The organism is Roseovarius sp. MBR-78 (genome assembly GCF_040547535.1).
Taxonomy (GTDB): domain Bacteria; phylum Pseudomonadota; class Alphaproteobacteria; order Rhodobacterales; family Rhodobacteraceae; genus Roseovarius.
Genome location: NZ_JBEPPX010000009.1, coordinates 1 through 111,280, shown reverse-complemented (window position 1 = coordinate 111,280; position 111,280 = coordinate 1). Strand labels below are relative to the sequence as shown.

Annotated in this window: 105 protein-coding genes, 1 tRNA gene and 1 riboswitch (1 of these 107 cut by a window edge); of the genes, 56 read left to right on the top strand and 50 right to left on the bottom strand. The window is 66.8% G+C overall.

The genetic code is table 11. The features are described from left to right. Together ABIE58_RS09580 and hrpB are read right to left on the bottom strand one after the other, a co-directional pair. Positions 1-3, bottom strand: partial view of an NUDIX hydrolase gene (locus ABIE58_RS09580; RefSeq protein WP_354544489.1) — the beginning only. The gene continues 456 nt to the left of window position 1, outside the view; 3 of the gene's 459 nt are visible here — the first part of the coding sequence; the start codon lies at positions 1-3; its stop codon lies beyond the left edge, outside the window. 78 nt (positions 4-81) lie between these two features. Then, entirely contained in the window at positions 82-2,547 is a 2,466-nt protein-coding gene (hrpB, locus tag ABIE58_RS09575) for an ATP-dependent helicase HrpB (protein ID WP_354544533.1), read from the bottom strand. 212 nt (positions 2,548-2,759) lie between these two features. Here hrpB and meaB point away from each other — a divergent pair, with 212 nt between their 5' ends. Then, positions 2,760-3,734: a methylmalonyl Co-A mutase-associated GTPase MeaB gene (meaB, locus tag ABIE58_RS09570; RefSeq protein ID WP_354544488.1), complete on the top strand. Its 975-nt coding sequence runs from the start codon at positions 2,760-2,762 to the stop codon at positions 3,732-3,734. 6 nt (positions 3,735-3,740) lie between these two features. On the opposite strand, the gene ABIE58_RS09565 is transcribed toward meaB, so the two are convergent. Next, positions 3,741-3,977, bottom strand: a complete 237-nt coding sequence (locus ABIE58_RS09565; RefSeq protein ID WP_354544487.1) for a DUF8831 family protein — start codon at positions 3,975-3,977, stop codon at positions 3,741-3,743. 119 nt (positions 3,978-4,096) lie between these two features. Here ABIE58_RS09565 and ABIE58_RS09560 point away from each other — a divergent pair, with 119 nt between their 5' ends. Together ABIE58_RS09560 and ABIE58_RS09555 are read left to right on the top strand one after the other, a co-directional pair. Continuing rightward, complete coding sequence (locus ABIE58_RS09560) at positions 4,097-4,810, top strand: M48 family metallopeptidase (RefSeq protein WP_354544486.1); 714 nt, start codon at positions 4,097-4,099, stop codon at positions 4,808-4,810. 64 nt (positions 4,811-4,874) lie between these two features. Next, positions 4,875-5,138 carry a DUF6455 family protein gene (locus ABIE58_RS09555; RefSeq protein ID WP_354544485.1) on the top strand — a complete coding sequence of 88 codons (264 nt, stop codon included), beginning with the start codon at positions 4,875-4,877 and terminating at the stop codon, positions 5,136-5,138. Between the two features lie 28 nt (positions 5,139-5,166). Here ABIE58_RS09555 and trhA read toward each other — a convergent pair whose 3' ends face one another. Together trhA and ABIE58_RS09545 are read right to left on the bottom strand one after the other, a co-directional pair. Continuing rightward, positions 5,167-5,817, bottom strand: coding sequence for a PAQR family membrane homeostasis protein TrhA (gene trhA / locus ABIE58_RS09550; RefSeq protein WP_354544484.1), 651 nt, complete (start codon positions 5,815-5,817; stop codon positions 5,167-5,169). Between the two features lie 58 nt (positions 5,818-5,875). Continuing rightward, positions 5,876-6,274, bottom strand: a complete 399-nt coding sequence (locus ABIE58_RS09545) for a thiol-disulfide oxidoreductase DCC family protein (protein ID WP_354544483.1) — start codon at positions 6,272-6,274, stop codon at positions 5,876-5,878. Between the two features lie 119 nt (positions 6,275-6,393). On the opposite strand from ABIE58_RS09545, the gene ABIE58_RS09540 reads away from it, so the two are divergent. Next, the gene (locus ABIE58_RS09540; protein ID WP_354544482.1) at positions 6,394-6,765 is read left to right on the top strand and encodes a DUF6746 family protein; all 372 of its coding nucleotides are present in this window, start codon (positions 6,394-6,396) and stop codon (positions 6,763-6,765) included. A gap of 40 nt (positions 6,766-6,805) precedes the next feature. Here ABIE58_RS09540 and glyA (ABIE58_RS09535) read toward each other — a convergent pair whose 3' ends face one another. Next, complete coding sequence (gene glyA / locus ABIE58_RS09535; RefSeq protein ID WP_354544481.1) at positions 6,806-8,113, bottom strand: serine hydroxymethyltransferase; 1,308 nt, start codon at positions 8,111-8,113, stop codon at positions 6,806-6,808. A 158-nt stretch (positions 8,114-8,271) separates the two neighbouring features. Here glyA (ABIE58_RS09535) and ABIE58_RS09530 point away from each other — a divergent pair, with 158 nt between their 5' ends. Next, positions 8,272-9,033: an NAD kinase gene (locus ABIE58_RS09530; protein ID WP_354544480.1), complete on the top strand. Its 762-nt coding sequence runs from the start codon at positions 8,272-8,274 to the stop codon at positions 9,031-9,033. A 57-nt stretch (positions 9,034-9,090) separates the two neighbouring features. On the opposite strand, the gene ABIE58_RS09525 is transcribed toward ABIE58_RS09530, so the two are convergent. The 3 genes from ABIE58_RS09525 to ABIE58_RS09515 all read right to left on the bottom strand — a co-directional run bounded on the left by ABIE58_RS09525 (position 9,091) and on the right by ABIE58_RS09515 (position 14,652). Next, a complete protein-coding gene (locus ABIE58_RS09525; protein WP_354544479.1) occupies positions 9,091-9,639 on the bottom strand; it encodes a CIA30 family protein in 549 nt (182 codons plus the stop codon). A 600-nt stretch (positions 9,640-10,239) separates the two neighbouring features. Continuing rightward, positions 10,240-12,132: a propionate-CoA ligase PrpE gene (gene prpE, locus ABIE58_RS09520; protein ID WP_354544478.1), complete on the bottom strand. Its 1,893-nt coding sequence runs from the start codon at positions 12,130-12,132 to the stop codon at positions 10,240-10,242. Positions 12,133-12,348: 216 nt separating this feature from the next. Further along, positions 12,349-14,652 (bottom strand): NADP-dependent malic enzyme, encoded by a 2,304-nt coding sequence (locus ABIE58_RS09515; RefSeq protein ID WP_354544477.1) that lies wholly within the window; start codon positions 14,650-14,652, stop codon positions 12,349-12,351. A gap of 274 nt (positions 14,653-14,926) precedes the next feature. Between ABIE58_RS09515 and ABIE58_RS09510 the strand changes: the two genes are divergently transcribed. After that, positions 14,927-16,291, top strand: a complete 1,365-nt coding sequence (locus ABIE58_RS09510; RefSeq protein WP_354544476.1) for an SPOR domain-containing protein — start codon at positions 14,927-14,929, stop codon at positions 16,289-16,291. Positions 16,292-16,310: 19 nt separating this feature from the next. On the opposite strand, the gene ABIE58_RS09505 is transcribed toward ABIE58_RS09510, so the two are convergent. The 3 genes from ABIE58_RS09505 to ABIE58_RS09495 all read right to left on the bottom strand — a co-directional run bounded on the left by ABIE58_RS09505 (position 16,311) and on the right by ABIE58_RS09495 (position 19,875). Continuing rightward, entirely contained in the window at positions 16,311-17,312 is a 1,002-nt protein-coding gene (locus ABIE58_RS09505) for a type I glyceraldehyde-3-phosphate dehydrogenase (RefSeq protein WP_354544475.1), read from the bottom strand. A gap of 106 nt (positions 17,313-17,418) precedes the next feature. Continuing rightward, complete coding sequence (locus ABIE58_RS09500; protein WP_354544474.1) at positions 17,419-18,066, bottom strand: sulfotransferase family 2 domain-containing protein; 648 nt, start codon at positions 18,064-18,066, stop codon at positions 17,419-17,421. 183 nt (positions 18,067-18,249) lie between these two features. Beyond that, positions 18,250-19,875 (bottom strand): choice-of-anchor L domain-containing protein, encoded by a 1,626-nt coding sequence (locus tag ABIE58_RS09495; protein ID WP_354544473.1) that lies wholly within the window; start codon positions 19,873-19,875, stop codon positions 18,250-18,252. Between the two features lie 204 nt (positions 19,876-20,079). Between ABIE58_RS09495 and ABIE58_RS09490 the strand changes: the two genes are divergently transcribed. Beyond that, complete coding sequence (locus ABIE58_RS09490; protein ID WP_354544472.1) at positions 20,080-20,562, top strand: thioesterase family protein; 483 nt, start codon at positions 20,080-20,082, stop codon at positions 20,560-20,562. Positions 20,563-20,598: 36 nt separating this feature from the next. Here the strand turns inward: ABIE58_RS09490 and ABIE58_RS09485 are convergent, their stop codons facing one another. Next, the gene (locus ABIE58_RS09485; protein ID WP_354544471.1) at positions 20,599-21,600 is read right to left on the bottom strand and encodes a DUF2125 domain-containing protein; all 1,002 of its coding nucleotides are present in this window, start codon (positions 21,598-21,600) and stop codon (positions 20,599-20,601) included. Between the two features lie 71 nt (positions 21,601-21,671). Between ABIE58_RS09485 and ABIE58_RS09480 the strand changes: the two genes are divergently transcribed. From ABIE58_RS09480 to ABIE58_RS09470, 3 genes are all read left to right on the top strand, one after another. Continuing rightward, the gene (locus tag ABIE58_RS09480; RefSeq protein WP_354544470.1) at positions 21,672-22,196 is read left to right on the top strand and encodes a gamma-glutamylcyclotransferase; all 525 of its coding nucleotides are present in this window, start codon (positions 21,672-21,674) and stop codon (positions 22,194-22,196) included. A 66-nt stretch (positions 22,197-22,262) separates the two neighbouring features. Then, the gene (locus tag ABIE58_RS09475) at positions 22,263-23,504 is read left to right on the top strand and encodes a biopolymer transporter ExbB (protein ID WP_354544469.1); all 1,242 of its coding nucleotides are present in this window, start codon (positions 22,263-22,265) and stop codon (positions 23,502-23,504) included. Between the two features lies 1 nt (position 23,505). Continuing rightward, positions 23,506-25,527: a peptidoglycan -binding protein gene (locus ABIE58_RS09470; RefSeq protein WP_354544468.1), complete on the top strand. Its 2,022-nt coding sequence runs from the start codon at positions 23,506-23,508 to the stop codon at positions 25,525-25,527. 17 nt (positions 25,528-25,544) lie between these two features. Here ABIE58_RS09470 and ABIE58_RS09465 read toward each other — a convergent pair whose 3' ends face one another. The 3 genes from ABIE58_RS09465 to gloB form a co-directional block, all read right to left on the bottom strand. Then, positions 25,545-26,528: a M23 family metallopeptidase gene (locus ABIE58_RS09465; RefSeq protein ID WP_354544467.1), complete on the bottom strand. Its 984-nt coding sequence runs from the start codon at positions 26,526-26,528 to the stop codon at positions 25,545-25,547. Further along, positions 26,525-28,861: an ATP-dependent Clp protease ATP-binding subunit ClpA gene (clpA, locus tag ABIE58_RS09460; protein WP_354544466.1), complete on the bottom strand. Its 2,337-nt coding sequence runs from the start codon at positions 28,859-28,861 to the stop codon at positions 26,525-26,527. Before clpA ends, ABIE58_RS09465 begins: the two co-directional genes overlap by 4 nt. Before the next feature lie 158 nt (positions 28,862-29,019). Next, entirely contained in the window at positions 29,020-29,787 is a 768-nt protein-coding gene (gene gloB, locus ABIE58_RS09455) for a hydroxyacylglutathione hydrolase (protein ID WP_354544465.1), read from the bottom strand. A 62-nt stretch (positions 29,788-29,849) separates the two neighbouring features. On the opposite strand from gloB, the gene ABIE58_RS09450 reads away from it, so the two are divergent. Next, on the top strand, positions 29,850-30,590 hold the full coding sequence (locus ABIE58_RS09450; RefSeq protein WP_354544464.1) for a methyltransferase domain-containing protein: 741 nt from the start codon (positions 29,850-29,852) through the stop codon (positions 30,588-30,590). Positions 30,591-30,910: 320 nt separating this feature from the next. On the opposite strand, the gene nusB is transcribed toward ABIE58_RS09450, so the two are convergent. The 3 genes from nusB to ribB are packed head-to-tail and all read right to left on the bottom strand — an operon-like array spanning position 30,911 to position 33,088. Beyond that, complete coding sequence (gene nusB / locus ABIE58_RS09445) at positions 30,911-31,393, bottom strand: transcription antitermination factor NusB (RefSeq protein WP_354544463.1); 483 nt, start codon at positions 31,391-31,393, stop codon at positions 30,911-30,913. After that, positions 31,390-31,935, bottom strand: coding sequence for a 6,7-dimethyl-8-ribityllumazine synthase (locus ABIE58_RS09440; protein WP_354544462.1), 546 nt, complete (start codon positions 31,933-31,935; stop codon positions 31,390-31,392). The genes nusB and ABIE58_RS09440 overlap by 4 nt, the downstream gene beginning before the upstream one ends. A 4-nt stretch (positions 31,936-31,939) precedes the next feature. Beyond that, entirely contained in the window at positions 31,940-33,088 is a 1,149-nt protein-coding gene (gene ribB, locus ABIE58_RS09435; protein WP_354544461.1) for a 3,4-dihydroxy-2-butanone-4-phosphate synthase, read from the bottom strand. 138 nt (positions 33,089-33,226) lie between these two features. On the opposite strand from ribB, the gene glyA (ABIE58_RS09430) reads away from it, so the two are divergent. After that, complete coding sequence (gene glyA / locus ABIE58_RS09430) at positions 33,227-34,543, top strand: serine hydroxymethyltransferase (RefSeq protein WP_354544460.1); 1,317 nt, start codon at positions 33,227-33,229, stop codon at positions 34,541-34,543. Positions 34,544-34,549: 6 nt separating this feature from the next. On the opposite strand, the gene ABIE58_RS09425 is transcribed toward glyA (ABIE58_RS09430), so the two are convergent. The 4 genes from ABIE58_RS09425 to ABIE58_RS09410 all read right to left on the bottom strand — a co-directional run bounded on the left by ABIE58_RS09425 (position 34,550) and on the right by ABIE58_RS09410 (position 39,634). Continuing rightward, positions 34,550-35,830 carry a DUF3422 family protein gene (locus ABIE58_RS09425; RefSeq protein WP_354544459.1) on the bottom strand — a complete coding sequence of 427 codons (1,281 nt, stop codon included), beginning with the start codon at positions 35,828-35,830 and terminating at the stop codon, positions 34,550-34,552. A 222-nt stretch (positions 35,831-36,052) separates the two neighbouring features. After that, positions 36,053-37,486, bottom strand: a complete 1,434-nt coding sequence (locus ABIE58_RS09420) for an NAD(P)(+) transhydrogenase (Re/Si-specific) subunit beta (RefSeq protein WP_354544458.1) — start codon at positions 37,484-37,486, stop codon at positions 36,053-36,055. Positions 37,487-37,499: 13 nt separating this feature from the next. After that, complete coding sequence (locus ABIE58_RS09415) at positions 37,500-39,074, bottom strand: Re/Si-specific NAD(P)(+) transhydrogenase subunit alpha (RefSeq protein ID WP_354544457.1); 1,575 nt, start codon at positions 39,072-39,074, stop codon at positions 37,500-37,502. 125 nt (positions 39,075-39,199) lie between these two features. Next, on the bottom strand, positions 39,200-39,634 hold the full coding sequence (locus ABIE58_RS09410; protein ID WP_354544532.1) for a methyltransferase family protein: 435 nt from the start codon (positions 39,632-39,634) through the stop codon (positions 39,200-39,202). Positions 39,635-40,028: 394 nt separating this feature from the next. Here ABIE58_RS09410 and ABIE58_RS09405 point away from each other — a divergent pair, with 394 nt between their 5' ends. The 3 genes from ABIE58_RS09405 to ABIE58_RS09395 all read left to right on the top strand — a co-directional run bounded on the left by ABIE58_RS09405 (position 40,029) and on the right by ABIE58_RS09395 (position 44,121). Then, on the top strand, positions 40,029-40,781 hold the full coding sequence (locus ABIE58_RS09405; RefSeq protein WP_354544456.1) for an SDR family NAD(P)-dependent oxidoreductase: 753 nt from the start codon (positions 40,029-40,031) through the stop codon (positions 40,779-40,781). A 178-nt stretch (positions 40,782-40,959) separates the two neighbouring features. Beyond that, on the top strand, positions 40,960-43,290 hold the full coding sequence (locus tag ABIE58_RS09400; RefSeq protein WP_354544455.1) for a Hint domain-containing protein: 2,331 nt from the start codon (positions 40,960-40,962) through the stop codon (positions 43,288-43,290). A 150-nt stretch (positions 43,291-43,440) separates the two neighbouring features. Further along, a complete protein-coding gene (locus ABIE58_RS09395; RefSeq protein ID WP_354544454.1) occupies positions 43,441-44,121 on the top strand; it encodes a Hint domain-containing protein in 681 nt (226 codons plus the stop codon). Positions 44,122-44,148: 27 nt separating this feature from the next. Here the strand turns inward: ABIE58_RS09395 and ABIE58_RS09390 are convergent, their stop codons facing one another. The 3 genes from ABIE58_RS09390 to ABIE58_RS09380 all read right to left on the bottom strand — a co-directional run bounded on the left by ABIE58_RS09390 (position 44,149) and on the right by ABIE58_RS09380 (position 46,791). Next, entirely contained in the window at positions 44,149-44,925 is a 777-nt protein-coding gene (locus ABIE58_RS09390; protein WP_354544453.1) for a gamma-glutamyl-gamma-aminobutyrate hydrolase family protein, read from the bottom strand. A gap of 186 nt (positions 44,926-45,111) precedes the next feature. After that, positions 45,112-45,303, bottom strand: coding sequence for a DUF2256 domain-containing protein (locus tag ABIE58_RS09385; protein ID WP_354544452.1), 192 nt, complete (start codon positions 45,301-45,303; stop codon positions 45,112-45,114). Continuing rightward, positions 45,304-46,791 (bottom strand): FAD-binding domain-containing protein, encoded by a 1,488-nt coding sequence (locus tag ABIE58_RS09380; protein WP_354544451.1) that lies wholly within the window; start codon positions 46,789-46,791, stop codon positions 45,304-45,306. Positions 46,792-46,890: 99 nt separating this feature from the next. On the opposite strand from ABIE58_RS09380, the gene pepN reads away from it, so the two are divergent. The 3 genes from pepN (at position 46,891) to ABIE58_RS09365 (ending at position 51,424) form a co-directional block, all read left to right on the top strand. Next, positions 46,891-49,443, top strand: a complete 2,553-nt coding sequence (gene pepN / locus ABIE58_RS09375) for an aminopeptidase N (RefSeq protein ID WP_354544450.1) — start codon at positions 46,891-46,893, stop codon at positions 49,441-49,443. Positions 49,444-49,556: 113 nt separating this feature from the next. After that, positions 49,557-50,834, top strand: coding sequence for a hypothetical protein (locus ABIE58_RS09370; RefSeq protein ID WP_354544449.1), 1,278 nt, complete (start codon positions 49,557-49,559; stop codon positions 50,832-50,834). A 158-nt stretch (positions 50,835-50,992) separates the two neighbouring features. Continuing rightward, a complete protein-coding gene (locus ABIE58_RS09365; RefSeq protein WP_354544448.1) occupies positions 50,993-51,424 on the top strand; it encodes a c-type cytochrome in 432 nt (143 codons plus the stop codon). Here ABIE58_RS09365 and ABIE58_RS09360 read toward each other — a convergent pair. After that, entirely contained in the window at positions 51,397-52,482 is a 1,086-nt protein-coding gene (locus ABIE58_RS09360; protein ID WP_354544447.1) for a diguanylate cyclase domain-containing protein, read from the bottom strand. The two genes, ABIE58_RS09365 and ABIE58_RS09360, sit on opposite strands and share 28 nt — an antisense overlap. Beyond that, the gene (locus ABIE58_RS09355; RefSeq protein ID WP_354544446.1) at positions 52,479-53,081 is read right to left on the bottom strand and encodes a heme NO-binding domain-containing protein; all 603 of its coding nucleotides are present in this window, start codon (positions 53,079-53,081) and stop codon (positions 52,479-52,481) included. Before ABIE58_RS09355 ends, ABIE58_RS09360 begins: the two co-directional genes overlap by 4 nt. 108 nt (positions 53,082-53,189) lie before the next feature. Beyond that, positions 53,190-53,293: riboswitch (TPP riboswitch) on the top strand. A 57-nt stretch (positions 53,294-53,350) separates the two neighbouring features. On the opposite strand from ABIE58_RS09355, the gene ABIE58_RS09350 reads away from it, so the two are divergent. From ABIE58_RS09350 to ABIE58_RS09340, 3 genes are read left to right on the top strand one after another with little or no spacing between them, the layout of a single operon-like run. Continuing rightward, positions 53,351-54,079, top strand: a complete 729-nt coding sequence (locus tag ABIE58_RS09350; protein WP_354544445.1) for an ABC transporter ATP-binding protein — start codon at positions 53,351-53,353, stop codon at positions 54,077-54,079. A gap of 23 nt (positions 54,080-54,102) precedes the next feature. Next, entirely contained in the window at positions 54,103-54,759 is a 657-nt protein-coding gene (locus tag ABIE58_RS09345; RefSeq protein WP_354544444.1) for a TenA family protein, read from the top strand. Continuing rightward, positions 54,756-55,499: an ABC transporter permease gene (locus tag ABIE58_RS09340; RefSeq protein ID WP_354544443.1), complete on the top strand. Its 744-nt coding sequence runs from the start codon at positions 54,756-54,758 to the stop codon at positions 55,497-55,499. The genes ABIE58_RS09345 and ABIE58_RS09340 overlap by 4 nt, the downstream gene beginning before the upstream one ends. Positions 55,500-55,761: 262 nt before the next feature. On the opposite strand, the gene ABIE58_RS09335 is transcribed toward ABIE58_RS09340, so the two are convergent. The 4 genes from ABIE58_RS09335 to ABIE58_RS09320 are packed head-to-tail and all read right to left on the bottom strand — an operon-like array spanning position 55,762 to position 59,253. Continuing rightward, positions 55,762-57,324, bottom strand: coding sequence for a trimethylamine methyltransferase family protein (locus tag ABIE58_RS09335; RefSeq protein ID WP_354544442.1), 1,563 nt, complete (start codon positions 57,322-57,324; stop codon positions 55,762-55,764). A 53-nt stretch (positions 57,325-57,377) separates the two neighbouring features. Continuing rightward, the gene (locus ABIE58_RS09330; protein ID WP_354544441.1) at positions 57,378-58,283 is read right to left on the bottom strand and encodes a DMT family transporter; all 906 of its coding nucleotides are present in this window, start codon (positions 58,281-58,283) and stop codon (positions 57,378-57,380) included. Further along, positions 58,280-58,972: an HAD family hydrolase gene (locus tag ABIE58_RS09325; protein ID WP_354544440.1), complete on the bottom strand. Its 693-nt coding sequence runs from the start codon at positions 58,970-58,972 to the stop codon at positions 58,280-58,282. The genes ABIE58_RS09330 and ABIE58_RS09325 overlap by 4 nt, the downstream gene beginning before the upstream one ends. Further along, the gene (locus ABIE58_RS09320; protein ID WP_354544439.1) at positions 58,969-59,253 is read right to left on the bottom strand and encodes a DUF3572 domain-containing protein; all 285 of its coding nucleotides are present in this window, start codon (positions 59,251-59,253) and stop codon (positions 58,969-58,971) included. The genes ABIE58_RS09325 and ABIE58_RS09320 overlap by 4 nt, the downstream gene beginning before the upstream one ends. A gap of 86 nt (positions 59,254-59,339) precedes the next feature. Here ABIE58_RS09320 and ABIE58_RS09315 point away from each other — a divergent pair, with 86 nt between their 5' ends. Beyond that, entirely contained in the window at positions 59,340-60,713 is a 1,374-nt protein-coding gene (locus ABIE58_RS09315; RefSeq protein ID WP_354544438.1) for a diguanylate cyclase domain-containing protein, read from the top strand. Here the strand turns inward: ABIE58_RS09315 and ABIE58_RS09310 are convergent. Next, positions 60,680-61,621: a helix-turn-helix domain-containing protein gene (locus ABIE58_RS09310; RefSeq protein ID WP_354544437.1), complete on the bottom strand. Its 942-nt coding sequence runs from the start codon at positions 61,619-61,621 to the stop codon at positions 60,680-60,682. The two genes, ABIE58_RS09315 and ABIE58_RS09310, sit on opposite strands and share 34 nt — an antisense overlap. Before the next feature lie 127 nt (positions 61,622-61,748). On the opposite strand from ABIE58_RS09310, the gene ABIE58_RS09305 reads away from it, so the two are divergent. The 4 genes from ABIE58_RS09305 to ABIE58_RS09290 all read left to right on the top strand — a co-directional run bounded on the left by ABIE58_RS09305 (position 61,749) and on the right by ABIE58_RS09290 (position 64,999). Further along, entirely contained in the window at positions 61,749-62,558 is an 810-nt protein-coding gene (locus tag ABIE58_RS09305; protein WP_354544436.1) for a cysteine hydrolase family protein, read from the top strand. 98 nt (positions 62,559-62,656) lie between these two features. After that, positions 62,657-63,532, top strand: coding sequence for an S-methyl-5'-thioadenosine phosphorylase (locus ABIE58_RS09300; protein ID WP_354544435.1), 876 nt, complete (start codon positions 62,657-62,659; stop codon positions 63,530-63,532). 486 nt (positions 63,533-64,018) lie between these two features. Next, positions 64,019-64,399, top strand: a complete 381-nt coding sequence (locus ABIE58_RS09295) for a hypothetical protein (RefSeq protein ID WP_354544434.1) — start codon at positions 64,019-64,021, stop codon at positions 64,397-64,399. 60 nt (positions 64,400-64,459) lie between these two features. Next, a complete protein-coding gene (locus tag ABIE58_RS09290; protein WP_354544433.1) occupies positions 64,460-64,999 on the top strand; it encodes an adenine phosphoribosyltransferase in 540 nt (179 codons plus the stop codon). A 131-nt stretch (positions 65,000-65,130) separates the two neighbouring features. Here ABIE58_RS09290 and ABIE58_RS09285 read toward each other — a convergent pair whose 3' ends face one another. From ABIE58_RS09285 to ruvC, 4 genes are read right to left on the bottom strand one after another with little or no spacing between them, the layout of a single operon-like run. Continuing rightward, the gene (locus tag ABIE58_RS09285; protein WP_354544432.1) at positions 65,131-65,772 is read right to left on the bottom strand and encodes a hypothetical protein; all 642 of its coding nucleotides are present in this window, start codon (positions 65,770-65,772) and stop codon (positions 65,131-65,133) included. A 58-nt stretch (positions 65,773-65,830) separates the two neighbouring features. After that, positions 65,831-66,859 (bottom strand): Holliday junction branch migration DNA helicase RuvB, encoded by a 1,029-nt coding sequence (ruvB, locus tag ABIE58_RS09280; protein ID WP_354544431.1) that lies wholly within the window; start codon positions 66,857-66,859, stop codon positions 65,831-65,833. 4 nt (positions 66,860-66,863) lie between these two features. Further along, positions 66,864-67,529: a Holliday junction branch migration protein RuvA gene (gene ruvA, locus ABIE58_RS09275; RefSeq protein WP_354544430.1), complete on the bottom strand. Its 666-nt coding sequence runs from the start codon at positions 67,527-67,529 to the stop codon at positions 66,864-66,866. Further along, a complete protein-coding gene (ruvC, locus tag ABIE58_RS09270) occupies positions 67,526-68,011 on the bottom strand; it encodes a crossover junction endodeoxyribonuclease RuvC (protein WP_354544429.1) in 486 nt (161 codons plus the stop codon). The genes ruvA and ruvC overlap by 4 nt, the downstream gene beginning before the upstream one ends. Before the next feature lie 210 nt (positions 68,012-68,221). Between ruvC and ABIE58_RS09265 the strand changes: the two genes are divergently transcribed. Next, positions 68,222-68,419: a DUF1127 domain-containing protein gene (locus ABIE58_RS09265; protein ID WP_354544428.1), complete on the top strand. Its 198-nt coding sequence runs from the start codon at positions 68,222-68,224 to the stop codon at positions 68,417-68,419. Positions 68,420-68,496: 77 nt separating this feature from the next. On the opposite strand, the gene ABIE58_RS09260 is transcribed toward ABIE58_RS09265, so the two are convergent. The 4 genes from ABIE58_RS09260 to ABIE58_RS09245 all read right to left on the bottom strand — a co-directional run bounded on the left by ABIE58_RS09260 (position 68,497) and on the right by ABIE58_RS09245 (position 73,369). Beyond that, entirely contained in the window at positions 68,497-68,841 is a 345-nt protein-coding gene (locus ABIE58_RS09260; protein ID WP_354544427.1) for a hypothetical protein, read from the bottom strand. A gap of 106 nt (positions 68,842-68,947) precedes the next feature. Continuing rightward, positions 68,948-69,820: a 50S ribosomal protein L11 methyltransferase gene (locus tag ABIE58_RS09255; RefSeq protein WP_354544426.1), complete on the bottom strand. Its 873-nt coding sequence runs from the start codon at positions 69,818-69,820 to the stop codon at positions 68,948-68,950. Positions 69,821-69,834: 14 nt separating this feature from the next. After that, entirely contained in the window at positions 69,835-71,067 is a 1,233-nt protein-coding gene (locus ABIE58_RS09250) for an MFS transporter (protein ID WP_354544425.1), read from the bottom strand. 106 nt (positions 71,068-71,173) lie between these two features. Further along, positions 71,174-73,369, bottom strand: a complete 2,196-nt coding sequence (locus ABIE58_RS09245; protein WP_354544424.1) for a primosomal protein N' — start codon at positions 73,367-73,369, stop codon at positions 71,174-71,176. A 90-nt stretch (positions 73,370-73,459) separates the two neighbouring features. Here ABIE58_RS09245 and fsa point away from each other — a divergent pair, with 90 nt between their 5' ends. The 5 genes from fsa (at position 73,460) to ABIE58_RS09220 (ending at position 77,450) form a co-directional block, all read left to right on the top strand. Beyond that, positions 73,460-74,113 (top strand): fructose-6-phosphate aldolase, encoded by a 654-nt coding sequence (fsa, locus tag ABIE58_RS09240; protein ID WP_354544423.1) that lies wholly within the window; start codon positions 73,460-73,462, stop codon positions 74,111-74,113. A gap of 236 nt (positions 74,114-74,349) precedes the next feature. Beyond that, positions 74,350-75,057, top strand: a complete 708-nt coding sequence (locus tag ABIE58_RS09235) for a DUF484 family protein (protein WP_354544422.1) — start codon at positions 74,350-74,352, stop codon at positions 75,055-75,057. After that, a complete protein-coding gene (locus ABIE58_RS09230) occupies positions 75,054-75,974 on the top strand; it encodes a tyrosine recombinase XerC (protein ID WP_354544421.1) in 921 nt (306 codons plus the stop codon). The genes ABIE58_RS09235 and ABIE58_RS09230 overlap by 4 nt, the downstream gene beginning before the upstream one ends. A gap of 98 nt (positions 75,975-76,072) precedes the next feature. After that, entirely contained in the window at positions 76,073-76,660 is a 588-nt protein-coding gene (locus tag ABIE58_RS09225; RefSeq protein ID WP_354544420.1) for a cytochrome P460 family protein, read from the top strand. Positions 76,661-76,751: 91 nt separating this feature from the next. Next, on the top strand, positions 76,752-77,450 hold the full coding sequence (locus tag ABIE58_RS09220) for a CDP-alcohol phosphatidyltransferase family protein (RefSeq protein ID WP_354544419.1): 699 nt from the start codon (positions 76,752-76,754) through the stop codon (positions 77,448-77,450). Between the two features lie 8 nt (positions 77,451-77,458). On the opposite strand, the gene ABIE58_RS09215 is transcribed toward ABIE58_RS09220, so the two are convergent. The 3 genes from ABIE58_RS09215 to ABIE58_RS09205 form a co-directional block, all read right to left on the bottom strand. Then, complete coding sequence (locus tag ABIE58_RS09215) at positions 77,459-78,856, bottom strand: helix-turn-helix domain-containing protein (RefSeq protein WP_354544418.1); 1,398 nt, start codon at positions 78,854-78,856, stop codon at positions 77,459-77,461. 175 nt (positions 78,857-79,031) lie between these two features. Next, entirely contained in the window at positions 79,032-79,430 is a 399-nt protein-coding gene (locus ABIE58_RS09210; RefSeq protein ID WP_354544417.1) for a hypothetical protein, read from the bottom strand. A 4-nt stretch (positions 79,431-79,434) separates the two neighbouring features. Further along, complete coding sequence (locus ABIE58_RS09205; RefSeq protein ID WP_354544416.1) at positions 79,435-80,478, bottom strand: alkane 1-monooxygenase; 1,044 nt, start codon at positions 80,476-80,478, stop codon at positions 79,435-79,437. A gap of 207 nt (positions 80,479-80,685) precedes the next feature. Between ABIE58_RS09205 and ABIE58_RS09200 the strand changes: the two genes are divergently transcribed. The 4 genes from ABIE58_RS09200 to ABIE58_RS09185 all read left to right on the top strand — a co-directional run bounded on the left by ABIE58_RS09200 (position 80,686) and on the right by ABIE58_RS09185 (position 85,054). Then, positions 80,686-82,371 carry an NAD(P)H-dependent oxidoreductase subunit E gene (locus tag ABIE58_RS09200; RefSeq protein WP_354544415.1) on the top strand — a complete coding sequence of 562 codons (1,686 nt, stop codon included), beginning with the start codon at positions 80,686-80,688 and terminating at the stop codon, positions 82,369-82,371. Positions 82,372-82,436: 65 nt separating this feature from the next. Further along, positions 82,437-83,444, top strand: a complete 1,008-nt coding sequence (ftsY, locus tag ABIE58_RS09195) for a signal recognition particle-docking protein FtsY (protein WP_354544414.1) — start codon at positions 82,437-82,439, stop codon at positions 83,442-83,444. 88 nt (positions 83,445-83,532) lie between these two features. Continuing rightward, positions 83,533-84,435: an EamA family transporter gene (locus ABIE58_RS09190; RefSeq protein WP_354544413.1), complete on the top strand. Its 903-nt coding sequence runs from the start codon at positions 83,533-83,535 to the stop codon at positions 84,433-84,435. Positions 84,436-84,448: 13 nt separating this feature from the next. Next, positions 84,449-85,054 carry an inner membrane-spanning protein YciB gene (locus tag ABIE58_RS09185; protein ID WP_354544412.1) on the top strand — a complete coding sequence of 202 codons (606 nt, stop codon included), beginning with the start codon at positions 84,449-84,451 and terminating at the stop codon, positions 85,052-85,054. A 228-nt stretch (positions 85,055-85,282) separates the two neighbouring features. Here the strand turns inward: ABIE58_RS09185 and ABIE58_RS09180 are convergent, their stop codons facing one another. Both ABIE58_RS09180 and ABIE58_RS09175 read right to left on the bottom strand, forming a co-directional pair. Next, complete coding sequence (locus ABIE58_RS09180; RefSeq protein WP_354544411.1) at positions 85,283-86,548, bottom strand: glutamate-5-semialdehyde dehydrogenase; 1,266 nt, start codon at positions 86,546-86,548, stop codon at positions 85,283-85,285. Between the two features lie 67 nt (positions 86,549-86,615). After that, a complete protein-coding gene (locus tag ABIE58_RS09175) occupies positions 86,616-87,494 on the bottom strand; it encodes a hypothetical protein (RefSeq protein WP_354544410.1) in 879 nt (292 codons plus the stop codon). Positions 87,495-87,749: 255 nt separating this feature from the next. On the opposite strand from ABIE58_RS09175, the gene ABIE58_RS09170 reads away from it, so the two are divergent. From ABIE58_RS09170 to ABIE58_RS09130, 9 genes are all read left to right on the top strand, one after another. Next, on the top strand, positions 87,750-88,796 hold the full coding sequence (locus tag ABIE58_RS09170) for a DMT family transporter (RefSeq protein WP_354544409.1): 1,047 nt from the start codon (positions 87,750-87,752) through the stop codon (positions 88,794-88,796). Positions 88,797-89,125: 329 nt separating this feature from the next. Then, positions 89,126-90,301, top strand: a complete 1,176-nt coding sequence (locus ABIE58_RS09165; protein ID WP_354544408.1) for a tyrosine-type recombinase/integrase — start codon at positions 89,126-89,128, stop codon at positions 90,299-90,301. Continuing rightward, entirely contained in the window at positions 90,292-90,870 is a 579-nt protein-coding gene (locus ABIE58_RS09160; RefSeq protein WP_354544407.1) for a hypothetical protein, read from the top strand. The genes ABIE58_RS09165 and ABIE58_RS09160 overlap by 10 nt, the downstream gene beginning before the upstream one ends. A 79-nt stretch (positions 90,871-90,949) precedes the next feature. Continuing rightward, complete coding sequence (locus ABIE58_RS09155) at positions 90,950-91,147, top strand: helix-turn-helix transcriptional regulator (RefSeq protein ID WP_354544406.1); 198 nt, start codon at positions 90,950-90,952, stop codon at positions 91,145-91,147. Continuing rightward, positions 91,108-93,657 (top strand): bifunctional DNA primase/polymerase, encoded by a 2,550-nt coding sequence (locus ABIE58_RS09150; protein ID WP_354544405.1) that lies wholly within the window; start codon positions 91,108-91,110, stop codon positions 93,655-93,657. The genes ABIE58_RS09155 and ABIE58_RS09150 overlap by 40 nt, the downstream gene beginning before the upstream one ends. 501 nt (positions 93,658-94,158) lie before the next feature. Next, positions 94,159-94,776, top strand: a complete 618-nt coding sequence (locus tag ABIE58_RS09145) for a recombinase family protein (protein ID WP_354544404.1) — start codon at positions 94,159-94,161, stop codon at positions 94,774-94,776. Beyond that, a complete protein-coding gene (locus tag ABIE58_RS09140; RefSeq protein ID WP_354544403.1) occupies positions 94,769-95,299 on the top strand; it encodes a hypothetical protein in 531 nt (176 codons plus the stop codon). Before ABIE58_RS09145 ends, ABIE58_RS09140 begins: the two co-directional genes overlap by 8 nt. Positions 95,300-95,449: 150 nt before the next feature. Further along, entirely contained in the window at positions 95,450-96,202 is a 753-nt protein-coding gene (locus ABIE58_RS09135) for a hypothetical protein (protein ID WP_354544402.1), read from the top strand. Beyond that, positions 96,202-96,579 carry a hypothetical protein gene (locus ABIE58_RS09130; protein WP_354544401.1) on the top strand — a complete coding sequence of 126 codons (378 nt, stop codon included), beginning with the start codon at positions 96,202-96,204 and terminating at the stop codon, positions 96,577-96,579. Before ABIE58_RS09135 ends, ABIE58_RS09130 begins: the two co-directional genes overlap by 1 nt. 128 nt (positions 96,580-96,707) lie before the next feature. Here the strand turns inward: ABIE58_RS09130 and ABIE58_RS09125 are convergent, their stop codons facing one another. From ABIE58_RS09125 to ABIE58_RS09115, 3 genes are all read right to left on the bottom strand, one after another. Then, positions 96,708-98,306 carry a 5'-methylthioadenosine/S-adenosylhomocysteine nucleosidase family protein gene (locus ABIE58_RS09125; protein ID WP_354544400.1) on the bottom strand — a complete coding sequence of 533 codons (1,599 nt, stop codon included), beginning with the start codon at positions 98,304-98,306 and terminating at the stop codon, positions 96,708-96,710. A 209-nt stretch (positions 98,307-98,515) separates the two neighbouring features. Next, positions 98,516-99,355, bottom strand: coding sequence for a hypothetical protein (locus tag ABIE58_RS09120; RefSeq protein WP_354544399.1), 840 nt, complete (start codon positions 99,353-99,355; stop codon positions 98,516-98,518). A 358-nt stretch (positions 99,356-99,713) separates the two neighbouring features. Next, a tRNA-Thr gene (locus ABIE58_RS09115) sits at positions 99,714-99,788 on the bottom strand. A 223-nt stretch (positions 99,789-100,011) separates the two neighbouring features. On the opposite strand from ABIE58_RS09115, the gene ABIE58_RS09110 reads away from it, so the two are divergent. The 4 genes from ABIE58_RS09110 to hisD all read left to right on the top strand — a co-directional run bounded on the left by ABIE58_RS09110 (position 100,012) and on the right by hisD (position 103,283). Continuing rightward, positions 100,012-100,176, top strand: a complete 165-nt coding sequence (locus tag ABIE58_RS09110; RefSeq protein WP_354544398.1) for a hypothetical protein — start codon at positions 100,012-100,014, stop codon at positions 100,174-100,176. A 6-nt stretch (positions 100,177-100,182) separates the two neighbouring features. Beyond that, entirely contained in the window at positions 100,183-101,451 is a 1,269-nt protein-coding gene (murA, locus tag ABIE58_RS09105; RefSeq protein WP_354544397.1) for a UDP-N-acetylglucosamine 1-carboxyvinyltransferase, read from the top strand. Beyond that, positions 101,448-101,918, top strand: coding sequence for a DUF2948 family protein (locus tag ABIE58_RS09100; RefSeq protein ID WP_354544396.1), 471 nt, complete (start codon positions 101,448-101,450; stop codon positions 101,916-101,918). Before murA ends, ABIE58_RS09100 begins: the two co-directional genes overlap by 4 nt. A 63-nt stretch (positions 101,919-101,981) precedes the next feature. Then, positions 101,982-103,283 (top strand): histidinol dehydrogenase, encoded by a 1,302-nt coding sequence (hisD, locus tag ABIE58_RS09095; protein ID WP_354544395.1) that lies wholly within the window; start codon positions 101,982-101,984, stop codon positions 103,281-103,283. Between the two features lie 305 nt (positions 103,284-103,588). On the opposite strand, the gene ABIE58_RS09090 is transcribed toward hisD, so the two are convergent. Then, positions 103,589-104,062, bottom strand: a complete 474-nt coding sequence (locus tag ABIE58_RS09090; protein WP_354544394.1) for a GNAT family N-acetyltransferase — start codon at positions 104,060-104,062, stop codon at positions 103,589-103,591. A gap of 259 nt (positions 104,063-104,321) precedes the next feature. Here ABIE58_RS09090 and ABIE58_RS09085 point away from each other — a divergent pair, with 259 nt between their 5' ends. From ABIE58_RS09085 to ABIE58_RS09055, 7 genes are all read left to right on the top strand, one after another. Further along, positions 104,322-105,368: a rod shape-determining protein gene (locus ABIE58_RS09085; protein ID WP_354544393.1), complete on the top strand. Its 1,047-nt coding sequence runs from the start codon at positions 104,322-104,324 to the stop codon at positions 105,366-105,368. 34 nt (positions 105,369-105,402) lie between these two features. Further along, the gene (gene mreC, locus ABIE58_RS09080) at positions 105,403-106,320 is read left to right on the top strand and encodes a rod shape-determining protein MreC (protein WP_354544392.1); all 918 of its coding nucleotides are present in this window, start codon (positions 105,403-105,405) and stop codon (positions 106,318-106,320) included. Then, a complete protein-coding gene (locus tag ABIE58_RS09075) occupies positions 106,313-106,852 on the top strand; it encodes a rod shape-determining protein MreD (protein WP_354544391.1) in 540 nt (179 codons plus the stop codon). The genes mreC and ABIE58_RS09075 overlap by 8 nt, the downstream gene beginning before the upstream one ends. After that, positions 106,849-108,792, top strand: coding sequence for a penicillin-binding protein 2 (gene mrdA / locus ABIE58_RS09070; RefSeq protein ID WP_354544390.1), 1,944 nt, complete (start codon positions 106,849-106,851; stop codon positions 108,790-108,792). Before ABIE58_RS09075 ends, mrdA begins: the two co-directional genes overlap by 4 nt. Next, on the top strand, positions 108,789-109,928 hold the full coding sequence (gene rodA / locus ABIE58_RS09065) for a rod shape-determining protein RodA (protein ID WP_354544389.1): 1,140 nt from the start codon (positions 108,789-108,791) through the stop codon (positions 109,926-109,928). Before mrdA ends, rodA begins: the two co-directional genes overlap by 4 nt. A gap of 4 nt (positions 109,929-109,932) precedes the next feature. After that, positions 109,933-110,865: a 2-hydroxyacid dehydrogenase gene (locus ABIE58_RS09060; RefSeq protein ID WP_354544388.1), complete on the top strand. Its 933-nt coding sequence runs from the start codon at positions 109,933-109,935 to the stop codon at positions 110,863-110,865. Positions 110,866-111,039: 174 nt separating this feature from the next. Next, positions 111,040-111,280 (top strand): helix-turn-helix domain-containing protein (locus tag ABIE58_RS09055; protein WP_354544387.1); only part of this gene is annotated, 241 nt, incomplete at its 3' end.

Here is a 111,280-nt window from a genome sequence, read left to right as displayed (position 1 = left end):
CATCGGTGTCGGCCCTGCTCGGGGAGGTTGTTTTTTACTCTATAAAGGCAGAAGTTACGCGAAAATCCGGCGCTTTGCAAATCACCTCGTGTTGCGCGGGCTGTTGCGCGGCTTGGCCCGCAGCGTCGGATCGGCCTCGGTCGGATCCTCGGGCCAGGGATGCCGGGGATAACGCCCGCGCATATGCTTGCGCACATCGTGATAGGAATTGGCCCAGAAGCCGGGAATATCGGCGGTGGTCTGCACCGGCTTGCCCCCCGGCGACAGCAAGGTGACGCGCAACCCGCGCCCGGCAACCATCGGATGCGCGGTCTGGCCGAACATCTCTTGCAGGCGCAGGGTGATTCCGGGCGGGTCGGTGGCATAGTCGATGGGGATTTTCCGGCCCAGCGGCGTGCTGAACTGCGCTGGGGCCTCGCGGTCAAGCGCCGCCATCTGATCCCAGCTCAGACGCGCACGCAACGCATCCAGAATATCGAACCGCTTCCAGTCCTGCGCCGTGGTCACACCCCCGAGATGGGGCAGGAGCCACACCTCCAGATCGCTCATAAGCGCGGCCTCGGACATATCGGGCAGATCGGGCAGCACCGCGCGGCAGAGCATCACGCGGGCGGCAAGGCGGCGGGCGGCGTCGCTCCAGACAAAGCCGAGATCGCGCACCCCGTCGAGCATGGCCCGCGCGACCGCCTCGGGCGGCGCATCGTCCCAGCGCCGGTCATCGAGGACGAGCGCGCCAAGCCGTTCCTGCCGCCGCGTCTCCACCCGCCGGGTGCGCCGGTCCCAGTGGCACAGGTCGTGCCAGCCGATCTGCCCGCCATAAAGCGCGCGTATCTCGGCGTCGCTAATCGCGATGGCCTGCCGGATGCGCGCCTCGCGCGGGTCGCCGTCAAGGTCGGTCGCCACGATCAGGCGCGCGCCCGACATCGGATCGCCCTCGGGCATCACCGCCCCCTTGCCCCCCGAGAGCACGAAGCGCGCAGCCTCCCCCTTACGCCGCAGCCCGATCCGGTCGGGATAGGCGAGCGCGGCGCATTCGGCGGGCGACATCGCCGCCGCCCCCCTGCCCCGCGCCTGCCGCGCGAGGCGCTTGGCCTCGGTCCTGATGCGCTCCACCGTGCCGCGATTAGCCTCATGCGGGTGGCGTTCGGCATAGGCGCGGGGGTCGCGCACGGCGGCAAGGCGCAGCGCCAGATCCACCGGCGCGCCCCGCCCCAAGGGATCGCGATCCGCCAGCAGCGCGGCAAGCGGTGCGGCCTCCGGCCCGGCCACCGCCAGCATATGCGCCAGCCGCGGATGAAGCGGCAGCGCGGCAAGGGCGCGCCCGTGATCGGTGATGCGCCCCTTTGCATCCAGCGCCCCCAGCATCGCAAGCAGCGCGCGCGCCTCGGCGAAACTGCCCGGATTGGGCGGCGTGAGAAACGGCAGCGCCTCCGGCTCCGCCCCCCACAGCGCCAGATCGAGCGCCAGCCCGGCCAGATCCGCCGCCGCGATCTCGGGCGGCGGAAACGGGGCGAGCGCGCCCTCCTCGCCGCGCGTCCAGAGCCGGTAGCAGACGCCTTCAGCCACGCGGCCCGCGCGGCCCGCGCGCTGCGTGGCCTCGGCGCGGGTCACCGGCTCGGTCACCAGCCGCGACATGCCCGATGCGGGATCGAACCGCGCGCGGCGCGCACGGCCCGCATCCACCACCACGCGGATATCCTCAATCGTCAGCGAGGTCTCGGCAATGGCGGTGGCGAGCACGATCTTGCGGCCCTGTGCCAGCGGCGCGATGGCGGCCCGCTGCGCGGCAAACGCCATCGCGCCAAAGAGCGGCCTGATCTGGCACTCGGGCGGCAGCCGGCCGTTCAGAAGCCCCTCGCAGCGCCGGATCTCGCCCTCGCCGGGCAAAAACACCAGCACGCCCCCCGAAGTGCAGCCCACCGCCTCGACCACCAGATCGGCCACCGCCTCCTCGATGCGTTGCCGCCGGGGCCGGGGCCGGTCGAGCCAACGGGCCTCGACCGGGAAACTGCGCCCCGAAGAGGTGACAAGCGGCGCCGCCATCAGCCGCGCCACCGGGTCGGCATCAAGCGTGGCCGACATCGCCACAAGGATCAGATCATCGCGCAGTGCCCCGGCCACCTCGAGGCACAGCGCAAGGCCCAGATCGGCGTTGAGCGAGCGTTCGTGAAACTCGTCGAAAATCACCGCGCCCACGCCGGGCAGGTCCGGCGCGGACTGAATCATCCGGGTCAGGATACCCTCGGTCACAACCTCGATCCGGGTCGTGCGCGACAGTTTCGCCTCGCCCCGGATGCGATAGCCCACGGTCTCGCCCACGCGCTCCCCAAGGCTCTCGGCCATGCGCTCGGCGGCGGCGCGCGCGGCAAGGCGGCGCGGCTCGAGCATGACGATGCGGCCCTCCGTCAGCCCCGCGCGCAGCATCTCAAGCGGCACCACCGTGGTCTTGCCCGCACCGGGCGGGGCCTGAAGCACGGCGCGGCCCTGTCCGCGCAGCGCGCAGATCAGATCGGGGATCGCGTCAAGGATGGGCAGCGCCGTGGTCATGCCCCGGTTATCGGCGAGGTGCGCGCGTTTGGCCAGAGCGGGGAGCCGCATGGTTTCTTCTTGGCAAAAATACCCAGTCCACCTTGAGTGGCAGACGCATGAGTTATGGGTATTTGGACCAAGAAGAAGACGCGGGCGCGCGCCCCGGTCTGGACATTTGCCGCACCGCCAAGGCATGAAGGTGCGGGCAGAGATAGCAATCCGGCAGGCGCATGGATACCCAAGAGACAAGCAAGCAGATCATCGCGGGCGACCGGCGGGCGCTGGCGCGGGCGATCACGCTGATCGAGAGCGCGCGCGACGATCACCGCGCTGAGGCCACCGCGCTTCTGGAGGCTGTGCGCGGATCGGGGCGCGAGGCGCTGCGGATCGGCCTTTCGGGCACGCCGGGGGTGGGCAAATCCACCTTTATCGAGAGCTTCGGCCTGATGCTCACCGGGCAGGGCCTGAAGGTGGCGGTGCTCGCCGTCGATCCCTCCTCGGCGCGGTCGGGCGGCTCGATCCTGGGCGACAAGACGCGGATGGAGCGGCTGTCGCGCGACCCGAACGCCTTTATCCGCCCCTCGCCGAGCCGGTCGCACCTTGGCGGCGTGGCGCGGCGCACGCGCGAGGCGGTGGCGCTCTGCGAGGCGGCCGGGTTCGACGTGGTGCTGATCGAGACGGTCGGCGTGGGCCAGTCCGAGACGGTGGTGGCCGAGATGTCGGATATCTTCGTGCTGCTGATGGCCCCGGCGGGGGGCGACGAGTTGCAGGGCGTGAAGCGCGGGATCATGGAGATTGCCGACCTGATCCTTGTCAACAAGGCCGATGGCGATCTCAAACCGGCGGCGCAGCGGACCCGGTCGGATTACGCCGGTGCCCTGCGGCTTTTGCGCAAACGCACGCAGGATCCCGAGGGCTTTCCCAAGGCGCTCTGCGTCTCGGCCCTTGCCGATGACGGGCTGGCCGAGGCATGGCAGGAGATGCGCGGTCTGATCGACTGGCGCCGGGCCGAGGGGCATTTCGCCGCCCGGCGGGCGGCGCAGGCGCAAAGCTGGTTTCTCGAGGAACTGAAGCAGGGCTTGCTCGCGCGGCTCAACACACCAGAGGCACGGGCGGCAATCGAGCGCTATGCGCGGGCCGTGGCCGAGGGGGGGATCACCCCCGCCGCCGCCGCGACCGAGATGCTGAGGACGCTGGGCCGCTGAGAGTGCTCAGCCCCCCGGCTCGCGAAGATACACGCCCTCGGGCAGATCAAGCGCGGCCCCGAGGTCGCGCATCTGGCTCATCGAGAGGGTGATCCGCAGCACGGTATCGGTGCGCGGGTCGTATTGCTCGACGGTCACGCATTCCTCGAAGGCGTTGACGATGACATCCTCCTGCAAGGGGGCGGGCCCCTCGTCGACAAGGGTGATGACGGTCGAGTCGAAATCGTGCTCGATTGAAAACATGGGAGCAGGCTAACGGTTGGGCGACGAATTGCAAACCGCTTATCGGCGGCGCGTCCGGGGCTGGCAGGGCGGCGCAACCCTGCTACAAACCCTCAAACAGATGTATCTGAGGAGCCAACATGCGCTGGATATCCTGCCTTGCCCTTGTCATCACCGCCTCTTGTGTCGAGGTCGTCGAGACCAGCCAGCCGCAGCGGTCGCCATCACAACCCGCCGCCGCGCAGCGCCCCGTGCCCACGGTCACGCGCGCGCATGTCGAGCGGTTCCTCTCGGTGGTGCAGCGGGTCGAGCCGGTGGCAGAGCGCACCTGCCGCGCCCGCGCGCCGCGCAGCAATTGCGATTTCCGGATCGTGGTGGATGACCGGCCGGGCCAGCCCGTCAACGCCTACCAGACGCTCGATCGCGGCGGGCGGCCGATCCTTGCCTTCACGCTGCCGATGGTCGCGTCGGTGCGCAATGCCGACGAGTTGGCCTTTGTCATGGGGCACGAGGCCGCCCATCACATCTCGGGCCATATCCCGCGCCAACAGCAGAGCGCGGCGGTGGGGGCGCTCATCCTTGGCGGGATCGCCGCCGCCGCAGGGGCCGGGCAAGGCGTCGTCGATCAAGCGGTGAACGCCGGTGCCGGTGTTGGCGGGCGTGTCTTTTCCAAGGAATTCGAATTGGAGGCAGACGCGCTTGGCGCGGTGATCGCGCATGGCTCGGGCTATGATCCGGTTCGGGGGGTGGCGTTCTTTTCGCAGATACCCGACCCCGGAAACCGGTTCCTCGGGAGCCATCCGCCCAATGCGCAAAGGGTGGAAACGGTGCGGCGGGTGGCGGCGGGGCTTTGACAGAGATCAAGGACGCAGGCCGGGGGGCGTGGCAGATTTGCGGCCTGAGAAAAGGAGACAAGTCATGCAAAACAGCCGCACTCTCATGCGTCATGCCGATCTCGTGGATCGAATGGCCACAGCGCAAGGCGTTGATCTTGAAGCCACAATGATGGCCGGACACCTGACGCCAGATGCGCTTGACGATGCGATTCTCTCTTGTACTGGATGCGCCGCGCCAGACGCCTGCGAACATTGGCTTGCCGCGCATGAGGACGGTGCCGCTGCCCCTGACTATTGCCGCAATGCCGCTCTTCTGGCGGATCTCGCGACCCGACAAGAGGGCTGAGCCGCAGGCTTGACGCCCAGCCGCAAGATCACAGCGCGGCGGCAACCGCCGTGTTGATACCTATGAAGAAGCACGCCGAGGCCAGCGCCACGAAGGCGTGCCAGATCGCGTTGGCGAATCGCAGCGATTCCCACGCGTAGAAGATCACGCCGACCGAATAGAGCAGCCCGCCCCCGATGATAAAGGCAAGGCTGATCCCCGGCAGCACCCCCGAGAGCGGCAAGAGCAGCGCAACCCCCGCCCAAGCCAGCACCATGTAAGGCAGCCATCCCGTCGTCATCGCGCCGCGCGGCATCCGCAGCTTGGACAGCGCGCCGAAACCGGCAAGCGCCCAGACGCCCGCAACCACCGCATAGCCGAAGGCGGAACCAAGCAGGATACCCAAGGGGGTAAAGGTGCCCGCAATCTTTACATAGATCGCCGCGTGATCGAGCCGCCGCAGGAGCGGGCGCAGCGGCGTATGCGCGAGCAGGTGATAGCTTGCCGAGGCCCCCAGCATCGCAAGAAGCGACAGCGAATAGACCGTGAGCGCAAAGAAGGTCACCCCGTCCATGTTGGGTGCCCAGAATGAATAAACCGCCGCCACCCCGGCAAGCGCCGCGACAAACCCCGCGACATGCACCACGCCATCGGCGATACGCTCGGACGGGGTATAGGCGGGATAAGACATCTCCTTCATTCCTTCACCGTGGCACGAAAATCCTGACATTTCATCAATATCCTGAAATTTTTTGCGCTCATGCGGTGTGATCGGGGCGCAACCGGTGCATTCGTGCGACATGACGCGCGTAAAGCCGCGGCGCAAGAACGCGCTCATAGACCTGATGCGCAAGCAGGCGCAGCCCCGGCAGCGCCACGATCCGCGCAAGCCAGCGATAGCGCGGCATGGCGCGCCACAGCGCAAGAAAGGCATCAACCCCCGAGAGTACGCGCCCGCCCTGCCGCACATGAAGCCGCCGCGCGGCGGCATCCTCGTCAATCCCCCAGGAGGCAAGATCGCGTGTGCCCAGATCGTGAAACACCAAGGGCAGGCCCCGCGCCTCGGCATAGCTGCGGTAATGGTCGATCTCCGCCCGACAGACTGGGCAGCGCGCGTTGTAAAGAACGTGGGTTTCGGTTGGTCTGTTATCGCTCATACCCGTTATTTATGCCGGTCTCGCGCGCGGCCAAGGGCGGCGGCGCAAAAGGGGGTTGCGGCAGCACAGTTTATTTCTTATTAAATTACTCGGGTATATCAAACCAGAAGGATCGCACCATGCGCCTGACCACCCTCGCCGCCACAATCGCCCTCGGCCTTGCCCCCCTGCCCGCCTTCGCGGCGGAAGAGATCAGCCATTACGCCGCCGAGCCATCGCAGACGCTTGCCGAGGCGCTGGCGACCCTCGCAGACTATGATGCCAGGGTTGAAACGGTCCTGGCCCGCGACATGCTGGGCGTGCAGGACATGGATGAGATACACGAATACACCTACACGATGGAAAACGCCGTGGCGCGCATCGCTACGGAGGTGGAAGAGATCGCCGCCGCGCTGGAAGAGGTGCACCAATCATCCGAGGGCGATGACCCGGATGCGCTCAGGGCGGCGGCCAAGGCCTATCTCGCCCTGAGCGCGCCGCTTATCGAGTGACGGCGGAGCCACCGACGGGTGCGATGACCCGCTGCGCCGGTTACAGGCCGGGATAGAGCGGGAAGCGCGCGCAAAGCGCGGCCACCTCGGCGCGCACCTTGTTCTCGACCGCGCCGTTGCCCTCGGTGCCATTGGCCGCCAGCCCGTCCACCACCTCGATGATCCAATCGGCGATCTGGCGGAATTCCGCCTCGCCAAAGCCGCGGGTCGTGCCCGCGGGCGAGCCAAGGCGGATACCGCTGGTGACGGTGGGCTTTTCGGGATCGAACGGCACGCCGTTCTTGTTGCAGGTGATATGCGCGCGCCCCAGCGCCTTGTCGACAATATTGCCGGTCACGCCCTTGGGGCGCAGATCGACCAGCACGACATGGGTATCGGTGCCATGCGTCACAGTATCCAGACCGCCCTTGATGAGTTGATCCGACAGCGCCTGCGCATTGGCGATCACCGCCTTGATATAGTCCTTGAACTCGGGCCGCAGCGCCTCGCCAAAGGCCACCGCCTTGGCGGCGATGACATGCATCAGCGGGCCGCCCTGAATGCCGGGGAAAATGGCCGAGTTGAATTTCTTGGCCAGCGCCTCGTCATTGGTGAGGATCATGCCACCACGCGGGCCGCGCAGCGTCTTGTGCGTGGTGGTGGTGGCCACATGCGCGTGGGGGAAGGGGCTGGGATGTTCGCCCGCCGCCACCAGACCCGCGAAATGCGCCATGTCCACATGCAGATAGGCACCCACACTGTCAGCGATTTCGCGCATCCTGGCAAAGTCGATCCGGCGCGGGATGGCCGAGCCGCCGGCGATGATGAGCTTGGGCTGATGCTCGGTCGCGAGCGCCTGAACCTGATCGTAATCAATCAGGTTGTCCTCACGCCGCACACCGTATTGCACCGCGTTGAACCACTTGCCCGATTGGTTGGGCGCGGCACCATGCGTCAGGTGACCGCCAGCATCAAGGCTCATCCCGAGGATGGTATCGCCGGGTTTCAGAAGCGCGGTGAAAACACCCTGATTGGCTTGGCTACCGGAATTGGGCTGCACATTGGCAAAGCCACACCCGAACAATTGGCACGCCCGCTCGATCGCCAGATTTTCTGCGATATCCACATATTGGCACCCGCCATAATAGCGCCGCCCCGGATAGCCCTCGGCGTATTTGTTGGTCATCACCGAGCCCTGCGCCGCCATCACGGCGGCGCTCACGATATTCTCGCTGGCGATCAGCTCGATCTCGTCGCGCTGGCGGCCAAGCTCTTGCCCGATCGCGCGGGCAATTTCAGGGTCGCGCGAGGCCAGCGCCTCGGTAAAGAAACCGTTATCGGTCGTGGGCCGGTGTCCGTCATGGGGCATGGAATATCCTCCGCAAGAAGATGGTTTTGACGCTCACCTAGCGGAAAGCCCCCGCCAAGGAAAGATCGCAAAGCGACACATCCACCCGTCCCACCGGCATGGCTGGTCTTGAGCGGCGAAGTGTGGTTCGATCCCGGCCCAAGCCGCGAGGACGCCCGATGCCCCACAAGATCGCCTTTGTCGCCAGCGACGTGCCCAGCGCCCAGACCGCGCGCGCGGCCCTCGTCGCCCGTTTCGGCACCACGCCCGAGCCGCAGGCCGATGTGATCGTGGCGCTTGGCGGCGACGGGTTCATGCTGCACACGCTGCACCGCACGCAGGCGCTCGATACGCCGGTTTACGGGATGAATCGCGGCACGGTCGGGTTCTTGATGAACGATTACAACGAAACCGACCTGCCAGAGCGCCTTGCCCGCGCCGAGGAAGAGGTCATCAACCCGCTGGCCATGCGCGCCGAGGCCAATGACGGCACCCTCCACGAGGCGCTGGCCATCAACGAGGTCTCGCTGCTGCGCGCAGGCCCGCAGGCGGCCAAGCTGCGCATCAGCATCGACGGGCGGTTGCGGCTGGAGGAATTGATCTGCGACGGGGCGCTTGTGTCCACGCCCGCGGGCTCCACCGCCTACAACTATTCCGCCCACGGGCCGATCCTGCCCATCGGCTCGGATGTGCTGGCACTTACCGCCGTCGCCGCCTTCCGCCCCCGGCGCTGGCGCGGCGCACTTCTGCCCAAGACGGCCTGCGTGCGCTTTGACGTGATCGAGCCGGACAAGCGCCCGGTGATGGCCGATGCCGATAGCCGCTGGGTGGAAAGCGTGACTTGGGTCGAGATACGCTCGCGCACTGATATCTCGCACCGTATCCTGTTCGATCCGGGGCATGGGCTGGAGGAACGGCTGCTGCGCGAGCAGTTTACCTAAAGCAACCTAAACCGCCCGGTTATCCACATGTTCCGCCACCAGATTCCACAAAGCCGATCAGTAAAGCCCAACCCACCGGAATGACAGGTCCGCCTCATGGTCGCGCCCGTAGGCGACGGCGGCAAGGCTCGTCACCGTCTCGGGGCGCGGCGTGGCGCGCAAGAGCGCGCCCGAGGGCACGAAATCGGTGAAGGGCAGGCGCAGGTCCTGCCACGCGCCCGTGGTCTCGAACCCGGCCTGGTAATACTGCCACGGCAGCACCGTTCCACGCGTGCGCAGATGAACGAAATAGCGCCCGCCATTGCCCTTGACCCGCAGCACCACGCCTTGCGCCGCCTCGGGCAGGGGCGCGGGCAGGCGCACCCGCGCCTGGATGAAACCGCCGCGATTTTCGGTGCTGACCACCCCGGTCAGGTGCAAATGCTGCGCGCCGCCCGCACCCACCACCCGCGCCGCGCCGGTCGAGACACCGCCCATCACCTGATCGGTGAAAAACGCATAGTCCGAAAGCGGCGGCGGGCTATAGGGCAAGGGCGCGCCGTCGGCATGGCTATGATCGGGCATGGCCCCCACCAGAAAAGCAAAAAGAGCGATATAAAGGCGCATGAAGGCCCTCCTTGACCATAGATAGCACCACTGCGCGCCACGAAAAGCCCCGTGTTATCCGATAACACCGCCGCGTTATTGCCTGTCTTGCGGTACAGCGCGCATCGTGACGGCACCTGCACCACGCAGGTGCGCCAAAGGACGAAAAGGACGCAAGGTCATGCGGGTAATGAACGCCATCAGGATCATTCTTCTCGGGAGCCTGATTGTCGCGGGGGTCAGTCTGTATCCGGAGCGGGACGCAAACGCCCCCGATCCGGCATCTGTAACAAGTCTCGTCCCCGCCCCTGTGACGGTAACGATCCTGACCGCGCGCCAATCCTGAGGCACGGCTCTCTTCCTGCCCGGCACCTGCCGGACGAGCCACCCCCGCGCAGGCAACATCCTGCGCGGGGGCATTTTCATCGGGCACCGCCGCATCCGCCGCATCCGCCGGGCACCGCCGTCATCAGCCGGGCACCGCCGTCATCAGCCGCATCCGCCGTCATCAGCCGCATCCGCCGTCATCCTCGGGCTTGACCCGAGGATCTCGTGGGTCGGAGATCCTCGGGTCAAGCCCGAGGATGACGGACACGGCCCGCGGATGACGGGCGCGCGTCCCTATTCCTTCGCCAGACCAATGCCTTGCAGGGCGGTCTTGATCTCGTCGAGGATCGCCGGATCGTCGATGGTCGCGGGCATCTTGTAGTCCTGCCCATCGGCGATGCGTACCATGATCGCGCGCAGGATTTTCCCCGAGCGCGTCTTGGGCAGCCGGTCCACCACCACCGCAAGCTTGAACGCCGCCACCGGGCCGATCTGATCGCGGATCAGCTTGACGCATTCGCGCGTGATCTCGTCATGGGAGCGGTTGACGCCCCTGGTCAGGCACAAAAAGCCCACCGGCGTCTGCCCCTTGAGCGTATCCGCCGCGCCGATCACGGCGCATTCGGCCACATCGGGGTGGTTGGCCAGCACCTCCTCCATCGCGCCGGTGCTCAGGCGGTGGCCCGCCACGTTGATCACATCATCGGTGCGCGCCATGATCCAGAGATAACCATCCTCGTCCTTCATGCCCGCATCACCCGTCTCGTAATAGCCGGGGAAAGTGTCGAGATAGGATTTGCGATAGCGCGCATCGGCGTCCCACAGCGTCGGCAGCGTGCCCGGCGGCAAGGGCAGCTTGATGGCAATCGCGCCCAGCGTGCCGGGGGGCACCTCGTGCCCGCCCTCGTCGAGGATGCGCACATCATAGCCCGGCATCGCCACAGTCGGAGAGCCGACCTTGACCGGTAGCGCCTCAAGCCCCGCCGGGTTGCCGGCGATGGTCCAGCCGGTCTCGGTCTGCCACCAATGGTCATAGACCGGCACGCCCATTTTCTCGGCAGCCCAGTTGATCGTGTCCGGGTCCGCCCGCTCGCCCGCGAGATAGAGGGCGCGCAGGTGCGAGATGTCGTATTTCGCCAGTTCCTTGGCCTCCGGGTCATCGCGCTTGATCGCGCGCAGAGCCGTGGGCGCAGTAAAGAAGCTGCGCACCTTGTGCTCGGAGATCACCCGCCAGAACGTGCCCGCGTCGGGCGTGCCCACCGGCTTGCCCTCGAACACGATGGTGGTGTTGCCGTGGATGAGCGGCCCGTAGCAGATATAGCTATGGCCCACGACCCAGCCGACATCGGACGCGGCCCAGAACACATCGCCGGGATCGACATTGTAGATGTTCTTCATCGTCCAGTTGAGCGCCACCAGGTGCCCCCCGGTCGCACGCACCACGCCCTTGGGCTGGCCGGTGGTGCCCGAGGTATAGAGGATATAGGCCGGGTGGTTGCCCTCGACGGGCAGGCATTCGGCGGGCTCCACGCCATACTGGAACGCGTGCCAGTCGAAATCGCGGCCCTCGATGAGCTTCGCCACCTCTTCCTCGCGCTGGAAGATCACGCAAAACTCGGGCTTGTGCGCGGCCTGCTCGATGGCCCCGTCGAGAAGCGGCTTGTAATGCACCACGCGCCCCGGCTCGATCCCGCAGGATGCCGCGATGATCGCCTTGGGCGTGCAATCGTTGATCCGCACGGCCAGCTCGCTCGCGGCAAAGCCGCCGAACACCACTGAGTGCACCGCGCCGATGCGCGCGCAGGCGAGCATCGCCTCGATCGCTTCGGGCACCATCGGCATGTAGATGATGACGCGGTCGCCCTTTTCCACGCCCTTGGCGCGCAAGGCCCCCGCCAGCCGCGCCACGCGCGAGCGCAGTTGCGCATAGCTGATCTTGTGCTTGGTGCCGGTCACCGGGCTGTCATGGATGATCGCCGCCTGCGCGCCGCGCCCGGCCTCGACATGGCGATCCACCGCGTTCCAGCAGGTGTTTACCAGCCCGTCCGAATACCATTCGTAAAGCGGGGCGTTCTCGTCAAAGAGCGCCCTGGAGGGCTTTTGCACCCAGTCGATCTTGTCGGCCTCTTCCATCCAGAACCCTTCGGGGTCCGCCAGCGAGCGCTCGTAAATCGCGTTATAGTCCATCCGTATCCTCCTCCGATCCGTTGCAATTGTGTTACGGATCGAAGGCCGCTGCGGCAAGCGTCGAGGATGCAGGCGCGGCAGATGGCCGCGAAAAATTTGCAGAAATGACCCCTGGTAGCTTGCAAATTTTTGCAAAGCCTCGGCATCAAACACCGCAATACCCATTAGTGGGCAGAGTTTGCAAATTTCTCTGCAAACTGCTGCTAAGCGATGATTCTACCCGTAATGCGCCACCGGCGTGCCCGCGATAGCGGCCATGTTCAACAGGCCCCGCGCGGTGATCCCCGGCGTGACGACATGCACGCGGTTGCCCATGCCCATCAGGATCGGCCCCACTTCGAGCCCGCCCGCCTTGGCCTTGAGGATGTTGCGCACCCCCGAGGCGGCATCGGCATGGCCGAAAATCAGCACATTCGCCGCGCCCCCCAGCCGGTTGCCGGGCAAGAGCCGCCCGCGCAGGTCGTCGTCAAAGGCGGCATCCACGTTCATCTCGCCCTCATAGGCGAAATCGCGCGGTTCGGCGTCAAGAATGGCAATCGCCTCGCGCAGCCGCTTGCCCGAGCCTTCGGCCTGATTGCCGAATTGCGATTGCGAACAGAACGCGATGCGCGGCTCGATCCCGAAGCGCCGGACATGGCGCGCCGCCCCGATGGCGATCTCGGCAAGGTTCTCGGGCGTGGGCTGCGAATAGACATGGGTATCGGCGATGAAGAGCGGCCCATCCTCGAGGATCATCAGGCTGAGCGCGCCATGTGGGGAATGATCGGCATCGGCCAGAACCTGCGTTACATAGTTCAGGTGCCAGCGAAATTCGCCGAACGTGCCGCAAATGAGGCTATCGGCCTCGCCGCGCTGCACCATCACCGCGCCGATGGCGGTGGTGTTGGTGCGCATCACCGCCTTGGCAATATCCGGCGTCACGCCGCGCCGCGCCATGATACCGTGATAGGTCTCCCAGTAATCGCGGTAGCGCGGGTCGTTCTCGGGGTTGACTACGTTGAAATCGCGCTCGGGCCGGATCGACAGCCCCGCCCGCTCGCAGCGCCGCGCGATGACCTCGGGGCGGCCAATGAGGATCGGGGTTTCGGGCGTCTCCTCGAGGATCGCCTGCGCCGCGCGCAGCACCCGCTCGTCCTCGCCCTCGGCAAAGACGATACGCCGCGCGGCGCTGCGCGCGGCCTCGAAAACCGGGCGCATCAGCAGCGCGGATTTGAACTGGCTCGCGTCGAGATCGGCCTTGTAGGCGTCGAGATCCTCGATCGGGCGGGTGGCCACGCCGGTCTCCATCGCGGCGCGCGCCACGGAGGCAGAGACAATCCCCGCCAGGCGCGGATCGAACGGTTTCGGGATCAGGTAATCGGCCCCAAAGCTGAGCTGCTCGCCCTTGTAGATCGTCGCCGCCTCGGCGCTCGTGGTGGTGCGCGCAAGCTCCGCGATCCCCTCGACACAGGCCACCTGCATGGCGTCGTTGATCTCGGTCGCGCCCACGTCAAGCGCCCCGCGAAAGATGAACGGGAAACACAGCACGTTGTTGACCTGGTTGGGGAAATCAGACCGCCCCGTGGCGATGATCGCATCCGGCACCGCCGCGCGCGCATCATCGGGCATGATCTCGGGCGCGGGGTTCGCGAGCGCGAACACGATGGGGCGCGCGGCCATTTTCGCGACCATGTCAGGTTTCAGCACATTGGGCCCCGACAGCCCCAGAAAAAGGTCGGCCCCGCCGATCACGTCATCCAGCGTGCGCAGGTCCGAGGCCTGCGCAAAGGCCGCCTTTTCGGGGTTCATATCCACCTCGCGCCCCTCATGGACCAGCCCGTGAATATCGCATAGCCACACGTTCTCGCGCTTGACACCAAGCTTGAGCAGCATGTTGAGGCAGGCAATTCCCGCCGCACCGCCGCCCGCCGAGACCACCTTGATCTCGTCAAAGCGCTTGCCCGCCACATGGAGCGCGTTGGTCGCCGCCGCGCCCACGACGATGGCGGTGCCGTGCTGATCGTCGTGAAACACGGGAATATTCATGCGCTCGCGGCAGATACGCTCGACCGTGAAACAATCCGGGGCCTTGATATCCTCGAGGTTGATCGCGCCAAAGGTCGGCTCCAGCGCGCAGACGATCTCGGCCAGTCGTTCGGGATCGGGCTCGTTCACCTCGATATCGAAACAATCAATGTTGGCGAATTTCTTGAACAGGACCGCCTTGCCCTCCATCACCGGCTTGGAGGCGAGCGCGCCGATATTGCCAAGCCCCAGCACCGCCGTGCCGTTCGAGATCACCGCCACCAGGTTGCCCCGCGCGGTATAGCGGCGCGCGGTCGCCGGGTCGTCCTTGATTTCAAGGCAGGCCTCGGCCACACCGGGGCTGTAGGCGCGCGCAAGGTCGCGGCCATTGGCCATCGGCTTGGTGGCGCGCACCTCGAGCTTTCCGGGCCGGGGATACTCGTGATAATCAAGCGCCGCCTGACGCTGGGCATCCTTCTGGCTATCGGTGGGGCTGGTGGTGGGGCTGTCGGTCATGAGGGTCCTCCCGGCCCGGACGCGGCGCGATCCGGCAATCGTTTAGCGTTAAACCATCTCGGTCTTAGCACGTCTCCTGTAAGGCGCAAACCCCGCAACACGCGCGGGGCCGCCACCAAAGCCATGCCACGACGCCCCATCATGGGCGATGAAATCGGTGGCGAAAGGCCCAGCACCTGCGCCGCGCCTGCGGACGGGCACAAAATAAGCCAATCCCTGTTTACTACATGGCAAAAATAAGGCACCTTTCCCCAAGCTGACCGAGGGGGGTTACATGTCTGGTTTTCGTTCGCTTTACCTCGCCGGGGCCGCCGGGCTTACGGTCGCACTGGGCGTGGGGGCCGCAGGCGCGCAATCGCTGCGCAATCTGCCGGTGCCCACAGAGTTTCCGCCAGCGTCCTATGCCGCCACGCAATACGTTGACAGCGCTGGCTGCGTCTTCGTCCGGGCCGGGGTCGGGGCCAATGTGACATGGGTGCCGCGCCTCACGCGGGCGCGCCAGCCGCTTTGCGGCTTTGCCCCGTCGCTGGCCAAGGCGGCCCCGACTGCGGCACCCGAGCCGCAAACCCGCACCGCTGCCGCGCCCGCCCCGGCAGCCTCCACACCCGCGCCACGCCGCGTCGCGGCCCCGGCCCCGGCCCCGGCAAAGCCCGCGACCACGCCCAAGCGCACGGCCCGCGCCCCCGAACGCAAGGCCCTGTTCAGCGTGCCCGAAACCAAAACGGTGCCCGTGCGCCCGGCACAGGCCCCGGCACCACGCGCCACGGCCACACCCGCGCGCCGCCTCGCGCCGCCCGACCCCGGCCGCACCGCGTGTGCCGGTCTGACCGGCGTTTCGGCGGCCTATACCGTGCAGCATACCGGCTCGCCGGTGCGCTGTGGCCCGCAGACGGCGCATTACGTCACCTATGCGCGCGGCGACAGGGCCGTGCCACCGCCGGGCACGCGCGCCACGCCCGACAGCGTCCCGCGCGGCACCTATGTGGCCCCCGCGCGCATCTATGCCCGCCAGCAAACCAGCCTCGTGGGCATCTCTGTGCCTGCGGGCATGAAACCGGTCTGGGAGGATGACCGCCTCAACCCCCGCCGCGCGCATCAGACATTCGAGGGCAAGGCGCAGATGGAGCTGATGTGGACCAGAACCGTGCCGCGCCGCCTCATCGACCGGCGCACCGGGGCAGAGGTGATCCACAACTTCCCCGGCCTTCAGCCGCCCTTTACCAGCTTCGAGGCGCAGCGCGCCGCCGGGGTGAGCGTCTCCACGCGCGGTAGCTATGTGCCCGATCCGATCACCGTGGCCGAGGCGCGCCGTCGCAGCCCCGCCCCGGTCACCGCCGCGGCGCGCGTCTCGACCCGCTCCACGCCTGCGCGTGCGGTAACCGCGCCTGAGCCGGTATCGCCCCCCGCCCGGCAAAAGGCGCATTACGCGCAGGCCGGGATTTTCGCGGATGCGGCGCAGGGCCAGGCGGCGGCGCGGCGCGTGGCGGGGGCCGGGCTTCCGGCGCGCCACGGCACGCTTGATCGCGACGGGCGCAGCCTCACGGTGGTGCTCGCCGGGCCCTTCGGCTCGGAGGCAGAGGCACGCGACGGGGCCGCAAGGCTGCGCGGCTTGGGCTTTGGCAATGTGCGGCTGAGGTAAGGCGGGTAAGGCGGGGGCCTCAGCCCCGCCGCGCCATCAACTGCGCCATATCAAGCATCCGCGCCGAAAAGCCCCATTCGTTGTCATACCAGCCAAAGACCCGCAGCAGCCCCCCCGCCGAAACGGATATCTGCGGCCCGCTGACGATCAGGCTCTCAGGCCTCCCGCGCAGATCCGACGAGACCAGCGGCGCCTCGGTCCAGCCCAGCCAGGCGTGGCGCGCGGCGGCCTCGCGCAGCATGTCCGCCACCTGCGCCGCCGTCACCGGGGCGCGGGTCTGCACCACCAGATCAATGCACGAGACCGAGGCCGTGGGCACCCGGATCGCCCGCGCCTCGATCCGCCCCTTGAGCGCGGGCAGAACCCGCCCCGTCAGGTGCTGCGCGCTGGTCGTTGTCGGCACCATCGACAGCGCGGCTGCGCGGCTGCGCTCGGGCGCGCCGCGCGGCTTGTCCACGGTGGGCTGGCTGCCGGTATAGCAATGCACCGTCGTCATCTGGCCGCTTTCGATGCCATAAGCGTCATCAAGCAGCCGCGCCAGCGGTGCCAGCGCATTGGTGGTGCAGGACGCGTTAGAGACGATCCGCTGATCGGCCAGATCGCCCTCGTTGGCACCGATCACGATGGTGGTGTCGGCCTCATCCGAGGGGCCCGAGACCAGCACCCGGCGCGCGCCCGCCGCAAGCCCACGCTCGGCCATCGCGCGCGCGCCCGCCATACCGGTGCAATCAAGCACCACATCCGTGCCCGAGAGATCAAGGGCGCTCAGGTCGCGCGCGGCATGAAACGGGATCGCGCGCCCGTCCACCACCAGCATAGTATCGCCCTCGCAGGCCACATCGCCGGGCCAGGGGCCGAACACGCTGTCATATTGAAAGAGATAGGCGCAGGTCGCCAGCGGCTCGAGTTCGTTGATGCAGACAAGCTCGAAATCCGGGCGCTCGCGCAGCAGAATGCGCAGGATCGTGCGCCCGATGCGCCCGAACCCGTTGATGGCGACGCGGATCGGGGGGTGGGTCATGGCGGGCTCCCGGTGCAAAGGTCAGTGAGGCTGAACTTGTCGCAGGGGGCGGGGCTTGGCCAGAGGTGAAACACAATTTGATCAAATCATTCGCCGCCCGGAACCCTCAGAACCCATAGCCGAAGCGCGCGATATCCTCGGCGGCGATCTCGGCCATGAGGGCGGCGGCGGGGGCGCTGTACCGCGCGCGATAGTCGCCGCGCGTCGAGGCGTTGAGATGCGGCAGATCGAGGCGAAAGCCGAGATGCTCCCAAAGCGGCGCGGCGTCGGTCTCGAACTGTTCGAGCCGGATGTAGAGCGTGCAATATTCCCGCCCGTCGGCGGCGGTCATGTAGTGGCGCGCGGGCTGCGCGGCCCAGGCGGCGCGGGTCTCGGGGGCGCGAATGAACCCCTCGAAATCGAGCGCCTTGGCGCGCTGCACCATCGGGTGCTCGAAGGCCTGCGCGCGCGCCCATGTATAAAGGCTCAGCATCCGGTCCCAAGGGTTGCGAACCAGCGTCACCGTGAACATCGCCGCGATCTCGTCGGGGCTCAGCAGCCCATCGATATCAGCAAGGGTGGAATGCTTCCACAACCGCCCGCACGCGCGGGGTTGCAGGCGCGCCACCCGCCCGCGCCGCCGCCGCGCCTTGGGCGTGTCGCCGATCAGAATATCGCGGGCGGTGGCACGCGCCTCCAGCGCCTGCGCCAGCGAGGTGCCCCCGGTCTTGGGGATGTGAACGAAAACAAGGCCACGGTCGCGCGAAATGATCATGGGGGCAGTCTAATGGTCCATGCCTGACAGGTCTTGCCCAATCGTGGTGCCCTGCGCCAAAGGGGGAACCCGGCTTTGCGCCCCCGATGCCTCGCTGATACGCTACCGTTGCCCCCATTGGCCCCCGGCAGCTTACAGCCAGACCGATGCCTGCCCTGACTGTCGCCCTTGCATATCTGCCGCTCAGCCACTTATCGGACTTGCCCTTGGCTGGACCGGGCCAGACAGCCCCCTCCCCGATCCGCCAAGCAGCCCCGCCTCGTGGCGGCGCAGCACCCGGCGCGCGGCGGGTCCATAGCGCGCAGGCCCGATCCCCTCGAAGAGGTCCGGGAAGAGGCGGCGCAATTCCACCTCGGCCTGCGCGTCGAAACCGGTCATCGTTTCCGGGCCGGGATGGTAGCTCTCGCTCCACAGCCCGCCCCCGCGCAGGATCTCGTGGCGATCAAACAGCAGGTGGACATAGCGCACCGCGCGCCCGTCCTCGCGCCGCGCTATCCCTGCCCGCCCGACGAGGTCGCGCGCGCGCACCAGCACCTCGGCCTCGGCAAAGAGCAGCTCCGCGCGCGCATCCGCGATCAGCACCCGGTGGTTTGGCGACAGCTCCAGCGTCGCGTGATCGCCCAGCGCGCCCGCGCCGATCCGCACCGGCGCATCCGCCCCCGCCGCGCGCCGCGTGCTGATGCCCAGCCAGCGCAGCACCCGCGCCCCGTGATCGCGGGTCTCGACCAGATCGCCGGGGCGCAGCGCCTCGACCGGGATGGGGCCGCGCGGCGTGTCGATCAGCGTTCCGGCAACGAAACAGGGCGTGGTGGTCAGCGTGACAAAGCCGATATCGGTATTGCCCGCGTCGTCGCTCACCTCGTAGGAAAACGTGCTGTCGTCGGGATTTTCGGCACTGGCGGCAAGCACCATGCCGCTGGGCGTCAGCGTGATCGCCTCGCCCGAGGGCAGCACCACGATATCGCCCACGCTCACCGGCTGGTTGTTGATGGCGGTGATGGTCAGCGTGCCGACTGCCGCGCTCTGGTCATTTGCGAGAAGATCGGCCTCCACCTCCTGCCCGAGCCGCAGCTCGAGCGCGTCATCGCCCGCCACAAGCGCGGTCTGCACCGAGTTGCCGGCGATGAGCAGGTTGCTGTCAAAGGCGTCATCGCCACCATCGGCGATGCCGATGCGGATGGTGTTGACCTCGCCGGGCGTGACCGGGGCCTTGAGCGTGAGGGTGACGGTCAGCCCGTCCATCTCGGTGTTGAACACATCGCCGCTGGCGGGGTTGTCGAGATAGAGGTTGGAATTGCTTTCGTCGTTGATGTTGTTGATCGTGATATCGCCGCTGCCCACCGTGAGCACCGCCGGTTCGCCATTGACCCAAATGCCCACCGCGTCGTTGAAGCCCGAATTGACATATTCGAGATATTCCTCGGAGCTGAATACCACCTGCATGGTGAGCGTGCTGCCCTCGGGGATGAAATCGGCCTCGAAAATGGCGGCATCAAAGGTCGCCTGCCCCGAAACCGCGCTCAGCCCGGTATCGCCTGCGGTGAAATTGCTGGTCGAGGTGCCAGAAGAGATATTGGCGTCGCCCGTGCTGTTGGTGATATCGGTGGCGCGGCCCGTGGACAGGATCACGCCGCTATCGGACGGGGTGACGCCCGGCGCGATGCTGTCACCCTGCGAATAGATGCCCGAGGCCTGCGCCGCCCCCTGATAGCTCGCGCCCGTCACGGTGATGCCGTTGCCGAACATGGCATTGGCCATATCCAGCGCGCTGGCATGGGTGTCGATCGGCAAGTCGGCTGCGATGGCCATGCGGTCCTCCGTTTGGCACAACCCTCGCCGCCGCCGGTCAACAGCCCCTTAACAGCCCCCCGGAAAATGCATAAAATTCGAAAGAGCCCGCACGGGGGCCGTGGGCGTGACCCGACGCGCGCAGGCGTGCGCGTCGACATCATTGCCATCGTGCCGGAAAACCCCCTAAAACACGCCTGTATCCGACGCGAAACAGGTGGCCCCATGTCTGACCAAATGCCTTTTCTCTCCAGCTATCACAGGGTCGAAGAGGGCTGGATCGACTTCAACGGCCATATGAACATGGGCTATTACACCGTGCTCATGGATCGCTGCGCCGACGAGGCATTTGCCGAGATGGGCTTCGGCCCTGATTACGTGGCGGCACGGGGGCTGACGACCTACGCGGCCGAGTTTCACATCCGCTACCTGCGCGAGGTCAAGCTTGGCGACCGGCTGCGCAGCAGTTTCCAGCTTCTGGACCATGACGACAAGCGCCTGCATTTCTTTCAGGAACTGTTCCACGAAGACGGCTGGTGCGCGGCCACCGGCGAGAGCCTCACGCTGCATATAGACATGTCCGGGCCGCGCGTCGCGCCCATGCCCGCCGATATCGCCGCGCGGGTGGCCGGGATGGCGCGCGCCCATGCCGCCCTGCCCCGCCCCGAGGGCGTGAGCAGCCGCATCGGCATCCGTCGCAAGGGCTGAGCGCCCCCACCTGCCGGCCCAATCCCCCTGCCGCGCTCAGCGCAGGCGCAGACGCGGCGCGGGGCCGAGCGGCACGGGGCCAAGCCACATCCGCCCGCCGCCAAACCCGAGGGAAATATCGAGCGTGTCGGGATTGCCGCCCATGCGCGCCATCATGCCAAGCCCCGATTCCACGCTCGACGCGAGGCTCTCGGGCAGAACCCCCGCCACGCGCAGAAGCGTCACGATCTCGCGCCAGTTGCGCGCCTTGAGCGCGATATCACCCTCGGGCCAGCCCTCGGGCGTCACATCCACCTCGCCCGCCGCCTGGAGGTGCAGATCGCCCCAGCGCCCCTCGGCAAGGCGCACGCGGATATGGGTGGGCTGCGGGCGGGCGCGCTCGATGGCGCTGCGATCCCAGGGCTTGTCAAAGGTTGCGGTGACATCGGCGGCAAAGCCGCTGATACGGTCGGGCAGGCGGCCCTCGGGGTCAAGCCGCGCGCGCACGGGCGCGGCGAGGGTCAGCCCCTCGGCGCGCAGGCCAAGGCGATAGGCGGCCCCCTCCTCTCGCTCGGCGGCAAGGCTGAGCGCCGAAAGCGCGGTGATCTCGGCGGGACGCGCCTCGGGGGTGATGCGCAGCACATCGGCGGTGAGCGTCATGCGCCGGGGGGCCAGCGCGCTGTCGGGCGCGATCACCAACGAGGCGCGCATATCGCGGCTGTCGAGGCGGAATTTTTCCCGCGGGGTGGCGATGCGCTGGCTGTCGGGCCAGACCGCGATGACGTGGTTGGGGCGGTAGCTCAGCGCGTTGATCTGAAAGCGCGGGGCCTCCCATGCCAGCCCGGTGGCGGGATCGGCCAGCATCAGCCCCTTGAACACAACGTCGAAACGGTTGGGAAATCCCTGCACGTCAAGCGCGCTGGTCTCGGCCTGCCAGCCCTCGGCGCGGCGCGCATCGAACCACGCCTCGAAGGCCTGTAGCGTGGCGCGGCTGCCGATGACCCAGTAGCCTGCCCAAAGCGCGGCGGCGATCACGATCACGGCGAGAATTGCGCGCATGGCTTGCCCCTTTCATGCCCCTCGCGAAGGGTGTTTACAGGGGGCAGGATGCGAGGAACAGGAGAAAAGGCATGTGGGTGTTCGGCTATGGCTCGCTGGTGTGGAATCCGGGGTTTGACACGGTAGAACGGGTGATCGCGCGGCTGCCGGGCTATCGGCGCAGTTTCTGCATGCGCTCGATCCACCATCGCGGCACGCCCGAGGCACCGGGGCTGGTGCTGGCGCTTGACCGCGCGCCCGAGACCGCCTGTTCCGGCGTGGCGCTGCGTGCGGCACCAGAGCGCGCCGACGAGGTGCTGGCCTACTTGCGCGAGCGCGAGCTGATCTCGGCGGCCTATCTCGAGGCGCGGCTGCCCGTCGCGCTGGCCGATGGCCGCGAGGTCGAGGCGGTGACCTATGTGGTCGATCCCGATCATGTGCAATATTGCGGCGGGCTCGATCTCGAGGAGCAGGCGCAGATCATCGCCCGCGCGCAGGGCGGACGCGGCCCCAATACCGAGTATCTCTACAATACCGACGCGCATCTGCGCGAATTGGGCCTTGGTGATCGCGAATTGGATTGGCTGGTGCGCCGGGTGCGCGCCTTGTGTGGATAAGCCTTGGCTTGAAGGCGCGGGCGGCGTAGGGTGCGGCGCATAATTCAACGTGTCGGGAGCGTCCAGATGGACCAGCCGGACCGCGAGGTCGAGCCGCAGTTTTCCACCCCCTATCGGCAGATCGTGCTGATGCTGATCGTGCTGGCACTGACCGGGGCGGGGGCGGTTCTGGCGCTGCCACGGGTAATGCCGGTCTTCGAGGCCAACCCCTGGCTCAACGGGTTTATCTTCTTCGTCTTCGTGCTGGGCGTGATCGCGACCTTCTGGCAGGTGGTGCAACTGATCGGCTCCGCGCGCTGGATCGAGGGATTCGCGGCCCAAGTGCCGGGCCACGACCTGACCCGCCCGCCCTCGCTTCTGGCGCCATTGGCCACGATGCTGCGCGGGCGCGGGCGGCGGATGCAGATCGCCTCAAGCTCGGCGCGCTCGATCCTCGATTCGGTGGCGCAGCGCATCGACGAGGCGCGCGAGATCACGCGCTATATCGTCAGCCTGCTGATTTTCCTCGGGCTTCTGGGCACGTTCTATGGGCTGGCCACCACCATCCCGGCGGTGGTCGACACCATCCGCAGCCTCGCGCCGCAGCCGGGCGAGGAAGGCGTCGATATCTTCAACCGGCTGATGACGGGCCTCGAGGCGCAATTGGGCGGCATGGGCGTGGCCTTTGCCTCGTCGCTTCTGGGCCTGTCGGGATCGCTCGTGGTGGGGCTGCTCGAGCTGTTCGCAGGCCACGGGCAGAACCGCTTTTACCGCGAGTTGGAAGAGTGGATTTCCACCATCACGCGGCTGGGCTTTGCCGAGGGCGAGGGCGAGGGCGGCGGCGCGGCCCATGTGCTCGACGCGATGGCAGAGCAGATGGGCGAGCAGATGGACACGCTTCAGGGCCTCTTCGCACAATCCGAGATGGGCCGCGCCGTCACGGATGAGAAACTCGGCGTGCTTGCGGATTCCATCGAGCGGCTGACCCACCGGATGAGCGATCAGAACCCGGTTCAGGTGGCGCTCCTACGCGTGGCCGAGGGGCAGGAACGGCTGATGGAGGCGATCGAGGCGCGCGAGACCAGCGAGGGGCTGGATGCCGAAAGCCGGATGCGCCTGCGCTCCATCGACGTGCAGATGCTGCGCATTCTCGAGGAAATCAGCGCCGGGCGGCAGGAGACAATGACCGAATTGCGTGCCGATCTGGCGGCGCTCACGCGGCTCATGGGGCAGGCGCGCGGGGCCACGCCGCGCCCGGTGCGCCCGGTGGTGCCGCGCGGGAACGAGGCCGCGGGCGAGCCGCCCGCCGGGTCCGGCGAGGGCGGCTGAGATGGCCCTGTCACGGCGCACCGGGGCACGGTTGCAGGGCGCGATCTGGCCCGGATTTGTCGATGCGATGACCGGGCTCTTGCTGGTGCTGATGTTCGTGCTGACGATCTTCATGGTGGTGCAATTCGTGCTGCGCGAGGAAATCAGCGGGCAGGCGACCAAGCTTGACGAATTGTCATCAGAAGTGGCGGCGCTGTCGCGGGCGCTGGGGCTGGCCGAGGACCGCAACGCCACGCTCCAAGACCGGGTGGGCGTGCTCAACGCGACGCTGGGCGATGCCCGCGCGCGCGCCGAGGAACAGGCCGCGACGATCGCCTCGCTACGCGCCGAGCGCACAGCGCAGGCCGAGGCGCTGGCGGCGGCGGAGGGGCGCATCGCGTCATTTGAAGAGCAAGTGGCAAGCCTGTTGTCGCAGCGCGACGCGGCGCGCGACCGGGCGACGGCACTGGAAGGGGAGCGTGACGCGGCGCGCGGCGAGGTCGCAGCGCTGGAGGGAGAGCGCGCAGAATTGCTCGACGAGCAGGCGGCGCTCAACCTCGCACTGGCGGGGCTGCGCGACGAGGTGGACGCGCAGACCGAGGCGGCGCGGCTGGCCGCGGCCCGGCGCGAGGCGCTGGAGGCACTCATCGCCGATCTGCGCGCGCGCAATGCCGAGGCGCAGCAGGCGGGGGCGGCGCTCGGGCAGGAGGTGGCCGCGCTCGAGGATAAATTGAGCGCCGAGGAGGCCGCGCGCCTGGCCGAGGCCGAGGCGGCGGCGGCGCTGCGCAAGCGGCTGGAGAACGCGCAGACCGAGCTTACCGCGATGACGCTGGCGCTGGAAGAAGAGCGCGCGCGGGCCGAGGAAACGCTCACGCTTCTGGCGGCAGCAGAGGCCGCGAGGGACGATCTTGACGCCGCCCTCGCGCAGGCGCTGTTGCGCGCCGACGAGGCGCAGGCGGCGCGCGAGGCGGGGCAGGCGCAGTCGCAGGCCGCATTGGAGGCCGAGCGCGCGGCACGCGCCGAGGCAGAGGCGGCGCTGGGCGAGACCGGCGGCACGCTCGATCAGACACAGGCCGCGCTGGCGCAGGCGCAGGACCGCATCCGCGCGCTGGAGCGTGACCTGGCACAGGCCACGGCGGCGCGCGCCGATGCCGAGGCCGCAGCACTCGACGCCGAGGAGGTGCGCGCGCGGCTCATCGCGGCGCTGGTCGCACAACGCGCGGCAGAGGCTCGCGCGGCAGAGGAAATGAGCGAGGCCGAACGGCAGGCAACGCTTCTGGCGCAGGCCCGCGAGACGCTGGCCGAGGAACAGGCCGTCTCGCAGGAGGCGCAGCGCCAGCAGGCGCTGCTCAACAGCCAGGTCGCGGCGCTGCGCACGCAACTCTCCGAGCTTCAGGCGCTGCTCGACGATGCCAGGGCGCGCGAGGCAGAGACCGAGGTGCAGTTGCAATCGCTTGGCAACGAGCTCAACACCGCGCTGGCGCGGGTGGCCGCCGAAGAGCGCCGCCGACGGCAGGCCGAGGAAGAGCGCGCCGCGCTCTTGCAGGCCGAGGCCGAGCGGCTGGCGGCGGAGAAGGAGGATCTCGAGAAATACCGCTCGGATTTCTTCGGGCGGATGCGCGAGGTTCTGGGCGGGCGCGAAGGCGTCAGGATCGTCGGCGACAGGTTCGTGTTGTCCTCGGAGGTGCTCTTTGCCCCCGGCGAGGCGGAACTGTCGGCGGCGGGCGAGGACGAGATCGCCAAGGTCGCGGGGCTCTTGCGCGATGTGATCGATGAGATTCCCCAAGGCATAGACTGGGTCTTGCAGGTGGACGGCCATACCGACAACGTGCCGATCACGCGGGGCGAGGATTTTGCCGATAACTGGGAGCTAAGCCAGGCGCGGGCCCTGTCGGTGGTGCGCTTCCTCGTGGACGCCCTCGGATTCCCGCCGGGGCGGCTTTCGGCCAATGGCTACGGGGAATATCAGCCGGTCAACCGGTCGGATACGCCCGCCGCGCGCGCGCAGAACCGGCGGATCGAGTTGAAGCTGACGACGCGGTGAGGGCCACGCGGTGAGGGCTACCGCGCCACGGTGATATCGGCGTGGCGCGTGGCGACAAGCGTTTTGCCTCGCCAGAGCCGGACATAGCCGCGATAGTCGCCCGCAGGCCAGCCGCCCTCGGGCGCCTTGCGCCCGAAGGCACGGAAAAGCTGGGCCTTGGGTGCGTCGAGCGTGAGCGAGCGGCGGAATATCTCGCCATCGGGGCCTCCACCTGGGCCCTGGGCCATGAGGGTGAGCCGGTCGCCCGGTTCGGCATGAAAGACATGGCCGTAAAGGATCAGGGGCGCATCGGGGCGCGCAGTCGTGGCGCGCGCGCGGCCCGATTGCACGCTGGCCAGATCGGGCATGGCGGTGGCAAACCCGGCGGTGAAAAGTCCCGTTAGCGTGTAGGGCAGGGCCGTGTCCCAGAGCGCCGCGCCGGGGGCGGGATCACAGGTGGCGTGGCCCTCGGGGTTGAACGGATCGACGATCCGGCCCTCGTGAAGCAGGCCAAGATGGAGGTGCGGCGCGTTGGTCAGCCCGCTGAGCCCGACCGTGCCGAGCCTGTCGCCGCGCGCCACCCGGTCGCCCTGCCGCACGACGAGCGAGCCGCGTTTCATGTGGCAGTAAAGCGTCTGCCATCCGTCCCCGTGATCGACGCGCACGGCGTTGCCGCATTCGCGCCCCCGGATCTCTGCGCGGGTCTGGTCGGTGACGGGGGTATCGGCCATCCCGTCGCGCGTGGCGGCGACCACGCCGGGGGCGGCGGCAAGGACCGCGACGCCCCGCTCCATCGCTGCGAAATCCAATAGCATGAAATCCACGCCGCGATGGTCGTCGCGGCTCTTGAGGCCGCAGGCATAATCGCGCTGGCCGGGGCCGGGATCGGCATCGACGTAATCCTCGATCACGCAAGAGCTGCCATACTCGCAATCGAGCGGCAAGCCGAGCCGGGGCGGCTCGGCGGCGGCGGCAGTCGCGGCGCAGAGTGCCAGCGCGAGAGCGGCCGCCGCCGGTCTCATTCGGCGGTGAGCAGCGGCGGCTTTTTCTTGCCCGAGAGGCGGCGCGCGACCGGCCCTTCCACGTCGAGCGCGATCTTGCCGTCGCGCACGCCGACACGAACCACCCCGCCCTTGGCAAGCTTGCCAAAGAGCAATTCCTCGGCCAGCGGCTTCTTGATATGCTCCTGGATCACGCGGCCAAGCGGGCGCGCGCCCATCCGGTCGTCATAGCCCGCATCGGCGAGCCATTTCGCGGCCTCTTCGGTCAGCTCGATGGTCACGTCGCGATCCATCAGTTGCGCCTCGAGTTGGAGCACGAATTTCTCGACCACCTTGAGGATGACCTCGCGCGGCAGCGCGCCGAAGGAGATCACCGCATCGAGCCGGTTGCGGAATTCGGGCGTGAAGGTGCGCTCGATCGCCGCCGTGTCCTCGCCCTCGCGGCGGTCGCGGCCAAAGCCGATGGCGGATTTGGCCTGCTCCGCCGCGCCCGCGTTCGAGGTCATGATGAGCACGACGTTGCGGAAATCGACCTTGCGCCCGTTATGATCGGTGAGCGTGCCATGATCCATGACCTGCAACAGGATGTTGAACACGTCCGGGTGCGCCTTCTCGATCTCGTCGAGCAAGAGCACGCAATGCGGGTGCTGATCGATCCCGTCGGTGAGCAAGCCGCCCTGATCGAAACCGACATAGCCCGGCGGCGCGCCGATGAGGCGTGAGACGGCGTGTTTCTCCATGTATTCGGACATGTCGAACCGCAGCAGCTCCACGCCGAGCGTATCGGCAAGCTGCTTGGCCACCTCGGTCTTGCCCACCCCGGTCGGCCCGGCGAAGAGATAGTTGCCGATGGGTTTTTCCGGCTCGCGCAGCCCCGCGCGCGACAGCTTGATTGCGGAGGAAAGCGCCACGATGGCATCGTCCTGACCGAACACCACGCGCTTGAGCGTGGCCTCGAGATCCTTGAGCACCTCGGCATCGTTCTTGGACACGTTCTTGGGCGGGATGCGGGCGATCTTGGCGACGACATTCTCGATTTCCTTGACGCCGATGGATTTGCGCCGCTTGGACGCCGCCACCAGATGCTGCGCAGCACCGGCCTCGTCGATCACGTCGATGGCCTTGTCAGGCAGCTTGCGGTCGTTGATATAGCGCGCCGACAGGTCCACCGCCGAGCGGATCGCATCATGGGTGTATTTAACCGAGTGGTGATCCTCAAAATAGGGCTTCAGCCCGGTGAGGATCTTGATCGCGTCCTCGACCGTCGGCTCGCTCACGTCGATCTTCTGGAAGCGGCGGGCAAGCGCGCGATCCTTCTCGAAATGCTGGCGGAACTCCTTGTAGGTGGTGGAGCCCATGCAGCGCAGCTTGCCGCCCTGAAGCGCGGGTTTGAGCAGGTTGGAGGCATCCATCGCCCCGCCCGAGGTGGCACCCGCGCCGATCACGGTGTGGATCTCGTCGATGAAAAGCACCGCGTCGGGGTGCTTTTCAAGCTCGGTCACCACCGCCTTGAGCCGCTCCTCGAAATCGCCGCGATAGCGGGTGCCCGCCAGCAGCGCGCCCATGTCGAGCGAATAGATGGTGGTGCCCGACAGCACCTTGGGCGTGGCCCCGCCGATGATCTTGAGGGCGAGGCCCTCGGCGATGGCGGTCTTGCCGACACCGGGATCGCCCACCAGGAGCGGGTTGTTCTTGCGCCGGCGGCACAGCACCTGGATGCAGCGCTCGACCTCCGCATCGCGGCCGATGAGCGGGTCGACATCGCCGCGCCGCGCCTTCTCGTTGAGATCGACGCAGTATTTCGCCAGCGCCGAATCGCCCTGCTCAACCGCGTCGGTCTCGGCATGTTTCTCGGCACCGTCCTCGTCCATCTCAGAGGCCCCGGTGACGGGGCGCGCCTCGCCGAAGGCAGGGTTCTTGGCCACGCCATGGGCGATGAAATTCACCGCGTCATAGCGGGTCATATCCTGTTCCTGGAGGAAATAGGCGGCGTTCGATTCGCGCTCGGCAAAGATTGCGACGAGTACGTTGGCACCGGTCACCTCGGTGCGGCCCGAGGATTGCACATGGATCGCGGCGCGCTGGATCACGCGCTGGAAGGCGGCGGTCGGCACCGCCTCGGAGCCGTCGATATCGGTCACGAGGTTGGCGAGGTCATCGTCGATGAAATCCACCAGCGTCATGCGCAATTCCTCGGTGTCGACGCTGCATGCCTTGAGCACGCGGCCGGCGTCGGGCTCGTCCACGAGGGCGAGCAGAAGGTGTTCGAGCGTGGCGAATTCGTGCCGCCGCGCATTGGCGAGCGCGAGCGCGGCATGGATCGCCTGTTCAAGTGTGGTCGAGAATGAAGGCACGGTGGTGCTCCTTCTGATCTTGGCCGGCGGGACTGCTCCCCGACAACCTTGGCCTCAATACCTTAAAGTTTGGTCGACGACGCCCCGTCTTCAAGAAGTTTTTTATCAAACGGCGTCACTTTTCGCGAGGGAATCGCGTGATGATCGTAACATGTGCGTCAAAACCTGTCCTTTCGGCGGCGGATTTCGGCGAAAACCTCGGCATCGGTGGCCCCTGTCATGCCCAGATGTGCGCGGATCGCCGGATCATGGTCGCGCAAAAACGGGTTGGTCGCCAGTTCAAGAGCGAGCGGGGCGGGCACTGTGGGCCGCCCGGCGGCGCGGGTTTCGGCGATTTCACGGGCGCGCTCTGCCAGCCGGGGGTTGTCGGGGTCAACGCTCTGCGCAAAGGTGGCGTTGGCCTCGGTATATTCATGGCCGGAATAGATCAGCGTCGCGGGCGGCAGCGCCGCGAGCTTGCCGAGGCTTTCGTGCATCTGTTCCATCGTGCCCTCGAACACCCGCCCACAGCCCAGCGCCATCAGGCTGTCAGCGGTGAAAACCGCCGCGCTGTCCGCAAAATATACCGCGATATGGCCCAGCGTATGCCCCGATACGTCGATCACGCGGCCCGTCTCGTTACCGATGCTCACGCTGTCGCCCTCGGCCACCGCGATATCGAGTGGCGGCAGGCGGTGGGCATCCACGGCGGCGCCGATCACGCGGGCGGGGGCGTGGGCCCGCACTTCGTCCAGCCCCTCGACATGGTCATGGTGGTGATGGGTCAGCACGATATCCGTCAGCCGCCAGCCGGTGCGCGCCAGCGCGTCGAGGATCGGCGCGGCCTCGGGCGTGTCGATGACGGCGGTGGCCCCGGTGGCGGGATCGTTCGCGAGATAGGCGTAGTTATCCGCGCGGCAGGGGATGGTGAGGATTTGCAGGCTCATGCTATGTTCCCCGGTGCGATGAGGTGTTAGGCTCAGAGTGACGGATCAGGGGCGGCACTGCAATGCATCTCGACGTGCAGGACCTGCGAAATTTCTATTACCGTAACCCGCTGGGGCGCGCGGTGCAAAAGGTCGTGCGCGCGCGCATCGCCGAATTCTGGCCCGAGGGGCACGGGCAGAGCATCGCGGGCTTCGGCTTTGCGGTGCCGTTCCTACGGCCCTACCTTGCCGATGCGCGCCGGGTGACGGCGCTGATGCCCGCACCGCAGGGCGTGATCGGCTGGCCGCAGGGGATGCCCAATGTCTCGGTCCTGTGCGAGGAAACCGCCTGGCCGGTGGAGACGGGCCATATCGACAAGCTTCTGGTGGTGCACGGGCTGGAGACATCGGAGCAGCCCGGCGCGCTGCTTGATGAATGCTGGCGGGTGCTTGGCCCCGGCGGATCGGCGCTTTTCATCGTGCCGAACCGGGCCGGGCTCTGGTCGCGCTCGGATCGCACGCCGTTCGGCTTCGGGCGACCCTATAGCCAGACGCAGCTTGAGACGCAGCTCAAATCCCACGGGTTCTTGCCCGAGAACCACGCCACCACGCTGTTTCAGCCGCCCTCCGACCGGCGGTTCTGGCGGCGCACGGCGGGCATGTGGGAGCGCATGGGCGCGCGCATCTCGGTGCTGGCGGCGGGCGGTGTGCTCATGGTCGAGGCCACCAAGCGCGTGCAAGCCCCGCGCGGGCCGGGCCTGCGCGAGGCCGTCAGGCGGCCCCTGGGCGTGCTGGTGCCCAAGCCCGAGGCAAAGCCGGTGTGAGGGCGGAGAGAGGGGCGCGCGGGCGGTCTGGAGGGGACGTTTCCCGCCGGGTGGGGATGATGTGCCGAGCCGCGCGGGGGAGAGGGAGCGAATAGCAGAGCGCGCCGCAGGGTGGGTGCCCCCGCCTCGCATCGGTGGGTTGAAACCCACCCTCCGCTTCGCTGGCATTTTATCTCAGCCAAACCCCTGTGACCGGGCCTGTTACTGCCGTTCAAGGCTTGGCCCCGGCGCGGAGTCAAGGCGTGCTTGCACGCCGCCGCGCAGCGCCCGACCGCTCCAAGCCAGTCTCACCGCCTGCCCCCGTCCTCGATCGGCGATGGCTAGAACGCCTCGGGCCGCGCCTCGCGCGCCATGTGGTCGAGCACGGCATTGACGAATTTCGCCTCGCGCCCTTCGGGATAGAACGCCTTGGCCACCTCGACATATTCCATGATGACCACCTTGGGCGGTGTCGCCTGCTGGCCAAGCTCTGCCCCGGCGGCGCGAAAGAGCGCGCGCAGCACCGGATCAATCCGCGCAATCGGCCATTTTGCCACCAGCGCCCGATCCGTCATCTGGTCGATCTTGGCCTGCCAGTTCACCGCCTCGTCGAGGATCAGGCCAAAATGCCGAGCATCGCCCTCGGCCATCTCCACCCCCTCCTCGACCTCTTCGCCAAAGCGGAAATCGAGGAATTCACGCCGCACCGTGTCGGCGCTCTCGCCCGATTGCTCCATCTGATAGAGCGCCTGCACGGCGTAGAGCCGGGACGCGGATTTCATGCTGTGCCTGCCCGGTCGTGCCAGGGGGGGTGTGTCGCTCATGCCTTGGGGTCGTCCTTTGCATCGCCCGCGATCCGGTAGTCGTCGGAGGCGGGCTTGAACCCCACCCCCTTGCGCGGGCCGCCCCATTTACGGGCGAGCGCCACCAGATGCAAGGCCGCCGCTGCCGCCCCCGCGCCCTTGTTCATCGCGCCCGGATCGGCCCGCACCTCGGCCTGCGTGCGGTTTTCCACCGTCAGGATGCCGTTGCCGATGCACAGGCCCTGTAGGCCCAACAGCGCGATGCCGCGCGAACTGTCATTGCACACCGTCTCGTAATGCGTGGTCTCGCCCCGTATGACGCAGCCCAGCGCCACGTAGCCGTCAAAATTCGACATCCGTTCCGCGATCCCGATAGCGGTGGGAACCTCCAGCGCGCCCGGCACCTCGACGATCTCATGGGTTGCGCCCGTGGCCTCAATCTCGGCCACCGCCCCCTTGATGAGGTTGTCGGCGATGTCGCGGTAAAACGGGGCCACCACGATCAAGAGCTTTACCGGCCGGTCAAACTCGGCCCGTGGCATTGTGTATTCATGCGCGGCCATGCGCTCACTCCTTGCTGAGCGGGCGGGTGCCCTCGATGGTGATGCCATAGGCGTCAAGCCCCAGATAGCGCGTATCGGGGCTGTCGGTCAGCAGGATCAGGCGCTGAATGCCGAGCGTCGCCATGATCTGCGCGCCAAGCCCGGTCTGCTTGATGATGCGCGGGCCGTCATCCTCTTCTATCTCGCCCGCGAGCTTGGGCCGGGGCTGGCGGAACAGGAACACCGCGCCGCGCCCCTCGCGGGCGATGGTCTCCATCGCGCGGGGCAGCTTGCCCGCCGGGCCGTGGCCCGCCTGCGCGCCGATGCCCAGCACATCCTCCAGCGCGTTGAGCGCGTGCGCGCGTGTCAGCACCGGCGCGCCGTCGGACACGTTGCCCTTGATCAGCACGACATGCTCGGTGCCTGTGATCTGGTCGGCAAAGATGCGCATCTCCCATTCGCCGCCAAAGCACGAGGTGACGCGCTCATGGCCGGTCTCGAGCACGAGGTTGTCGTGATGGTGGCGATAGGCGATGAGGTCGGAAATGGTGCCGATCTTGAGGCCATGCCCGGCGGCAAACTCGATGAGGTCAGGCAACCGCGCCATGCTGCCATCGTCCTTCATGATCTCGCAGATCACGCCTGCGGGGTTCAGCCCCGCCAGCCGCGCGATATCCACCGCCGCCTCGGTATGGCCCGCGCGCACCAGCACGCCGCCGCGCCGCGCCCGAAGCGGAAAGACATGGCCGGGCGTGGCAAGGCTTGCCATCGTGTTCTGTTCATTGATCGCGGTGGCGACGGTCAGCGCGCGGTCATGGGCGGAAATGCCGGTGCTCACCCCCTCACGCGCCTCGATCGAGACGGTAAAGGCCGTCTCGTGGCGCGAGGAATTGTTCACCGCCATCATCGGCAGGCCCAGCCGGTCGATCCGCTCCGCCGTCATCGGCAGGCATATGAGGCCGCGCCCATGCATGGCCATGAAATTCACCGCCTCAGGCGTGGCAAACTCGGCGGCGATCACCAGATCGCCCTCGTTCTCGCGGTCCTCGTGATCGACAAGGATGAACATGCGCCCTGCGCGAGCCTCGGCGATGATTTCCTCGGTCGACGAGATTGCGGCGCGCAGGTCGGATTCCACCGGCCCCGGCGTCTCGAATGCGGCTCTGTCGGTCATGGCGCGCCCCCTTGTCAAAGCCCCGCCCGGATACCCCAGCCGCGCGGCAATGGCCAGAGGCCGCGCGGCGCATTTCCGGTTTGCGCCCCGCGCCGGTCTCGCGCAGACTGTGCCGCACACCAAGGAGAGACCCCAGCCATGACCCTTGCCCGCCGCCCCTGGGTGCCCGCCCCCTGCGAAGACCTGATCCAGAGCATCTCCACCCGCACCGCCACGGAGGCGGCAGAGGGCATCGCGGCCCGCGTCGAGGCGCTGGCGGGTGAAAACCGCCGCATCCACGAAGCAGAATGCTTCAACCTCAACCCCGCCACCAACGTCATGAACCCGCGCGCCGAGGCGCTTCTGGCCTCTGGCATCGGCTCGCGCCCGTCTTTGGGCTATCCGGGCGACAAATACGAAATGGGGCTGGAGGCGATCGAGGAAATCGAGGTGATCGCGGCAGATCTCGCCGCCGAGATATTCGGCGCGACCCATGCCGAGATCCGCGTGCCCTCGGGCGCCATCGCCAATCTCTACGCCTTCATGGCCACCTGCAAACCCGGCGACACGATCATCGCGCCGCCCGCCAGCATCGGCGGCCATGTCACCCATCACGCACCGGGCTGTGCCGGGCTTTACGGCCTCACCATCATTGAGGCCCCGATGAACGCGGACGGCTACACGGTCGATGTGGACGCCCTGAGCACGCTGGCCCAACGAGTGCGGCCCCGGCTCATCACGCTGGGCGCAAGCCTCAACCTGCATGAACACCCCGTGGCCGAGACCCGCGCCATCGCCGACGAGGTCGGCGCGCATCTTCTCTTCGACGCCGCCCATCAATGCGGTATCATCGCCGGGGGCGCATGGAAGAACCCGCTTGCCGAGGGCGCGCATCTGATGACGATGAGCACCTACAAGAGCCTTGGAGGCCCGGCGGGCGGGCTGATCGTCACCAATGAGGCCGAGATCGCGCAACGCCTCGATGCTATCGCCTTTCCCGGCCTCACCGCCAATTTCGACGCGGCGAAATCGGCGGCGCTGGCCATCACACTGTGCGATTGGAAAACCCATGGCCGCGCCTATGCCGCGCAGATGATCGCGGTGGCCCAAGCGCTGGCGGAGGCATTGGAGGCCGAGGGGCTGCCAGTCTTCAAGACGCAAGGTGTGGCCACCGCCTCGCATCAATTCGCGCTTGAGGCCGCAGGCTTCGGCGGCGGTCAGGCGGCGTCAAAAACCCTGCGCCGCGCCGGGTTTCTCGCTTGCGGCATCGGCCTGCCCGTCGCGCCGGTGCCGGGTGACATGAACGGGCTGCGCATCGGCACGCCCGAGCTTGTCCGCTGGGGTGTCACGCCCGAGCACGCCCCGCGCATGGCAGCCCTCATCGCCCGCACGCTGCGCGGCAATGATCCGGGCACGCTCCTGCCCGAGGTCTCGGCGTGGCGGCGGGGCTTTGACCGGCTGCATTACGTGACCTGAGCGCGCTCAGTGCAGCTTCTTGCGGATGCGCTGCACCATCCACCACACGAGGCCCACCACCGGCAGGGTGACCGCGGCGGTCATCATGCCCTTGCTCAGGCCCAGAACCTCGGTCAGGGGATAGAGCAGGTAGCCCGCCAGCGACACCGCATAATAGCTGATCGCCACCACCGACAGCCCCTCGACCGTGCGCTGAAGGCGCAACTGCACATCCGCCCGCCGGTCCATGCTCTCCAACAGTGCCTGATTCTGCGCGCTGCGCGCCACGTCCACCCCGGTGCGCAACAGATCGCCCGCCCGCATTGCGCGGTCCGACATCGCGCGCAGCCGCTCCTTGGTCGCCGCCACGGTGCGCATTGCCGGATCATAGCGGCGCATCATGAATTCGTGAAATGTCTGCCGCCCGTCGAATCGCGCCTCGCGCAGCGCCTCGATGCGCTGATGCACGATCTGCTCATAGGCCGCCGTCGCGCCAAACCGGAACGAGGATTGCGCCACCAGCGCCTCAAGCTCTGCCGAGACTTCGAGCAACCCCTGAAGCGTATCCTCGGCGGGCTGGCTGCCGCTGGTCATGTCGTCCACAAGGCGGCTCAGGCGGCTGTCGGTCTCGCCCATCTGGCGGCTCATTTCGCGCACCCGCACGAATCCCAGCATCGACATGGTCTTGTAGGTCTCGATCTCGCAGAGCCGCTGCACGATCCGCCCGATCCGCCGCTGCCCGGTCTCGGGGGCAACATGGAGCGAAAACCGCAGATGCCCCGCCGGGTCGATCCGAAAATCGCCCGCGATCACACCCGCATCCTCGAGCACGCGCGCCACCGCCACGCTCTCGGACACGAACCAACGGCCCAGATCGTCGCGCGTGGCCTCGCGGCTCGTCCACGGCACCACCCGGATCATCGCCGAGGTCATGCGCTGCCCCGGTGCCTGCGACAGCCATTCCGTCGGGAACACGTCGAAATCGGTCGGATCAAAGGGCCGCTCGCTCACCCCGTCGGAAAACACCGTATAGGTCACCATCTCGGTATGGCTTTCCCATTTCAGCCGGTGCCGCCCAATCTCGCCGAAATAATGCGTGGCACCGGGCTGCGGATGCTTGGCCCCGTAGCGATCCAGCAGCGCGATGAGATGCGCCATATCCGCCGCGCGGTCGCGCTTGGCCGCGTCCTGACCGCGCTTGATGGCCAGATATACCGCCGTGCAGGGCGCGCCCAGCGTGGGAAAGGGCCGCGCGTGCAACTCGTTGGTCAGCTCATAGCGGAGCGGGTGATCCTCGATGGGCGGCATGGCCTCTCTCCTTGTCTGGGGTGCAATCTAGCGCGACACGTCGCCGCCGAAAAGCTATTTTTCCTTCAAACACAAAACCTTAGCCGCACACCACCGCATACCGCACGCCCTGCCCTTCATCTTGCCGGAAATATCCATTTCCTCACCGTCGTCACGCGCCCACGCGCCACGAAAAAGGGCGCGGCCCGCAGGCCACGCCCCTCTCCCGTCTTACGGCCCCGATCACTCAATCTTGGGCAAAAGGCTCGACACGCTGGCCTTGGCATCGCCATAGAACATCCGCGTGTTTTCCTTGTAAAAGAGCGGGTTCTCGATCCCCGAATAGCCGGTGCCCTGCCCGCGCTTGGAGACGAACACCTGTTTCGCCTTCCAGCATTCCAGCACCGGCATTCCCGCGATAGGCGAGTTGGGATCGTCCTGCGCCGCCGGGTTGACGATATCGTTGGAGCCGATGACGATGGCGACATCCGTGTCGGGGAAATCCTCGTTGATCTCGTCCATCTCCATCACGATGTCATAGGGCACCTTGGCCTCGGCCAGCAGCACGTTCATATGCCCCGGCAAGCGCCCCGCGACCGGGTGAATGGCGAAACGCACGTTTTTGCCCTTGGCGCGCAGCTTCTGGGTCAGTTCAGACACCGCCCCCTGCGCCTGCGCCACCGCCATGCCATAGCCCGGAATGATGATGATGCTGTCGGCCTCGTTGAGCGCGGCGGCCACGCCATCGACATCAATCGCCACCTGCTCGCCCTCGACCGCCATCTGTTCGCCCGCCGGACCGCCGAAGCCACCCAGAATGACCGAAATGAACGACCGGTTCATCGCCTTGCACATGATGTAGCTCAGGATCGCCCCCGACGAGCCGACCAGCGCGCCCACCACAATCAGCAGATCATTGCCGAGCGAAAAGCCGATCGCCGCCGCCGCCCAGCCCGAGTAGCTGTTGAGCATCGAGACCACCACGGGCATATCCGCCCCGCCGATCCCCATGATGAGGTGATAGCCGGTGAAGAACGCCAGAAGCGTCATCAGAACCAGCGTCCAGATGCCTGCGTCGTTGAAATACATCACCCCCAGCACCACCGACAAAGCCGCCGCCCCGGCATTGAGCATATGCCCGCCCGGCAGTTTTTTCGCCGCCGTGTCGACCTTGCCCGCCAGCTTGCCAAAGGCGATGATTGAGCCGGTGAAGGTCACCGCACCGATAAAGACGCCGAGGAACACCTCGACCCGCAGGATCGCCACCTCGACGCCGGTTTTCTTGGCCAGCACGGCGGCAAAGCCCTCAAGCCCCTTGCGCGCGGTGTCATCCATCGCCAGCACGCGGCCCAACTCAATATCCGCGTTGAAGCCGACGAATACCGCCGCAAGGCCGACAAGCGAATGCATCGCCGCCACAAGCTGCGGCATCTCGGTCATCTGCACGCGCGTGGCCACCACGTAACCGATGACACCGCCCGCCGCGATCAGCAGCAGCGACAGGAGCCACAGCCCCGCACCGGGGCCAATCAGCGTGGCGATAACCGCCAGCGCCATGCCCGCCATGCCATACCACACCGCGCGCTTGGCGCTTTCCTGCCCCGAAAGCCCGCCCAGCGACAGGATGAAGAGGATGGCCGCCACCACATAGGCGGCCGTCGTGAATCCGTAATCCATGATCCTCTACTCCTTATGACTTCTGGAACATGGCGAGCATCCGCCGCGTGACGAGGAAACCGCCGAAAATATTGATCCCCGCCATGAAGACCGACAGCGCCGCCAGCAAGATGACAAGGAACGAGCCCGATCCGATCTGCATGAGCGCGCCGAGGATGATGATCGACGAGATCGCGTTGGTCACCGCCATCAGCGGCGTGTGCAGGCTGTGGCTCACGCCCCAGATCACCTGGAAGCCGACGAACACCGCCAGCACGAAGACGATGAAATGCTGCATGAAACTGGCAGGGGCCACGAGGCCCACCGCCAGAAGCAGCGCCGCGCCAACGGCCAGAAGCGTGACCTGCCTCTTGGTCTGCGCCTTGAACGCCGCCATTTCCGCCGCGCGCTTTTCCTCTTGCGTCAGCTCCTTGGCCTTTTCCTTGGGCTTTTGCGCGGCAATCGCGGCCACCTTGGGCGGTGGCGGCGGCCAGGTGATCTCGCCCTTATGGGTGACCGTGGAGCCACGGATCACGTCATCCTCCATGTTGTGATTAACCACGCCATCCTTGTCGGGGGTGAGGTCGGTCATCATGTGGCGGATGTTGGTCGCGTAAAGCGTGCTGGCCTGCGCGGCCATGCGGCTTGGGAAATCGGTATAGCCGATGATCGTCACGCCATTTTCGGTGACGATCTTTTCATCCGCCACCGTCAGCTTGCAGTTGCCGCCCTTTTCCGCCGCCAGATCGACGATGACCGATCCGCGCTTCATCGCCTTGACCATGTCCTCGGTCCAAAGCTCGGGCGCTTCGCGGTTCGGGATCAACGCGGTGGTGATGACGATATCCACCTCGGGGGCCAGCTCGCGGAACTTGGCAAGCTGCGCCTCGCGGAATTCAGGGCTGGAAACCGAGGCATAGCCGCCGGTCGCGGCCCCGTCCTTCTGCTCTTCCTCGAAATCGAGATAGACAAACTCTGCCCCCATCGATTCGACCTGCTCGGCCACTTCGGGGCGCACGTCGAACGCATAGGTGATCGCGCCAAGGCTTGTCGCCGTGCCGATCGCTGCCAGCCCAGCCACGCCCGCGCCCACCACCAGAACCTTCGCCGGCGGCACCTTGCCCGCTGCCGTGATCTGCCCGGTGAAGAAGCGGCCAAAGTTGTTCCCGGCCTCGATCACCGCGCGATAGCCCGCAATATTGGCCATGGAACTGAGCGCATCCATCTTCTGCGCGCGGGAGATGCGCGGCACCATTTCCATGGCGATGACGGTCGCGCCCTTTTTCGAGGCCGCCTCCAGCCCCTCGGCATTGCCACCGGGGTTGAAGAAGGTAATCAGCGTCTGCTCCTCGCGCAGCCGCTTGAGCTCCGTTTCGGTGGGCACGCGCACCTTGGCGACCACGTCGGCGGCCTTCCACAGCGCGGCGGCGGTCTTGACGATCTCGACGCCCGCCTCCTCATAGGCGGCATCCGAGAATCCCGCGCGCTCGCCCGCGCCGGTCTCGATGGCGCAGTCATATCCCAGTTTTTGCAGTTGAAGGGCCGAATCCGGCGTCATCGCGACGCGGTTTTCACCCTCCATCACCTCTTTTGGCGTTCCGATCTTCACGTCTTCTGTCCCCCTCTGGCAGATCCTGTCTGTCTTTGGTCACCGTTCCCCGGTGACGGGCGGTTACACGCTGGCGGTTATTCCATACTATTTTGCGACTTGCGATATCAACTTTGCCGCAGATGCTACACCCAACGCCGGGTTTTTTCGCAATAGCGGGCGAAATCGGCCCGAAACACCCGGCGCATCCGGTTTTCCTCGGGGATCACGAATCGCCGCTCGATCACCCAGATGAAGATCGGCACCAGCGGCAGCGACAGCACCGCCTCCCAGCGCAGGATCAGCCCCGCGAGGATCAGCGCATCGCCCAGATAGATCGGGTTGCGCGTGCGCTTGAATATCCCCGAGGTGATAAGCCGCGCGGGCGTCTCATGCGGCACGATGGTGGTGCGCTGGCGGCGAAATTCCAGCGCCGCGAAACCGATGAGCAGCAGACCCGCGCCCACCATGAGGCCGCCCGCGAAATCCACCCAGCCGCCGCCCAGTCGCAGACCCAAGGGGAATTGCGTCGCCTGCCCCCAGGCGAGGGCCAGAAACCCGGCCAGCCAGACAGGCGGCATGTCGATCCATTTCAGCATCTGCGCGGTGCTCCGGTGTGCGGTGTCACGGGCAGAATGCACGCGGCGACGGGGATGTCAAAAGGGCGAGAGGCTTGTATCAAAGATTGTAGTCTCTTGCTGCCATTGATCTCTTGTCCCCGCGCGGAATCAAGGCGTGCTTGCACGCCGCCGCGCGAGCGCCCGACCGCCCGGACGGGCGGGCGCTTTTGCACCGCTGAACCCCTCATAATCGTTCAAGTATTTGGCGGGCATAAAGTGCAATCCAAAACCGTTGCAGCGCCCACCCGCGGTCGGGCACTCGCGCGGCTTCCCCCTTAAACCTAAAACCGCCACCTCCCCCCTTGGCCGCACCCCCTGTCCCCGCTAGGCTGCCCTCACGCAAACCGGAGGCCCCATGACACTTGACGGAAAACACGCCCTTGTCACCGGCGGCGGCTCGGGGATCGGGCTGGCGATTGCCCGCGCTCTGGCGGGCGCTGGGGCCGAGGTCACCATCACCGGGCGGCGCGGCGATGTGCTCGACGCGGCGGCGGGGGGCGGCCTGCACCCGCTGGTGATGGACGTGACCGATGAGGGCGCCGTGGTCGCGGGCATCGCCGCGGCGGTCGCCGCGCGCGGTCCGGTGCAGATCTGCATCCCCAATGCCGGCATCGCCGAAGGCCGCGCCCTGCACAAGACCGACACGGCCTTCTGGCGGCAGATCATGGCGACCAATCTCGACGGGGCGTTCTTCACCATCCGCGAATGCCTGACCGGCATGCGCCAGACCGATTGGGGCCGCACCATCGCCATTTCCTCGATCGCCGGGCTGAAGGGGCTGAAAGGGGCGGCGGCCTATTCGGCCTCCAAACACGGGATGATCGGCCTTATCCGGTCCCTGAGCGAGGATTACCTCGGCACCCCCCTCACCTTCAACGCGATCTGCCCCGGCTATGTCGATACCGAGATCGTCACCCGCAACGCGGCCTCCATCGCCCAGCGCGCGGGCGTCTCGCCCGACGAGGCGCGCGCCATGATGACCAGCGCCAACCGCCACAACCGCCTGATCGCCCCCGAGGAGGTGGCCCGCGCGGTGCTGTGGCTATGTGGTCCCGGCTCGCAGAGCGTGAACGGGCAGACCATCGAGATCGCGGGCGGGCAGGTCTGACCGCACGCCCCTTGCGCGGGGGCAGACCGAAACAATACGCCTAAAATTTGCCTGAATGTTCACGCATTGCCGCCCCAGACGCACTGTATCCGATTGGGAAACAGGCGCGGTGGCACAGCATGACGCCGCCGCACGGGCGGGGGGCAAGGCCCACCGCTCATGAGCAAGGAGCGGATCGGTGCCAACATACACGGCCAATATCTACAACAACGATCCGTTGTCCATCCTGTCCCGGACGGTCGGCGGCAACGCGACATGGACCGGAGAGGCCTCACCTTCGGGGACGGCGACAATCACCGACACCGAGCCGGGGATCGAAAGCCAGACGCTCGACAGCAACATCGCGGGAAACGAGAGCGCCACCGCCACGGTCAACGTCGACGGTGACAGTTCCACCGGGGCAGCGGTCTATGCTGCGGAAAGCTGGACCCTGCGCGACACGGTGACCGGCGATACGTTCAATGTCATCACCTTTCGCGTCGATAGCGGCAATGCGACCGGCTATTACACCCTGTCCGAAATGCCCCTCGTCGCCGGGCGCAGCTATCAGACGCTCGCCTATGATACCGACCCGGATGTGACGGCGGGTGATCCGGCGTTCAGCATCGACGATTACGTGGCGCCCGGTTTCGACGTTGACGGCACCGCGGGAGATGACCGCATAGACGCCGCTTATGTGGATGCCGATGGCGAGTCCGTCGGCGACGGCGATGATGTCATCCTGGCCGGGGCTGGCGATGACACGCTCGCCGGTGGCGCGGGGGCGGATACGCTCAGCGGCGGGGGCGGGCTTGATATTGCCGATTATTCCGCCTCGGACGCGGCGGTGAATGTCGATCTCAGCACCGGCACCTATAGTGGCGGCCATGCAACCGGCGATATCGGCTCTGGCATGGACGGTATCATCGGATCGGATTTCAACGACACGCTGACCGGCTATGACGGTATTTTCGATGGCGGCACCACCACCAATTATATCGACGGCGGTGCCGGGAATGATGTCATCGACGGGCTTGATGGCGGCGATACGCTGATCGGCGGGGCGGGCGATGACACCGTGCTTGGCGGCGGCGGCGATGACACGATTTCCGGCGACGGCACCACGGGTCGCTGGGCCTATCAGGTCTACACTCAGAATTTCACCGCCGCCAACGGCCAGGCCTTCACCATCGAAAACGGCACGCTTGCGGGCAGCGGCACGCAGGACACGCTCGATATCGACGCGCTCGGGCAGGCCGCCACCGGGCAGGCCGATCCGAACGATTTCGGCGCCATCTTTACCTCGACGCTTTATGCGCCCGAGGCGGGAACCTACCGTTTCACCACCACATCTGATGACGGCTCGACCATCCGCATCCTCGACAGCCAGGGCAACGCGCTCGACTTTACCAACCAGACCGGCAATAACGGCACGTTCCTCGACAACGATTTCCACCAGGCCTCCACCACCCGCTGGGGCGAGGTCACGCTCGACGCCAACCAGACCTATACGATCGAACTGCGGGTCTGGGAGAACGCCGGGGGCCAGGTTTTGTCGGCCACCGTCGCCCAGCCGGGCGGCACCGCCACAAGCCTCGACGAAAGCCCGCTCATCCTCGGGGTCGAGACGGCGGCGGGCGATGACAGCCTCGACGGCGGCGCGGGGGCCGACCTGCTCTTTGGCGGCGGCGGCAACGATGCTCTCATCGCGGGCGAGAATGACACGCTTCTGGGCGGCGAGGGCGACGATTTCTTTACCATCGACCTTCAGACCGAAACCGGCACCGGCACCATCACTATCACCGGCGGCGAGGGCGACGAGACGGATGGCGACACGCTGCAACTGACCGCCGATACCGGCCAGGGCGACATCACCTTCACCAATACCGACGACGCTGCGGGCGGCCTTTCGGGCACGTTCACCCTGCCCGACGGCACGGTGGTCAGCTTCTCCGAGATCGAGAACATCATCTGTTTCACCCCCGGCGCGCGCATCCTCACCCCGCAGGGCGAACGCCCGGTCGAGAGCCTGCGCCCCGGCGACATGGTCATCACCCGCGATCACGGGCCGCAACCGCTGCGCTGGACCGGGCAGCGCACGGTGCCGGGGCTGGAGCGGTTCGCGCCCGTGCGGGTGGCGGCCCATGTGCTCGACGGGGCGCGCGCGCCGCTTCTCGTCTCGCCGCAGCACCGGTTCCTGTTCACCGGCTACAAGGCGGAATTGCTCTTTGGCTGCGACGAGGTTCTGGTTGCGGCAAAGCATCTCGTTGACGGCCACGCGGTGACACAGGTTGAACAGCAGGCCGTGACCTATATCCACCTGATGTTCGACCGCCACGAGGTGATCTATGCCGAAGGGGCCGCGACCGAGAGCTTTCATGCGGGCGACATTGGCCTGTCGGCCATAGCAGGCGGCGCGCGCGAAGAGCTTTTCGCGCTTTTCCCCGAATTGCGCAGCCATCCCGAAAGCTATGGCCCCACCGCGCGCCCCTGCCTGCGCCACCACGAGGCGCGGCTGCTTGTGGCCTGAGCAGGGGGGGCGATCCGGGGTCTGGACCCGACGCCACTGCCAGCCCCGACCAGGCAGGAACGATGCGTCAGGATTAACCCAATCGAGAGGGATTTGCCCCAAACTCGGCAGACCGTCTCGCCAAGACATGCAGGACCGGAGATCTCGGATATGTTCGTTGCACGTCAACTGATCGCTGACAACGCCGCCTCGGCGATGGATATGACCGGCATCATGCCCGGCGGCGCGGTGGTGACTGCCTCCGAGGCCGGGGACATGATCTGCTTTACCTCCGGCACGCGCATCCTGACCCCGAGGGGCGCACGCCCGGTCGAAGACCTGCGCGCCGGCGACATGGTCATCACCCGCGATCATGGCCCCCAACCCATCCGCTGGACCGGGCAGCGCACGGTGTCGGGCCAGGGCCCGTTCGCCCCCGTGCATATCGGCCCCGCGATCATCGGTGTCGCAACGGGCGGTTTGCTCGTGTCACCACAGCACAGGGTGCTTGTCACCGGCTATCATGCAGAACTGCTCTTTGGCTGCGACGAGGTGCTAGTTGCGGCGCGGCACCTTGTGGGTGGCACCGATGCCTGCATCGCGCGCCGCGATACGGTCAGCTATGTGCACATCATGTTCGACCGCCACGAGGTGATCTATGCCGAGGGCTTTGCCACCGAGAGCTTCCTTGCCGATGAGGCCGCGCTCATGGCGGTGGGTCGGCGGGCGCGCGAGGAGGTGTTGACGATCTTCCCCGAATTGCGCAGCGACGCGTCGCGCCATGGCAACACCGCGCGGCCCTGTCTGCGCGCCCATGAGGCGGCGCTCCTGCGCGAGCGCCTGAGCGCCTGACGCCGCGCGGGCCACCCCTCAGGCCCCTTAGGCGAGGTGGCGCAGCGGTGCCTCCCGTCCCGCCGCCCAGGCCCGCACCGCATCGCCAAAGGCGGTAAAGAGCGGGCGGCTCACCGGATCACCCGCCGCATTCCATTCCGGGTGCCACTGAACCGACAGCGTGAACCCCGGCGCGCCGCGCACATATAGCGCCTCGGGCGTGCCGTCATGCGCCCAGCCGTCGATCACGATATCGCGCCCGGCCCGGATCACGCCCTGTCCGTGCAGGGTGTTGGTCATCACCTCGCCCGCCCCCATCAGCCGGTGAAACACCCCGCCCGGCGCAAACCGCACCTTGTGGCGCAGGGCGAATTGCTCATCCATCGTGGCATCGGGCGGCATCCGGTGGTTGTCGCGGCCCGGCAACTCGCGGATCTCGGGATGCAGCGTGCCGCCCAGCGCCACGTTGACCTCCTGAAACCCCCGGCAAATTCCCAGGAACGGCTGACCACTTGCCACGCATGCGCGCACCAGGGGCAGGCTGATCGCATCGCGCGCGCGGTCGAACGCGCCATGCGCCTCTGTTGCCTCCTCGCCATATTCCTCGGGATGGACATTGGGCCGCCCGCCGGTCAGCACGAACCCGTCGCAGACTGCCATCAACTCGGCCACCGAGACAAAGCGCGGATCGCTCGGGATGATGAGCGGCACGCAATCGGCCACCTCCGCCACCGCCTCCGAATTGATCGTGCCACCGGCATGCGCGGGATAGCGGTCGCCAATCGTGTAGCTGTTGCCGATGATTCCTACGACGGGGCGGGCCATGGGCGTCCTTTTTGCAACGGTTTCATCTGAACCTGACAATAATATGGGACAAATTGAAGGAATAAAACATTCCTGCGCGCACACCCTATCGTGCGCTGACACGTATTCAGGCAGAGCCCCTCTACCGGGTGAGGGCTTTGTTAGCCTTTTCGTGGCATCCTTGTCGCCGTGGGCGGCGCGGACCGATCACCGGCCATCTGCATCCCGGTCGGGCCGGGCCGTGTCGTCCACACCGGCGCGCGCGGCGCGGCGGCAGCGCGCGCTGCAGTAGCGCACCTCGTCCCACACGCGGGCCCATTTGCGCCGCCACACCATCGGGCGCGCACAGGCGGCACAGGTCTTGACCGGCAGATCGGATTTGCGGCGCGCGCGCGGCATCTAGAGGTCAAAGCTCAGTTGCGCGGCATCGCGCGGCTTGCGGCGGGGGCGTTTGCGGCTGGCATGTCTGGTGACAATCCGCGCCGTCTCCGCATCCCCGTGATGCGCCGCCCGGCAGGCCCACACCGCCTCGCGCGCCGCGCGCGCCGCCGCCACCGGATCGACCACCGGCGCGGGATACCCCTTGCCCAGCAGCCCCGCCGCCCCGTCCCAATCCCACGGGCGGTGCAGATACGCATCGGGCACCGCAGCCAGTTCCGGCACCCAGCGGCGGGTGAACACCCCGCCCGCGTCCTGATCCAGCCCCTGCTTGACGGGGTTGTAGATACGGATCGTGTTCATCCCCGTGGTGCCCGATTGCATCTGCACCTGCGACCAGTGGATCCCCGGCTCGTAATCGGTGAAATACCGTGCCAGCACCGGCCCCGTCGCCCGCCAATCCAGCCACAGATGATAGGATGCCACCGCCATCAGCATCGCGCGCATCCGGAAATTGAGCCATCCGGTTGCCATCAGCGACCGCATACAGGCATCGACAAAGGGCAGCCCAGTCTCGCCCCGCGCCCAGGCCGCCAGCCGCGCCGCATCGGGCACGCGCGGGCGCAGCGCCTCATAGGCCGGGTGCAGGCAGCGATGCTCGATCGCGGGCTCATCCTCCAGCTTTTGCATGAAATGATCGCGCCACGCGAGACGCGCCTGGAACGACCGCATCGCGCGGCCCCAATCACCCCCGCGCCCTTGCGGCGCGCGCGCCCCCGCCTGTGCCGCCTCGCGCACCGACAGCGTGCCAAACGCCAGATGCGGCGAGAGGCGCGAACAGGCCCGCGCGCCCGCAAGCGGCGAGGACATGGCGCGGGTATAGCACTCGCCCCGCGTGGCGAGAAAACTGCCAAGCGCGCGTTCGGCTAGGTGCCGCCCGCCGCGCTGTCGCCCCGGACACGGATCATCAAGCCCCAGCGCCTGCGCCTCGGGCAACGCCTCGCTTGCCACCCCGCCGAGGGCCGTGCCACCGCAAACCGGCCCGACAACCGGTGCCCGCACAAACCCATCCCGCGCGCCCTGCCAGCGATCACGGCTTGGCAAGCGCCGCACCACCCCGCATTGCGGCAATTCGTGCCAGCGCACCCCCTGCCCGCGCGCCCAAACCCCCACGCGCCGGTCGCGCGCATAGCTCCAGCCATTGCCGGTCTCCTCGTGGCTGACCATATGCGCCACCCCATGCGCCGCGCGCAGGCGCTCGAGCACCGCCACCGCCTCGCCCACGCGGATCACCAGCGGCAGGCCAAGCGCCGCCAGATCGGCGCGCAGGCTCTCCAGACATTCGGCAAGAAACGCATAGTGCCGCCCCGAAGCATCGGGCTGCGCCCATAGCTCCGGCTCGACGATATAGAGCGGGATCACGGGGCCAAGCGCCATCGCCCGCGCCAGCGCCGGGTGATCGGCCACGCGCAGATCGCGCTTGAACCAACAGATGACCGCCTCTTTCATGGCCCACCAGATAGGCGCGCGGCGGCGCAGGGAAAGCCCCGTTGCGGCCCCGCGCCGATGCGCCTAGGGTCGCGCCAACCCAGGCAGGAGAGAGACCGCATGAAGGACGCAAGCCCCCAGCCCGTTTACCTCAAGGACTATACCCCGCCCGCCTATCTGGTGGACACGGTGCATCTCACCTTTCGGCTTGCGCCCGAGAAGACCCGCGTTCTCAGCCGGATCGCGTTTCGCCCCAACCCCGCCGCCACCACGCGCGATTTTTTTTTGCATGGCGAGGATCTGCGCCTCGTCTCGGCGCGGATCGACGGGCAGGCGATCACGCCCGAGATCACCCCCGAGGGCCTTCGCGCCGATGCCCCCGACGCACCCTTCCTCTTCGAGGCCGAGGTAGAGATCGACCCGGCGGCCAATACCGCGCTTGAAGGGCTCTATCTCTCGAACGGGATGTTCTGCACCCAATGCGAGGCCGAGGGCTTTCGCAAGATCACCTATTACCCCGACCGCCCCGACGTGATGGCCGTCTTTACCGTGCGGATCGAGGGCGATCAGCCGGTGATGCTGTCCAATGGCAACCCGGTGGCGCAGGGCGAGGGCTGGGCGGAATGGCACGATCCCTGGCCGAAGCCCGGCTATCTCTTCGCGCTGGTGGCGGGCGATCTGGTCGCGCAGTCCGACCGCTTCACCACCCGCTCGGGCCGCGCGGTCGATCTCAACATCTGGGTGCGCCCCGGCGACGAGGACAAATGCGCCTTCGGGATGGAGGCGCTCAAGAAATCCATGCGCTGGGATGAGGAGGTTTACGGGCGCGAATACGATCTCGACCTGTTCAACATCGTCGCGGTGGATGATTTCAACATGGGCGCGATGGAGAACAAGGGCTTGAACATTTTCAACTCAAGCTGCGTTTTATCCACACCAGAAACCGCGACGGATGCCAATTTCGAACGTATCGAGGCAATCATCGCGCATGAGTATTTCCACAACTGGACCGGCAACCGCATCACCTGCCGCGACTGGTTTCAGCTTTGCCTCAAGGAGGGGCTGACGGTCTATCGCGACAGCCAGTTCACCGCCGATATGCGCTCGGCCCCGGTCAAGCGCATCTCCGACGTGATCGCCCTGCGCGCGCGCCAGTTCCGCGAGGATGCAGGCCCGCTCGCGCATCCCGTGCGGCCGGAAAGTTTCATCGAGATCAACAACTTCTACACCGCAACGGTGTATGAAAAGGGGGCCGAGCTGATCGGGATGCTCAAGCGGCTGGTAGGCGATGACGCCTATGCACGCGCGCTCGATCTCTACTTTACCCGCCATGACGGGCAGGCCTGCACCATCGAGGATTGGCTGAAGGTGTTCGAGGATGCGACGGGCCGCGATCTGGCGCAGTTCAAGCGCTGGTATCAGGAGGCGGGCACGCCCCGGCTCCGGGTCTCTGACGACTTCAAGAATGGCACCTATACCCTTCATTTCGAACAGGAAACACCGCCTACACCGGGTCAGGACACCAAACAGCCCCGCGTCATCCCCATCGCCGTGGGGTTGCTCGGGCCCAATGGCGACGAGGTGCAGCCGACCGTCGTTCTGGAAATGACCGAGGCCCGGCAAAGCTTTGCCTTCGATGGATTAGCGTCGCGCCCCATACCTTCGATATTGCGGGATTTTTCTGCGCCTGTCATCCTTGAGCGCGCAACCGATAATGCCGAGCGCGCCTTTCTCTTCGCCCATGACACAGACCCGTTCAACCGCTGGGAGGCAGGCCGCGCGCTGGCGCGCGAGACGTTGCTGGCGATGATCCGCGACGGGGCCGCGCCCGACCCGGCCTATCTCGACGCGGCGCATGCGATGGTGCGCGACGAGGCGCTCGACCCGGCGTTCCGCGCCCTCGCCCTTGCCTTGCCAAGCGAGGACGAGTTGGCGCAGGCACTCTTTGCGACTGGCACCCCCCCCGACCCGCAGGCGATCTGGGAGGCGCGCGAGGCGCTCGACATCACCCGCGCCGAGGCGATGCGCGACACGCTTGCCGATCTCTACACCGCCCATCAGGTCACCGCCCCCTACCGCCCCGATCCCGAGCAGACCGGCGCGCGGGCGCTCTCGAATGCGGCGCTTGGCCTCATCACCCGGCGCGATGGCGGCGCGCGGGCGCTGGCACAATATGACGGTGCCGACAACATGACCCAGCAGCTTGCCGCGCTTGCTTGCCTGATGCGCGCGGGCAAGGGGGCCGAGGTGACGCAGGCGTTCTACCGGCAATGGCGGCATGACCGGCTTGTGCTCGACAAGTGGTTCGGCCTGCAAATCATGCAGGCCGCCCCCGCCGAGGCCGCCGAGACCGCCGCGCGCCTGACCGAACACCCCGATTTCACCCTGCGCAACCCCAACCGCTTTCGCGCGGTGATGGGTGCGCTTGCCGGGTTTCCCGCCGGGTTTCACCACGCCTCGGGGCGCGGCTACCGGCTCATGGCCGAGATGCTGATCCGCCTCGATCCGCTCAACCCGCAGACCACGGCGCGCATGTGTTCGGCCTTCGAGACATGGCCGCGCTTCGATGCAGAGCGGCAGGCCCTGATCCTTGGCGAGATCGAGCGCATCCTCGCCACGCCGGGCCTCAGCCGCGACACCACCGAGATGCTAAGCCGCATCCGCGACGCCTGATGCCATGCCGGTCGCGCGCGCGACCGGCAATTCCCCGCATTCACCCCGCGCGCGCCAAGATTTGGCCGAAATGCCCCGGCAAGCTGAGAGGACTTCAGCCCGCCGGAGACATCATGACATTCCACCCGCTCGCCCCGTCCGATCCCGAAGCCCGCCGCAGGCCGGCCCGGCCCACGGCTCTGGCGCGGCTGTGGCGGTATCTCGGGCGCGCACGGCCCCGCGCCGATCTCGACAGCCTGGCGCGGCGCATCATCCTGCCCTCGCTGCCGATCAGCGACGAGGAACACGCCCGCACCCAATATCATGACGAGGGCCAGCGCCTTGCCCGGCAGGAAGATTGGGAGCGGCTCGCCGACCGGATCGCGCAGACCGATGCCGCGCGGCTGAAAACACCGGGCGGGGCGACGGTGGCGGGGCTGCTTGCGCAGGGTGCGCGCGCCGATGCGGTGGCCGCCGCCGAGGACGCGGTGGCAGACGGGCGCGCGCCCGATCCTGCCGGGCTCGATGCGCTCGACGCGCTGCGCGCCGATCACCCGCAGAGCTATCCGGTCGCACTGGTGATCGCGCTCACGCATATCGATATCGGCCGCGCGTGGCGGCTTTGCCGCGCGGGCGGCACCACGGTGCAAGAACGCGAGGCCCGGTTCCTCACACATTTCCGCAGCGCCGAGGACCTGCTTGCCCCCTTCGACCCCGAACAGCACGATGCCCCCGCCCTCGCCGCCGCGCAATGCGCCCTGCTCGCCGCGCGCCCGGCACCGCGGCGGCGTGTGGCCGATGACTATGCCCGCCTCATCGCGCTCGATCCCGGCAGCGCGCATCACCTGCGCGCGCTGGGTGAGGCGCTGCTGCCCGCGCGCTTCGGCAGTTTCGCGGCGCTCGACCTCGAAGCCCGGCGCATGGCGGCGCGAACCGGCCCGCTTCTCGGGGCCGGGGGCTATGCCTGGGTGTGGTTCGACGCGCTTGCGCTTGATCCGGGCGGGCTTGGCAGCGTCGATCCCGATTTCTTCATCGACGGGCTGCGCGCCATTGCCGAACGCAGGCCCGATCAGCATGTCATCAACGAACTCGCCGCCTTTTGCGGCCTCGTGATGGCCCCGCGTGCCGGGACCGCGCGCCTGCCCGCCGCCCACGACCGCGTGCGCGCGGCGATCCATGACTGCCTCGACTGGCTGATCGCGCGGCACCTGCACGAATTGCACCCGCTGATCTGGTCGCAGGCGCTGATCGGGCCGGATGAGGCCCCGTCTCTGCCGCCGCGCCGCGCGCTGGTGGCACGGGGGCGGCAGGCGGCGCTGCGGATCATCGCCGAGCGATTCTCCGACGAGATGGCCGATGGTGGCGCGCTCGCCTTCTCCAATGCCGGGATGTATCGGCTGCCCGCGCTCTGACAAGGCCCCTGTCGCGCGCCAAGGGCGGCCCCGGCACACACATCGCGGTGACGGTTTCTGACATGCGCGTGATCGGGGGGCCGTGCGCATTGTCTGCCTGCCGCGATATGCCACCTTGAGGGGTGAGGCCCAGTGAACCACATCGGAGATGTCGCGCGATGCCCCCCCTGAGAGAGATCCTCCTGTTCGCCGCCCTGGGCATGGCCCTGCCTGCCCAATCCGCTCAGGCGGGCGATCCCGAGCGCGGCGAACGCCTGTTCCGCGATTGCACCGCCTGCCACTCGGTGATCGACGAGACCGGCACGGCGCGTGTGCGCGGCGGGCGCACCGGCCCCAACCTTTTCGGCGTGATCGGTCGCCACGCGGGCAGCGTGCCGGGTTTCAACTACTCGCCGTCGATGGTCGCGGCCGGGCAGCACGGCCTGCGCTGGAACGAGGCCGATTTCGTGGTCTATGTGCGCGACGCCACCGCCTTTCTGCGCGACTATCTCGATGATCCGGAGGCGCGCGGCAAGATGGCCTACAAGCTGCGCAATGAGGCCAAGGCGCATGATGTCTGGGCCTATCTCGAACGCATCGCGGCCCCCTGAGCGCATTTCGGCCCTTGGGGCGGGCACCCCGCCCCTGTCGGCGCGCCATCCTCGGGGCGGTGCAGCCTGTGACAGCCGCGCCCGCCGGCCTTGGCGGCATAAAGCGCGCGATCTGCGGCATTCATGATCGCCTCGGGGGGGGCACCTGGGTGATCGCGGCTGAGCGTTGCGCCGATGCTGGCGGAGATACGGTAATGCCGCGCGCCGTCGCATATCGGCTGTTCCAGCGCGGCAATGAGCCGCCGGGCCACGCTGTCGACCACCTTCGCGGTCTCCATACCGGGCAAGAGCAGCACGAATTCATCCCCGCCGACACGGGCGACGACATCCTCGGCGCGCACCACCGACACCATCCGCCGCGCCGCCACCCCAAGCACCAGGTCGCCCGCCGCATGGCCATGCGTATCGTTGACCTGCTTGAAGAAATCGAGATCGAGATGCAGAAGCGCAAACGCCCTCTGCCCCTGCACCGCCTGCGCCAGCACGGTCTCGAAGGCGCGCCGGTTGCGCAGCGCCGTGAGCGTGTCGGTGAGCGCCTGTTCCTGCGCCGTCTGGCGCGCCCCTTCAAGTCGGAGGTTGAGCCTGCGCGATTCCTCCATCGCGACGGTCTTGGCCTCGAGCAGGTAGAGCATTTCCGTGGCCAGATCGGTCACCGCGAAATCCGCGCCAGTGAGGCCGAAATCGCGCACCGCATCGACCAACGATATGCCGAAGGCAAGATTGACCACCATCGGCCCCGGCCCCGCCCCCGGATCATCGGGCGGCAATGCACAAAGCTGCCCCTTGAGCGCATAGCGCGGATGCGCGCGCAGCCGCAGGCGCAGCCGCACCCCGTCAAGCGCGCGCAATCCGCCCGCATCCTGCACCCCGCGCGGGCGCGTCATCTCGAAAACCTCGAGAAACCGCGCCCCCAAGATCACCTCTGGCGCGACGATCCGCGCGAGCGTCGGCCCGGCATGAAGGATATGCCCGGTCGGCCCGATCACCAGATGCATGGGGCAGAACCGATCGAGTATCGCCGCCCGCGCCCTTGCCTGCCCGCCGCCCTGCGCATTCATCGCGCGGCCCCGGCGGTGGCAAGGTCAAAGTCGCGACCGCTTGCATAGGTCGCGTCGAGCAGGTGCACCTCGATGATCTCGCGCGCGGCGTCACAGCCAAGATAGTCGAGCAGCACCAGCGCCCCGTAATCATCTGCCATCGCGCGCAGCACACCAAGCAGCACCGGCCCGAACCGCAGCCCCGCGCCCGCCGCGCGCCCGATCTCCACGCGGTAGAGCCCCGCGCCCTGCATGTGCAGATGGATCGCGGGGAGATCGAAATCGGACATGGCGAGCCGCGCCCGGTCCGGGATATCCTCGAGCGATTCGAGAAATTCGGCGAAATCCACCCCGCCAAAGCGCAGCAGCCGCCGGACCGCCTCGGATCGCGGCTGCGCCACGAGATAGGTGCCGAGATCCTCCAGCAGGTCCGCCGCCTCGCGCCCGAACCGCGCCGAGAGCGCCGCGACAAGCCGCGCCGTCACATCCGGGTCGCACGGCATCAGCGGCTCGAACGCGGCCTCGTCAATCCCGAGACCGCCCGTCACCTCGTGCCACAGGGCGTCGCCATAGCTGTCCCTGACGAAACATTCTATCGCGCGATTGATAAGCCCGTTCATCGCCCTCTCCATCCGTCTGCGCACAGTCTGGCAACCAGAGTTTAAGATTCCCTGAATCGGTGAGAACCGCTGCGGCTTGCCACGCGGCCCGCTGCCTGCTACCTCGGGTGTCATCCGTTGGGGTGCCCCTTCACCGGGGCTGAGAGGCCGCGCGCCGACCCATCGAACCTGATCCGGCTCGCACCGGCGGAGGGAACGGACAGCCGGAGCACATGCCGCTCACGGCCCGCCCCCCCTGCCCTTTGCGTGCCCTCGTCCGAGGAGCGGCCATGCCCGCAGCGCCCCCCGCGCTCATCATCGACGGCACCGCCCGGATCGGCGGGCTGCCGCTCTTTGGCCCGCTGCGGCTCGAGGCGGCGGCGGCGCGCATCACCTGCCTTCTGGGGCCGTCGGGCGTGGGCAAGACCACGCTTTTGCGGCTGGCGGCGGGCATCGACGAGGTGACGCAGTTCGACGGCCATGTCACGGCCTCTGACGGCGGGCCGGTCACCGGGCGCGTGGCGCTGATGGCGCAGGGGGCAGACCTGTTGCCGTGGCTCGATGTGATGGGCAATATCACGCTCGGGGCGCGGTTGCGCGGCACGCGGGCGGATCGTGATCGCGCGCGCGATATCCTCGCGCGCACCGGCCTCACCGATCATGCCCACAAGCGGCCCCACGCGCTCTCTGGCGGGCAGCGACAGCGCGTGGCGCTGGCGCGCACGCTGATGGAGGATCGCCCCATCGTGCTGCTTGACGAGCCGTTATCGGCGCTCGATGCGGGCACCCGCGCGCAGATGCAGGAGCTGAGCGCGCGGCATCTTGCCGGGCGCACGGTGCTTCTGGTCACGCATGATCCGCTGGAGGCCGCGCGCCTCGGTCATGCCATCCATATCCTGACCGCAGGGGGGTTGGAGACCGTGGCCCCGCCCGCGGCCCCGGTGCCCCGCCCGGTCGATGATCCCGAAACGCTCGCCGTGCAGGGCCGCCTGCTCGCACGCCTGCGTGCCCCCGCCTGACCCCGCCTGAGAAGGAGCCGCCCATGCGCCCCACCGACCGGCTGAAATCGCTCAATGCCGCCAACTGGCAGGCCGCCACGCGCCACGCCTTTACCGATCAACTGGCGGCGGGCACCCTGTCTGACGCGCGTATGCTGGCCTATCTGCGGCAGGATCACCTTTTCATCGAGGGATTCGTGCGGCTTCTGGCCTCGGCCATCGCCCATGCGCCGAGCCTGCCCGACGCGATCCCCGGCGCGCGCTTCCTCGGGCTGATCTGCGGCCCCGAGAATACCTATTTCCTGCGCGCCATCGAGGCGTTGGGCGGCGAGACCGCACCGCCCGCCCCGGCCCATCCCGTCACCGCCGAATTCCAGGGGCTGATGCAGCAGGCGGCGCAATCGGGGCGTTACGCGCAGATGCTCGCGGTGCTGGTGGTGGCCGAATGGTCCTATCTCGACTGGGCCGCGCCACACGCGAACAAGGCCCGCGATCTGCCGTTCTGGTTCGGCGAATGGATCGCCTTGCATAGCGGCGACGGGTTCGAGGGCGTGGTGGCCTATCTGCGGGATCAACTCGATGCGGTCTGGCCCGGCCTCTCGCCCGAGGAGCAGCGCGCCGTCGAGGCCACATTCGCCCATGCCACGCGGCTGGAACGCGCGTTTTTCGACGCCGCCCTTGCCGGCTATCGCGCGCCATGAGCCGCCTTTTGCCCATCGCCGCCTCTGCCGCACTGGCGCTGGTGCTGTGGCAGGCGCTGGTGGTGCTGGCAGCGCTGCCGCCCTTTATCCTGCCCGGCCCTGCCCGCGTGGCCGAGACGCTCTGGGCCAGCCGCGCGCTGATCGCCGAGCACGCGGGCATCACCGTGGCCGAGGTTCTGATCGGGCTGGCGCTGGGGGCGGTGCTGGGCGGGCTGTCGGCCATCGGGCTGGCCGCCTCGCCCGCCGCACGCCGCCTGATCCGCCCGATGATGGTGTTTTCGCAGGCGATCCCGGTCTTTGCGCTGGCACCGCTGCTGACGCTGTGGCTGGGCTATGGCCTCTGGTCCAAGATCGCGATGGCGCTCCTGATCATCTATTTCCCTGTCACCTCGGCGTTTTTCGACGCGCTGATGCGCACGCCGCAAGCCATGCTCGACATGGGCCGGGTGATGGGCGCGGGGCCTGCGCGCCTCATGTGGCATATCCGCGTGCCCGCCGCCCTGCCGGGCTTTGCCTCGGGGCTGCGGCTCGCCGCCGTCTATGCGCCTATCGGCGCGATTATCGGCGAATGGGTGGGGGCGTCCAAGGGGCTGGGCTATCTGATGCTGCTGGCCAATGGCCGCGCCAAGATCGACCTGATGTTCGCCGCCCTGATCGTGCTGGCCCTGTTCACGCTCCTGTTGCACATGGGCGTCGACCGCGCCTGTCGGCGATGGCTGGATGGGACGGCGGCGGGGTAAGAGGGGGGGGGCGGAGATCGCACCGTCTTATCGGGGAATGGCCTTGAGCGGACATGCGACGACCTGAGAAGGTGCCGCGCGATCGCCGGGCCGGGGACTGGCGATGCAACGGTTGTGGCTGGCAGTTTATCTTGGCCAAACCCGAGTAACCCCAATACGTTGCGCAACCCCTCAAATCGCCAGGCCGCGGGACGGCCCGGCGATCGCGCGGCACCTTCGGTGCGGTTCGCACGCGGCGCTTCAACGGCAACGCCACCCCCCCTCAGAAATCCGTCGGCGCCCCGCCCTCGGCCTTGCGCCGCTCGACAAACGCCGCGAGTTCCTCGCGGATACTCTCCTCCATCGGCGGGGCCTCGAATCCGGCGATGATGTCCTGGAACACCTGATGCGCGCGCGCGGGCGTCCACACGGCACCTGCCGCCTCCCAGGCCTCGTAATTGCGCCAATCGCTCAGGAAGGGCGCATAAAACGCCGTAGTATAGCGGTCCTGCGTGTGCTGGATGCCGAAGAAATGGCCCTTGTCGCCGACCTCGCGGATCGCGTCCACGGCGATTTCCTCGGGGCCGGTGGCGGTCAGCATCGGGTCCATATAGCGCTGGATATGCTGCAATATCTCGCAATCCATGACGAATTTTTCGGGGCTGGCGATCAGCCCGCCCTCAAGCCACCCCGCCGCGTGATAGACCATGTTCGCGCCTGCCTGCACCGCCGACCAAAGGCTGTTGGAGGTCTCCCAGATCGCCTGCCCGTCGGGCACATTGGCCGCGCACACCCCGCTCGCGCGCAAGGGCAGCTTGTAGAACCGCGCCAACTGCCCGGTCATCTGCGTCGCTCGCATGTATTCGGGCGTCCCGAACGCGGGCGCACCGGATTTCATGTCGACATTCGAGGTAAACGTGCCAATGGCCACCGGCGCGCCGGGCCGGATCACCTGTGCCAGCACCACCGCACAGAGCGCCTCGGCAAGGCTTTGCGCCACCGCCCCCGCCATCGTCACCGGGGCCATCGCACCCGCCAGCGTGAAGGGCGTCACCACGAGGCCCTGCCCGCGTCGCGCCAGCCGCATCCAGCCGTCCAGCATGGGAAAATCGTGTTTCAGGGGCGAGGTGGAGTTGATATTGGTATACATGCGCGGCGTGGCATCGAATTCCGCATGGCTGAGGCCACCGGCGATGCGCACCATCTCCATCACATCCTCGACCCGCTCTTTGCCGAGGCAGTAGGCATGGGCCACCTTGTCGGTAAGCGTCAGCTTGTCATAGAGCACGTCCAAGTGCCGCACGCTGGCATGGATGTCCTGCGGCTCCACCGGGTAGCCGCCGATGAAATGGATGCAGTTGAAATACTGGCTCAGTTTCAATAGGTTGCGGCACATCTCGCGGGTGCCCGTCACCTTGCGCCCAATCTTCATGTCCCAGTAAGAGGGCGGCGAGGAGACATTGCCGAAATTCAGATGATTGCCGCCGATGGTGATGGCCCGCTCGGGGTTGCGCGGCGTGATGGTCCAGCTTTCGGGGGCCTTGGCGATCATCTCCATGACGAAATCGCGGCCCATGCGGATATTTTCGCCATTGATGTCGCAGCCTCCGCACGCGCGCAGGATCTCCACTGCCTCGGGGTTCAGAAACTCGATCCCGATCTCTTCGAGGATGCGCATCGCGCCCTCGTGAATCGCCTGCACCCCCTCGGGGCCGAGCGGCTCCACGGGCCGGTCGATATTCACCGGCGGAGCCCAGGGCATCTGCTCTATCACCGCGCCACCGCGCCGCGCGGCATTGCCCGCGCGCCCGCCGCTGCGTGTCCTGCGTTTGAGATCTTCGGCCATATCCGCGCCCTCCCGGTGCTCGTGCCCCCCACGAAACACCGCGCGCGCGCGCCTCACATGCCGCTTTGCGACGTGAGTTGTCGTTTTTTCTCCGCCGCGCGCCGCCGACCCTCGTGCCAGAGGTAGAGCGCAAGGCTGCCCACCACCACGGCCCCGCCTGCGAGCATCACCGGCGTCGGGCGCTCGCCGACGCCAAGCCAGACCCAGAGCGGGCCAAGCACCGTCTCCAAAAGCAAGAGCAGGCTGACATTGGAGGCATGGGTGTGGCGCGACGCGAGCGACAGCGAAAAAAACGAGACCGGCAGGATCAGCAGACCACAGACCGCGATGGCCCAGACCGCGCCTTCGGTCATCTGCGCCGGTCCCGTCACCGCCCAGCCGGTCGCCCCCGCCAGCAGCGCCCCCAACCCCAGCACCAGCGCGATCGGCATCTCGGGGCGCGCGCGCAACAGCACGAAGTTGAGCGCCAGCACCAGCGCGACGCCCAACCCGAAGACAACCCCCAGCACCGCGCTGCCCGCCCCCGTGCCACCGCCGCCCGACACCGCCAGCGCCAGCCCCGCCAGCACCGCGACGATGGCGGCCCATGTGGCGGGGCGCGTGCGCTCGCCCATCACCAGCCACGACAAAAGCGCGGCAAAGACCGGCGCCGTCGCCACGCCGAGCAGCATCACCGTGACCGGGGCATGAGCAATCCCGAGGCTGAACAGCGTCATATTGGCATATTGCGTGACCACCAGAAGCGCGCCCGCCCCGCTCGCCAGCGCCGCCAGATCGCGCGCCTTGCCGCGTGCCGTAACGACCCACAGACCCAGCATCACCGCCCCCAGCATCACCCCGCGCCAGCCCACCATCTGATAGCCCGCCATGCCCGAGAGCCGCATGAAGAGCGCGTCGGGCGTGAGCATCAGCGCGCCGAACGTGGCCAGCGCCAGCCCGAAGAGCGGATGGCGCGTCACGCCGCCAGCCAGCCGGGCAGATGGCCGATATCGGGCAGAACTGCATCGGCATGGGGGGCAAGGTCTTCGGCCAGCGCCGTGCCGGTCAGCACGCCCACGCAGGCCATGCCCGCCGCGCGGCCTGCGATCAGGTCATGGGTGCTGTCGCCCACCATCACCACGCGGTCGGGGGCAACCCCCACCGCACGCGCGAACGCCAGCAATGGCCCCGGCGCGGGCTTGGCCCCGTGGCCCGAATCGAACCCCGCGATGAAATCGAACCGCTCCAGCACCCCCGCCGCGCCGAGATGCGCGCGCGCGCCGTATTCGGTATCGTTGGTCATCACCCCAAGCCGCAATCCCTGCCCCCGCAACCCGTCGAGATAGGGCACCAGCGGCACGGCGGGGGCGAGCGGGGCGCGCGCGGCGGCCCTCATCAGATAGGTCTCGATCTCCCCCACGTCGCGCCCCGGCAGCGCCGAGGCCAGACATTCCGCCGCCTCGCGATTGGTGCCCGCGATGATCGGGCTTGTGGGCAGAAAGCGGCTTGCCGCCAGATCGTAATGCGCCGCCTGCGCCAGCCGCGCCATCGTCCCAGCCTCGCCATGGCCAAGATGGTGGATCACCTCGCCCGCCCAGATGCTCCATGTGGCATGGAAATCGAACAAGGTGCCGTCCTTGTCGAAAAGGATCGCGTCCGCGCGGCTCATGTCCAGTTCATCTCCGCCCCGCCGGGCAGCGCGGCGCGGGCGCGCATCGGCACATCATAGCCCATGCCCTGCGCATCGCAGAACCCCGTGACCCAGGCATCATCCATCGTCAGGAAATCAAGCACCGCACCGAGGAATTCCGGATCGGTGGCGCGGGCGCGCAGATCGGCCTCCGACGCCCCCGTCGCGCCAAGAAACACCGGCAACAGGTCTTCATGGCCCGCAAGCCAGCCCAAGGCCCCGAGCGCGACGGTCTCGGCAAAATCCTGCGTCATTTTCATGTCCGTTAATTCCTGGAAAGGATTTCTTAACCACTCGGCGCGATAGTGACTGAAAGGTAAACGCTCAGAGCGAAGGTGCAACCGCAATGTCGGGCACGGTTCTCATTGTCGACGATCTCGCCACGAACAGGATCGTGTTGAAGGTCAAACTGTCCTCCACGCCCAACCGCGTCGTGCAGGCGGCGACCGCGCGCGACGCGCTTCGGCTGGCGGCGCGCGAGCCCCCCGAGCTGATCGTTGCCAATACCCGCCTCGGCGGGCAAAGCGCCGAGGCATTCCTGCGCGCGCTGCGCCGCGTGGCGCGGCTGGCGCGGGTGCCGGTGCTGATGCTGCAAAGCGCACCCTCGGCGGCTGAACGTCAGGCCATGCTGCGCGCCGGGGCAGATGACATCCTCGCGAGGCCGGTGCCCGAGGCGCTGTTGCTGGCGCGGCTGCGCAACCTACTGCGCGCCCATCACGCCGATACAGACCTCGCGACGCAGGCAGGCGATGCCGCCGGTTTCGCCGAGACGCAGGCCACCCTCACCTTGCCGGGTCGCATCGCCATTCACGGCGCGGGGCGGGCGGGTGTGCGCGCCTTGCGCAGCCTGCTGGCCTCGTGCACACCCCACCGGCTCAGCGTGGCCGGACCAGAAAGCGCGCCACGCCCCGGCCCGCAGGATGCGCTGATCCTGCGCATCGCCACCGGCGAGGCCGAGGCCGGGCTGCGCCTGCTCGCCGATCTCAAGGCCGCGCGCGACACCTGCCAATGCCCCGCGCTGGTGCTGCTCGACCGGGCCGAGGCCGCGCTTGCCGTGACCCTGCTCGACATGGGGGCCGATGACGTGATCCTTGCCCCCGCCGACCGCGAGGAACTGGCGCTGCGCATCTCGCGCCAGATCGAGCGCAAGCGCCACACCGAGGCCCTGCGCGGCAAGCTGCGCTCTGGCATGGCGGCAGCGATCCGCGATCCGCTGACCGGGGCCTATAACCGCCGCCACGCCCTGCCCTGGCTCGACCGCCAACTGTCGCAGGCGGTGCTGGGCCGCAAGTGCCTTGCGGTGATGCTGGCCGATCTCGATTTCTTCAAGCGGGTCAACGACCGCTACGGCCATGCCGCGGGCGATGCGGTGCTCTGCGCCGTCACCGGGCGGCTTGCCGCGCATCTGCGCGAGGGCGACCTGCTGGCGCGAATCGGCGGCGAGGAATTCCTGATCGCCCTGCCCGATGCCACCCCCGCCCGCGCCCGCCGCGTGGCCGAACGCCTGTGCGACGCGATCCGCGCCACCCCGGTCAAGGTGCCGGGCCAGCCCACGCCGATCCCGGTCACGCTCAGCATCGGCGTCACCATCGTCGCGGTTGGCCCCGGCACCCCGGTGCCCGACATGCAGACCGTCCTCGAAGAGGCCGACCGCGCGCTTTATGCCGCCAAGGCCCATGGCCGCAATCAGGCCAGTTTCTGCACCCGCTCGGCGGCGTGACCGGCCCGCCCGCGCATCGCGCGCGGCGTCTCGCCCCACATCGCCACGAAGGCGCGGCTGAAGGCGCTGCGGCTCTGGAACCCCACCGCGCGCGCCACCTGCTCCACCGGCATCCGCCGCTCCGAGAGCATCTGCGCCGCCCGCGCCAGCCGCAGATCGCGCAAGAACGCCATCGCGCCGGACCCGCAGGCCGCCTGGAACCGCTCGGCAAAGCGCGAGCGGCTCATCCCCGCCGCCTGCGCGAGGCTGTCAAGCGTGTAATCCGCCCCCGGCGCATCGAGCATCACCCCAAGCGCCGCCCACAGCCCCGGATCGGCCAGCGCCGCGATCCATGTCAGGCCCGCATCGCCCGCCTCCAGCCGCGCGCGCAGCATCTCGATCATGCATTGCAACAGCAGCGCGCGCACCATCGCCCGCCCCCCTGCCCGCGCGTGACCCATCTCATCCAAAAGCGCCGCCATCGCCTGCGCGGCCACCGGTGCGCGCGTCACGTCAAGGCTCAGCGGCGCGCGCAGCAGGTCAACCAGCCCATGCGTGCCGTGCAGGCTCAGCGAGATCGTGGCGCAGAGCACCACCATGTTGCCCCCCGCCTCGCCGCGCGCGATATGCTCTTCGATATCGAGCCCCGCCGGGCGGCAGGCGGGCACGCCCACCTGCCCGCCACCGGCGTTGCACAGGCTGTGGCGGATCGCGGCGGGCACCAGCACCAGCCGCCCCGGCGCAAGCTCCAGCGGCGCGTGCCCCGGCAGGCGCAGATCGCCCCGCCCGCCCAGCACGTAATGCAGCGTCGCGCGCGGCACCCGGCCCAGCCCGAGGCTGCACGCCCCCTCCAGCGCGCAGATGGCGAACGGCTCGGCGCGAATGTCGAGCGCGCTCAGGATACGGTCGTGGCCGGGATCGTGCGTCATGGCCAGAGCCTGCCGCATCCCGGCGTAAAAGGCACGAAAATAAGCCGTCAAAGCACGTATTCAGGACGCAAAGGCACATCGTCGCCGGTATCCTGACCCTGCTGACACCCACAGGAGGAGACCGGCCATGTGCACCGGACACGATCACGACCATGACCCCAAATTCACCCGCCGCGCCGCGCTGACCGGCACGGCAGCCCTTGCCGCCGCCACAACGCTGACCGGCACGGATGCAAAGGCGCAGGACAACCCCTACGCGCCCCCCGCAGAGCCGTTCCTGCCGCCCAGCGACATGGTGCTTGACCTCACCCGCGCGGCCCTTGTCGTCACCGACCCGCAGATCGACTTTCTGTCGCCCGATGGCGTCGCCTGGGGCGCGGTCGGCAAATCGGTCGAGATGAACAACACCGTCGCCAATATCGAGCGCCTGTTCAAGGCGGCCAAGGGCGCGGGCATCCCCGTCGCCGTCTCGCCGCATTACTACTACCCGACCGACAAGGGCTGGAAATTCGAGGGCGCGCTGGAAAAGCTGATGCACAAGATCGGCATGTTTGACCGCAAAAGCCCGCTCAGCCTTGAGGGGTTCGAGGGCTCTGGCGCGGATTACATGCCGCAATACAAGCCCTATATCGAAGACGGCAAGACCATCCAATGCTCGCCGCACAAGGTCTATGGCCCCGAGACCAACGATCTTGTCCTGCAACTGCGCAAGGCGCGCGTGGATCAGGTGATCCTCGCGGGCATGTCGGCCAATCTCTGCACCGAAAGCCACATGCGCGAGTTGTTGGAGCAGGGCTTCGAGGTGGCGGTGGTCAGCGACGGCACCGCGGCGGCGATCTTGCCCGAGGGCGACGGCTATCTCGCCGCGCTCACCAATTTCCGCTACATGGCCAACGCACTCTGGACCACCGACGAGGTCGTGGCGCTGCTGGGCTGAGGCCCGTCTGCCCGTGCGGGATCACCGACCCGCGCGGGCATTTTCTTTTCCGCCGATCCGGCCTAAGCCTTCTGCCGACACAGAGAAAGGCTTGGGCAATGGCAAACACCATGATCGGGGTGATCGGCGGATCGGGGCTATACGAGATCGACGGGCTGGAGGACGCCCGCTGGCAGGAGGTGGCAACGCCCTGGGGGCCGCCCTCGGATGCGATCCTCACGGGCCACCTCGGCGGCGTGCCGATGGCCTTTCTGCCGCGCCACGGGCGCGGCCATGTCCACACGCCATCGTCGGTGCCCTACCGTGCCAATATCGACGCGCTGAAACGGCTTGGCGTGACCGATGTCATCAGCGTGTCTGCCTGCGGGTCGTTCCGCGAGGCGCTTGCCCCCGGCGATTTCGTGATCCTCGATCAATATATCGACCGCACCTTCGCGCGCGAGAAATCCTTCTTCGGCACCGGCTGCGTGGCCCATGTCAGCGTTGCGCACCCGACCTGCCCGCGCCTCTCGGACGCCTGCGAAATCGCCGCACGCGACGCGGGTATCACCGTGCATGCGGGAGGCACTTACCTGGCAATGGAAGGCCCGCAATTCTCGACCCGTGCCGAATCGCTCATGTATCGCGATCACTGGGGCGCAGATGTGATCGGCATGACCGGGATGCCCGAGGCCAAGCTCGCCCGCGAGGCAGAGCTTTGCTATGCCGCCGTGGCGATGATCACCGATTACGATAGCTGGCACCCCGATCACGGCGCGGTCGATATCACCGCGATCATCGCCACGCTCGGGGCCAATGCCGACAAGGGCCGCGCGCTCGTGCGCCGCCTTCCGGCGCTCCTTGGCCCGGACCGCGCGCCTTGCCCGCATGGCTGCGATCGCGCGCTTGAGTTTGCATTGCTCACCGCCTCGGACAAGCGCGACCCGGCGCTGGTGGCACGGCTCGACGCGGTGGCGGGGCGGGTCCTGGGATAGTGTTCGATACCTGAGAGATCGTGCCCGTTACAGCACGGGGGAACGTTTCTGGCCTGAATCCGCCATTCGGATCTTATCCCCGCGCGGAGTAAAGGCGCGCTTGCGCGCCGCCGCGCGAGCGCCCGACCGCCCCGTCGCACCGAAGGTGCGCCGATTATGGTCGGCACGCCTTCGGCGTGACGGGCGGGCGCTTTTCCAACGTCGAACGCCGCACAATCGTTCAAGTATTTTGCAGGCATAAAGTGCCACGCTTAACCGTTGCAGCGCCCACCCGCGGTCGGGCACTCGCGCGGCTCATCCCCAAGCATCCAACGTCCCCTCCAGGCCCTTCACGCCGCCTCCCGCACGGCATTTTCGCAGCATGGCGGGCCGGATCGGCATTGGGCAGCATCTGTTCGATGCCGAACACGAGCCGCCGCTCACATCTGCGCGCGCGCGCCGTCACATCACTGGACAGCGGCGCGCGGAGGCCCCATCACATGTTCCATGTCCCGCCTCATCGACAAACTCACCGATCAAGACTGGCGCAACGGCATCGGCCGCCGCTTCGAGGCGGTGACGGACGAGATATTCCAGGTCATCCGCTGGGTTCTGGTGGTGGGGTTCGCCAGCTACCTGTCGCGCGCGCATGATATCCTTATCCTGCGTGTCACCTATTGGGTTCTGGCGGCGCTGCTCTTTGGCTATATCGCCTCGCGCTTCCTCTTGCGCCCCGAGATCGCCTTTCTCGGCAACCCGCAGGGGCGATGGGCGCGGCTGGCGCAATCGGCGCTCAATTTCGGGCTTTGCGTGGGGGTCTTTGCCCTCACCCTCTACGCGGTGAGCGCGCTGACGCAGGCCATCGCCGAATATCGCGGCGCGCTCTGAACCCTTGCACGCCTCGCGCCCCTGCGGCAGAAGCAATGCGCAACCGCCCGGAGAGCCGCGATGCCCCCGCAAAAGACCGTTCAGGACTATATCCGCACCATCGTCGATTTCCCGCATGAGGGGATTCTCTTTCGCGATGTGACCACGCTTTTCGCCGATCCGCGCGGGTTTCGCATCGCCATCGACCAGATGCTGCACCCCTATGCGGGCCAGCCCATCGACAAGGTGGCGGGGCTGGAGGCGCGCGGCTTCATCCTTGGCGGGGCGATCGCGCATCAGCTCTCGGTGGGGTTCGTCCCGATCCGCAAGAAGGGCAAGCTGCCCGGCGCGGTGATCTCGGAGGAATATCAGCTCGAATATGGAGAGGCGGTGGTTGAAATCCACGACGACGCGATCCACCCCGGCGAGCGGGTGCTGCTGGTGGATGACCTGCTGGCCACCGGCGGCACGGCGGCGGCGGGTATCCGCCTCATCGAGCGGCTTGGCGGGGCCATCACCGGCTGCGCCTTCATCGTCGACCTGCCCGATCTGGGCGGGCACAAGCGGCTCGAGGCGATGGGCATGGAGATGCACACGCTCTGCGCCTACGAGGGGTTGTGACCGACGTTTGGCCTTGAGCCGCCATCCCCGTATCGGCGATCAGCGGCAGGCGGCACCGGGCGTCTCCCATGAACAGCCCGCCTCAGGCCGCTTACCCGACGTGATGCGGATAAGGCCCAACCCCGCCCCTTTCAGGCCTCGCCCTGCCCGATCCGCGCCGCCAGCCGCAGCGCATGGGCCGCATCACGGCTCATCGCCGGCAATACCGGGTCATATCCCGCGCGAATGAGCGCGCCGATCTCGGGGCGCAGCACCACATGGCCCGCGGGCGTGCGCGCCAGCGGCGAGCGCCCGACAAAGGCGCGATCCGACCACAAGAGGATGCTCTGCACCACCTGGCTCAGCGCCAGAACATCGGCGGGCACGGCAGACAGCTCCGCATCCATCCGCAGAAAGACAAATGCCGCCTTGATCGCGCCACCCTCGTCAAAGCGGAAGATGCGATACTGGTTGGCCCCGCCTGCCTCCAGCCGCTCCACCAACGGCGCAAGGTCGGGCACCAGCCGGTCAAGATCGGGCACCGCCAGCAACTCGTCCCAGTCGCGAAAGAAAAAGACCATCAGGTTCGCGCCCAGTTCCGGGTCGGTCTCGGCCATTCTGTGCCCCGCCAGCGCCACTACCGCCTCGAGCGCGCCCTTGACGACCCCCAGCGTTTCGTCCTCCACGCCGAACACCACCGGCACGATGGGCCGCCCCCAGCGCGCGAACAGGAATTCCCCATCCGCGCGGGTGAACAGCGCCTCGAGCTCGCCTGCCTCCAGTCTCGCGCTCATGGCCTTACCATCCCCCCGGCCTCTTCTTGGCAAAAATACCCAAATCCCCGTCCATGCCTCACTCCTCGAACAGGTCCCCCGTGCCCTTTGGCCCCGGCGCTTCCAGCCCCAGATGCCGCCACGCCGCCTGCGCCAGCATCCGGCCGCGCGGGGTGCGCTGGATGAGGCCCTGTTGCAACAGGAACGGCTCGATCACCTCTTCCAGCGCGTCGCGGCTCTCAGACAGCGCCGCGGAGAGCGTCTCGATCCCCACCGGGCCGCCGCCATAAGCCTCGGCAATCAGCCGCAGATAGCGCCGGTCCGCCCCGTCAAGCCCCAGGTGATCCACCCCCAGCCGCGTGAGCGAGGCATCAGCCAGCGCCCGGCTGATCTTGCCGCCGCCCTCGACCACGGCGAAATCCACCACCCGGCGCAAGAGGCGGCCCGCGATGCGCGGCGTGCCGCGCGCGCGCCGCGCAATCTCGCGCGCGCCCGCGTCCTCGGTGGGGATGTTCAAGAGCCGCGCGTTGCGGGTGACGATCTCGTGCAACTCGTCGATCTCGTAGAATTGCAGCCGCGTCGGGATGCCGAACCGGTCGCGCAAGGGCGTCGTCAGAAGGCCCAGCCGCGTCGTCGCCCCCACCAGCGTGAAGGGCTGCAATTCGATCCGCACGGTGCGCGCGGCGGGGCCGGAGCCGATCACCAGATCAAGCTCGAAATCCTCCATCGCGGGGTAAAGCACCTCCTCCACCGCCGGGTTGAGGCGGTGAATCTCGTCGATGAACAGCACATCGTTGCGCTCCAGATTGGTCAGGATCGCCGCCAGATCGCCGGCCTTCGCGAGCACCGGCCCCGAGGTCATGCGAAACCCCACGCCAAGCTCGCGCGCCATGATCTGCGCCAGCGTCGTCTTGCCCAGACCGGGGGGGCCGTGAAAGAGCGTATGATCCATCGCCTCGCCACGCTGCCGCGCCGACTGGATGAACACTGCCAGATTGGCCCGCGCCTCGCGTTGCCCGATGAATTCGGATAGGGCCTGCGGCCGCAGGCTGCGGTCCAGATCCTCGGGCAACATCTCGGGGCGCAGGGCGGGATCGGGTTCGGTCATGCCCCTACCCTTTCGGTGCCAGAAGCCGCAGCGCGGCGCGGATCAGCGCAGAGGTGTCGGCCTGCGGGGTCTCGCCTGCGGCTTGCGCCACGGCCCCCGCCGCCTCGCCGGGGCCATAGCCCAGGTTGGTCAGCGCCGAGAGCGCCTCGGCCTGCGCGCCGGGGCTGGCCGGGGCCTGCGCCACGCGCGCGGGGGCCGTCTCGATCACCGCATCCTCTACACCTGCCTCGGGCGCTGCCGTGGGGGCCAGCTCCCCCATCGCCATTACCGTAGGGGCCTTGTCCTTCAACTCGTTCACCACCCGCTGCGCGGTCTTGGCGCCCACCCCCCTTGCGACCGTGATCGCGTTCCAGTCGCCAAGCGTGATCGCCCGGCTCACGCCGTCGGGGCCCAGCGCGCCCAGAATGGCCAGCGACGCCTTCGCGCCGATGCCCTGCACGCTCATCAAGAGGCGGTGCCATTCCTTCTCCACCAGCGTCGGAAAGCCGAAAAGCTGCAACAGATCCTCGCGCACCAGCAGATCGGTATAAAGCGCGGCCATGCCGCCCACGCCGGGCAGCGCGCCGAGCGTGCGCTCCGAGCAATAGACGATATAGCCCACGCCGCGCACGTCGATCAGCACATGATCCGCCCCGCGCCAGTCAACCCGTCCCGCGACGCGCCCGATCATGCCAGCCCCCCGGCCAAAGCGCGCCCGTAATGCGCATGGCAAATCGCCACCGCCAGCGCATCCGCCGCGTCGGGGCCTGCCAGCACCACGCCGGGAAGCTGCACGCGCACCATATGCGCCACCTGTTCCTTGGCGGCATGGCCCACGCCCACCACCGTCTTTTTCACCCGGTTGGGCGAATATTCCCCCACCGTCAGCCCATGCTGCGCCGGCACCAGCAGGGCCACGCCGCGCGCCTGCCCCAGCTTGAGCGTGCCCGCCCCGTCCTTGTTGACGAATGTCTGCTCCACCGCCGCTGCCTGCGGGTCGAACCGCTGCACGATATCGGTAAGCTGCTCGTAAAGCGACAAAAGCCGCGCGCCAAGGTCATCGCCCGTGGAATGGCACACGCCATTGGCGATATGGCTGAGGCGGCTGCCCGTCACCTCGATCACGCCCCAGCCAAGGTTGCGCAACCCCGGATCAATGCCCAATACCCGCATGTCTGCCCTGCCCGTTTCGAATTTTTCCCTTCAATAGCACGAAACGTGAACGATAACCAAGCACAATGCGCCGCCGCCCCCCGTGGCCCAAGCCCTGCATCAACTGCATAAGGACTATGCACAAAGCCCGGCTTGTCCGGGCGGGCTGCCTTGAATAGCTGCACTCTGTAATCGAACACCCCCGTAGCCCCCTTTCAAGGACACAGACAGATGGCACTTGTTGACACCCCCCGCGCCCACGCGCCTGCCCACCCCGCCCACGGCCTCTTTTCGCGCTTCATCGAGGCGCTGATCTCGTGGAACGACCGCCGCGCCACGCGCAACGCGCTGGCCCGTCTCTCGGATCGCGAGCTTGACGATATCGGCCTCAGCCGTGGCGATATCGACCGGGTCGCCCGCCGTTTCTGACGGTGCGGGCCTCCGGGCCCACGAAAACGCCCCGCGCGGATGGTATCCGGCGGGGCGTTTTCGTGCGTGCTACGGCCTCAGCGCAAGACGGGGGCGAAGTATCCGGCGATATAGCGCGTCAGCATGTCGGGCTGCATGATCCACGCGCCCGCCTGTTCGAGCACATGGCCCTCGGCCAATTGCGCAACCCGCGCCTGATAGGTGACGCCGCCAAGATGCGCGAACACCACCGCCTTGAAGAAGATGAAGCCGAGAACGAGGTAGAGTATCCCACGCAGCGGCACCGTCGGGCGGCGGCGGCGCGGTTTGAAAACGATCAGCCCGTCCGAACGGACCTTGCCCACATATCCGCGCTCCAGCCGCGCGTGGCTCGCATCGATGCGGCGGAGGCGGGCGTTGAACTCCCGAGTGGCATCAGACATGGTTTCAATCCCGGATCACAGCCCCCACCGTGATGCGGAGATTATGCGTCTGAAATGTGGCAAAAACAAGGCACGCCTTAGGCTCGGGCCAGATTTAGCCTTGTTTTCAATGATTTTTAGACAATGTCAGGGTGGACCAGTCACCAATTTCCTCGTGATGATCGACACTGTTTCCAAGCCCGGAATAGACCGCGATCACCTCTGCCGCCTGCTCGTTGAGCAGACCGGAGAGAATCACCTTGCCGCCCGGTGCAAGGCTTTGCGTGATCCCCGCTGCCAGCGCCAGAAGCGGCCCCTTGAGGATATTGGCAAAGATCAGCTCGTAGGGGGCCCCCTCGCGCAAAACGGGATGCTCCAGCCCCTCGGCCTCGATGCAGCGCACGCGCCCGTCAAGCCCGTTGGCCGCGACATTGGCCTGCGCCACCTCCACCGCCACCGCGTCGATATCCGAGGCAAGGAATTCGCCCGGCCAGATCCGCGCCGCCGCCATCGCCAGAACGGCGGTGCCGCAGCCCAGATCGAGCACCCTGCGCCCGACAAAGCCCTGCCCCGCCAGCCGGTCCAGCGCGCGCAGACAGCCCTGCGTGGTGCCGTGATGCCCGGTGCCAAAGGCCATGGCCGCCTCGATGAGGAGCGGCAGGGCATCCGCAGGCACCTTGTCGGCGTCGTGGCTACCATAGACGAAAAAGCGCCCGGCCACCACCGGGCACAGATCGCGCCGCACCTTGGCGACCCAATCCACCTCGGGCAGTTCCGACACGGTAAAGGCCCGCGCGCCATGCGCCGCCGCCAGAAGATCGAGCCGCACCGAATCGGGGGCCGCCTCGAAATAGGCCCCGATCTCCCACAGCCTTGATCCGTCCTCCATCTCGAAACATCCCACGCCGGTGGGGGCGGGATCGAACGCCTCCAGCGCCTCGGCCAGCGCTTCGGCGCGGGTCTTGTCGTCAAGCGTGGTGATGGCGGTCCAGGTCGTCATGGTAGTCTGTCCTCTCATTCGGCGGGCGCGGGCAGTGCCCGCGCGAATATCGTCTCGTGGCCCGGCTCCGGGTGGCGCGGGATCATCAGTGCCAGCGCCAAAGACAGCCCAGCCATCCCCGCCGCCGCGCCGAACACCGCCGCAGGCGACACCAGCCACAGATAGCCCAGCGCCGCAGGCAGAAAGACAGCGGCGATATGGTTGATCGTAAAGGCCACGGCGGCGGTGGGGGCGATATCGCCGGGATCGGCGATCTTCTGGAAATAGGTCTTGAGCGCGAGGGCCAGCGAAAACAGGATATGGTCCACCACGTAGAGCGTCGCCGCCAGCACCACCCCCCAGCCAAAGAGGTAAACCCCGCCATAGGCGAGAAACACCAGCATGAGGCCGATATACTCAAAAATCAGCGTGCTCCGCTCGCCAAAGCGAAACACCGCCCGCCCCATCAGCGGCGCGGCCACCATGTTGACCACGAGGTTGATCATGAAAAGCGCCGTCACCTCATGCACTTCAAAGCCGAACTTCTCGACCATCATGAAGCCCGCGAAGACCACGAAAATCTGACGCCGCGCCCCCGCCATGAATTGCAGCGCATAATAAAGCCAGTAGCGGCGGCGCAAGATCATCTTCTTGACCTGCGGGTTGGGGGCCTCGAACCGGGGATAGGCCAGCAGGCAGAACACCGCCACGCAGGCGGTAAACCCGCCCGAGACCATGTAGACAAGGTTATAGCTCAGATCGAACGCCCGCCATGTCAGCACGATCAGCGCATAGGCCACCAGCGTCGCCCCCGACCCCGCCGCCAGCAGCCAGCCCAACATCTGCGGCGCGCGCAGCTTGTCGAGCCATTGCAGTTGCAGCGACTGGTTGACCGTCTCGTAATAGTGAAAGCCGATGGAACTGAGCATGGTAATGGTGAGAATGCCGCCCAGCGTCGGGAATTGCGCCGTCAGCGCCGTCGCCACTCCCAGCAGCAACAGCGACACCAGCCCCAGCACCTGCTCGTGCATGAAAAGGATCAGCGCGATCACCCCAATGGCGAGAAAGCCGGGGATCTCGCGCACCGTGTGCAGCCAGCCGATATCAGAGCCGTCGAACCCCGCCACCTCGATCACGAAATTATTGAGCAGCGCCGACCATGTCGCAAAGGCCACCGGCATCGCCGCGGCCATCAGGAACAAAAGCGTCGTGGGCCTGCGCCAGAACGGCAGCTCCCGCGCCCGCCCGAGGGGAAATTGCGCACTCATGATCCTGCTTTACGCCCAAGCAAAGCGATTGGCGAGAGGCCGTGCCACCGACGATCCGAAATCTTCAAAAGATTTCGGACCGCTTTCTTTTCAAGAAAGCGCCCCCTCAATAAAAACTCTGCGGATCGATATCGACCGCCAGCCGCATCTGCGCGGGCAGTTTCACCGGTGCCAACCAGCGCGATATGGCGGCTTGCAGGCCCGCGCCCTTCGGGGCCTTGATCAGCAGCCGCACCCGGTGCCGCCCCCGGATGCGGGCAATCGGCGCAGGCGCGGGGCCATAGACCTCGGCCCCCGCCGCGTGCAGCGGGGCCGCGTTGCGCGCCAGCCAGCCGCCCAGATCGAACGCCGCCTTCATGTCGGGCGATGACAGGATGATCCCCGCCATCCGCCCATAGGGCGGCACCCCCGCCTGCCGCCGCGCCGCCGCCTCGGCCCGCCAGAAGCCCTCCTCGTCCCCGGCAAGGATCGCGCGGATCACCGGGTGATCGGGCTGATGGGTCTGCAAGAGCGCCACGCCCGGCCGCTCGGCGCGCCCCGCGCGCCCAGCCACCTGTCGCATCAGTTGAAACGTATGCTCGGCGGCGCGCAGGTCGGACCCCTGAAGCCCCAGATCGGCGTCGATCACGCCGACCAGCGTCAGCAGCGGAAAATTATGCCCCTTGGCCACAAGCTGCGTACCGATGATGACATCCGCCCCGCCCTCGGCAATCTCGGCAATCTGCTCCTTGAGCGCGCGTGCCGAGCCAAACAGATCCGACGACAGCACCGCGATCCGCGCGTCTGGAAAGAGCGCCGCCGCCTCCTCGGCCAGCCGCTCCACCCCCGGCCCGACGGCGGCCAGCCGCCCCTCCACCCCGCAGGACGGGCAGGCCAGCGGCATCGCCGTGCTCTCGCCGCATTGGTGGCAGACCAGCCGCTTCTGAAACCGGTGCTCGACCATGCGCGCGTCGCACTGCGCGCAGCCGATCTGATGCCCGCAGGCGCGGCACACGGTGACCGGCGCATAGCCGCGCCGGTTGAGAAACAGCATCGCCTGCTCACCCAAGGCCAGCCGCGCCTTGACCGCCTGCCGCAGCGTCGGCGACACCCACCGCCCCGCCGGCACCGCCTCGGCGCGCAGGTCTATCGCCGCCAGTTCCGGCATCACCGCCACGCCGAACCGCGCCGCCAGATCGACGCGGTCGTATTTGCCGGCCTCGGCATTGGCCCAGCTCTCAAGGCTCGGCGTGGCCGAGGCGAGCACCACCCGCGCGCCGCAAAGCGAGGCCCGGAGCACCGCCATGTCGCGCGCATGATAAAGCACACCATCCTCCTGCTTGTAGGAGCCGTCATGCTCTTCATCCACCACGATCAGCCCCAGATCGCGGAACGGCAGGAACAGAGCCGAACGCGCGCCCACCACCATCTGAACGCCGCCTTCGCCCGCCATTTTCCAGACCCGGCGGCGCTCGGCCATGGTCACGCCCGAATGCCATTCGGCAGGTCGGGTGCCGAACCGCGCCTCGACCCGCGTGAGAAACTCCGCCGTCAGCGCGATTTCGGGCAGAAGCACCAGCGCCTGCCGCCCTTGGCGCAGACATTCGGCCACCGCCTCCAGATAAACCTCGGTCTTGCCCGAGCCGGTGACGCCGCGCAAAAGCGTGGTGCCATAGCTTCCACTGCGAACAGCACCACAGAGCGTGGCCGCCGCCGTCGCCTGATCCTCGGTGAGCCGTTTGGCGGGCAGGTCGGGGTCCAGCCTTGGATAGGGCGCATCGCGCGGCGCGGCCTCCTCGATCAGCGCGCCTTGCGCCACCAGCCCCTTGACCACCGAGGCAGAGACCCCCGCCAGATCGCAGAGGTCCGAGAGGCCAAACCCCATCCCGCCATGCTCGCGCAGCACCGCCAGCACCCGCCCCCGCGCCTCGGTCATCCGCGCAGGCACCAAACCGGCCAGCCGGTAGACCTTCTGCGCGCCCGGCGGATCGGACAGCCCCGGCGCGCGCGTCGCCAGCCGCAGCATCGCGGGCAGCGGCGTCAGCGTATAGGCCGCCGCGCGCGCCAGGAAATCGCGCATTGCCGCATCCATAGGTGCCAGATCGAGCACCCGGCCCACCTTGCGCGCCTTCTTGAGGTCAAAACCGCCCGCGCCCAGCCCCCAGACCACCCCCATGATCCGCCGCGGCCCCAGCGGCACCTCGACGAAATCGCCCACAGCGATGCCGCCCTCGGGTGCCAGATAATCGAGCGTGCCCCCCAGCGGCTGCGCCGTCAGCACCGCCACCAGCGCGCCCTCGTCGAAATGCTCGGGCAGGCTCACGCAACTCGCTCCTTTGCGGGGTTTCAGACCCCTGATCTATGCGGTAAAGGCAGTCCCGAGACAACCCAACCCGCCAGAGAGGGCCACGCCATGAAATTCTTTGTCGACACCGCCGAGATTGACCAGATCGCCGAGTTGAATGACCTCGGCATGGTCGATGGCGTCACCACCAACCCGTCGCTGATCCTGAAATCAGGCCGCGACATCCTTGAGGTCACGCGCGAAATCGCCGCCCTCGTCGATGGCCCGGTGAGCGCCGAAGTGGTCGCGCTCACCGCCGATGACATGATCGCCGAGGGCCGCAAGCTCGCCGCCATTGCCGAGAATATCGCCGTCAAGGTGCCGCTGACATGGGACGGGCTGAAGGCGTGCAAGGTGCTCTCGGGCGAGGGCAACATGGTCAATGTCACGCTCTGCTTCTCGGCCAACCAGGCGCTTCTGGCGGCCAAGGCGGGCGCGACCTTCATCTCGCCCTTCATCGGGCGGCTCGACGATATCAACCTCGACGGGATGGAAATCATCTCCGACATCCGCCAGATCTACGACAATTACGGCTTCGAGACGCAGATCCTCGCCGCCTCGATCCGCACCGTCAACCACGCCTATCAATCGGCGATGATCGGTGCCGACGTGATGACCGCGCCCCCCGCCGTCATCAAGGCCATGGCGGGCCATGTCCTGACCGACAAGGGGCTGGCCACCTTCATGGCCGATTGGGAAAAGACCGGGCAGAAGATCATCTGATCCCGCCCCCCTCGGGCGAATACCCAGTCACCCTCGGACTTGATCCGAGGGTCTCTTGACGCAAGAGATCCTCTGGCCAAGCCAGAGGATGACGGGTGTTTGCCGTAAGCGATCCTCTGGTCGAGCCAGAGGATGACAGGAGTACCCCACCGGTTTCACACAGGCCCCGCATTTTCTTGCGGCATTCCGTGCCGTCATCTGCTAACCTGCGTCAAAACACGCATATTGAGGCCGCAATGACCGCCAAGCCCCGCATCGACGACGCCCTGCGCGAGCGTATCATCACCGAGCCGGATGTGATCCTCGACGATACCGATCTCATGCGCGCGCTGATTGCCGCCAACGAGCGTGCGATGGGCACCAATATCGTCGATATGCGCGGCATCGCGATGGACCGGCTGGAGGCGCGGCTCGACCGGCTCGAGGAAACCCACCGCGCGGTGATCGCCGCCGCCTATGAAAACCTCGCCGGCACCAACCAGGTGCATCGCGCCATCCTGCGGATGCTCGACCCGGTGGAATTCGAGGGTTTCCTGCGCGATCTCGATGGCGAGGTGGCCCATATCCTGCGCGTCGATGCGGTGCGTCTCGTGATCGAATCGGTGCAGAACGACAATGACCCGGCGGTGCGGCGGCTGGGCGATGTGCTCTCGGTGGCCGAGCCGGGCTTTATCCGATCCTACCTTACCGGCGGGCGCGACGCGCCCACGCGGCAGGTGACGCTGCGCCAGATCGACGAGGGCGACATGCGCGTTTATGGCCGCAGCGCGCCGCATATCCGCTCCGAGGCGTGCCTGCTGCTCGATTTCGGCGCTGAGCGTCTGCCGGGGATGCTGGTGATGGGGGCCGAGGATCCGCACCAGTTCAGCCCGCAGCAGGGCAGCGATCTCCTGGCCTTTTTCGCCGGCGTGTTCGAGAGGGTGATGCGCCGCTGGCTGTCGTGATCTCGGCGGCCGCGCAGGCGGCGCTGGCCGATTGGCTGGCCGCGATCAAGGCGCTTGACGGGGCCACCGATCACACCATCGACGCCTACGGGCGCGACCTGCGTGCCTTTCTCGCGTTCATGACCGCACATCACGGGCAGGCGCGGGGCCTTGGCGCGCTGATGCGGATCACCACCAACGATATGCGCGCCTTCATGGCGCATGAGCGCGGCACCGGGCTTGGCCCCCGCTCGCTCGCGCGCCGCCTCTCGGCGGTCAAGAGCTTCTATCGCTGGCTCTCGGAGCGCGAGGGCGCAGAGCCAACGGCGGTGCTCTCGGCGCGCACGCCGAAATATCGCCGCAAGCTGCCCCGCCCGCTATCGGAGGCGGGCGCGCAAGACATGCTCGACACGCTGGAGACGCAGGCCCAGGCGCCGTGGATCGCCGCCCGCGACGTGGCGGTAGTGACGCTGCTTTATGGCTGCGGGCTGCGCATTTCCGAGGCGCTTGGCCTGAACGGCGCGGCGCATCCCGTGCCCGAGGTGCTGCGCATCACCGGCAAGGGCGGCAAGGAACGCCTCGTGCCGGTGATCGCGCCTGCGCGCAACGCGGTGGCGGCCTATGTGCGCGCCTGCCCCTTTGCCATCACCCCGCGCGGCCCGCTCTTTTTCGGCGCGCGGGGCGGGCGGCTCGGGGCGCGCGCGGTGCAAAAGGCGGTGGCATGCAGTCGCGCACAGCTTGGCCTGCCCGCCAGCGCCACGCCGCACGCGTTGCGCCACAGCTTTGCCACGCATCTGCTGAATGCAGGCGGCGATCTGCGCGCGATCCAGGAATTGCTGGGCCATGCCTCGCTCTCGACCACCGAGGCCTATACCGGCGTCGATACCGCTCGGCTGATGGAGGTCTATGCCCGCGCGCACCCGCAGGGGCGCGGCTGACACCCTCACGCAACTGTTAGGTTCAATTACAGCCGATCTGTGCGAGGGTCCGCCCCGGACGCCAATCAAGTCACGTCATGAAACGGAGAAGTATCATAATGAAACACAAGCTTTTTGCCGCCGCCACCCTCGCCGTCAGCGTCATGCTCGGTCAATCGGCCGCCGCCAGCAACTGCAAGGCCGATGTTGAGGATCCGTTCGATCTCGACGAGGCGGCGATCACCGAAATCTATAGCTGCCTGTCCGACAAGATGGCCGCAGGCTACGCCAAGGAGGGCAACGAGGTCGCCAGCGCCTATCGCGACTGGACTGTGACCGGCACCCGCCCGGCGGTGCAGGGCGCGCATGGCAGCCGCCTGCTTCTGACCTTTGCCAACGATGTCGCCGCCGAGCAATATCTCAAATTCGCCGAAGAGGGTGTGGACATGCCCGCAGGCTCGGTTCTGGCCAAGGAAAGCATCACCATCTCGACCAAGAAAAAGACCGCCCGCCCCGGCCCGCTCTTCATCATGACCAAGGGCGAGGATGGCAGCTCGCCCGATACCGGCGACTGGGTCTATGCCGCGCTCATGCCCAATGGCAAGCCGATGAAGATCAAGCAGAGCTTCTGCCATGATTGCCACGTCTCGTGGGAGGCACAGGACATGATGGCCTACCCGATCGAAGAGGTCCGCGTTTCCAACTGATCCGCCACTCACGCGGTTTTTGGCCCGGTCCCCTGGCAAGGGGGCCGGGTTTCGCTTTGCAAAATCTCTATTCTTGCGTCATGAAACCGTCATGACACCACAACTCCGCGCCCTGCTTGTTCACTTGCTTACCGCCACCGGCGCGGTCTTTGCGCTGCTTGCCATGCTCGCGGCGATTGATCGCGAGTGGGAATTGATGTTTCTCTGGCTCGTGGTGGCCTTTGCCGTCGATGGCATCGACGGCCCGCTGGCCCGCCATTACGATGTCAAAACCAACGCGCCGGAATTCGACGGGGTGCTGCTCGATCTTATCATCGACTATCTCACCTATGTGTTCATCCCGGCCTTCGCGCTCTTCAAATCCGATCTTCTGCCGGGCTGGACGGGCTGGGTGGCGGTGATCGTCATCACCTATGCCAGCGCCATGTATTTCGCCGACACACGCATGAAAACAAGGGATAATTCCTTTTCCGGCTTTCCCGGTTGCTGGAACATGCTGGTGCTTGTGATGTTCGCCATAGAGCCTGCAACCTGGATCATCCTCGCGCTGGTCACGGTGCTGGCGGTGGCGATGTTCCTGCCGTTGAAATTCATCCACCCCGTGCGCACCGAGCGCTGGCGCTGGCTGTCGCTGCCGATGGCACTCGCCTGGACATTCTTCGCGGGCTGGGCGGCCTGGGTGCATTTCGATCCGCAAAGTTGGGCGCATTGGGGCCTTGTGGTCACCAGCATCTACCTCACGCTGGTCGGCATCGTGCAACAGATCGTGCCGCTGCGCGACGATCTCTGACCGGCCCCTCACCCCACCCGGTAGGGCAGCACCCCGCGCTCGTCGGGCGTGACCTGCAAGCGCCGCTCCAAGGGGGGCACCGAGCGTTGATGGCAGTCCGTGCGCTCGCAGATACGGCACGAAATCCCGATCGGCTCAAAAGCGCGGGCATTGCTCACGTCAAGGTCATCGGCATAGACCACGTCGCCTGCGTGCTTGACCTCGCAGCCCAGCGCGATGGCAAAGCGCCGCACCGGCGCGCCGAAACTGCCGCCCGGTTTGCTCACATCGCGCGCAAGGCTGATATAGCGCACCCCGTCCGGCGTCTCGGCCAATTGCCGCAGGAACCGCCCCGGCGTCTCGAAGGCGCGATGCACGTTCCAGAGCGGGCACGCGCCCCCGAACCGCGCGAATTGCAGCCGCGTGGCGGAGTGGCGCTTGGTGATCGTGCCGGCCTGATCGACGCGCACGAAAAAGAACGGGATGCCCTTGGCTCCGGGGCGTTGCAGAGTCGAGAGCCGGTGGCAGACCTGCTCGATCGAGGCCCCGAATCGCAGCGCCAGCACCTCCAGATCATGGCGCACCCCCTGCGCCGTGGCGAGGAACGCGCCATAGGGCATGAGCGCCGCCCCGGCGAAATAATTGGCCAGCCCCATCTTGGCGATGGCGCGCGCGGCCTCGGACTGAAACCGCGCGAAATCGAGCGTCGCCTCCAGCAGGTCATCCTGCGTCAAAAGCGCCAGTTGCAGCAACAACTGAAACCGCCGCGTTTCAGAGGGCGCGCGCGCCGAGAGCGTCAGCGTGCCGCTCTCGCGGTCGAAATGGCGCAGCGTGCTGGTATCGGCCACGGTCACGCCGATACCCATATCGCGCAGCCTTTGCCGCGCCAGCGCCCCGATCCCGCCCGGCCCCGCGCCCTCGGCCAGCCGCTCGGCGGCGCGGTCCACGGCGTCGATGTAATTGTCGCAATAATGAAAGAAATCGCGCACCTCGTCCCAAGGGCTCGCCGGGCTGCGCGCATCCTCGCGGCCCAGCGCCTCGTCAAGGCTCGCCAGCCGCTCGTGGGTCTGGCGATAGGCGCGGTGCAGTTCCAGGAATGCCCGCGCCAGCGCCGGGGCGTTCGACGCGGTAAGCCGCAGATCGGCGAGCGGCGGCGGCTCGGTGCCGAAGACCGGATCGGCCAGCGCCTCGCGCATGTCCGAAACCAGCCGCTCGGCATCGCCGGTGGAAAGCTCGGTCACGTCAAACCCGAATTCCTGCGCCAGCGCCAGCACCACCGTCGTCGAGAGCGGTCGGTTGTTATTCTCCATCTGGTTGAGATATGGCAGCGAAACCCCCAGTTTCGCGGCAAAATCCTTTTGCGTCAGGCCAAGCCGCTGGCGCGTCTCGCGCAGCTTTGCCCCGGCATAGAGTTTGCGCACAGCCATCGCCCGATCCTCATTTGCAGATTAGCCTTAGAGTCAGGATAGGTTTGCAAATCTATCAGAGCAAGGGCCTTGGACACCCGGCAAGGAGGTGGATATCCCGTTCCAAGGTCGGATTTTCACAATTTAAACGCGACACCTGTGGATAAATCACCCGCCCAAGCGGCAAATCGACAGGTCAAACGCCGATCTTCGGCCCCAGGCACATCAGCGGCTCGCGCGATTTGCGCACCTCGTATAGCTCGGTCACCGCCGTGTCGCCCTCGAACCGCGCCACCAGCCGTCCGCCTCCGCGCTCGAACCGCCAGCATTGCGGCTCGGGCCGGGTCTCGTAGACGAAACAGATGAGCGGGCCATCGGCATACCAATGCCCCTCCTGGCATTCACCATCGAGAAACGACCAGCGCACCCGGCGACCGGGCAGGTATTCCTCGGCCCCGTAGGGCTCTGCCCCTTCGGCCCCGTAATAAAACGTGTGCCCGCGCGTATAGGCGTCGAATTCCTCGGCGCTCATCTCGGCAAGGGCGGCCAAGGGGCCACCAAGAACGACAGCAAGGGCAAGCAGGATCACGCGCATGGCCTCACCCTGCCAGATCACCCGCCGCTGCGCCAGCCGTTTCGCGCCACCGCGCGGCACGTGCGTCCATCATCCGCCGCCAAAGGGGCGGCACCAGCGCCACCACCGCGCAGACGGGCAGCGAATGCGGCAGCACCGGCATCGTCGCGGGCACAAGCTGAAGCGCGGGATAGGGGCGTTGCGGGGTCACATGGTGATCGGAATGGCGCGGCGCATTCAGCGTCATCGCCGAGGAATACCACTGCGGCGCGTTCCACGAATGCGCAAGGCTAACCGGCTCTGCCCGCCCGTCGGGGTGCCGCGCGCGGGCCAGCCCGTAATGCTGCACATAATCCGACAGCAGGATCTGCCCCTGCGCATAGCCCGCGATAGCCATATAGGCCGCCAGTCCCTGCCACCCCCAGAGCACCGCCACCGCCGCCAACAGCGCGCCCGCCCCCCCGACATAAAGCACGTAAGGATGCCGCCAAGGCGCACCGCGATGGCGGCGCGTCTCGGCGGCCAGACCGGCGCGGAACGCCCCCGCCCAGGCCCGCGCCGCGTAGCGGTAAAACCCCTCGCCGGGGCGCGCGCTGCTGGGGTCTTGCGGCGTGGCGACATGGACATGATGCACATGCAAATGCGCGCTCGCATGGTGGCCAAAGAGGATCGAGGTATAGACAAGCCGCCCCAGCCGCCGCCTGCCCCGCCCGGCGCGGTGGATCAGCTCATGCGCCACCGGATGCGCGATCTGCCCCGCCACCAGCCCCGCCGCGACCGCCAGCAAGACCCGCTCGACCGGCGCAAGCCCACCGGCCCCCGCAACCCCGCGCAGCGCCAGCGCCAGCACCGCGAAATGCCCGATCCCCAGCGCCAGCAACAGCCGCTCGCCGCCCGGAAATTCGGCACCCGGATCGGCATTGACGATCTGCCGCGCCACCAGCCGGTCAAGGCAGAACACCAGCACCGTCACATAGCCCACCGCCAGCCAGCCCCAGACCCCGCCCCAAAGCGCGGCAAGGGCCACGAGGGCCAGCGGCAGCGATGTGGCGATCACGAAAAGGGGCATCTCGGGTTTCCGCTTGTGGCATCGGCATGATGGCGCAAAACTAGCGCTGATACCACGGCACCGACAGGGCACAATCGGGCGGATCATGCGGCATTCGCTGCATTCGGCGGCAATCGAACGCATCCGGTGCGGCAAATGTCGCTTTTGGTCCCGCCGCCGGCGCGCCGGACGGATATGGCTTGGCCAGCGAGGCAGGAGGACAGCGCAATGGCACTCGGCGAACGCAAGGGCGTCTGGAAATCCGGCAAGGGCAAGGGGCGGCACACGCCAAAGGGGCGGCAGCTTGAGGATAGCGCGTGGGACGAGGTGCGCGCGCTCTTGGGCGACGGCCCCCGCCGCCGCGACCTGCTGATCGAATATCTGCACCTCATTCAGGACCGGTTCGGCCACCTGTCGGCGGCGCATCTGCGCGCGCTGGCCGAGGAGATGCGCATCGCGCAGGCCGAGGTCTACGAGGTCGCCACATTCTACGCCCATTTCGACGTGGTGAAGGAGGGCGAGGCCCCGCCGCCCGCGCTGACCATCCGGGTCTGCGATTCGCTCTCGTGCGAGTTGGCGGGCGCGCAGGCGCTCAAATTGGCGCTGGAAGAGGGGCTTGACCCAGCGCAAGTGCGGGTGCTGCGCGCGCCCTGCATGGGTCGCTGCGATACCGCGCCGGTGCTGGAACTGGGTCACAACCATATCGACCACGCCACCCCGGAAAAGGTGCAGGCCGCGATTGCTGCGGGAGAGACGCACACGCATGTGCCGCAATATCAGAGTTTTGCAGACTACACCGCCGATGGCGGCTGTGCCACGCTGCGCGCCCTGCGGCAGGGCGGCGATTTCGAGACGGTGCAACAGACATTGCTCGATGCCGGGCTGCGGGGCCTTGGTGGCGCGGGCTTTCCCTCGGGGCGCAAATGGGGCTTCGTGCGCGCGGAGCCGGGGCCGCGTTATTTGGCTGTCAATGGCGACGAGGGCGAGCCGGGCACGTTCAAGGACCGCTATTACCTCGAACGCACGCCGCATGTCTTCCTTGAGGGGATGCTGATCGCCGCTTGGGCAGTGGAGGCCGAACGCTGCTTCATCTACATGCGCGACGAATACCCCGCCGTGATCGAAATATTGCGCCGCGAAATCAAGGCGCTGGAGGAAGCGGCCCTGATCGCACCGGGCTATGTCGAGCTGCGCCGCGGTGCCGGGGCCTATATCTGCGGCGAGGAATCGGCGATGATCGAATCGATCGAGGGCAAGCGCGGGTTGCCACGCCACCGCCCGCCCTTCGTCGCGCAAGTGGGCATCTTTAATCGCCCCACGCTCGTCAACAACGTGGAAACGCTCTACTGGGTGACGCGCGTGCTGCGCGAGGGCGGCGAGATCCTCCGCGGGGTCGAGAAGAACGGTCGCAAGGGTCTGCGCTCCTATTCGGTCTCGGGGCGGGTAAAATCCCCCGGCGTGCATCTCTTGCCCGCAGGCTCGACCATCCGCGACGTGATCGAGGCGGCGGGGGGCATGATCGACGGCCACGCATTCAAGGCCTATCAGCCGGGCGGGCCGTCCTCGGGTATCCTGCCCGCGTCGATGGACGATATCCCGCTCGATTTCGACACGTTGCAGCCGCACGGCAGCTTTATCGGCTCGGCCGCCGTGGTGGTGCTCTCGGATCACGACAGCGCGCGCGCCGCCGCGCTCAACATGCTGCGGTTTTTCGAGGATGAAAGCTGCGGGCAATGCACGCCCTGCCGGGTGGGCTGCGAAAAGGCGGTCAAGCTGATGCAGGCCGATCACTGGGATCAGCCGCTCCTGGAAGAGCTGTGCCAGGCGATGGCCGATGCCTCGATCTGCGGGCTGGGGCAGGCCGCGCCCAACCCGATCCGCTTGACCATGCAGCATTTCGCCGACGAAATCTGAGCCGGGCAACCCTTCCATCCGCCCCCGATCCGCAGTAGGGATCGGGGGATCGGCATGGAGGGCGCATGGCGTTTTTCTCGAAACTCAAGGAACGGCTGTTCAAGTCCTCGTCGAAGCTCGACGAGGGGCTGGAGGCGATTGTCGAGGACGTGGCAGAGGCCCCGCCAGACGCCGCCCCCGCCGAGCGCCCCGGCCTGCTGGCCCGCCTCACCGGGCGTGACCGCGCCGATGCCCCGCGCCGGGTGCTCGACGATGACATGTTGGAGCGCCTCGAAGAGCTGCTCATCACCGCCGATATGGGCGTGGACACCGCCCTGCGCGTGACCGCCAACATGGCCGAGGGGCGCATGGGGCAGCGGCTTTCGACGCGCGAGATCAAGGAAGTGCTGGCCACTGAGATCGCCCGCATCATGGAACCGGTGGCACGGCCCATGCCGCTTTATGCCAAGCGCCCGCAGGTGGTGCTGGTGGTGGGCGTCAACGGTTCGGGCAAGACCACCACCATCGGCAAGCTTGCCAGCCAGTTCAAGGCGGCGGGCAAATCGGTGGTGATCGCCGCCGGTGACACGTTCCGCGCCGCCGCCGTCGAGCAATTGCAGGTCTGGGGCGACCGCGCCGGCGTGCCGGTGATGACCGCGCCCGAGGGCTCGGACCCCGCGAGCCTTGCCTTTGACGCCATGACGCGGGCCGAGGCCGAGGGCGCGGACCTCCTGATGATCGACACGGCGGGGCGCTTGCAGAACCGCGCCGACCTGATGGAGGAACTGGCCAAGATCGTCCGCGTGATCCGCAAGAAAGACCCGGATGCGCCGCACAACACGCTTCTGGTGCTCGACGCCACCACCGGGCAGAACGCGCTCTCCCAAGTCGAGATTTTCCGCAAGATCGCCGATGTCACCGGGCTGGTGATGACCAAGCTCGACGGCACCGCGCGCGGCGGGGTTCTGGTGGCGCTGGCCGACCGCTTCGGCCTGCCCATCCATGCCATCGGCGTGGGCGAGCAGATCGACGATCTGGCCCCGTTCGACCCCGAGGAGTTCGCCGCCGCGCTCACCGGGCTCGAGGCCGAATGACCGCAGCTTCATCTTGCCGGAAATATTCCGGGGGGGTTGGGGGGCTGGCCCCCCAATTCAACATGCGGCCTAGGGGGCTGCGCGCCCGATGAGCGCCTGGCTTCTCTCGCTCGAAGGCACCGCAGCGGGCGCGCAGCTTGCCACCGCGCTGGCGCTCATGGCCGCGTTCCTGCACGCCGTCTTCGGCGCGCTGCAAAAGGGGCGGCACGATCCGTGGCTGAGCCGGGGCGCGATCGACGCCAGCTACTCCATGATGGCCGCCCCCTTCGCACTCTTTGTCGTGCCCTGGCCCGAGCCGCATATGTGGCCCATCTTCGCGGGCGCGGTGGTGATCCATATCGGCTACAAGGTGTTGCAGGCGATGGCCTATTCGCGCGGGGCCTATACGGTGGTCTATCCCATCGTGCGCGGCACCGGGCCGCTGTTTGCGGTGATCGGGGCGTGGCTGATCTTTGGCGAGCGGTTCGCGGGGCTGCAATGGCTGGGGCTGGCGGTGCTGCTGGCGGGGATTTTCGGGCTGGCGGCCTACAACCTGCGCTTTTACCCGCTGCAACGCGACACGCTGCGCATGGCGCTTGGGCTGGCGGTGGCGACGGGGCTGTTCGTGGCGCTCTACACCACCTATGACGCCTATGGCATCCGCGCCAGCGCCGACCCGTTCACCTTTCTGGCGTGGTTCTTCATGCTCGACGGGCTGTCGATCCTGCCCATTGCCGTGGCCCGCTGGCGCGCCATGCCGGTGCGGCCCGCGCCGGGGCCGCTTGCCCTGCGCGGGGTGATGGGCGGGCTGGTGGCGTTTCTGTCTTTCGGCTCGATCATGCTCGCCACCCGCCTCGACAAGGTGGGCGAGGCCGCCGTTCTGCGCGAGACCTCGACGGTCTTTGCCGCGCTCATCGGCTGGCTGGTGCTCAAGGAAACCGTGGGGCCGCGCCGCATCGCCCTTATGGGGTTGATCGCGGCGGGCGCGGTGATAGTTGAATTTGGCGGCTGAGAAAGGACATCGCATGACCGAGACCCAAGCCCCGAAATGGGCCAAACCGGCGTTGGAATTCGGCCCGATCCTCGGGTTTTTCGCGGCCTATCTCTGGCTCAAGGATCACACGTTTGTGATTGGCGGCACCGAATATGCCGGGTTCATCGTGGTCACCGCCGGGTTCATCCCCGTCTTTCTGCTGTCGATGGCCGCGCTGTGGCGGCTCACCGGGCATCTGAGCCGGATGCAGGCGGTGACGGCGGTGCTGATCGTGGTTTTCGGCGGGTTGTCGGTCTGGTTCAATGATCCGCGTTTCTTCAAGATGAAGCCGACGATGATCTACCTGCTGTTCGGCGGCGTGCTGGGGATCGGGCTTTTGCGCGGGCAATCGTGGCTGCAATCGGTGATGGAGGGCGCGATGCCGCTGACCGACCGGGGCTGGATGATCCTGACGCGGCGGCTGATGCTGTTCTTCTTCGGGTTGGCGGTGCTGAACGAGGCGATCTGGCGCACGCAGACCGAGGAAATCTGGGTCTATTTCAAGACGTTCGGCCTGACGGCGGCGATCTTCGTGTTCTTCATGACGCAGGGGCGGCTTTTCAAGGAGCACGGGCTGCCCGAGGATGACAAGGGGTGATCGGGACATTGTTGCTTTGAATTGAGCTGCGCAGTGCCCGTCCGCCGGGTGGGCGCTGTGACAGATTTGACTGGCACTTTATGCCCGCCAAGTACATCCGCGTTCACAAGAAACTGCACCGTTGCAGAAGCGCCCGCCCGAGGGGGCGGACGGGCGCTGCGCGGCGGCGCGTTCCGCGCCTTTGTTCCGCGCAAGAGGGCCAAGCATCAATCGCCCCTCCCCCTGCCCCTACCCCCGCACCGCTCCATCGCCGGTCACCAGATATTTGAAGCTGGTCAGTTGCTCGGCCCCCACCGGCCCGCGCGCGTGCATCTTGCCGGTGGCGATGCCGATCTCCGCGCCCATGCCGAATTCGCCCCCATCGGCGAATTGCGTTGAGGCATTGTGCATCAGGATCGCACTGTCGAGCCGGGCAAAGAACCCCGCCACCGCCGCCGCATCTTCGGTCACGATGCAATCGGTGTGGTTCGAGCCATAGCGCCGGATATGGGCAATCGCCGCGTCAAGATCATCGACCACCTTTGCCGCAATAATGCTGTCGAGATATTCGCGTCCCCAATCCTCCTCGGCGGCAGGCACCACGCCGGGGATCGCCTGAAGCGCGGCATCGCCGCGCACCTCGACGCCCGCGTCGATCAGCGCGCGGATGACGCCCTGCCCGATGGTGTCGGCGATGTCGCGGTGGATCAGCAGGCATTCGGCGGCCCCGCAAATCCCGGTGCGCCGGGTCTTGGCGTTGAGCACCACCTTCAATGCCTTTTCCGGGTCGGCCTCGGCGTCGAGATAGATATGCACGATGCCTTCGAGATGGGCGAATACCGGCACCCGCGCCTCGGCCTGCACAAGGCCCACAAGCCCCTTGCCGCCGCGCGGCACGATCACGTCGATATGCTCGGTCATGCCCAGCATGAGCCCGACCGCCGCGCGGTCGCGCACCGGCACAAGCTGGATCGCGTCCTCGGGCAGACCAGTGGCGCGCAGCCCCTCGACAAGGCAGGCATGGATCGCGCGCGACGAGTGAAAGCTCTCCGATCCGCCGCGCAGGATTACCGCATTGCCCGATTTCAGGCACAGCGCGCCCGCATCCGCGGTGACATTGGGGCGGCTTTCATAGATCACGCCGATCACGCCCAAAGGCGTGCGCACCCGGCGGATATGCAGGCCCGAGGGCCGATCCCATTCGGCGATGACCTGCCCCACGGGGTCGTCCTGTGCGGCGACCGCGCGCAGCCCCGCGATGATTCCGTCGATCCGCCCCGCATCGAGCGCGAGCCGGTCGAGCATGGCGGGCGTCAGCCCCTTGTCGCGCGCGGCCTTCGTGTCCTGCGCATTGGCGGCAAGGATCGTGCCGCGCGCGCGCGCGACGGCATCGGCGGCGGCCTCGAGCGCCGCGCGCTTCGTCTCGGGCGCGGCAATGGCAAGCTCTGCCGCCGCCGCGCGGGCCCGCGCGCCGATCTCTGCCATGAGGGCGGGAATGTCGTGGATATCGGTCATCTGTGCTGCCTTGCGCTGGTCTGCCCGCTCTATATCGCAGCGCCGCCGCGTGCAACGCCGCACCGTATCACGGTAGCGGTGCCACGCTGAGCGGCCGCGCCCAGCCCGCCACCGGCCCGCCCTCGCCCTCGGGGCGCGCCAGCAGAACCTGCGCGTGAAAATGCCCGGTGGTCTCGACGCTCTCGGTCTCATGCCCCGCCGCGCGGGCATTGGCGATGGCGCGGGCCTGCTCGTCCGCACCTTCAAAGCGGCGATGGATGAAGGGCGGCACCGGCAGCCGCTCCTGCACCATGCCATGCGCGCGCAACACCTCCTCGGCCCGCGCCCGCTCGTTGCCGCGAATGGGCGAGGTCATGATCCAGGGCTTGCGCGGCCCCGCCGCCGCAAGCAGCCGGTCGAGCGCATTCGGCATGAGCTGCGCCACCGAGCCACATTCCACGATCATATCCACCTGTCCCAGCGCGGCGGCAAGCGCGGGCGACGGCGCGGCGGTTTCCAGATCCTCGGAGAAACCCTCGTCGAACAGCCCCACGGCACGACCATAGGCCACCGCGTTGGGCATGATATCGAGCCCGGTCACATGCAGCGGCGGCGCGTGACGCGGCAGGCCCGCCAGCCAGTCGCGATCCCGCGCAATCACCTCACCGGACGTCGCATGATCGAACTCCGGCGCACGGTAGCGCGCGAACACATCGCCAAGCGTCACGTCATGGCGCATCAGAAGCGCGACAATGCCATAGCTCGACGCGAAATCGAGGATGCGCGGCGCGGGGATCGCGCGCGCGCGGCACAGCGCGTCAAGCCCCGCGCGGAACGCCGCCACCGCGTGATGCTGGTTGCGGTATCCCAGCGCGTCCATCATGCGGAAATAGGCCCGGCAATCGGGCTGGTCATAGGTGTCATCAAAGATGGTGACAAAGGCGTCGCCTTTGGGCGTGTCGGACATGGCGCGGCTCCGTTATCGCGGGCGGGTTGCGGCCAAGCTGCGCGCAAGGCCGCGAAAATACAAGCGTTCTAGGCACTTCCTGACACCCGGCGCACGGCGGCGTGATGCCTCATCGCCCGGCGCGGGCACACATGACACGATGTTGCGCGGTGCTTGACCGAATGTGAACACCCGTGCGGCATCGTCATTTGCACGCAAGACGTGCGCCTCGCATACTCGGCACACCCTTTTCAAGGTCCAGAGGATTCCGCCATCATGGCCCATGCCAGCACCCCGACCCTGACCGACAATTCGCGCCTCATGATGGGGGCGGGGCTTGCCTGGCTCGCGGTGGTGATCTTTGCCGCCGGCAATTCCATCGTCTCGCTTCTGGCCGAGATCGGGATGGAAAACCGGGTGATGGGGCGCAATGTCATCACCTATTGCAATCTGCTTTTCGTCGGCTCGCTGCTGTCGATCGTGCCGATGGGGTTCATGTTCTGGCGCGACTGGACGATGGAAAACCTGCGCAAGCTCAAGCGCAAGCACTGGGCGATCCTGACTCTCTCGGCGTTTTTGTCGTCGGCGCTAACGCCGGGCCTCTTTTTCTATGCGCTGGAAAAGACCACGGTGACCAACGTGGTCCTGATGGGCCGGATCGAGCCGCCGCTCTTCCTGCTCGCCGCCTGGCTCATCCTGCGCGAGGAGTTCGAACCCTGGGCCTTTGTCGCCGGTCTCATCGCGCTTGTCGGCGCGGTGGTGATGCTGTGGATGAATGGCGGCGGCGGGTTCGAGATCGGCAAGGGCGAGATCGGCGCGCTTCTGGCAACGCTGTCCTATATCGCCTCGACGCTGGTCGCGCGCGCCGGGCTGCGCGGCATCCCGCTGGGGATTTACGCGATCTACCGCACGGTTTTGGGCACGATCTTCTACTTCTTCCTCGCGATCTACCTGTTCGGGGCGGATCACTTCCGCGACGTGTTTCACCCACTGGTGTGGGAATATGTCTGGATCTACGCGGTCATCGTGGTGCTTGGCGGGCAATTCGCCTGGGCGCTGGCGCTGAAACATGCGCGCTCGGGCGATGTGTCGCTGGCCACATCGTTTTCGCCGGTCGCTGGCATCGTGATCGCGATGGTGCTTCTGGGCGAAAACCCCGGCCCCGGCCTGCTGCCGGGCGGCGCGATCATCCTCGCGGCCATCGCGCTGGGGCAATACGGGCGCAACCGCTCGCGCCGGATGCGCGAGGATTGCGTCACGAAAAGACAGGCCGCCGAGCGCGCGCTGGAGCATGAGGGCGAGGTGAATTTCAAGGGTGCCTGAGGGCCGCGCTGCGCATCCACAAGCGCCAAGCGGCACCCCGGAGCGCCGACCCTGCCACCGCGCGCCGGTGGTGGGTTGCCCCCCACCCGGCCCCGCAAGCGCGTTATCAATCGGGAATTATGGTGCTGCTGGACAGGATTGAACTGTCGACCTCTCCCTTACCAAGAGGCGGGCCGCCAGTTTCCCGAGGTATCCGCAGGGCTCCGCGCATCGCCTAAATATCTTTATTTGCAGGCACTTGTCGTCTATAGTCGGCTCCGGTGGTATCGGCCCGTAAAGCCGAATAGCCCCCTGATCCGTTACCCCGACGTTACCCCGGGAGGTGCTCTGTGAAGAAGAAGCTGACTGAAATGGCCGTGTCCAAGATCACGCCCGAGGCCGGGCGGCGGCTGGAGGTGTTCGACACCCTGACACCCGGCCTCGCCCTGCGCGTCACCGAGGGCGGCAAGAAGAGCTGGTCCGTGATGTATCGGGTCGCGGGCCGGGGGACCGGCGGAAATCGGGGGCCGCTGCGCCGAATGACCCTCGGGGCCTATCCCCTGATCGACCTGCGGGCCGCACGGGAGCGGGCGCGGGCTGCAATCGACCTAGCCGACCGGGGCGACGATCCCGCCGACAAGCGCCGTGATGAGGCCCGGGCGAAGGGTGAGCGGGTGTTCGAGGTGATCTGCGCTCGGTTCATAGAGCTTCACGCGAAGGCCCACACCCAGAAGTGGCGGGACACCGAGCGGCTGCTCAAAACCTTCGCGGTCCCGGCGTGGAAGGGGAAGCCCATCGACACCATCGACCGGGCGGCGGCGCATGAGCTGCTGGACGACATTGCGATGGAGCACGGGACAGGCGCGGCGCGCGAGGTGCGCAAGCACGTCACCAAGCTGTTCAATTGGGCGGTGGACAGGGGCCTGTTGGCCGCGAGCCCGGTTGCCGGGATGCGCCGCCCCGAGCTGGGCTACACGCCCCGAGAGCGGGTGCTGTCCATGGACGAATTGAAGGCGGTTTGGGCGGCGGCGGATGACATGGGCTACCCGTTCGGGCCGATGGTGAAACTCCTGATCCTGACCGCGCAGCGCCGGGCGGAGGTTGCCAACCTTGAGCGCGGCTGGCTGCTGTGCGACCAACAGGCATTCGAGGTCCCGGCCAGCCACTACAAGACCGACCGCCCGCAAGTGGTGCCGCTGTCGGCACCGGCGCTGGCGATTGTCGAGGCTCTGCCCAAGTGGAACGGCGGCACATTCATGCTGTCCACCACGGCGGGCAAGCGGCCCGTCTCGGGCTTCTCCAAGGCCAAGGCTCGGCTGGACCGGCTGTCGGGAGTCGAGGGCTGGACGCTGCATGACCTCCGCCGGTCTGCCGCCACGCACATGGCGCGCCTCGGGGTGGCGCAGGAACACATCGAGCGTGTCTTGGGCCATGCGATTGAGGGCGTGGCCGGGACCTACAACCGATACAGCTACTTGCCGGAAAAGCGGGCGGCGCTGGACGCATGGGGGCGGGAATGGACCTGATGCCGAAGATCACCCGCGCCGATGTGCTGCGCGCCCGTCAGGCGTTCCGCGCCGTGGCTGAAATCCCCGAGTGGGAGCGCATCGCCCGCGACACGTTCGGGGATGCCGAGGTTGACGCGCCCCACTCCACGGCCCGGCCCGCCGCGAAGATCGCGGCCATCTGGGCGAAGATGGACCCGGCGGAGCGCAGCGAGTTTCACCGTGTCCTAGCCGCACAGGTGGGTGAGACCACGGACACGCTGCCCGTGGACGTTGGCGCGGCTGCCCTTGAGATTGTCGAGGGGGCCAAGGGCCGCGCCGGTGCGCCGCGCGAGGTCCCCGGCCTGCGCGAGGCGGTGCACGAGCTGGTGCGCTGTTGGGATGAGCGCGGCGGGCCTGTCGAAATCGGCAACTACCACCGGACGGGCAGCGAGTGGCAGGCATCGCCGCTCCTCGTGTTCACATCGACCGGGGTGCGCCGTGCGGTCCCGTTCCGGTTCCGGGGCTTCACGCCCGAGGCGCGGCAGGAGCTGGCACAGAAGGAGGTCTATGCGCAGCTCAGGGCGTTACGCAAATCAGGCCTGATTTAGGCCCTGATTCGCGCGACCGACTTCTGCGGGCATCCCGCCGAATATCCCCCGAGATGAAGCCATATCCGGGGATAAGCCGATGCCTGAGAGCGACACACTGCTGACCATTGAGGAGGTTGCCGAGCGCACCCGCCTCTCCAAGCCCACAATCTACAAGCTGATCCGACAGGGGGACTTCCCCCGCCAGCTCCGCCTCTGCGCCAACAAGGTCGCGTGGCTTGAGCGCGAAGTCAGCGCATGGGTCGCGGCCCGTGCCGAGGCGAGGGCTGCCGAATGAGCGGGGGGAACGAGAAACGCCCCCCGCTGGGGACGGGGGACGCAGGAGAAGACCGGGCAGGTCATCAGAACATCATCAACGCGGACAGTATAACGCCGGATGCTGACGGGGTAGACCGAAATTCGTTGTTGTCCGCCGCACAGGGATACCTTGCGCGAGGCATGACGCCGATCCGGCTTGGCCCCAAGGCAAAGAAGCCGCTCGGCAAGCACGACGCCAACACCATAACCGCAGACAACGCGGCGCGGCTGATCGACCATGGCGGCTACAACCTCGGGCTCCGCCTCGGGCCGGATCACGGCGGGCTGGTGGACTTCGACCTTGACTGGCCGGAGGCGCGGCGGCTCGGGGGCCTGCTGCTGGATCGCTTCGCCCGGTTCGGGCGCGAGGGCGCGCGCGGCTCGCACTACCTGCTGCGCGGCGCTAATGCGGTGGCGTCCAAGAAGTTCGACATGCCGGAGTTGAAGGGCATGGAGGGCCTGCCGGAGGAACACGCCGTGTGCGTCTTGGAGGTGAGGGCGAACGGCCACACGATGGCCCCGCCTTCGATCCACCCGAGCGGCGAGGCCGTGACGTGGGAGCGCGACAGTGCCTTGCTTGAGGACACGGCCAAGGGCATCTACCAGCGGGCCGGGCTGCTGGCGTTCCTGTCGGTGGTGGCGCGCTTTTACCCCGCGCAGGGCTCGCGCGACGACTTCTGCATGGCGCTCGCGGGCGCGCTGCTGTCGGCTGGCCTATCGCCCGAGGAGGCGGACAGGTGCATCGTTGCGGTGGCCGAGGTGGCAGGCGACGAGGAGGCGGGCAAGCGCCGCAAGGCAGGCCAGACCGCCGCCAAGGTTGAGGCAGGCGAGCCTGCGACGGGCATCCCGCGCGTGGTCGAGATGCTGGACCTGCCCGAGGCTGTCGGCAAGCGGTTCCGGCTCTGGCTGGGCATCGCCGCGCGCGAGGATGGGCGCATCCGGGTGGAGTTGTCCGAAAACCGGCTGCACGAGACACAGGACGCGGCGGAGGCCGCGATGCTCAGCGCTGGGTTGCCGATCTACCAGCAGATGGGGCGGCTGGTCCGCGCCGTCAGGCTTGACGCCTCCGAGGCCGAGGACGATGGCGGCATCTTGCGGCGCGAGGGCGCGCTTGTGGTGCGCGACGTGCAGCCCCACTCGCTGCGTGACCTGATGACCCGCGTTGCCAACTTCGTGAAGGTGGTCGAGACCAAGGAAGGCACCGAAGACAAGCCTGTCGGCCCGCCCGTGTCGCTGTCGCTCGCCTACATCCAGCGGGTGCGCGAGGGCGGCGGGCGGCTGCCGGTCCTGCGCGGGATTGTTGAGTGCCCGACGCTCCGACCTGACGGGACCGTGCTTGCGCAGGAGGGGTATGATGCGGCATCCGGGTTGATCCTGGACACCGGCGGCGCGGCTTTCGACTCGGTGCCTGACGCGCCGACGCTCATTGATGCGGTTGCCGCGCTGGGGAAGCTCAAGTGGATCATCAAGGGTTTCCCCTTTGTGGAAAATGAAGAGGGCCGCTCGCCGTCGCGTTCGGTAGCCCTGTCCGCGATGCTGACGGCGGTTTGCCGCCGATCCCTTCGCACGGCCCCGATGCACGGTTTCACAGCCCCGACCATGGGCACCGGAAAAAGCCTGCTCACAGACACGGTTGCAATGCTGGCGATGGGCCGGGCCGCGACCGTCTTGAACCAATCGGGCGACGGGGACGGGGAGGAGGAGCGCAAGCGGCTGATGTCGGTCCTGATGCAGGGCGACCCCGTGGTGGTGATCGACAACGTGGACCGGCCTATGGGAGGGGCGCGCATGTGTTCGATCCTGACGCAGGAGACTTGGCAGGATCGGATGCTGGGCGGCAACGACCAAGGCCACGTCTCGACGCGGACGCTGTGGCTGGCCAACGGCAACAATCTTGAATTCCGCGAGGATATGAGTCGCCGCGCGATTCTCTGCACGATGGACGCCGGGGTGGAGCGGCCCGCCGAGCGCGCCTTTGATGTCGATCTCAAATTGGAGGTGCCGAGGCGGCGGCACGAACTGGTCCCGGCGGCTCTGACGGTGCTGCGCGCATTCGTGGTGGCCGGACGGCCCGGTCTCGACAAGCTGATCCCCTTCGGCGGCTTCGAGGATTGGTCGAATCTCGTGCGCGGCGCGCTGGTCTGGGCGGGCGAACCCGATCCACATGAAACGCAGGCCGATGTCGCCGCTGTGGATTCAGTCCGCGAGGAGCTGTCGAGCCTGATCGAGGCATGGGAACAAGCCATCGGTGTCGGCGTGGTGCTGACGGCGGGCGATCTCGTGCGACGGGCTGCCGAGGAGGCCGCAAGCGGCCCCGGGCGCGACGGGCTGATGCTGGCGCTTGAGGCGGCCTGCCCGAAGGGCGCGAGCCCGAAGAAGGTGGCTTGGTATCTCAAGAAGGTGAAGGGCCGGATCGTGCGTGGCCGCCGGATTGTTGCCCTCCACGGCGAGAACAACACCCTCGCCTATCGTCTGATGCGGGTAGAGTGATGGTCGCCGGGCATCCAGGGCTTTCGGGGCTTTCTTTTTCCCCGCCGCGCGCGCCGATGCTTTTGAAGCGTATCCGGGGGGCTCTGCCGGGCTCCACGACTTACGGATACCGGGATTTACTGTTCCCCTCTGTGAATTTTTCGCGCGGGAGAGAAAGAAGCCCTGAAAACCCTGAATGCCCTGACATGGCAGTTCCCCCATTGGTGAAACACTGAAACCCGCGTTGTGCGCCGTTCCTAAAAGGCCACGCCCGATCCCGTTGCCTGCGCCGCCTGATCCGCGATCCGCCGCGCCGATCCCCTTTGTCTGATCTTGCTGGGCAATGGCCACCCCGCAAAGGTCGCGCGATCTTGCCGCCGGAAAGCCCATATTCGCGGGCATTTATCCCCGCCCCGAAGGCCACCCCCGGACCGACCGGCACAGGGTGCTTTCCGATAGACGGCCCAACTGTGTTCGCGGTATGTTCTACCTATGGTTGAGCAAAGAAATGGAGCAACAACAATGGACTGTCCGAAAACACCCCCGCGCCGTGCCGCGATCTATGCCCGGGTATCGACCGGCGAACAGACGCCCGAAAACCAGCTTTTCCGCCTGCGAGAGGTGGCGGCGCGCGCGGGCTGGGCGGCTGTGTGCGAATATGTCGAGACGGCATCCGGGGCCAAGAGGGCGCGCCCGGCGCTGGACGCGATGATGAAGGACGCCGCGCGCCGCCGGTTCGACGTGGTGATGGCGTGGGACGTGTCGCGCCTCGGGCGGTCGCTGCGCGACCTCGTTGACCTGTTCGAGACGCTGCGCAGCGTCGGCTGCGATCTCTTTCTGGAACAGCAGGCGCTCGACACCTCGACCCCGGCGGGCCGCGCCCTGTTGCAGATGTCGGGCGTGTTTGCTGAGTTCGAGCGCGCAATGATCGTGGAACGCACGAAAGCCGGGATGGCGCGCGCCCGGGCGGCGGGCAAGCAGATCGGTCGCGCCCCGGCCTCTGACGCGCTGATCGACGCGATCCGCGCCCTGCGTGCGGGCGGCATGGGGATGGACCGGATCGCGCGCGACCTGAAATGCGGCAAGGGCCTGAGCCAGCGGGTGTGCCAAGAGTTCGACAAGGAGACGGCAGATGGATGAAGACAGGTTTGACGCGGTGGCGCGCCGGGTGTCGGACGGCACCCCCGGCGGTCCGGCCTACCGGATCGGTCGGCGCGGCTTGAAAGTGATCGAGGAACTGGCCGCGCGCGGCGTGGCCGAGGCGACGATGGCCAAGGCCCTGCGGATGGGCAAGGATGCCTTTCGTGCCGCCAAGCGCCGCGATCCTGCGGTGCAGGACGCCATCGACCGGGGCCGCGCGGTCGAGCACGACAAGCTGGTGGGCGTCCTGCATGATCTGGCGCTGGCGGGCCAGTATGTCCCGGCGATGTTCCTGTTGAAGGCCCGCCACGGATACCGCGAAGGCGAGCAGGCCGGGGCGAATGTGAACGTGAACATCGACACCGGCGGCGTTCTGGTGGTGCCGAACAAGATGACGATGGAGGAATTTCTTGAGGCCCAGCGACAGGCGGGTCTCTATGACAGCCCCCAGCGGCTCGACACCGTGGAGCGCATCCCCGGCCAGCGCGCGGTGCTGGATCCCGAGACGCGGCGGGGAGACTAGGTGCCCGAAGATCGCGCGGCGGTGTCGAACAACAACGAATACCGCTCTGCCGCCCCCGCAACCCAAGGTATAGTTGCACATCCGGGGCGATGGCGACCCTGACAGCGCAGTGGCAGCGCGTCGGCCCCCAAACTTTGAGAGGACCGACCGATGACCGCAACGCTTTCCCCTGACGACAATCCCCCGACCTTGCCCGCCGCTGGAACGCTCTTTGGCCTGCCCGAACTGGCCGAGGCCGTTGCCACCGCGACCCGGCTTGAAGAAAAGCACCGCGCCCTGATCGCCCGGCTTGAGGCCGCGATCCTGAAACAGGCGCAGGATGCCGCCGACAGCGCGCGCCGCGCGGGGTTCGGCAAGCTCGACGCGCAGAACGCCGGAAACAGGATGGCCGTAAAGGCCCGCAACGATGTGCGCGCCGTGTCTGATGATGATCGTTTCGCTATCCTGCGCCAGCTCGACGCGCTGGCCACGGGCCTGTCCGCGTCGGATGTGCTCTGGGCCTCGCCGGTGGTCGCGCTGGCCCGCGCCGGGATTGGCAGTGACAAGCGCACGAACCATATGGCGCAGCTTTCGGGCGCTGGCCCGGCGGAATTGCGCACGGCGGCTGCGCTGGCCGCCGCCACGCTCGACCGGGTTTTGGGGGCCAGTGTCGCGGCGCTGCTGGACCGGATGCCCGCAAAGCAGCGGATCGTGTCGCCGCAGGAACTGGCCGACCGCTTGATCGGTGACGATGTGCGACAGGCCCGCGCGGCCATCGCGGCGGTGAAGCAGGCGCACCAGCGCGCCTTGAATGCTGACCGCGAGTTTGCCTCTGGCCGCCGCAACGCCACGGCCCGGATCGCATCGGCGCTGGCCGACCGGGACGCCGCGAAGAACGCAGGCGCGGCGGTGGAGGCAGGGTGATGGATCTGGTCTGGTCGCAGCGGATCGCAGAGGCATACCCCAGCCTTTTCCCGCGCCGCCTTCGGCAGGCCCATATGGCGCTGATCTCCTGGGCCGAGGAAGCCAACCCTGACGGCTGGCCCACACCCTCGGATGTGGAACGCTTCGCGCGGCTCTACGGTGTGCCGCGCGGCCCCCTCGGGGCCTTGGTCGGGATGTTGTCGCGTCAGCCGATGAATGACCGGCGGGTTGTCTGGGTCGATGCCGTGCGCAATCCTGACGCCGCCTATCCGCACCTGATCGCCCGCCACGACCACGCGGTGATCCGGGCCTTCGGATGGTTCTGCGCCACGACCGATCTGGGGTGGCTTCGGCTGCGCGAACCCATCCTGCATTGAACCCGTGAGGGAACGGCGGCGGGGGCCGCCGGGATGCCCAAGTCTTCTTGGGTCTGCTTGGGAACTACGGTGCCGATCGTGATACCCGGCTCAAGGGTGACCGAAGGTCAAACACGCGACCGGCCTACTCAGTTGCTCGACAGAACAATTAGAGCAGCGTCAAGCGCCAGCCGACAAGCGCGGGATGCCGCCTTCTCCTGCCAACCATCCTCTTTGTTCATTCCCCAGTCACAGATGCCCTTTACGATAATCCACTGCTTGCCTGCGTAATTGCTAGCACCTGCAACAGCATTGCCTTCCATTTCACCTGCGATTGCATCGGGAAACCTACTTCGAAGGCTCACAACGAAAGCCTCATCGTCAACAAGCTTCTGACCGGACAGCACTAGCCCTTCATAGCACTTCCAACTATCCGATGCGGTATTATCACGAGCAATTCGGGCCGCTTGAAGTAATCCAGCTCCGGCTGGCAATCTCTCTCCCCTCGGGGTAATGGCCCTACCAAGCCTTTCTGACTCGTAGTCTTGAACATGGCCCGAAATAATGACATCCCCAAGCTCTTGCTTGCCCTGTTCATACTTTGCTGGCTTAAGTCCAAAGCAAATACCAGCACTAATGATGTAGTCTGGTTGCAAGCTTGCGATAACAGGTGGCAATGTTCCACCAGCGCTATTAACTCCCATCGACCCTGCGCTGGTTCTGAGGTGAACAACTCTATCGCGAAGACCCCGACCAAACTCTTGAACGAACCCTGCTCCGGCCTTCAGTGGAGTCGTCCGCGAGAATCCACTTTCGTGAAGAGCAGAAAAAAGCGCGGCGTCTTCTGTGTCGGTCGCAGTCGTAATTAAGATAAGTCCAGCACTATACTCCGGCACGTATTCCCTCCACTTCTCAGAAAAAAGTCCGTTGCTCTTGGCGATTCGCTGCCCAAATTCCAAGAGTCTCTGGCTTGCGGCTATATAGAACTCCGAAAGCGTGCCAGAGGATAGAAGTGTGCCAACATCAAGTTCGCGCCTCAGGAACTGCATAACCAAGGCCCGCAATGCTTGTAGCGATCCGGGTAGGTTGACCTGTGACTTAACCGCATTCAGTGATGATTCGAGGAAGGCTTCTAGGTAATAGCCAAATCGCTGATGATCTTCGCTTGCATAACACGAACAAATATCCTCTAGGTCAAAGGCATCTAGCTTTCGTCGGCCCACGAGAAGAACAATCAACCCGTCCAGGAGGGGGAAATCAAATGCTGGAAACCCGTCAAAAATTTCGGTGAAGGGGAAGTCAGGAATACCGGTGCAAACTCGAAGTGAGCGTCTACCGGCATATTCTCCCATGTAGAGCGCGGAAATGATCCGCGAAGCCGCGTCGATTTGACCTTTCGTCAAACTGTGACTGCCTCGATTAGACTCAAGAAGATCGCGCGTGATAGCAAGGTTTTCTCTATGCAAAATCTTGTCTCTAACTGCGGGCAGTCCACTCTCGAAAGCAGACTGATCATGTGGATGCGCTCTCGACAAGTCAAAGGCAAATCTGCCGGGCTCATATGCAAGAAGTCTCTGCCCAAGGGCTCCAGTCATATCAAAGTCGTTTCGTGTGCCGAGTCTGACCCCTTCGAGTTCAGCGGCGCGTTCAAAGAAGAATGGATAGCGCTCTGGAATGTGTCCATAAAGCCTCTGTCTGCTGACAATAAAATCTTCAATGCTTGCGGCCTGACTAGTCGCATCAATCACCCGGGACTCAATTAGATTAAGGGTCAACCGAAAAAGGTGGGGTCGGGAACTACAATACTCTGTCAATTGAGAGATGTTCGCCGAGAATGTGTGTGGCAAGGCTATCGCCAGAGTTCTAAGAATGTTTACATCTACGCGGTCCGCCCTAACTCTGGCGGCAGACCTGCTCGCCTCTCTGTTTAAGAAGTCAAGAAAAACAGGTCCCGCTTTCAAGTTACACTCATATCTCTTGCTGAAGGATTCAGAATGTAAAGGCTTTCTGGATCGGTGATGACTTTTGGGAGGAGTTTTGTGGGGACCCAATCCGTTGCGTTATGCTCCATCCTGCGAACTGTTTCAGGTAGGCAGGAATACATTATTGAAACGTCGGCATTAGAGGAAAGAATGAAGCATTTGATTTCGTGGGAATAATAAGCCCGCTTGGCATCTAATAACCCTGATACCTGAAAAAACTGCAACTGCTCTGGTTTGTCCAGTTTTCCGCCTTCCAACCTAGACCGTCTTCCATCAACAAGTACTGGCAACAAGGTCCGAGCGGAGCTCGAAGTGGCTCCGGTTCCATCAGTCTCAAATAGATCAAGATCAAACTCGTCAAGAAACTTCCTTATGTGGAAAGATCGCTGCCCAGCAACTTGCGTAAAGTGAGTGTGGCTGCCCACTGTGTAGACGAACGTTTGGTCCCGCCAAGAAAGCGCGACCGAGGTGACGACTGGCACAAATGAATCCGGCGCTTCAAGCTGGTAGAAATATTGACCACTCAAAAGTGCAGCTTCGGCATTCTCCCATTTGCGGGGCTTTCTATGACTCTTGGCTATTTCTTCCGGCAGATAGAGAACTCGATAGGGATGTTCGGGCTTCACACGGGCCGCCCTTGGCCTTCTCAATTTGATGGCCCCGAAAATGGTTGACCTCTCCAAGAGGTCCCGCAGAAAGTAAGTCCCTATGGATGTCCTTATGAACCTCGATTTTGTCCTGTTTCGTATGATATCCTCTGCTATTCTGGCTTGAAGTGTTTTTACAACGGTTTCGTATCTATCATAGGGAAGCATCTGGTGATCGCTCGCAAGCTCAATAATTTGAGCGCCCGTTAGCGGGACTCCGCGAGCCGAGATCATTTTCTCGGCTAGTTCCAGATACCTACTTCCTTCCAAGGTCGTCTCTTCTTTGCTGCCGCCCCAAATAATGTGCGATTGTTCGCTCGTGCACAAGGGCGTTCGGATGATCAGCCCGGCTGTCCGTATAGCTCCGGTTGCGGAATGTCGCGGCGTGGGCGACATCGCAAGGAGGGCGTTGATAGATGGCCGCAGGTATCAAACGACTCGGGTTCTTCGTGATCCAGGGTAATGCGGGGTAACTTGTCGCGCCCCTGACGGTCCCAGCCTAGTTGTTTGATTTTATTTGGAGTTATGGTGCTGCTGGACAGGATTGAACTGTCGACCTCTCCCTTACCAAGGGAGTGCTCTACCACTGAGCTACAGCAGCCCGCTGTTTTCCAGATAGTTACCCCGGACGTTACCCCAAAGCAAGCGGGCTCTGGAAAAGCCCTTTAGTTTCATCCGCCTTGGCCCGCAGAGCTGCCCCTTACCAAGGGAGTGCTCTACCACTGAGCTACAGCAGCAGCATGTGGCGGGCTGATTAGACGCTTCTCCGCCCCCGTGCAAGGGGTAACTGGACGCTATTTCGCACCTCCTGTAAGAGGGGCGGCATGAGCGACGAACCGACATCCAAACCCCGCAAACCCGCGCCGTCAGAGCGCGGCGACCGGCTCAAGGCGGCCCTCAAGGCCAACTTGGCGCGGCGCAAGGCGCAGGCGCAGGCGCGCGACGCTGACCGCGACGAGACCGGGCATGACACAAGAAACGAGGATTAGAGCAGAATGGATTCCATCATCGTCACGGGCAATGGCCCCCTTCACGGGCAGATCCCGATCGCGGGGGCCAAGAATGCCTGCCTCACGCTGATGCCCGCCACGCTTCTGAGCGAGGAACCGCTGACGCTGACCAACGCGCCGCGGCTGTCGGATATCCGCACCATGACCACGCTATTGGAATCGCTCGGGGCCGAGGTGGCGGCGATGCAAGGCGGGCAGGTTCTGGCGCTGTCGTCGCATGGCCTCACCAACCACCGGGCCGATTATGACATCGTGCGCAAGATGCGCGCCTCGATCCTCGTGCTCGGGCCAATGCTCGCGCGCGACGGTCACGCGGTGGTGTCGCTTCCGGGCGGTTGTGCCATCGGCGCGCGGCCCGTCGATCTGCACCTCAAGGCGCTGGAGGCGATGGGGGCAGAGCTTGAACTGAAAGAGGGCTATGTTCATGCCCGCGCCCCCGGCGGATTGCGCGGCGGCACGGTCGAATTTCCCTTCGTCTCGGTCGGGGCCACGGAAAACGCGCTCATGGCCGCGACGCTGGCGCGTGGCACCACCGTCATCAGGAACGCCGCGCGCGAGCCGGAAATCGTCGATCTCGCGCAATGCCTGCGCAAGATGGGCGCGCAGATCGAGGGCGAGGGCACCGGCACGATCACCATTCAGGGCGTGGACCGCCTCGGCGGGGCAACCCACGCGGTGGTGCCCGACCGGATCGAGCTTGGCACCTATATGCTGGCACCCGCGATCTGCGGCGGCGAGGTGACCTGCCTTGGCGGGCGGATCGAGCTGCTCGAGGCGTTCTGCGAACGGCTCGATGCGGCAGGCGTCTCGGTCACGCAGACCGAGGCGGGCCTCACCGTCGCGCGCAAAAATGGCCGCGTGCGCGCCGTCGATGTGGTGACAGCGCCGTTTCCCGGCTTTCCGACCGATCTTCAGGCGCAGATGATGGCGCTGCTGGCCACCGCCGACGGGGTATCGGTGCTCGAGGAACGCATCTTTGAGAACCGCTTCATGCACGCGCCGGAACTGATGCGCATGGGGGCAAAAATCGACGTGCAGGGCGGCACCGCCACCGTCACCGGGGTGGATCACCTCAAGGGCGCGCCGGTGATGGCCACGGATCTGCGCGCCTCTGTCTCGCTCATCCTTGCGGGGCTGGCGGCGGAGGGCGAAACCACCGTCAGCCGCGTTTACCACCTTGATCGCGGCTATGAGAGCGTCGAGGAAAAGTTGCGCGGCGTAGGCGCGAAAATCGAGAGGATCACCGGCCAATGACCGAAGATGCCAGATTCGAGGACGGGCGCGAAACCCCGCTCAACCTCGCCGCCTTTGACCCCGATGACCTCGCGGTGATCTCGGCGCTGGCGCAGGACGCGGTGTTTCCCGCCACCGAGATGCGCTGGCAACAGCGCCGCCACCGGTTCGCGCTCCTGCTCAACCGCTTCCGCTGGGAGGATGCGGGCCGCGACCGCCACGGGCCGGAGCGCGCGCAATCGCTTCTTGTGGTGGATAACGTGCTCGGCGTGGCCAGCCTCGGGCTTGACCGCGACGACCCCGACACGGTGCTGTCGCTGCTGTCGGTCACGTTCGAGCCGGGAGAGGAGGGGGCGGGCCACCTGATCCTGACGCTGGCGGGCGATGGCGCGATCCGGTTAGAGATCGAGGCGCTCGAGGTCACGCTGCGCGATGTCACCCGCCCCTACCGCGCCCCCTCGGGCAAGGTGCCGCAGCACGACCTCTGATGGCTTCCGGGGCTTGAGCCTTGCCCGTGCCCCCGCTATCTCGCTGCCCAAAGGAGCCGCCCCATGCCCATCACGCTCGACGCGACCCAACCCGATTTCGAGGCGCAATTCACCGCGCTGCTCTCGGCCAAGCGCGAGGACAGCCCCGACGTGGACGAGATCGTGGCAGGGATCATCGCCGATGTGCGCGCGCGCGGTGATGCGGCCCTGATCGCGCTGACCGAGCGGTTCGACGGGGTGACGCTCACACCCGAAACGCTGCGGTTTTCAGAGGCAGAGATCGACACGCTGATCGCGCAGGTGCCGCAGGCAGAGCGCGACGCGCTCGACCTCGCCGCCGCGCGCGTCCGCGCCTATCACGCCCGCCAGATGCCCGAGGATGCAAGCTGGACCGAGGAGAACGGCGCGATGCTGGGCTGGCGCTGGGGGCCGGTCTCAGCAGCGGGGCTTTACGTGCCCGGCGGGCTGGCCTCCTACCCGTCCTCGGTGCTGATGAACGCCATTCCCGCCAAGGTGGCGGGGGTGGGCCGCCTCGCCGTCACCGTGCCCACGCCCGCAGGCGTGGCCAACCCGCTGGTGCTGCTGGCGGCGCGGATATCTGGGGTGGATGAGGTTTACCGCGTGGGCGGCGCGCAGGCCATCGCGGCGCTGGCCTACGGGACCGAGAGCATCGCGCCGGTGGACAAGATCACCGGGCCGGGCAACGCCTTTGTCGCCGCCGCCAAGCGGCGGGTGTTCGGCCGCGTGGGGATCGACATGATCGCCGGGCCGTCCGAAATACTGGTGATTGCCGACAAGGGGCAGAATCCCGACTGGATCGCGCTCGACATGCTCAGCCAGGCCGAGCATGACGAGAGCGCGCAGGCCATCCTGATCACCGATGATGCGGGGCTGGCGCGCGACGTGGCCGCCGCCATCGAGGCGCGGCTGGAAACGCTGGAGCGACGCGCCATCGCCGGGGCAAGCTGGCGCGATTACGGTGCCATCATCACCGTGCCCGATCTTGCCACCGCCGCGCGGCTGTCCAATCGCGTGGCCCCCGAACATCTGGAATTATGCGTGGCCGACCCCGACGCGCTCAGCCAGCAGATCATCCATGCCGGGGCGATATTTCTGGGCGCATGGACGCCCGAGGCCATCGGCGATTACGTCGGCGGGCCGAACCATGTGCTGCCTACGGCGCGCTCGGCGCGGTTCTCGTCAGGCCTTTCTGTGATGGATTTCCTCAAGCGCACCACGCTGGCGAAAATGACCCCCGAGGCGCTCGCCGCCATCGGCCCTGCCGCCGAGACGCTCGCGCGTGCCGAGAGCCTCGAGGCGCATGGCCTGTCGGTGCGGGCAAGATTGGACCATCTCAACCGGTGAGGGAGCCGCGCGTGTGCCCGTTCGCCGGGTGGGCGCTGCAACGGCAGTGGCGGGCGATTGATGGAGCAAAATACTTGAACGATTGTGAGGACTTCCACCTCGCAAAAGCGCCCGCCCGTCACGCCAAGGGCGTGCCGACTATGATCGGCGCACCTTCGGTGCGACGGGGCGGACGGGCGCTCGCGCGGCGGCGCGCAAGCGCGCCTTGAGTGCACGCGGGGGAAGGAGGGCGACTGTCCTCATCAGGCCACTGACGTCCCCCGTGCCGCATCGAACACGATGCGGCAGGTGGCGAACACTGGAAGCTATAGAGGTTTTGATAGGATCAGGGCGTTTGCAACGTCTGGGCTGAAGCCGCACTTTTTGTAGAACGACTGCGCCGTGATCGTGGTCTCGACCCGGCAGTGCCGAACCTCGTGCAAACGCAATTCCCCTTCCAATGCGGTCAGGATCGCTTTGCTGACGCCGGCAAAACGCGCATCCGGGTGAACATAGTTCAACAAAATATCTCCCGAAAGGGTTGCCATGCCAACGCCTACTACCCTGTCATCACGGCTGGCCACCAACACGATCGCATCGTCGCGCGCGATCCACTCGGCCCATGCATCCACGGTCTTGTTGGCTAGCCAAGCCTCGATTTCGCGCATATGACCCTGATGATCCGCCACGCATAGCTCAGTGATCGAGCGGTGCAGCGTCTCGACAGCGCCTGCCGCATCGGCCCTCGTTCCCCGCCTGACTTGAAACGCCATTCCACTCCCCATGTAACCAATCAGCATAACGCGCCGTTGATAGCCGCCACAAACGGTTAGCTCAAAAAAACCAGCACGCCCTGCCACTTGGATTGCCGCGCCAAAGTGCGGGTTCTGCTGTCGCGTTTTGCCGTATGAGCCTGCAACGAATACAGCGGTCCGCCGCCGATCCCTTCGGAATGAGCTCTTTCACCCATGCCGCACCCTCACTATAACGGCGCATGGCTCCGGGGGCATCCCGAGTCGCGGGGCTTTTCACGTCTGGGGCAACAGGATACCGGCGCAAATGTCGATTTTTGACAGAATCCCGAGCTTTTTCTCGTCGGACATGGCGATCGATCTCGGCACTGCCAACACACTCGTCTATGTCAAGGGGCGCGGCATCATCCTCAGCGAGCCGTCGGTCGTGGCCTATCACGTCAAGGACGGGGTCAAGCGCGTGCTCGCCGTGGGCGAGGATGCCAAGCTCATGCTGGGCCGCACCCCCGGCAGCATCGAGGCGATTCGCCCCATGCGCGAGGGCGTGATCGCCGATTTCGACACCGCCGAGGCGATGATCAAGCATTTCATCCGCAAGGTGCACAAACGCTCCACCTTCTCCAAGCCCAAGATAATCGTCTGCGTGCCCCACGGCGCCACCCCGGTGGAAAAGCGCGCGATCCGGCAATCGGTGCTGTCGGCGGGGGCGCGGCGCGCGGGGCTGATCGCGGAACCCATTGCGGCGGCCATCGGCGCAGGCATGCCGATCACCGATCCCACCGGCTCGATGGTCGTCGATATCGGCGGCGGCACCACCGAGGTGGCGGTGCTCTCGCTTGGCGATATCGTCTATGCGCGCTCGGTCCGGGTGGGCGGCGACCGCATGGACGAGGCGATCATCAACTACCTGCGTCGCCAGCAGAACCTTCTGGTGGGCGAATCCACCGCCGAGCGGATCAAGACCACCATCGGCACCGCGCGCATGCCCGATGACGGGCGCGGCACCTCGATCCGGGTGCGCGGGCGCGACCTCCTGAACGGCGTGCCCAAGGAAATCGAGGTCAGCCAGGCGCAGATCGCCGAGGCGCTGGCCGAACCGGTGCAGCAGATCACCGAAGCGGTGATGACGGCGCTCGAGACCACGCCGCCGGACCTTGCCGCCGATATCGTGGATCGCGGCGTGATGCTGACGGGCGGCGGCGCGCTTCTGGGTGATCTCGATCTGGCGCTGCGCGAGCAGACCGGGCTTGCCGTCTCGATCGCCGAGGATAGCCTCAACTGCGTGGCCTTGGGCACCGGCAAGGCGCTGGAATTCGAGAAGCAATTGCGCCACGCGATTGACTACGACAGCTAAGAGGCCCACCTTTTAACGCCAAAAGGGGTTGCCAGTGGCCAGCGACCGTGGACAAAGCGACGATTACCGGGGCCCTTTGCGGCGCCTTTTTCTCGGCGTGCTGGTGATCTGCCTCTTCGGCCTGTTCCTCGTGTGGCGCATCGACAGCCCCCGCGTGGAGCGGTTTCGTGCGCAGGTGGTGGACCGGGTCTTGCCGTCGATGGATTGGGCCATGGCCCCGGTCACCGGCGCGGTCAATATCCTGCGCGATTTCCAATCCTACCAGCGGATGTATCACAAGAACCAGGAACTGCGCCGCGAGTTGCAGCAGATGAAGGCCTGGCGCGAGGCGGCGCTGCAACTGGAGCAGGAAAACGCCCGCCTGCTCGATCTCAACAACGTGCAGCTCGATCCGCGGCTGACCTATGTCACCGGCGTGGTGATGGCCGATAGCGGCTCGCCGTTCCGGCAATCGGTGATCCTCAACGTGGGCGGGCGCGACGGCATCATGGAGGGCTGGGCGGCGATGGACGGGCTTGGCCTTGTCGGGCGCATCTCGGGGCTGGGGCGCAACACCGCGCGGGTGATCCTGCTTACCGACACGTCAAGCCGCGTGCCGGTGACGATTCAGCCCTCGGGGCAACGCGCGCTGGTGATCGGCGACAATTCCCCCGCGCCGATCCTCGATTTCATCGAAGACCCCGATCAGGTGCGCCCCGGCGACCGGGTGCTGAGCTCGGGCGATGGCGGGGTGTTCCCGGCGGGGCTGATGGTGGGGCAGGTGGTGGCCGATCCGGGAGGGCGGATGCGCGTGCGCATCGCCGCCGATTACGAGCGGCTCGAATTCCTGCGCGTGCTGCGCCGCTATGACCTGGAGCGCATCGAGACACCGGGCAGCCTGATCGCGCCCGAGACCGGGGCCGCCCCCGCGCGCGCCCTGCCGCAGGCGGCGGCGGAGGCCGGCAATGGCTGAACGCGGCGCGCTTCATCTCTGGCTCATGCAGGCGCTCTTTGCCGCGCTGGCGGGCGCGCTGATCTTTGCGCGGCTTTTGCCGCTCGAAACCTTGCCGCCGGGCTGGGCGGGGCCAGACCTGTTTGTTGCGCTGGCCTGCGCCTGGGCGGTGCGGCGGCCGGATTACGTGCCGCCGCTGCTGGTGGCGGGGCTGGCGCTGCTGATGGATTTGCTGTTCCAGCGCCCCCCCGGTCTTTGGGCGGCGCTCACGCTTATCGGTATCGAGGCGCTGCGCCGCCGCGCGCCCGCCTTGCGTGATCGCACCTTCCTTGCCGATTGGGCGGCGGTGGCGGGCACGCTGGTGGCGATGACGCTTGGTTATCGGCTGGTGCTGGGGGTGCTCTTTGTCGATCAGGCAGCGCTCGGGCTCAGCCTGACACGGCTCTTGTCGACGCTGGCCGCCTATCCGCTGGTGGCGGCGCTGTCGCATTTCATCCTCGGGGTGCGCAAGCGCGCCCCCGGCGATCTGGCGGTAGCGAGGTCGTTGACATGAGACGCCCCGCCCGCGACCGCGCCGAAAGCCAGCGCCGCCTGACCCGGCGCGCCCTCGTCATCGGCGGCGCACAGGTCGCCGTGCTTGGCACGCTCCTGTTTCGGATGCGCCATCTTCAGGTCGATCAGGCCGACGAATTCCGCCTTCTTGCCGATGAAAACCGTATCAACCTTCAGTTGATCGCCCCCGCCCGTGGCCGCATCTTTGATCGCGAGGGGCGCATCATCGCCGACAACGTGCCCAGCTACCGCATCACCATCACCCGCGAACAGGCGGGCGATGCCGACGAGGTGCTTGCCCGCCTTGCCCGGCTCATCACCCTCGAAGAGGGCACGCTGGAAAAGGCCCGGCGCGAATTGGCCGAGTTGCGCAGCGACACGCCCGTCACCGTGGCCGACCGCGTGGACTGGGCGGCGATCTCGCGCGTGGCCGTCAACGCCCCCGCCCTGCCCGGCGTCACCCCCGAGGTAGGGCTGTCGCGCCGCTATCCGCTCGGCGCGGCCTATGCCCATGCCATCGGCTATGTCGGCGCGGTCAGCGCGCGCGATATCGAGCGGCTCGACGCGCCCGAGGCGCTGTTGCGCCTGCCGCGCTTTCAGATTGGCAAGATCGGGCTTGAATCCCGGCTTGAGAACACGTTGCGCGGCAGTGCCGGCACGCGGCGCGTCGAGGTCAACGCCGCCGGGCGCATCATGCGCGAGCTGGAACGCGAGGAGGGCGTGCCCGGCGCGGATATCCAGATCACCTGCGACAACGCGATCCAGACCTATGCCCATGCGCGGCTGCGCGGCGAGGGGGCGGCGGCGGTGATGCTCGATTGCGAGAGCGGCGATATCCTCGCCTGCGCCTCAAGCCCCGGCTACGATCCCAACCTCTTCGTGCGCGGCATCTCGTCGGCCGATTACCGCGCGCTACTCGACGATCCGCTGCGGCCGCTGCCCAACAAGGCGGTGCAGGGCATCTACCCGCCCGGCTCTACCTTCAAGATGGTGACGGCGCTCGCGGCGCTCGATGCGGGCCTCGTCGATTTCAACGAAACCGTCTACTGCCCCGGCTTCAAGGAAATCAGCGGGCGGCGCTTTCACTGCTGGAAGCGCGGCGGGCACGGCAATGTCGATCTGCACCGCTCGCTGCGCGACAGTTGCGATGTCTATTACTACGACATGGCGATGCGCGTAGGCATCGAAGGCATTTCCGCGATGGCCGAACGGCTTGGCATCGGCGTGCAATTCGATCTGCCGATGACCAGCGTGGCACAGGGGCTTGCGCCCTCGCGGCAATGGAAACTGGCCAATCGCGGCCAGCCATGGATGGTCGGCGACAGCGCCAACACCTCTATCGGGCAGGGCTTCGTGCTGGCCTCGCCGCTGCAACTTGCGGTGATGACGGCGCGGCTTGCGACCTCGCGCGCCGTCATGCCGCGGCTGGTGAAATCCATCAACGGCGTTGATCAGCCCTCGGGCCGGGGCGAGTCGCTCGGCCTCAACGAAAACCACCTGCGCGAAGTCCGCCGCGGCATGTTCGCGGTTTCCAACAGCCCGCGCGGCACCGCCTATCGCGCCCACATCGCCGAGGAGACGATGCGCCTGGCAGGCAAGACCGGCACCAGCCAGGTGCGCAACATCTCCACCTCCGAGCGCGCGGATGGCGTGCGCGCCAACCGCGACCTGCCCCGCGACCAGCGCGACCACGCCCTTTTCGTCAGCTTCGCGCCCTTCGATGCGCCCCGCTACGCGCTGTCGGTGGTGGTCGAACATGGCGGCGGCGGCTCCACTGCTGCGGCCCCCATCGCGCGCGACATCATGCTTCAGGCGCTCTATGGCGGCGATCCGCCGCTCACCGCCTATCCCGCCACGGATCGCCCGCGCATCCGCACCCTGCAAGAAGAGATGCGCCGCGAACGCGACCGCACCAGCGCCGAGGCGCGCGACCGCGCATGAGCTATCTTGAACATACCGTCAAGACCGTCCCCACCGGCCCGCGCAAGATCCTGTATCTCAACTGGCCGCTGGCCATCCTTTTGACCACGGTCGCCGCCATCGGCTTTCTGATGCTCTATTCCGTAGCCGCAGGCACGCTCTCGACATGGGCAGAGCCGCAGATGAAACGCTTTGCCCTCGGCTTTGCCGCGATGATCGTGGTCGCGATGGTGCCGATCTGGTTCTGGCGCAACATCTCGCTCGTGGCCTATCTCGGCTCGCTGGCGCTGTTGATCGCGGTGGCGCTTATCGGCATCGAGGGCAAGGGCGCGCAACGCTGGCTCGATCTCGGCGTGATGCGCATCCAGCCCTCCGAACTGGCCAAGATCACCCTCGTGATGGTGCTCGCTGCCTATTACGACTGGCTGCCAATATCGCGGGTCTCCCGGCCGGTCTGGATAATGATCCCGCTCGCGCTCATCCTCGCGCCGGTGGCGCTCGTGCTGCGCCAGCCCGATCTCGGCACCTCGATCCTGCTGGTGCTCGGCGGCGGCGCGATGATGTTTCTTGCTGGCGTCCACTGGGCCTATTTCGCCACCGTGATCGCGCTCGGCGTGGGGGCCATCGCCGCCGTCTTCACCAGCCGGGGCACCGAATGGCAACTCCTTGAGAACTACCAGTATCGCCGCATCGACACCTTCCTGGACCCCGAAAGCGACCCGCTCGGCGCGGGCTATCACATCACCCAGTCCAAGATCGCCCTCGGCTCTGGCGGCTGGACGGGGCGCGGCTTCATGCAGGGCACGCAATCGCGGCTCAACTTCCTGCCCGAGAAACACACCGATTTCATCTTTGTCACCCTGGCCGAGGAATTCGGCTTCATCGGTGCGGTGTCTCTCCTGGGGATATACACGCTCATCCTCGTGTTCTGCGTGGCCACCGCGCTCAAGAACCGCGACCGCTTCTCGTCGCTCATGACGCTGGGGGTGGCGGTGGCCTTCTTTCTCTATTTCGCCATCAACATGGCGATGGTGATGGGGCTGATGCCGGTGGTCGGCGTGCCGCTCCCGCTGGTAAGCTATGGCGGCTCGGCGATGCTGGTGCTGATGCTGGGCTTCGGCCTTGTCCAGAGCGCCCATGTCCACAAACCAAGGTAGATACATGACCACCAATATCCTCTTCGCCGCAGGTGACGCGCAATGGCACGTCTACGAGCAACCGCTGCGCACCGCCCTGAACCGCGCCGGCGTCACCGCGACCCTCAGCCCCGACCTGCCCCCCGCCGAGGTCGATTACATTGTCTATGCGCCGGGCAGCGCGGTGCAGGATTTCACCCCCTTCACCCGCGCGCGCGCGGTGCTCAACCTCTGGGCCGGGGTGGAAAAGATCACCGGCAACCCGACGCTGCATATCCCGCTTGCGCGCATGGTCGATCACGGGCTGACCCAGGGCATGGTGGAATGGGTCACCGGCCATGTCCTGCGCCACCATCTCGGGATGGATACCCATATCCTGCATCAGGACGGGGTCTGGCGCCCCGAAGTGCCGCCCTTGGCCCATGATCGCCGCGTGAGCGTGCTGGGCCTCGGCGCGCTGGGCGCGGCCTGCGCGCGGATGCTGGCCAGCCTAGGCTTTGCCACCACCGGCTGGAGCCGCCGCCCAAAACAGATCGACGGGGTGCGCTGCCTCTCGGGCGAGGACGGGTTGCAGCAGGCCCTTGCCTGCGCCGACATCCTCGTGCTGCTGCTGCCGCTCACGCCCGAGACCGACACCCTGCTCGACGCGCCCCGCCTCGCGCTCTTGCCGCAAGGCGCGGTGATCGTGAACCCCGGTCGCGGCCCACTCATCGACGACGCGGCGCTTCTCGCAGCCCTCGATAGCGGCCATCTCGGCCACGCCACGCTCGACGTGTTCCGGGTGGAGCCGCTGCCCGCCGATCACCCTTTCTGGGCGCATCCCCGCGTGACGGTCACCCCCCATATCGCCTCCGAGACGCGCCCCGAGACGGCGGCGCAGGTCATCGCCGAGAACATCCGCCGCGGCGAGGCGGGCGAGCCGCTCCTGCACGTGGTCGATCGCAGCGCGGGGTATTGAGGGAACCGCCCGACGGTCGCCCCGCCTGCCATGCTGCGGCATTAGAGCGTGTCGCGTTCATTCGCATTCACGCGCCACGCTCTAACTTATACCAACGGCCTGATTGTTTGACTCGCAGAGGATTCCCTTCTGCAGAAAAATCTGAATCACTGTCTTCAAATGATGGAGGCTTTGATGGCAGTTGAAATCACACGAAAAGACGTGTCGGCTGGCGATCTTCGAGCGGTGGCGGCGCGGACAAAGGATGCGAAGGCGGCGCGTCGGATGCTGGCGATTGCACTGGTTCTGGAAGGCTCGGATCGCAAGACGGCGTCGGAGACCTGTGGCATGGATAGGCAGACGCTGCGTGATTGGGTGCATCGCTACAATGCTGAGGGGATCGCAGGTCTGGCAAACCGTCATTCGGCGGGTCGGA

Excerpts from the sequence above, each read along its gene's own strand:
- hrpB (WP_354544533.1), bottom strand. The coding sequence starts at position 2,547 with ATGACCACGGCGCTGCCCATCCTTGACGCGATCCCCGATCTGATCTGC.
- meaB (WP_354544488.1), top strand. The coding sequence starts at position 2,760 with ATGGATACCCAAGAGACAAGCAAGCAGATCATCGCGGGCGACCGGCGG.
- ABIE58_RS09565 (WP_354544487.1), bottom strand. The coding sequence starts at position 3,977 with ATGTTTTCAATCGAGCACGATTTCGACTCGACCGTCATCACCCTTGTC.
- ABIE58_RS09560 (WP_354544486.1), top strand. The coding sequence starts at position 4,097 with ATGCGCTGGATATCCTGCCTTGCCCTTGTCATCACCGCCTCTTGTGTC.
- ABIE58_RS09555 (WP_354544485.1), top strand. The coding sequence starts at position 4,875 with ATGCAAAACAGCCGCACTCTCATGCGTCATGCCGATCTCGTGGATCGA.
- trhA (WP_354544484.1), bottom strand. The coding sequence starts at position 5,817 with ATGAAGGAGATGTCTTATCCCGCCTATACCCCGTCCGAGCGTATCGCC.
- ABIE58_RS09545 (WP_354544483.1), bottom strand. The coding sequence starts at position 6,274 with ATGAGCGATAACAGACCAACCGAAACCCACGTTCTTTACAACGCGCGC.
- ABIE58_RS09540 (WP_354544482.1), top strand. The coding sequence starts at position 6,394 with ATGCGCCTGACCACCCTCGCCGCCACAATCGCCCTCGGCCTTGCCCCC.
- glyA (WP_354544481.1), bottom strand. The coding sequence starts at position 8,113 with ATGCCCCATGACGGACACCGGCCCACGACCGATAACGGTTTCTTTACC.
- ABIE58_RS09530 (WP_354544480.1), top strand. The coding sequence starts at position 8,272 with ATGCCCCACAAGATCGCCTTTGTCGCCAGCGACGTGCCCAGCGCCCAG.
- ABIE58_RS09525 (WP_354544479.1), bottom strand. The coding sequence starts at position 9,639 with ATGCGCCTTTATATCGCTCTTTTTGCTTTTCTGGTGGGGGCCATGCCC.
- prpE (WP_354544478.1), bottom strand. The coding sequence starts at position 12,132 with ATGGACTATAACGCGATTTACGAGCGCTCGCTGGCGGACCCCGAAGGG.
- ABIE58_RS09515 (WP_354544477.1), bottom strand. The coding sequence starts at position 14,652 with ATGACCGACAGCCCCACCACCAGCCCCACCGATAGCCAGAAGGATGCC.
- ABIE58_RS09510 (WP_354544476.1), top strand. The coding sequence starts at position 14,927 with ATGTCTGGTTTTCGTTCGCTTTACCTCGCCGGGGCCGCCGGGCTTACG.
- ABIE58_RS09505 (WP_354544475.1), bottom strand. The coding sequence starts at position 17,312 with ATGACCCACCCCCCGATCCGCGTCGCCATCAACGGGTTCGGGCGCATC.
- ABIE58_RS09500 (WP_354544474.1), bottom strand. The coding sequence starts at position 18,066 with ATGATCATTTCGCGCGACCGTGGCCTTGTTTTCGTTCACATCCCCAAG.
- ABIE58_RS09495 (WP_354544473.1), bottom strand. The coding sequence starts at position 19,875 with ATGGCCATCGCAGCCGACTTGCCGATCGACACCCATGCCAGCGCGCTG.
- ABIE58_RS09490 (WP_354544472.1), top strand. The coding sequence starts at position 20,080 with ATGTCTGACCAAATGCCTTTTCTCTCCAGCTATCACAGGGTCGAAGAG.
- ABIE58_RS09485 (WP_354544471.1), bottom strand. The coding sequence starts at position 21,600 with ATGCGCGCAATTCTCGCCGTGATCGTGATCGCCGCCGCGCTTTGGGCA.
- ABIE58_RS09480 (WP_354544470.1), top strand. The coding sequence starts at position 21,672 with ATGTGGGTGTTCGGCTATGGCTCGCTGGTGTGGAATCCGGGGTTTGAC.
- ABIE58_RS09475 (WP_354544469.1), top strand. The coding sequence starts at position 22,263 with ATGGACCAGCCGGACCGCGAGGTCGAGCCGCAGTTTTCCACCCCCTAT.
- ABIE58_RS09470 (WP_354544468.1), top strand. The coding sequence starts at position 23,506 with ATGGCCCTGTCACGGCGCACCGGGGCACGGTTGCAGGGCGCGATCTGG.
- ABIE58_RS09465 (WP_354544467.1), bottom strand. The coding sequence starts at position 26,528 with ATGAGACCGGCGGCGGCCGCTCTCGCGCTGGCACTCTGCGCCGCGACT.
- gloB (WP_354544465.1), bottom strand. The coding sequence starts at position 29,787 with ATGAGCCTGCAAATCCTCACCATCCCCTGCCGCGCGGATAACTACGCC.
- ABIE58_RS09450 (WP_354544464.1), top strand. The coding sequence starts at position 29,850 with ATGCATCTCGACGTGCAGGACCTGCGAAATTTCTATTACCGTAACCCG.
- nusB (WP_354544463.1), bottom strand. The coding sequence starts at position 31,393 with ATGAGCGACACACCCCCCCTGGCACGACCGGGCAGGCACAGCATGAAA.
- ABIE58_RS09440 (WP_354544462.1), bottom strand. The coding sequence starts at position 31,935 with ATGGCCGCGCATGAATACACAATGCCACGGGCCGAGTTTGACCGGCCG.
- ribB (WP_354544461.1), bottom strand. The coding sequence starts at position 33,088 with ATGACCGACAGAGCCGCATTCGAGACGCCGGGGCCGGTGGAATCCGAC.
- glyA (WP_354544460.1), top strand. The coding sequence starts at position 33,227 with ATGACCCTTGCCCGCCGCCCCTGGGTGCCCGCCCCCTGCGAAGACCTG.
- ABIE58_RS09425 (WP_354544459.1), bottom strand. The coding sequence starts at position 35,830 with ATGCCGCCCATCGAGGATCACCCGCTCCGCTATGAGCTGACCAACGAG.
- ABIE58_RS09420 (WP_354544458.1), bottom strand. The coding sequence starts at position 37,486 with ATGGATTACGGATTCACGACGGCCGCCTATGTGGTGGCGGCCATCCTC.
- ABIE58_RS09410 (WP_354544532.1), bottom strand. The coding sequence starts at position 39,634 with ATGCCGCCTGTCTGGCTGGCCGGGTTTCTGGCCCTCGCCTGGGGGCAG.
- ABIE58_RS09405 (WP_354544456.1), top strand. The coding sequence starts at position 40,029 with ATGACACTTGACGGAAAACACGCCCTTGTCACCGGCGGCGGCTCGGGG.
- ABIE58_RS09395 (WP_354544454.1), top strand. The coding sequence starts at position 43,441 with ATGTTCGTTGCACGTCAACTGATCGCTGACAACGCCGCCTCGGCGATG.
- ABIE58_RS09390 (WP_354544453.1), bottom strand. The coding sequence starts at position 44,925 with ATGGCCCGCCCCGTCGTAGGAATCATCGGCAACAGCTACACGATTGGC.
- ABIE58_RS09385 (WP_354544452.1), bottom strand. The coding sequence starts at position 45,303 with ATGCCGCGCGCGCGCCGCAAATCCGATCTGCCGGTCAAGACCTGTGCC.
- ABIE58_RS09380 (WP_354544451.1), bottom strand. The coding sequence starts at position 46,791 with ATGAAAGAGGCGGTCATCTGTTGGTTCAAGCGCGATCTGCGCGTGGCC.
- pepN (WP_354544450.1), top strand. The coding sequence starts at position 46,891 with ATGAAGGACGCAAGCCCCCAGCCCGTTTACCTCAAGGACTATACCCCG.
- ABIE58_RS09370 (WP_354544449.1), top strand. The coding sequence starts at position 49,557 with ATGACATTCCACCCGCTCGCCCCGTCCGATCCCGAAGCCCGCCGCAGG.
- ABIE58_RS09365 (WP_354544448.1), top strand. The coding sequence starts at position 50,993 with ATGCCCCCCCTGAGAGAGATCCTCCTGTTCGCCGCCCTGGGCATGGCC.
- ABIE58_RS09360 (WP_354544447.1), bottom strand. The coding sequence starts at position 52,482 with ATGAATGCGCAGGGCGGCGGGCAGGCAAGGGCGCGGGCGGCGATACTC.
- ABIE58_RS09355 (WP_354544446.1), bottom strand. The coding sequence starts at position 53,081 with ATGAACGGGCTTATCAATCGCGCGATAGAATGTTTCGTCAGGGACAGC.
- ABIE58_RS09350 (WP_354544445.1), top strand. The coding sequence starts at position 53,351 with ATGCCCGCAGCGCCCCCCGCGCTCATCATCGACGGCACCGCCCGGATC.
- ABIE58_RS09345 (WP_354544444.1), top strand. The coding sequence starts at position 54,103 with ATGCGCCCCACCGACCGGCTGAAATCGCTCAATGCCGCCAACTGGCAG.
- ABIE58_RS09340 (WP_354544443.1), top strand. The coding sequence starts at position 54,756 with ATGAGCCGCCTTTTGCCCATCGCCGCCTCTGCCGCACTGGCGCTGGTG.
- ABIE58_RS09335 (WP_354544442.1), bottom strand. The coding sequence starts at position 57,324 with ATGGCCGAAGATCTCAAACGCAGGACACGCAGCGGCGGGCGCGCGGGC.
- ABIE58_RS09325 (WP_354544440.1), bottom strand. The coding sequence starts at position 58,972 with ATGAGCCGCGCGGACGCGATCCTTTTCGACAAGGACGGCACCTTGTTC.
- ABIE58_RS09320 (WP_354544439.1), bottom strand. The coding sequence starts at position 59,253 with ATGAAAATGACGCAGGATTTTGCCGAGACCGTCGCGCTCGGGGCCTTG.
- ABIE58_RS09315 (WP_354544438.1), top strand. The coding sequence starts at position 59,340 with ATGTCGGGCACGGTTCTCATTGTCGACGATCTCGCCACGAACAGGATC.
- ABIE58_RS09310 (WP_354544437.1), bottom strand. The coding sequence starts at position 61,621 with ATGACGCACGATCCCGGCCACGACCGTATCCTGAGCGCGCTCGACATT.
- ABIE58_RS09305 (WP_354544436.1), top strand. The coding sequence starts at position 61,749 with ATGTGCACCGGACACGATCACGACCATGACCCCAAATTCACCCGCCGC.
- ABIE58_RS09300 (WP_354544435.1), top strand. The coding sequence starts at position 62,657 with ATGGCAAACACCATGATCGGGGTGATCGGCGGATCGGGGCTATACGAG.
- ABIE58_RS09295 (WP_354544434.1), top strand. The coding sequence starts at position 64,019 with ATGTCCCGCCTCATCGACAAACTCACCGATCAAGACTGGCGCAACGGC.
- ABIE58_RS09290 (WP_354544433.1), top strand. The coding sequence starts at position 64,460 with ATGCCCCCGCAAAAGACCGTTCAGGACTATATCCGCACCATCGTCGAT.
- ABIE58_RS09285 (WP_354544432.1), bottom strand. The coding sequence starts at position 65,772 with ATGAGCGCGAGACTGGAGGCAGGCGAGCTCGAGGCGCTGTTCACCCGC.
- ruvB (WP_354544431.1), bottom strand. The coding sequence starts at position 66,859 with ATGACCGAACCCGATCCCGCCCTGCGCCCCGAGATGTTGCCCGAGGAT.
- ruvA (WP_354544430.1), bottom strand. The coding sequence starts at position 67,529 with ATGATCGGGCGCGTCGCGGGACGGGTTGACTGGCGCGGGGCGGATCAT.
- ruvC (WP_354544429.1), bottom strand. The coding sequence starts at position 68,011 with ATGCGGGTATTGGGCATTGATCCGGGGTTGCGCAACCTTGGCTGGGGC.
- ABIE58_RS09265 (WP_354544428.1), top strand. The coding sequence starts at position 68,222 with ATGGCACTTGTTGACACCCCCCGCGCCCACGCGCCTGCCCACCCCGCC.
- ABIE58_RS09260 (WP_354544427.1), bottom strand. The coding sequence starts at position 68,841 with ATGTCTGATGCCACTCGGGAGTTCAACGCCCGCCTCCGCCGCATCGAT.
- ABIE58_RS09255 (WP_354544426.1), bottom strand. The coding sequence starts at position 69,820 with ATGACGACCTGGACCGCCATCACCACGCTTGACGACAAGACCCGCGCC.
- ABIE58_RS09250 (WP_354544425.1), bottom strand. The coding sequence starts at position 71,067 with ATGAGTGCGCAATTTCCCCTCGGGCGGGCGCGGGAGCTGCCGTTCTGG.
- fsa (WP_354544423.1), top strand. The coding sequence starts at position 73,460 with ATGAAATTCTTTGTCGACACCGCCGAGATTGACCAGATCGCCGAGTTG.
- ABIE58_RS09235 (WP_354544422.1), top strand. The coding sequence starts at position 74,350 with ATGACCGCCAAGCCCCGCATCGACGACGCCCTGCGCGAGCGTATCATC.
- ABIE58_RS09225 (WP_354544420.1), top strand. The coding sequence starts at position 76,073 with ATGAAACACAAGCTTTTTGCCGCCGCCACCCTCGCCGTCAGCGTCATG.
- ABIE58_RS09220 (WP_354544419.1), top strand. The coding sequence starts at position 76,752 with ATGACACCACAACTCCGCGCCCTGCTTGTTCACTTGCTTACCGCCACC.
- ABIE58_RS09215 (WP_354544418.1), bottom strand. The coding sequence starts at position 78,856 with ATGGCTGTGCGCAAACTCTATGCCGGGGCAAAGCTGCGCGAGACGCGC.
- ABIE58_RS09210 (WP_354544417.1), bottom strand. The coding sequence starts at position 79,430 with ATGCGCGTGATCCTGCTTGCCCTTGCTGTCGTTCTTGGTGGCCCCTTG.
- ABIE58_RS09205 (WP_354544416.1), bottom strand. The coding sequence starts at position 80,478 with ATGCCCCTTTTCGTGATCGCCACATCGCTGCCGCTGGCCCTCGTGGCC.
- ABIE58_RS09200 (WP_354544415.1), top strand. The coding sequence starts at position 80,686 with ATGGCACTCGGCGAACGCAAGGGCGTCTGGAAATCCGGCAAGGGCAAG.
- ftsY (WP_354544414.1), top strand. The coding sequence starts at position 82,437 with ATGGCGTTTTTCTCGAAACTCAAGGAACGGCTGTTCAAGTCCTCGTCG.
- ABIE58_RS09190 (WP_354544413.1), top strand. The coding sequence starts at position 83,533 with ATGAGCGCCTGGCTTCTCTCGCTCGAAGGCACCGCAGCGGGCGCGCAG.
- ABIE58_RS09185 (WP_354544412.1), top strand. The coding sequence starts at position 84,449 with ATGACCGAGACCCAAGCCCCGAAATGGGCCAAACCGGCGTTGGAATTC.
- ABIE58_RS09180 (WP_354544411.1), bottom strand. The coding sequence starts at position 86,548 with ATGACCGATATCCACGACATTCCCGCCCTCATGGCAGAGATCGGCGCG.
- ABIE58_RS09175 (WP_354544410.1), bottom strand. The coding sequence starts at position 87,494 with ATGTCCGACACGCCCAAAGGCGACGCCTTTGTCACCATCTTTGATGAC.
- ABIE58_RS09170 (WP_354544409.1), top strand. The coding sequence starts at position 87,750 with ATGGCCCATGCCAGCACCCCGACCCTGACCGACAATTCGCGCCTCATG.
- ABIE58_RS09160 (WP_354544407.1), top strand. The coding sequence starts at position 90,292 with ATGGACCTGATGCCGAAGATCACCCGCGCCGATGTGCTGCGCGCCCGT.
- ABIE58_RS09155 (WP_354544406.1), top strand. The coding sequence starts at position 90,950 with ATGCCTGAGAGCGACACACTGCTGACCATTGAGGAGGTTGCCGAGCGC.
- ABIE58_RS09150 (WP_354544405.1), top strand. The coding sequence starts at position 91,108 with ATGGGTCGCGGCCCGTGCCGAGGCGAGGGCTGCCGAATGAGCGGGGGG.
- ABIE58_RS09145 (WP_354544404.1), top strand. The coding sequence starts at position 94,159 with ATGGACTGTCCGAAAACACCCCCGCGCCGTGCCGCGATCTATGCCCGG.
- ABIE58_RS09140 (WP_354544403.1), top strand. The coding sequence starts at position 94,769 with ATGGATGAAGACAGGTTTGACGCGGTGGCGCGCCGGGTGTCGGACGGC.
- ABIE58_RS09135 (WP_354544402.1), top strand. The coding sequence starts at position 95,450 with ATGACCGCAACGCTTTCCCCTGACGACAATCCCCCGACCTTGCCCGCC.
- ABIE58_RS09130 (WP_354544401.1), top strand. The coding sequence starts at position 96,202 with ATGGATCTGGTCTGGTCGCAGCGGATCGCAGAGGCATACCCCAGCCTT.
- ABIE58_RS09120 (WP_354544399.1), bottom strand. The coding sequence starts at position 99,355 with ATGCTTCCCTATGATAGATACGAAACCGTTGTAAAAACACTTCAAGCC.
- ABIE58_RS09110 (WP_354544398.1), top strand. The coding sequence starts at position 100,012 with ATGAGCGACGAACCGACATCCAAACCCCGCAAACCCGCGCCGTCAGAG.
- murA (WP_354544397.1), top strand. The coding sequence starts at position 100,183 with ATGGATTCCATCATCGTCACGGGCAATGGCCCCCTTCACGGGCAGATC.
- ABIE58_RS09100 (WP_354544396.1), top strand. The coding sequence starts at position 101,448 with ATGACCGAAGATGCCAGATTCGAGGACGGGCGCGAAACCCCGCTCAAC.
- hisD (WP_354544395.1), top strand. The coding sequence starts at position 101,982 with ATGCCCATCACGCTCGACGCGACCCAACCCGATTTCGAGGCGCAATTC.
- ABIE58_RS09090 (WP_354544394.1), bottom strand. The coding sequence starts at position 104,062 with ATGCTGATTGGTTACATGGGGAGTGGAATGGCGTTTCAAGTCAGGCGG.
- ABIE58_RS09085 (WP_354544393.1), top strand. The coding sequence starts at position 104,322 with ATGTCGATTTTTGACAGAATCCCGAGCTTTTTCTCGTCGGACATGGCG.
- ABIE58_RS09075 (WP_354544391.1), top strand. The coding sequence starts at position 106,313 with ATGGCTGAACGCGGCGCGCTTCATCTCTGGCTCATGCAGGCGCTCTTT.
- mrdA (WP_354544390.1), top strand. The coding sequence starts at position 106,849 with ATGAGACGCCCCGCCCGCGACCGCGCCGAAAGCCAGCGCCGCCTGACC.
- rodA (WP_354544389.1), top strand. The coding sequence starts at position 108,789 with ATGAGCTATCTTGAACATACCGTCAAGACCGTCCCCACCGGCCCGCGC.
- ABIE58_RS09060 (WP_354544388.1), top strand. The coding sequence starts at position 109,933 with ATGACCACCAATATCCTCTTCGCCGCAGGTGACGCGCAATGGCACGTC.